The organism is Paenibacillus sp. FSL R7-0345 (assembly GCF_038595055.1).
In the GTDB taxonomy this organism is placed as follows: domain Bacteria; phylum Bacillota; class Bacilli; order Paenibacillales; family Paenibacillaceae; genus Paenibacillus_AQ.
The window spans coordinates 3,219,361-3,334,703 of the sequence record NZ_CP152002.1; the positions used below are offsets into that span (position 1 = coordinate 3,219,361).

Here is a 115,343-nt window from a genome sequence, read left to right on the forward strand (position 1 = left end):
TTCTTCATTGAATACAGCCCCGTAATACCATACCTCACCGCGGCCGCGTTTGTTACGTGTAACTGCAGGCTTACCGGCATAATAATCGCTGGCGTAGCTGCCCATTACCTCTACCGTGTCCGCTTCCACGTGCAGAATATCATTAAAGGCGTCCGCTCCGGTCAGCTCTTCACTGCCGCTTCCCCATTTGATCGTTGTCGGGAGACGTCTGCCTTTGACCATCGTGAATTCCTCAACAGTAATGCCGCATAGCTCCTTGGCTGCGCCGGGGAATGCACGCATATAGCATTGGCCCCGTGAATCCTTATAGCCAGTCCGGCAGCCGAAGATCAGCTTGCCGCCCTGCTGCACGTATTCGTCAAGCACGGCTGCAGTCTCATCAGTCATGATGGCCGGATGCGGATAAACCAGCACAGCATAACGGGATAGCTCTTCGGCCGTTGTTTTGCTGCGCATGTACACTACATCTGTTGGAATGTGTTTATGCTGCAGTGCCTTGAACCACTCTTTGTTGCTCTGCCACATGAACGGCCCGTGCCAGATATCATATTCGCCGTCCCACTCGTTATCGTAGTCGCGCACGATAGCGATTGACGCCTGGCCCTTCGTTCCGATAATGGTCCCGCCGGCAGCGGCCAGCTCTTTGCCGATGTCTGCCGCTTCGCGGACTCTGCGGTTCGGCAGATTGTGATAGTCATTGAGGCCGTGCCAGTAAATTTCATTGCCCATCGTGGCTGTGCGCCAGCGGAAGTAGAGCACCATATCGGCGCCGTGGGCAATCGACTGGTAAGTCCAGAGCCGCATCTGCCCGGGTTTAGGAGATGGCATATCCATCCGGTTGACCCAGCCTCCCGGGCCGGACTGCTGCTCCATAATGCAAAAGTTAGGGCTGATCGAGCGCACTACCGACAAGGATAAGCTCCAGCTGCGGTCAGCCAGCGGATTCTGCTCATTCGGATCATAATAAATGCTGGAGAACTGCGGATAAGAATCATAACTGAAGAAGTCCAGCAGTTCATCCTGCAGCTCATGGCTGTCGAGATGGCCAAACAAGCCGTTGGTTGTTACCCATTGCTCCGGAGCTTTGTCGCGGAGGATATCAGCCTGTATTTTGGCAAAGGAGATGGCATTGTCCGAAATAAAGCGCTTCTCATCCAGTGCCTGATGCGGATTGGGCTGACCGGGAACCGGCGTAGGACGCGGCAGGAAAACCTGTGACCAGCTGGTATAGCTCTGGTTCCAGAAAACAGTGCCCCAGGCTTCATTCAGCTTCTCCAGCGTAACGTATTTCTGCTTCAGCCATTCACGGAATGCGTTGTGATCGCTTTCAGAGTAGAACACGCTGATTTCACAGTTTAATTCATTGTCAATCTGCCAGCCGGCAACGCCGGGGTGATTGCTGTAACGATCGGCCATTTGGGTTACGATCCGGGCACACAGCTCACGGTATTTGGGACTGCTGTAATTATAATGACGGCGCATGCCGTGCTGCAGGGTTACGCCTTCTTGAGTTACGTTAAGGACTTCCGGATATTTTTCAGTGAGCCAGGCTGGCGGAGTAGCGGTCGGCGTTCCGAGCACCACCTTAAGTCCATGGCTGTGGGCCAAGTCAATCGCTCTGTCGAACAAACCGAACTCAAAGCGGCCTTCCTCCGGTTCAAAAATCGACCACGCAAACTCGGCCATTCTTACAATGGTAAAGCCTGTCTCCACCATGCGGCGGTAATCGTCATTCCACATTTCTTCCGGCCAATGCTCCGGATAATAACAGACGCCAAGCTCAAATTTCTGGTCAGCAGCAGGTTTCTTCATGTTAACCTCCAAGTGTAAAAAGATGCTTTAAAAAAGATATAAATCTATTGTAATAGCAGCAGCAAGGTATCTTATATAACATAATCTTGCTATTATATGATTATATTGCGTGCTGAATATACAGGCGGGGAAAAGGAGAATGGCAATGATGAAACAACGGGTGCTTCCAGCTCCGGCTTACGCGCATTATGTCTGCTATCCGGAATTTATCGGACATTACAGCGGGTTTCCACAGCATGCGGAACGCAGGAGTGAGGGGATGCTGAACAGCTATAATCTGCATCTGGTGTTTGACGGCTCCGGGTATGTGTTTCAGGATGGGGTAAGGATTCCGATGGGCAAAGGCAGCGGCTTTCTTTACTCCCGGGGAGCATACCAGCAGTACGGTTCAGATCCTGTGAAGCCGTGGGAGGTACGCTGGGTCCACTTCAGCACTACGCTTTCCCTGCCTTTATTGGAGGAGGCCGACCAGTCCCGGGGCTATTTTTTCACCTTTGACCTTAATGCCGGGCTTGAACAATTATTTGAGGAGATGTACCGCCTAAGTGCAGCCTATGAAACACGGAGCGAGCCCAGACTGTCTGCCGTGCTATATGAGATTCTTGTCACTCTGCTGCAGAACTCCGAACCGCTGCACGGATCGGTTCCGCTGGAAATCCGCCACTCCATCCGCCGGACAGCCGATATTATACATAATGAATGCGAACGGCCATGGACGCTCGAAAGCATGTCACGGCTGTCAGGGTACAGCAGCTATCATTTTCTGCGGCTGTTCCGCTCTACGATGGGGAAGACGCCGAACCGGTATTTGAACGAATGCCGTTTGGCGAGGGCGAAGCTGCTGCTGGTCTCGACAGAATTCCCGGTTGAGCAAATCGCTCTGCACAGCGGATTTCAGCAGTCCAGCTATTTTATTAAAGTATTCAAAAGTGCAGAAGGCCTGCCACCCAGCCAATACCGGCGTTCCTTCCGTTCCTAGGCATGTTAAACTGGAAGAGAAATGTTAACAAGCCCTTTTCCTGAAATAGCACTTACCGCGCTGGTTTTGGCATGTTTATGCGGAAAAGGTTACAACGAGACAGGAAGAGTTACAAATTGGATACAAATCCCTGTGTGATAGCAACTATAATAACTCTAGCAAATATTTCTGGGAGGAAATCAATGAGACAGTTCAAAAAAAGATCGGTTGCCCTGCTCGCAGGCGCCTTGACCATTGCCCAGCTTGCAGGGGGCATTTCGGTACCTGCAGCCGAGGCTGCCGGCACGAAGGTATCTGCCGCCGCAGCAGTCAAGATCAGCCAGGTAACAATGGCGGCAGGGGTTACTGCAGCACTTGAAGACGTAAATATATGGAGCCAGTCCGGCGGTAACCTATTAGCTTACACTTTGAAGATTACCAATAACAGTAGCTCAACTGTGAATCTGCAGCGTTACTTTTCACGTGTCGTCACACCCGGCGGTTCAATTATTCCCGGCAATCCTGTAACCGCAGACGCGACTAAGAAGAAGATAGCTGCCAAGAACAGCATGAGCATTACATACTATGTCAATATCGGACAAACCAAATCCCTGTCAGGCATGAAGATTTCCATGTACGTATGGGACACCAAAAGTAAAGGGTACCTGAAGCATACCGGCTCCTTTGCAATTCCGGCTGCTTATTCTACAACAGTTGAGCTTGGCAAAAGCCTGAGCACAAAGATGAATGACATTCCGGTCGCCGCCAGTGCAGACTCACTGCAGTTATATAAGTACGGCGGAAAGGTATATGCCAAGGTAGGCATTAACATTACGAACAAGGGCAGCAAGGTGCTTGGTGACCCGGGTTACTCGGCTTATCTGGTTACAGCAAGCGGAACCTCCTTTGAGCTTGCCCTGAGCAGCTCCCAGACCGGCTATAAGATCCAGCCGCAGGAAAAAAGAACCATTTTTTATCTGACCGAAATCCCTGCGTATCTTAATACCACCAATATGAAGCTGCAGTTTACGCAAAAGGATGAGACGCTCAAGCTGGAGCTGCCCGGATCTTCTTACAAGCTGCCGGCGGCTAGCACCCCGAATCTGGTAGTTGCAAGCGGTGCCGTCAAAAAAATGGTCGTGAACAGCAACACGGTCGATACGAAGCTTACCGGAGCCGCTGTTTATGCAGAGGATGATAAGGCAATCTGGTCGTTCCAGCTGCAGCTCAAAAATACCGGCAACAAGGCGGTCACTCTGCCAGCCTATGAATTATCCGTCAAATCGGCCAAAGGGACGGCCTTCCCGGTAAATGCCAAAGGGCTGAGCGGACTTACCCTGAAGCCTCTGGAGACCAAGGTGGTTCCGCTGACAGCAGAAATCCCGCTGCAGGTGGAGCAATCCTCGCTGCAGCTGCAGATGATCGAGGCGGTTACAACCTCTGCCGGTACGGATACCGGAGGTACGGGAGCCGGTGAGGCTGCTGGCGAAACGTCGGCAAAGCTTGTTTTCCCGGTGGCTTATTTTACAATTCCGTATACCCTCCGGGCCGATGTGCGCAGCGGTCAGGAATACGGGACTACGAACCAGTACGGAACGTTCTCTTACAGTTTACAGTCCCTGCAGCGATACCCTTGGAAGGATGATGATATTGTTCTGGCCAAGGTTAGAATTACCAATAACCAGTCGGTAAATCTCAACATTCCTGACCTTAAGGGCGCCCTTAAGCTGGATACCGACAATCTGGCCGCAACAACCGATCTGCTGATGGATAAGGAATCGTCGGTGCTTGCTCCGGGCCAGTATGCCGACATTTCGCTGCTGACTAAAATCCCTTATACAGATGAGTTCGACAATGTGCGCGTTAACCTGTCCGTCAAATCGGAAACCGAGAGTATTCCGTTCCTGGACTTCAGCACAACCAGCTTCATAAGTGCAGTCAGCCAGCTTAAACGCGGTGACAGCTATACCATTGTCGGCAAAGGCAAAAATGCTGCCGTTCAGGAAAATAAGACGACTGTTTATGAAGGCAGCAATTTTAATATCCTGTATACCGAGGTTGTAATGAGCAGCGCAGAGAAACGGCAGAGCAAGATGGCCCGGCTGCTGGCGTATTTCAAAACAGCGGACGGACAATTTTACGAGGCGAAAGTGAACCAGTCAGATAACCTGGCGACACCTGGCGGCAAGCAGCTGATTACGCTTTGGGCGAAGCTGCCAAAAACCGTTGCCACATCAGACGTATCAGCTTATCTCGGATCAGGCGTGACTGGCAGCAAGCTCACTGAGAGCGGCGAGCAGCCGACCGGGTTCATCAATGTGGCGTCTCTTCCGCTTACTCCGCAAGCGGTAATTCCGGCAGCCAATCTGCAAAAAGTCGTCCTTTATCCGTATACCTTAAATGTGCTCAGCTCAGACGGAAGCCATGTGGAGGCCAGCGATACGGTCAATCTGAACATCACCTATAACCTGACGCGGGAAAACAGCTATGATGCCGGAGAGTCTGAGCATAAGCTGGTGCTGCGGATCACCGATCCGTTCGGTCAATCCCAGGATAAGGTGCTGGCAATCGGCACGGAGTTGACGGAAGGAAGCAACCATACCTATTCTCTGTCCTTTACCAAAAATCTCTATAGACAGATCACCGGGGGCTCCTACAAGCTGACTGTTTTTGATGAATTCCAGGGTGAGCGGCAGGAGCTGGGCAGCCAGGTCTTCACCATGCGGTTTGAGCCGCTGCCAAAGCCTGCAGATGAAGAGAAAGAGAAAGTGACAGAGAAATAAGGATCTATTCCAAGTCCACTAAAGGAGCAGCTTCCATGTTGCGAGTTGAAAATATCAAGCATTCGTTCAAAACCGGCAATGACTGGACCACGGTTCTGCACGACATCAGTTTTAAAGTGAACAAAGGTGAGATGGTCGCGCTGCTTGGCAGCTCCGGCTCGGGCAAATCCACCATGCTGAACCTGATGGCCGGACTGATGAAGCCGACCGAAGGGCATATTTACATTGCCGATCACGATATCGTACAGATGGGCGAGAACAAGCTGGCTGAATTCCGGCGCAAGCATATCGGCTTTATTTTTCAAGCCTACGAGCTGATTACAAGCCTTACGGTACGTGAAAATGTGGAGCTTCCGCTCGTATTTCAATCCGTGTCACCCTCGGTGCGCAAGCAAAAAGCGCTGGCACTGCTTGAGCAGGTCGGCATCCCCGACAAAGCGGATTTATTCCCGTCACAGCTGTCGGGCGGCCAGCAGCAGCGGGTCAGTATCGCCCGCTCGCTGATCACCGAGCCCTCCGTTATTTTCGCGGATGAGCCTACTGGGAATCTCGATACCCGGACAGAGGAGGAGATTATTTCCATTCTGCTCAAGCTGAACCAGTCGCTGAAGACTACCTTTATTGTTGTTACACATGAACTGGAGGTTGCAGAGCAGATGCAGCGCACCTTCTCCCTGCGGGACGGGTACCTGATCAACAATCATCCGGCTGAAGCAGATGCGGAATCTGCAGAAGGAGGTACGGGATGAAGATCAGGGATATTTCACGGATGGCCTGGGATCAGGTCAAACGGCGCAAGGTGGTTACCGGCCTCTGTATGACAGGCATCTCCATCGGCTGTGCAGCTATCATCGTAGCGCTCAGCATCGGCCAGTCTGCGCAGACCTATGTGACAGACGAGGTGAACCGCAATTTTAAAATGGATGAAATCACTGTCACTCCAGGCGGTGGCATTCCATCCCAGGGCGGCGGCGGAGGCGCTGCGCAGAGCAATGAAAACCTGGACCCCGGTAAGCTGACCGCCCAGAAGCTGGAGATTATAAAGAGCCTGAACCATGTTGTGGCCGCCTCTCCTTTTGAAGAAGCCGGCTATATGCAGATGCTGACGGTGGATAATAAAATCGCTGATGTACAGGTTAAAGCTACAGACCTGCGCTCGCTTAAGGAGTTCGGCTTCAAGTTCAAACAGGGCGGCGTTACCGATCTTCCCGGCATGGTTGTGCTCAATTACGGGGCGACTCTCGGCCTGATTGACAATGAAACCCGGCAGAAGCTGTACGACCAGATGGGAGCAGACCCGTTCAATTCGGACCTGATGGAACAGTATAACAGGATGTCTGTGCTTCCTTCAGAGATGTACAGGCAGCAGGTGCAGCTTCAGGCTACCGATTACTCAAGCGGTGAGGGGACAACCAAGCTCAGTTCAGCCCTTCAGATAGGAGGCATACTCGCTACTGCCGAAGGGACCGATGATATGCGGGCCTCTTACGAAAAAATCATGTACGTTTCATTAGAAACAGCTGCCCAGCTTACACAGCAGTTGTCCTTCGGCAATAATAACGGCATGACTCCGAATGTAGAAGAAAATAGCTACAAAACGGTTACGGTAAAGGTGGACAGCACAGATAACATCAAATCGGTGGAAGCGATGATCCAGAAGCTGAATCTGAACGCCATGGACAATCTGTATCAGCAGGAGATGCTTAAAGAGCAGTTCGATATGATCAAAATGGCTGCACTGGGAATCGGGGTATTCATTCTGGTTATTGCCTCAATCTCCATCATTGTAGCCATGACAATGTCGACACACCAGCGCAGACGGCAGATCGGCATCATGAAGGTGCTCGGCGCCAATATGGGGCAAATCCGCAACATGTTCATCACGGAAGCAGCTCTGCTGGGCTTGCTGGGAGGACTGCTTGGCGTTATTTTCTCCTATCTGATTATCATGGGGCTTAACAAGCTGGTTGGTACAGCAGGTGACAGCCTGAACTTCTTTATCCCGTTAACGACCATACCGGTCGGACTGGCCTTTGCGATCATGACGGGGGTGCTGTCAGGGATCTATCCGGCGATTAGTGCCTCAAGAACCGACGCGCTTACAGCAATTAAACGGGATTAGCCGTTAGCTCAAGCTATAGTTAATGTATTTCAAGTTGAAAGGAAGCCCGAGGATGAAAAGGATAATCAAGCGGAGCCTGAAATGGATTATTATCGCAGTAATCATTATAGGCGCAGGGTATATGCTATACGGCAAACTGTTTAAGGGCGAGGAAGCGGAAGTGGTGATGGAGCCGCCGCAGGTGATTAGCTTTCCTGTAACCCAGGAAACAGTGACCAGCTCAGTTCAGGTCAAGGGGAAATCCCAATATCAGGAGGAAACCCTTGTCTATGCACCGTTCGCATCGAAAGTAACCGGCTGGAAGGTCGAGAACGGAGGGCAGGTCAAGAAGGGGGATGTGCTGTTCACCCTCGATCAATCTACGCTCAAGAATGAAATTTCTCAGACGGAAGCGGCGATCCGCAAGGCTGAGCTGGAGAAGGAGCTAAACACTTTTGTCAGCCAGCAGGAGGATGAGAACGCGGCTCCAATCGGTACGGAAGCAGAACGTTTGAAGGCACTGGCTGCTGAAGAGGCTGCCCGGCTGAATGATGAACTGAACCAGGTCAATGCACAAATTCAGCAGCAGGAGCTGAAGGACAAGAAGGCAAAGCTGAATACTGCGGTATATCATGCACCGGCTACGGGGATTTTCCTGTACGACAGCAGCACTGAACGGCCGCAGACTGTGACAGACAACCAGTACATCGGTAAAATCGTCGACCTGAACAAGCTGGAGTTCATTGCTTCTGTCGGAGAGCAGGACATCTTCAAGATCAAGCAGGGGATGAAAGTAAACGTCAAGATGACGGCAATAAAGGATCTGGTGCTGAGCGGAGAAGTGACTGAGGTTTCTAAATTCGCGACCAATACGACCGGACAAAATTCAGCCAGTGCTGTTCCTCAATTTGATGTGGTGATTTCGCTGCAGCCTGAAGAGCATCTCATCGGAGGGTTAAGCCTGAGCGGGGACATCGAAACCCTGCGCCGGGAGAATGCGGTTGTGGTTTCAAGCATGGCCGTCATTCATGAAGGTGAACAGACCTTTGTTATGCTCGATAAAGGCGACGGGGTATATGAACGCCAGGAGATCAAGATCGGGCTGGAAACCTCGGATAAAACGGAGGTTCTAAGCGGCTTGAAGGCCGGAGATACAGTAGTATTGCAATAAATATAAATATCAGTAAAAAGGAGTTCCGGCTGATGAGGCCGGAGCTCCTTTTGCTGTTGAAATTTATTTGCCCCCATCAGCGTGCACGTTTATTTTTCCAGAGTCTTGCGCCAAGCCTTGATATCACTGTTCAGCTCAGTCAGGTCGGGAACAGAAACCGGCTTGTCGGTAAGCTTATACTTTTCTTTGAGTGCCAGAATACGGTACACACTTTCGTCAATCCGTGATTCGGCAATTACGCCGCTGCGGACATTGTCCAGCAGAGCTGCCCGCACCTTCTGCTCATTGGAATATTCATGGGCAATCAGCAGGATATCGCTGCCGGCAAGAACGGTATCCACCGCTGCTGCAGGCAGTGTATAGTGATCGGTAATGGCGCCCATTGTCAGGTCATCGGTAATGACCACCCCGCTGAAGCCCATTTGCTTCCGCAGCAGGCCGCCGATAATCTCGGCAGAAAGGGAGGCCGGCTTGTCCGGATCAAGCTTAGGATAAAGAATATGGGCTACCATTACGGCATCCGCACCGTCCTTAACCGCTGCCTGGAAGGGCAGCCATTCCAGCTTTGCGAGCTGGGCAGCGCTTTTATTCACGACAGGCAGCTCAAGATGAGAGTCAACGGAAGTGTCGCCGTGGCCGGGAAAATGCTTGACTACCGGAATAACGCCCTCTGCCATGATTCCTTTCATCTCGGCAAGGCCAAGCCGGGTTACAAGCTCAGCGTTATTGCCGAAAGAGCGGTCACCGATGACGGGATTATCAGGATTGCTGTTGATGTCCAGCACAGGTGCAAAGTTCATGTTAAAGCCGGCTGACAGCACCTGCCCGGCCAGCAGCCTGCCCATCAAGCTGGCGCTTTCCTGATCATTCGCTGCGCCCACCTTGCTGTTTGCCGGAATAGCCGCATATTCTTCAGGCATCCGGCTTACCTTGCCGCCTTCCTGGTCGACGCTCATGAACAGCGGGATGGCATTTCCACTGTTGCTCTGTTTAAGTGCGTTGATCAGGGAAACCATGCTTTTGAGGCTGCTTATATTGTCCTTATAGAGAATGATTCCGCCAATTTCGTCCTCCGCAATCATCCGTTTGGCTTCACTGTCCAGCGTCGTACCGTCGATGCCGGCCAGCAGCATCTGCCCGATTTTTTGCTCCAGTGTCATCCCGGCAACCTTCGTGAGGAGGGGGTCGCTGCTCTCTGAATCGCCGGAGGGTGTTACTGCCGGGGTTTCAGCAGCTTTGGCAGTTTGTTGCGGCGCACTGGTTGTTACGGGTATTGAAGGTGAAGCAGTTGCCGCAAGTGAAGGAGCGGGTGCCGTGTTTTCCATAGCATTGTTTCCGGAGCTGCATCCGGATATTAATACAAATAGGGTTACAGCCGTTATTGCCGTATGCTTTCGTGACGGATTATTCATTTCAGATATCTTTCCTTTCGTTTGCAGATTGTCATCAAGGGATGATAAAATGTATGGGATTAAGCAGTACATAGGCTTAAAGAGCAATCCATTTTACAAGGATGAGGTGACGTGTTCATGAAGGAAGATTTGATGAAGACACTTAATGAACAGATGAACTTTGAGTTTTATTCCGCTCATGTTTATCTGGCAATGGCAGCTTACTGTTCCGGCGAGAGCCTGGACGGCTTCGCTAATTTTTTCCTGGTACAAGCCGAGGAGGAACGGTTTCATGCAATGAAGATTTACAAGTTCCTGAATGACCGTGATTACCGTGCTACGCTGGCTGCACTGCCGGAACCTAACAACAATTATACCTCCATGCTGGATGCATTTGAGCATGCCTATGCCCATGAGCAGCAGAACACCAGAAAATTCTATCACCTGGCTGACCTGGCGCTGGATGCGCGTGAGCATGCGACAATCTATTTCCTGAAATGGTTCATTGATGAGCAGGTCGAGGAAGAGGCGCTGTTCAGCAATATTATCGCCAAGCTCAAACGGATTGAGACGGACAGCAATGCTTTTTACATGCTGGATGCGGAATTCGCCGCCCGTTCCTTCACGCCGCCTGCGGAATAAACCGTATAACCGGATATTAATTGCAAAATACAAGACAGACACAGGATGTATCCTTTTACAGGGTACGTCCTGTTTTTTTGCATAAATAATAGACTCATTTACACGGGAAAAGTTACACCTGCGGCGGATTCAGTTCCGTTTCTGTTCTGCATAATCCTTAAAAGTTGAACTAATGCAAACAATGTTGCATGCGGCAACAGACTTCTAGCTGCCCAACTCTATTTAGGAAGGTTAACTATTACGCCGGCCGGCAACACTGTTTCTCTAGACCCACCCGGTTATGAGCGTGTAGTATGGAACAATACTATTTTTTTGGAGGTTCTTTTGTTTTGGAAAACTACAGCGACATCAAACAAAGTGAAAAAGGGGCCTGGCTCAGTCTGCTGGCATACATAGTGTTATCTGCTGTCAAACTGCTGGTCGGCAACTTCTCGGGCTCTCAGGCACTGCTTGCCGACGGGCTGAACAACAGTACCGATATTATTGCATCCATTGCCATTCTCATCGGTCTGAAAATATCGAGAAGACCCCCGGATTCCAATCACAGCTACGGGCATTTCAGAGCAGAGACGGTTGCTGCACTGATTGCTTCTTTTATCATGATTGCTGTAGGGTTTCAAGTTCTGTACCAGGGTGTGAACAAGTTTATTCAGCCGGCGCTGGAGACACCTGATCTGATTGCCGCCTGGACGGCTGCCGGGTGTGCGGTAGTCATGCTAGTTGTATATTTATATAACATCCGCCTGGCCCGCAGGCTTAATAGTAATGCTATGCAGGCAGTAGCTCAGGATAACCGTTCGGATGCCCTGGTCAGTATGGGCGCTTTTATCGGGATTATCGGTTCACAGTTTGGTCTGCCCTGGCTCGACCCGGTAACTGCGGTTATCGTTGGCCTGCTGATCTGCAAAACAGCCTGGGATATCTTCAGTAAAGCTACCCATGACCTGACGGACGGCTTCGATGCCGGACAGCTGGAGCTGATGAAGCAGACGGTTGCCGGGATCGCCGGCGTGGAATCCATAAAAGATATTAAAGCGAGAGTGCACGGCAACAATGTGCTGGTTGATACAACCGTTCTTGTGAATTCCGGCCTGAATGTTGTACAGAGCCATGATATTACAGAGGAAATCGAAGATCGGCTGAAAGGCCTGCACCGGGTTTCCTATGTGCTGGTGCATATTGAACCCTTGTGAATAGCAGAGCAGTTTGAGCAGAAAGCCTGAGCCATCAGGCTTTTTTTGTTTGCTTCATAGATATATCCATACTTATCCAATTAAGGCTTGACTTAGCTGCATCTCGTATGTGTATAATATCTTTGTGATATTAACAATCCAATAATAAGTGTGTATTCACTATAAAATAATATAAGGAGCGTTATATGAACAAGCAACCAATAACTGATGCCCGGGGGTTAACAGAAGAGCAGTTTCTGAAGAGCTATAATGCCGGGGCGTATGAGCGCCCGTCCGTTACCGTAGATATGCTGATTTTTACCGTAATGGAGCAGGAGCAGAACAATTACCGCAAGCTGTCCGAGAAATCGCTTCAGCTTCTGCTGATCAAGCGCGGCCAGCACCCCTATCTGGGACAATGGGCATTGCCGGGAGGCTTCGTTTCCGTTAATGAAAGCATTGAAGACGCTGCCAGACGGGAGCTGTATACAGAGACGAATATTGACAACATTTATATGGAGCAGCTCTACACCTGGGGGGATGTGGAGCGTGATCCGCGCATGCGAGTAATCAGCTGCTCCTATATGGCACTGGTTGACCGGACAACGCTGAATGTGCAGGCGGGTGATGATGCGGCTGATGCTGCCTGGTTCGAGGTCTCACACCGGCTGATTGAAACGAAACGTACTGAGCAGGAGCAGGGATATGTGCAGGAGAAGATCATCCGCATCAGGCTGCAAAATGAACAGACAACACTTACAGGTACAGTCAAGCATACGGAGACCGTGCAAGGGCATGTCCGCAGAACACACAGTCAGATTGTTGAGAGCGACGGTCTCGCTTTTGATCATCTGCTGATGGTGCAATATGCAATCGAAAGACTGCGCGGCAAGGTGGAGTATACGGATATTATTTTTAATCTGATGCCGCCGTTGTTTACACTATCCGAGCTGCAGCGGGTCTACGAGATTATCCTCGGCAAGGAGCTGCTGGCGGCAGCCTTCCGCAGGAAGATCGCCGACCGTGTGACGGAGACGGATGAATATACAAAAGACGCCGGACACCGGCCTTCCAGGCTGTACCGGTACAACATCAACAAAGAATAAAGAGATCGGGGCTGAGAGGAATGAATAATTCCAATAATACAAGAAATAAACGGGCATTAATTGCTCAAGAAACATTGGATATTATTGCTGCAGGCAGCTATATCAACAGGTCCGGACAGCAGGTAGAAATTGCCGAAGCAGTTAGTACGGCCGTCGCGGAATCGCAGCTCTATTCTCCTGAACAGCTCAAGGGGCTGAAAGCGCGTGTTATGGAGAAGTTAGGCAACAACCCGCTGTCCAAGGCAAACATTGCTGTAACTGGTGAGTCCACACTGGAAGCGGCGCAGCGGCTGGTGGAGCGGGAGGGGATTGACCGCACGGTATGCCTGAATTTTGCTTCTGCCAAAAATCCCGGCGGCGGCTTCCTCGGCGGCAGCCAGGCCCAGGAGGAAAGTCTGGCGCGTGCGTCCGCTCTCTATCCAAGCATTGTCCAAATGAATGAAATGTACGATTATAACCGCAGCCGCAAAACCTGCTTATATTCCCACTACATGATTCATTCTCCAGGCGTGCCAGTATTCCGGGACAGCCGGGATCTGCTGCTGGCGAAGCCATACACCGTATCCATGATTACTGCCCCGGCAGTTAATGCAGGTGTGGTCAGAGAACGGGCTCCGCAGGAAGTGCCGCTGATTGCCGGAGTCATGCTGGAGCGGATCCGCTACATTCTGGCCGTTGCGGCAGAACAGGGGCACCGGGCGGTTGTACTCGGGGCGTTTGGCTGCGGTGTATTTCGCAATGACCCTGCTGAGGTTGCCGGATATTTCGGGCAGGTGCTGCTGGAGGAAGGCTACCGGACGCTTTTTGATCATGTTGTATTTGCAATTCTTGACCGGTCGCCGGACCAGTCGGCTATTGGTGCTTTCCGGCGTAAGCTGCTATAGTTTATTTTGGGAACCAAATGCACAAGAGCAGATCTTGCGTTTTTTTGCATGAAAATGTAAATCTGTGTCTATTGGTTGTGATGTTATTCACAGAACCTTCGTCCGGAAAAGTAGAAAATAAAATGTGTATTTGTCTACTTGGAAAATTTGGAAAAGGGCAAGGTGAATTATGATCAACTGGAAGGAATCGTACGACATCGGTGTGGAAACAATCGATTGCCAGCACAGACAGCTCCTGCTGAAGCTGAATGAATTTTTTGAGGCATGCACCAATCAGAAGGGCAAAGAACAAATCGAAGAAACACTGAGATTCCTTAAAGAATACACACTGGAGCATTTTAGCAGCGAGGAGCAGCTGATGGTGGACATCGATTTCCCTGAGCTCGCCGAGCATCAGAAGACGCATGCAGAGTTTGTGCAGACCGTACTGGAGCTGGAGGAGACGGTGAAAACCAAAGGCGTGTCTGTACTTTCAACGATTAAGCTGAACCGTACGCTGACAGACTGGCTGCTGAATCACATCAGTAAATGCGATCAGCTGATCGGCGACTGCATTGCAGCCAAAGGTAAAGCAGTTTAACCACATAATGGGATAGGGGATGCCGCGGGGCATCTTCTTTTTTTGTGATCAGACGAGGTTTATCAGAGTCAGCGGGCAGAATTTATATTCCGGCAAATAATCTGTGCTATGATTTGAGGTAGAACGAATAGATAAGCTGCAAGCTAAAGGAGTGGGATGATGAGAAATCTGCGTATGCTGCTGTCTGGTGCCGTAATGCTGCTGGTATTGGGACTGGTTAATTTCTACATTGGCTATCATCTGTGGATTTTGCTGGAGGATATGCTTCCGGGTATCCTGGCAGGTGCGTACTGGACGGTGTTTATGCTTATAGCCTTTGCTTATATGATCGGTATGGTGCCTTGGCCAAAAGCAATAAAGCCTGCCGCCAGGCTATTCAAGGTAATCGGCTCTTATTATCTGGCCTGCATGGAGTTCGCTGTTATTATGCTGCCGCTGACCGATCTGCTCTACTGGGTGCTGGGTCTGACGGGTGTCGACCGTACCGCATTTACAGCCGAAGCCGGAATCACGCTGGTGGTGCTGCTGGCTGGGTTCCTGATCTGGGGCTCGCGTAATGCCTGGAGTACAGTCGTAAGGAGCCACCCGATCCGGATTGATAAATCCATCGGAATAAGTGCGCCGCTGACGGTCGCTGTGGCATCCGATCTGCATCTGGGTAACATTGTCGGCAACCGCCATCTGCGCCGGATGGTGGCAGAAATCAACCGGATGAAGCCGGATATCATCCTGCTGGCCGGGGATGTGCTGGACGACAGCATCGAGCCGTTTCTCCGCAACGGGATGAGCGGGCAGCTGAAACAGCTCAAGGCACGTCATGGCGTGTATGCGGTTTTGGGTAACCATGAGTACTACGGCGGTTCGATCTCCCAGTATACTGAAGTGATGGCGGGCATCGGCATCAAGGTGCTGCAGGATGAAGTGGTAGAAGCAGGAGGCGTGTATATTGCCGGACGAAAAGACAAGACGGCTGAGTCAATGCCGGGCGGCAGAATGAGTGTTCCGGTGCTGCTTGAGGGTCTTGATCATTCACGTCCGATATTGATGATGGACCATCAGCCGACCGGTTTTGATATTGCCGCCAAGGCCGGAGTGGATGTGCTGTTATCCGGTCACACCCACCGCGGACAGATTGCGCCGAACCATTGGATCACGAAACGCCTGTTTGAACTGGACTGGGGTTATCTGCTCAAAGAGAAGCTGCATGTGGTGGTATCCTCCGGCTACGGCACCTGGGGCCCTCCGATCCGGCTGGCCAGCCGCTCTGAGCTGATCAAGCTTGAGGTACTGCTGGAAGGCAGCAAGAGCTATCACGAAGAGCCGCTGTCTGCGAAGACGGCGCTGGTGTAGGCATAACTAAGCTTAATGTTATATAGACCCCCTGCAATCTTCCGGGAGAGCGGGGGGAATAACGTTCAGGGAGTGAGAGGACACTTTGAAATATATTGAATTTGGTCTCGGAAACCGCTGGTTAATCCGTACAGAGACGGAGCTGTCGGATGGTACTGAGTTTGAAGAGCGGGGAATTAAGGGGCCGCTAAAGCTTCATTCCCTATACATAAGATGCTGGGCGGGAAGAACGGTATTTATTTTTGATGTGAGGTCAGGTTTTAAAAGATCACGTAAAAACCGGAGGGCATTTAAACTCATCCTCGGCTTCAGCAGTTACGTAGAATAATTCTTTCTTTTGACAACGGAGGAAGTTGAAAGTATATTGAGATAGTTAAGGTATTAACTAAATGGAGCTGAATGTTTGTGAAGGATGAACTATACAAGCTGGTGCTGGAGCAGCCGTTTGCCACCGGGGCTTTTTTCACTTTGGTAGAAACGACGGCGAATGTAGTGGCTGTATCGGAAAAATACTGGCAGAATCAAGGATTAAACGGGGCGAGAATCCGGATACTGGTGGAAATTGCGAAGCAAGGCGGCAGTATGCTGCCCTCGGAGCTGGCTGAACAAATCGGCGTGACCAAAGCCAACATCACCCTGCTGCTCGTTCCTTTGGAGAAGGAAGGATATATCATCCGGAACGGGCATGCTGAAGACGGCCGCAAGACAGTCATTTCAATTACGGAGCAAGGAGAAACACTGCTGCTGGAGCATTTGCCGGACAACCGTCTAGCGGTTGCAGAGAGGATGAGCCGGCTTGATGAACAGGAGCTTTCACAATTGATAGTGCTGCTGGGCAAGCTAAACCGGTCCTAATCTGGCACCGACATCTGCTAAAGGGGGAACTATTATGACACTAATGATAACCGGGGCAACCGGCCAGCTCGGAAAATTGATTATTATGGAGCTGCTGCAAAAGGTACCGCCAGAACAGATCATTGCAGGCGTGCGCAATCCTGATAAAGCAGCTGAGCTGCAGCAGTCAGGCCTTGAAATTCGCCTCGTAGATTATGACATTCCGGAAACGCTTGAATCAGCCTTCAGGGGAATCTCGCGGCTGCTGTTAATCTCCAGCCCTCATCAGGATGATGCCGTGCGGCTTGTACAGCATAAGCGGGTAATTGATGCCGCCTGCAGGGCGGGTGTTGAGCATGTTTTTTATACCGGATTTGCTTTTTCACACCTGGGAAGCCCGGACAATGTCCATGCCCGCACTGAACAGGCGATTGTGGACAGCGGCCTGAGATACACTTTTTTACGCAATGCACTCTATATGGATTTTATAAATGTGCTTGGTTTACAGGAGGCAGTCAGCAGCGGGGTATTGGCCACTCCTCCAGGAGACTGGTGTTTCAACTCGGTTACGCGCCGGGATCTGGCTCTGGCAACAGCAGCGATTCTCACCAGTGGCCAGCACGACCGTTCTAGCTATGAATTAACGGCTCCGCAGACCTGGGATTTTACTGATCTGGCGGAGGCATTGTCCGGACTGGCCAGCATACCTGTTATCCACCGTGAAGCCCCCGGCATTCAGCATTGGATTTACAACTATTTGTCCAGCATAAACACTTCGTCTACTACAGGTGATCTGGAGAGGTGGATGGGAAGACCTGTAACCCCGCTGAAGGAGAGCATAGCAGATTTTATGAAAGCAGATTAAGAATGAACTAATGTGGAACCCGGCATCACGCCCGGTTGTCTTCCGCAAACATAGTTGCTACGATATAGGACAGCTATAAAGATTGAACTAAACATTCAATTAAGGGAAGAGTGGCGGAGGGGAATTTTGGAACTGGAGGAGCGGAGCGTCCGCCTTTGTCTGCGGATTTCAACCGCGAACAGCGGTACAAATCAAGAAATCTGCAGACAACAGCGGCTGGAAGTCCAAATATTCTCTGGAGTCACGGTCTATCCCAAATTAAAATAATCAATAGTTCAAATTACAGGAGTGATCCGAAAGTGAAAAGAATACTGGTTGCCGATGACGATGTGAATATCCGCACGCTGCTGCGGCATGTTTTGACGCGTGAGGGTTATGCCGTTGCAGAAGCGGAGAACGGGCGGGAAGCCGCGGGACTGATGAAGGAGAGCACAGTAGATCTGGCGGTTGTCGATGTGATGATGCCGCAGATGGACGGGCTGGAGCTGTGCCAGTACATACGCGAGACTTATGATATACCGGTGATTCTGTTGACGGCCCGCCAGCAGCTCAGTGATAAGGAGCAGGGGTATCTGCACGGGACGGATGATTATGTGACCAAGCCGTTTGAGCCGGAGGAGCTGCTGTTCCGGATTAAGGCGCTGTTCCGCCGGTACTCGGTCGCTTCCGATGATAAAATCCGTCTAAACTCGATCCTGATTGACCGTAAAAATTATGAGATCAGTGACGGAAAGGAGGTACTGCTGCTGCCGGTAAAAGAGTTCGAGCTCCTGTCACAGCTGGCGCAATATCCGGGAAGGTTATTTTCGCGCAGTGAGCTGATTGAGCTGGTGTGGGGAGCCGATTACGAGGGGGATGAGCGGACGGTGGATGTGCATATCAAGCGGCTGCGCCAGCGGTTCGCGGATTATCAGGATGATTTTCTGATCCGGACTGTGCGCGGTATCGGCTACAAAGTCGAAATGGTGAACGGATGAAGTCCCTGTATATAAGAATGTGCCTGTTGTTCTGTTCGATGATTGTCATGAGCAGTGTGCTTGGCTTCCTGGTATCCAATCTGTATTATCAGGCCCGAATCAAACCCCAAAACGACGCCAAGCTTACCAAAATGGCCATCGGCATGCAGCAGTTTATCCAGGACCATCCGGACAGTGCCGCGGAATATCTGCTGAGTACAGCTTCAGTCGGCTATAAGCTGTATTTGACGAACGGACAGGAAGATGAGCGTTTTTACGGCCTGCCTTTCCGGGAACAGGATCTGCCTGGCGAGAAGCTGGAGCTTGTGCTGGGCGGCGGCGTCTATCATGGCGTTGCGGAGTTTCCGGAGAGCGCTTTTATCACCGGATTTTTCGATAATCAGCTTACTAACACAATCGGCGTTCCGGTTCATTTGAACGGGCAGACCTATGCGCTGTTCATGCGCCCGGATGCGCAGGTGCAGTTCGGAGAGCTGCGGATGTTTTTTGCCATGCTGATCGGGTTCAGCATTCTGTTCAGCTTATGTTTCGTGGTTGTTGCTGTGCTGCATGTCGTTAAACCGATTACACGCCTTACCGCCGCTACCCAGCGGATCTCCAAAGGCCGGTATGATATCAGGCTGAATACAAGGCGGCGCGATGAGATCGGCCAGCTGGCCTCCCATTTTATGATCATGAGCCGGGAGCTGGAGCGGACCAACCGGGCCCGCCAGGAATTTGTTGCCAATGTCTCGCATGAGATCGAATCGCCGCTCACCTCCATTCAGGGCTTTACTCATGCTCTTAAGGAGGCTAAGCTGCCGGAAAACCAGCGGCTGGAGTATCTTTCAATTATTGATCAGGAAAGCCGCCGCCTGTCCGTGCTAAGTAAACAGCTGCTTACGCTTTCTGCACTGGACTACGACGAAAATGCGCTGCAGAAGCAGAAGGTCGATCTCCGGGCCCAGCTACGTCAGGTCATACAAATTATGGAATGGAAGCTGACTGAAAAAGAGCTGGCCGTACGGCTGCAGGCAGAGGAGATTACACTTACGGCCGATTCCAATCTGCTCTATCAGGTGTGGATGAACCTCGTATCCAATGCGGTAAAATATACGCCGGCTGGCGGGACCATTACCATTGCCGCTTCTGCGGTAAACGCGATCTGCACAGTTACGGTGACAGACACCGGGGAGGGGATTACTCCAGCTGAGCTGCCGATGATCTTTGACCGGTTTTATAAAATTGATAAGGCGCGCACCGCAGGCACCAGCAGCAGCGGACTCGGCCTGTCCATCGCCCAAAAAATTATCCTGGCGCACAACGGCACAATTGAGGCGGAGAGTACTGTAGGAGCAGGCACTACTTTTACAGTCACTCTGCCGCATCTGTAATGGTTTATTCATACTCCGTTCATTTTCGCCCTCTACACTGGTGTCATACAGAGATGAGGGAGTGGTAATATGTTTTTGGCTTTGAGGGAGATGAGGCACTCCAAGGCAAGATACAGTCTCATTATGGTAATTATGCTGCTGGTTTCGTTCCTGGTGCTGTTTGTAACCGGGCTGGCCCGCGGACTGGCATATGCCAATATTTCTGCAGTTGAAAATATGCCGGCGAACTACTTTGCGGTACAAGATGATGCTGAGCATGCCTTCAGGCGTTCACAGTTAAGTGAAACAGAGCTGGCTGCGGCACAGTCCGTTGTCGGTAAAGAGAATGCCGCTGCGCTGGCCGTTCAGACAAGCACCGTTACAGCTGAGGCTTCTGATGCTAAGGCGGATATCACTTTTTTTGCGGTGGATATGGACGGGATGCTGGCACCTGATGTGGCCGAGGGGGATTCACTAACCAATACTTCACAGGGCCGAGCTGTTATCGATTCAAAGCTTACGCAATCAGGAATTACGATCGGAAGCACCATTATCGACCAGGCATCAGGGATGAGCTTCAAGGTGGATGGTGTGGTTGAAGACAGCTCCTATAGCCACATGCCCGTTGTCTATATTACCAATGCGGACTGGCAGACAATGAAGGGTGCTGCTGTGCAGCCGGGTCCTGAATCACTATCTGCTCCTTTTAATGTTATAGCCTTGAAAGCATCTTCTACACAGGCGGATGACGTAGCCGGTAAGCTGGACCATGTTGAAACGATTACGCAAAAGCAGGCGATCAAGAGTATTCCAGGCTATGCTGCTGAACAGAATTCCCTGCAAATGATGATTGTCTTTCTGTTCGTAATCGCGGCATTTGTGCTGGCTGTATTCTTTTATGTGATTACCATCCAAAAGACCAGCCAATTCGGTATTCTGAAGGCGATGGGGACCAAAATGTCTTATCTTGCCTGGAGTGTCGTAGGCCAAGTGTTGATGCTGTCCGTAGCGAGCCTGGCCGTCAGTCTGCTGCTGACCTTTGGCATGAATATGGGCCTGCCGGATTCGATGCCGTTCCAGCTGGAGAGTTCAACCATTCTTTTGACAAGTATATTGTTTGTTGGCATGTCGCTGCTTGGTGCATTAATTTCAGTAGTGCGAGTGGCTAAAGTGGATGCTTTGGAAGCGATAGGGAGGGCTGGAGCATGAGTGCCATGTTAATGATGAAGCAAGTCACCCAAACCTACGGGGACGGCGGCCAGACAATGTCTGTACTTAACCAGCTTGATCTTACGGTCAATGAGGGTGAATTTGTAGCTGTTCTGGGTCCTTCCGGTTCCGGTAAAAGTACCTTTCTCTCTGCGGCAGGCGCCCTGCTGACTCCAACCAGCGGTGAGATCTATATTGATGGGGAATTCCTTAACAATAAAGATAAGAAAGAGCTGACAGAGCTGCGGCTGCAAAAAATCGGCTTTATGTTCCAGAGTGCACAGCTGCTGCCTTACCTGAAGGTGGAGGAACAGCTGATGTATGTCGCTAAGCTGGCAAAGCTGGAGACGAAGGAAGCCAGGGGGCGGGCTGCTTATCTGATGAAGCGGCTCGGTATCTGGGAACGCCGCAATCATTATCCCGAGAAGCTTTCGGGAGGCGAGAAGCAGCGCGTGGCGATTGCCAGAGCCTGGATGAACAAGCCGGCGATTCTGTTCGCGGACGAGCCGACGGCCAGCCTGGATTTCGAACGCGGACGGGAGGTCGTGCGGATGATCGCGGATGAGGTGCGGAGCGAAGGCAAAGCCGCAGTGATGGTCACCCACGACGAGCGGATGCTGGAATGGTGCGACCGGGTGCTGCACCTGGAGCACGGCGTTTTGGTGGAGCATAAGTAAATCTGATTGTAAGCCTGATTCCTTAGCTATCAAGGGATCAGGCTTTTGCTGCTGTAAGCAGCTTCTCCAGAAAGACACGGATCGCCATGACGGTCTGGTTTTCTTTGCGGCGGATGATCAGGAAATCTCTTTCGGGCAGCTTCTGCCGGGTCCTGAGTTCACTGATTTCTCCGCTGGCCAGCTCTTTGCTCACAATCCAGCGGGACATCAGGGAGATTCCCAGCCCGGCGGCAACGGCTTCTTTGCCCCCCTGGCTGCTGTTGATTACATATGAGCGTTTGACCGGGAGGTACCCTTCCTGCAGAAAGTGATCGCTGTAAGCCCGCGTACCTGAGCCGGGTTCCCGCAGTACCCAGACCTGGTTCTGTAACCTTTCGTTATCTACAATCAGCGCTCCGGCAAGCGGATGACCGGCTGCCGCGGTGATGATCATCTCATCCTTCATATAGGGAATAATGTCCAGCTCTGAGTCGCTGGTTTCCCCTTCAATGAAACCGATATCCAGCTGATTTGCTTTGACGGCTGCAATAATCTCCTCGGTATTTCCGATCGTAACCTGCAGATTGACCTGCGGGTACTGCCTCGCGAATTCAGCCAGCTTGCCCGGTAAAATGTACTCTCCAATCGTAAAGCTTGCCCCAAGGATAAGACTGCCCGTAACTTCATCCCGCAGCAGCCGGATTTCCTGCGCAGCCTCCTCGTAATGGGCGAGAATCTGTTTGGCATGTTTATAGAGGACGGCACCAGCCTCTGTAAGCCTTACCGACTTGGGAGAACGGTGCAGCAGCTTGCTGCCCAGCTCATTCTCCAGATTGCGGATATGCAGGCTTACTCCAGGCTGTGAGAGGTTCAGCAGCTCACCGGCCCTGGAGAAATGCTGCTGTTCCACAACGGTTACAAATACCCGCAGTGCATCAACAATCATGATCATCCCTCATTTTCTAAATGCCTATTTATTATCATAATAACATAGAGTCTTCAGTCAATCATAAGTATTACTAATGATTGAAATAGCAAACCTGTATTTCACTTTCCCGCAGCACGGCCGTATAGTTGGTGCATAGGAGCCGCATTGTGAGGCGGCGGTCAGGGAGTGAGAGCAGATGCATATTCAAAGCATTCAACAGATAAATAAACCGAAGCAGGAATTTAAACAGGAGCGGAAGATCACCGGATACCGGGGGTTCGCAGCAGGCCTGCTGCTTACACTCATGCTTGCGATTGCCGCGAAATACTTGGCTATGCTGCCTTTTCTGAACATGATGGGCCAGCTTGTTCTGGCTATTCTGCTCGGAGTCATCCTGCGCGCTGTAGCCGGAGTACCGGAAAGAACAGCAACAGGTATCCAATTCTCAGCCAAAAAGCTGCTCAGAGCCGGTATCATTCTGCTGGGTCTGAGGCTCAATTTACACGACATTATACAGGCTGGCCCCAAGGTGCTGGCTATCGCTGTCATTCATATTGTTGTTACACTTGTTGCCGTGTATATGCTGATCAGAGCAATGAAAATCGACCGGAAGCTCGGTATCCTGACCGCCTGCGGAACAGCCATTTGCGGAGCGGCTGCCGTAGCAGCTGTTGCCCCGCAGATAAAAGCGAATGATAACGAAATAGCAGTAAGTGCTGCGACGGTTGCTGTTCTGGGCACGATTTTTACATTGGCTTATGTTGCCGCTTATCCGCTGCTTGGGCTTAGCGAAGCAGGATATGGCATATTTGCCGGAGCAACCCTTCATGAAGTCGCGCATGTTATTGCTGCTTCTGCTCCTGTAGGGCAGCAGGCGGCTGATCTTGCGGTTATTGTCAAGCTGACCCGGGTAGCGCTGCTTGCACCGGTAGCACTGGGATTGGGCTTATGGGAAAACCGCAGACTGCGCAGCCAATCCGCAGCTGCAGACAATACGGAGAGCTCAAACAGCGGAATAAGCAATACACAGCGTAATTTCCCTGTGCCTTGGTTTATCGGCGGATTTCTGCTGATGAGCGGTGTGAACACAGTAGGTATTCTTCCAGAGAGACTTACTGCTGATCTGCTGGTGCTGGCTTATGTGCTGCTGGCCATGGCCATGGCAGGCCTCGGACTTGGCATAGACCTTAAAACCTTTGGCCGCTTAGGCCGCAAGCCCTTTGCAGCCGGTCTGGCCGGATCGCTGCTGCTCTCCCTGCTTGGATATGTGCTTATCCACGTAATGGGCTTGAAGTAACTATATGTACGAATGTACCTGTTATCTTGTACTGCTGCGGTAGGCTGACGGCGATACACCCGTTGTCTTTTTGAATACCTTGGAAAAATGGGCCAGGTCCATGCCGACCTGCTCGGCGATATCGCCGATGCTGAACTTAGTGCCTGACAGCTGGCGTTTGGCCTGCTCCATCCGTTTGTACTGCACATAATGCATCGGGGGCATCCCCATAAACTTCTTGAAGTAGGGTATAAAATAGTTCGGATGAAGATGCACCAGCCCGGCCAGCTCTTCCACCTCCATAGGCTCAGGAAGATGCTCCTCAATGTACCCCAGCACACTCGCGAGCTTGCCGTGATCCCCGGTATGTGCTACATCGTCCAGAAAGTTGGCATACCCGCCGCCCTCCAGACAGATCGCCAGCAGCTGAAGCAGACTCGCCTGCCTGCGCAATGTGGAGAGGAAGCTGTCATCCTGAAACAGATCAATCAGCTCATTAAAAATCGCCCGGACCGCGTCCGGATCAGCCACTTCGCAGATATAAAGCTTGCCCGCATTGTGAAATAAAGGCCATTCTCCGATCTGCGCATCAAAATGACAATAATAGCGGACATACGGATTTTGCGGATAAGTGACGGAGGTCTGGGTTGTACCCGCAGGCATAATCATTAAATGGCCGGCATGCGGATAATGTGTCTCCCCGTTAATGATCACCTTCCCTTCACCACTGTCTATAAAATATAGCCGGTTAAACGAGGGGGTCTCATTGCTGCGGTCCCACCCCGGATACTTGCTGCTTAACTGGGCGTGCGACACCCTCACTGTCAGGTTCTGCAGCAGCCTCCCGGTCAGATTGCCTGTCTGGGTGCCGTTTATCCTATCTATGGTTCTGTCCTTCATCTTTTCATTTTCCATCTTTTCATTCTTCAGCTTTCCGTTCATCATGCCGGAAGCGTTCATTTCTGCTTTTCCCTCCTTAATGGTTAAATTGTTTTGCAGGAAAAGATCATCCACTATAGGCGGAAGCAGCGGAAGAGAATTTTGGAACTGGAGGAGCGGTAGCGTCCGCCTTTAGGTTTGGATTTCTACCGCAATCTGCGGTCCAAAATCAGGAAATCCAAACCTAACAGCGGCCGGAAGTCCAAATATTCTCTGGAGCTGCGTTCTTCGCAGGTTAGTGTACAATTTTTGAAGGCTAGCGTTATTTCACCATTATACCGCTTTCATTTGTTCATTACATCTTAATAATATACAAAAATACCTTAATTCCGCTCATGTCATTCCGCCGGGATTAAGGTTATTCTCATTTCATAAACCCTTACAGGAGTGATAGATCAGATGAATAAGGTCCGTTATGGCATTATCGGGGTCGGCAATATGGGCCGGGCCCATGCGTTCAGTCTGTTGAATGAAGTGAAGGGGGCGGAGCTGACCGCTGTCTGCGATATCAGCCCGGAGCGGCTGGAGTGGGCAGCCGAGCAGCTGCCTGAGCATGTACTACGGTTCAGCACAGCGGAAGAGCTGTTTACATCGGGCAGCATTGATGCGGTCCTGATCTCAACGCCGCATTATGATCATCCGCCGCTGGCGATTGAAGCCTTGAAGCATAACTTGCATGTACTGATCGAAAAACCGGCAGGCGTATTTACCAAGGCCGTACAGGAAATGAACGATGCCGCGGCGCAGAGCGGCCGCAAGTTCGGCATCATGTACAACCAGCGGACGAATCCGCTCTACCGGAAGCTGAGGGAGCTGATTACTTCAGGTGAGCTTGGCCAGATCCGCCGGACGAACTGGATCATTACGAACTGGTACCGCTCGCAGAGCTATTATAACTCCGGGGGCTGGCGGGCAACCTGGGCCGGTGAAGGCGGCGGGGTATTGCTGAATCAGGACCCGCATCAGCTTGATCTGTGGCAGTGGACAACAGGCATGATGCCGAAGCGGGTACGGGCTTTTTGCCAGTTCGGCAAGTACCGCGACATTGAGGTGGAAGATGATGTAACGGCTTATGTGGAGTATGAGAACGGGGCGACCGGCCTGTTCATTACTACTACTGGTGAGGCTCCGGGCACGAACCGTTTTGAAATAACCGGAGATAACGGCAAAATCGTTGTCGAAGACGGCAAGCTGACCTTTTGGCGGCTGCGGACTCCGGAGCCTGAATTCAACCGCACCTATACCGGAGGCTTCGGCCAGCCGGAATGCTGGAAATGTGAAATCCCGGTGGAGAATGGTGACGGAGGCAGTCATCAGGGGATTATGCGCAACTTTACCAATGCCATTTTGAATGGCGAGCCGCTGATTGCTCCTGGGGAAGAAGGCATTCACGGGCTGACGTTATCGAACGCAATGTACCTGTCTGCCTGGACAGACAACTGGGTTGACCTGCCGATCGATGCAGACTTATTCCATGAACATCTGATGGAAAAGGTACGAAATTCAACTTTCCAGAAGGAAACTGGCGAAGGTAAAGCACTGAATGTATCGGGGACCCACTAAACCCAAGAGGAGCGATTTTACAGAATGAACCTTAATACGATTGCTGCACAAATGTATACGCTGCGGGAATTCACCAAAACGCCGGAGGGACTACGGGAAGCCTTCCGTAAAGTGAAGGAAATTGGTTATAAGGCTGTGCAGGTCTCGGGTATCGGACCGATAGATCCGCAGCTGGTCAAGGAATACGCAGATGAAAACGGGCTTGCCATCTGTGCAACTCATGTCCCGTGGAACCGGATGGTGAATGATCTGGAAACGCTTGCCGCTGAACATAAGCTGTGGAACTGCAAATACATCGGATTAGGCTCGCTGCCGGCAGAGTATCAGACCAGTCAGGAAGGCTACCGCAGCTTTGTCCGCCAGGCCACTGATATTGCCCGTACCCTGAAGGAGAAGCATGGCCTGCAGTTTATTTATCATAATCATGATTTTGAATTTGAACGCTTTGACGGTGTGACCGGAATGGATGTGCTGATTAATGAAAGTGATGCAGAGGTTCTTGGCTTCGAGCTGGATCTGTATTGGGTTCAGGCGGGCGGAGGCAGTCCGGTGAACTGGGTCCGCAAGGTGGAGGGAAGAATGCAGGTGGTTCACCTTAAAGATATGGCGATAGTGGAACGGAAGCCGACTTTTGCTGAAATTGGAGAAGGGAATATGAACTATCCGGATATTATTGAAGCCTGCCGTGAGACCGGTGTGGAATGGTATGTAGTGGAACAGGATGTCTGCCGGCGTGATCCGTTTGAGAGTCTGGCCATCAGCCTGAATTATCTCAAAAAGCTTGTATAACCGGGGGGAGAACAGAAGATGAACCGTAAAGACGGAATGATGTACGCACCCAAATATGAAGCACGTCCGGTAGTCCGGCCGGGGGAGTTCGTTTTTGCCGCCATCGCGCTGGATCACGGGCATATATACGGAATGTGCAACGGGCTGATCGAGGCAGGAGCGGAGCTTAAATGGGTATATGATCCCGATGAAGCCAAGGTAAAGGCCTTTACAAATGTCTATCCCGGAGTAAAAGTAGCAGGCAGTGCCGAGGAAATTCTCGGCGACCCCGAGGTTAAGCTTGTGGCTGCAGCTGCAGTTCCTTCTGAACGGGGCGGGCTGGGCCTCAAAGTGATGGATCACGGCAAGGATTATTTTACGGACAAGGCTCCGTTCACCTCGCTGGATCAGCTTGCCGCAGCAAAGGTACAGGTCCAGAAAACACGTCGCAAATACATGACCTATTTCAGCGAACGGCTGCATGTGGAAAGCGCAGTATATGCCGGGCAGCTGGTTAAGCAGGGGGCCATCGGCCGCGTAATTCAGGTAATGGGCACGGGGCCGCACCGCCTGAATGCGCCAAGCCGGCCGGACTGGTTCTTCGAGCGTGATAAATACGGCGGCATAATCTGCGATATCGGCAGTCATCAGATTGAACAGTTTCTGTTCTATGCCGGATGCAGAGACGCAAAAGTGCTGCACAGCAAGGTCGCCAACTATAACAATCCGCAGTATCCGGAGCTTGAGGATTTCGGGGATGTTACCCTGGTTGGGGATAACGGGGCTACGCAATATTTTCGGGTAGACTGGTTTACTCCGGAGGGACTCGGAACCTGGGGGGACGGCCGTACAGTCATTCTGGGGACAGAAGGGTATATCGAGCTTCGCAAGTACATTGATATCGGACGCTCCACCGAATCAGATCATGTCTATTGGGTAGACAATGAGGGAGAGCATTACGAGCATGTCGCCGGCAAAATTGGTTATCCTTTCTTCGGTGAGCTGATTCTCGACTGTCTGCAGCGGACCGAAAACGCCATGACCCAGGAGCATGTGTTCAAGGCAGCGGAGCTTTGTCTGATCGCCCAGGCCTCCGCCCTTAACCTTACACCGGATAGTTTAAAATAGCTCACTGATTGCGTACGCGCATAAAGAACGGATGGTGTTGACAATGACCGCACTTAGAGCAGCAATCATCGGCTGCGGGGCGATTGCACCGCTCCATGCCAATGCAATTGCTTCAATGGAAGGGGCAAGGCTGGTCGCGGCAGCGGATAGTGATGCCGGGCAGGCTGCAGCCTTTGGCACACTCTGCGGCTGCGAGACGGTGCCGGACTATCGCGAGCTTTTGACAAGGGAAGATGTTGATGTTGTTCATTTGTGTACACCCCATCATCTGCATGCCCGGATGGCAATTGACTTCCTGAATGCCGGCAAGCATGTGTTAACCGAAAAACCGCTGGCTGCAGATGTCCCGTCTGCCCGGCGGATCATTGATGCAGCCGACCGCAGCAAGGGTCAGCTGGGCGTAGTGTTCCAGAACCGGTATAATGAACCGTCGCAGAGAATCAGACAGATGATCGACAGCGGCCAGCTGGGCCAGCTGCTCTGCATGAAAGGTGCAGTTACCTGGCACCGCAGCGAACAGTATTATACGGGGAGCAACTGGCGGGGGAAGTGGGCTACAGAAGGCGGCGGCGTACTGATTAACCAGACCATTCATACACTGGATCTGCTGCAGTGGTTCGGCGGTGAAATCTCTGCGGTCAGCGGCGCAGTAAGCACCGACGTGCTGGATGGGGTTATCGAAGTCGAAGACAGCGCCCATGCCTGTATCACCTTTACCAATAAGGTTAGAGGCTTGTTCTATGGAACTAACGCTTACCCTGTCAACTCACCAGTGGAGCTGGAGCTGGTATTTGAGCAGGGCACCCTACTGCAGCGCCGGGATTGTCTTTATTTGTGGAAGGATGGCCGTGAACAGCTGCTGTGCGAACCTGGCACAGTTGCAAATGGCGGCAAGTCTTATTGGGGAAGCGGGCACCAGTGGCTGATTCATGATTTCTATGACCATCTCCGGGAAGGGCGTAAGTTCTGGCTGGACGGCCGGGAAGGGTTAAAAGCGCTTGAAATCATTGCCGGCATCTACCGTTCATCAGACCACCGGAGTACGCCCGTAACCCATAGCGGCAGTCACTTGAATTGACTTTACCGTTATTTGGCCTTATCTTCATTACATGTGCAGTTTGAACTGCTGATGAGAGAGATAGGGAGAGGGAATAACTTATGGAACAGGCAATGTTTGCAGGAGGCTGCTTCTGGTGTATGGTGACTCCGTTTGAGGAGCTGCCGGGAATTCACGGGATCGTGTCCGGATACGCCGGAGGAACAGTGGATAATCCGACCTATGAACAAGTAAAGACAGGAACTACCGGGCATTATGAGGTTGTACAAATCACCTTTGATCCGGAGCTGTTCCCGTATGAACGTCTGCTGGAGCTGTTCTGGCCGCAGATCGATCCGACCGATGACGGCGGACAGTTCCAGGACCGGGGAAGCCAGTACCGGACAGCGGTATTTTATTATAATGAGCATCAGCGGCAGGCGGCAGAAGCTTCCAAGGAACAGGTTGCACTAAGCGGCAGATTTGAGGGACCGGTCGTAACAGAAATACTGCCTGCCCCGGTATTTTACCGGGCTGAAGAATATCACCAGGATTATCACAAAAAAAATCCGAAGCATTACAAAGAGGACCGCGAGCAGTCCGGACGCGATACGTTTATTTCGAAGCACTGGTAATGGAGTGATACAGGGAAGCCTTATTTCTTCTGACTTATGGAGAAATAAGGCTTTTTGGATTTTTTGCAGCAAAGAGATGAGGGGACCTTGGAATAATAACGTTTCACCCCAAATTTTGGGTGTAAAAACCAAAATTCTGCTCCTACTAAACAGGCCTGTACGGGACTATAATCAGTGTTGAAAACGCAACCATAACTGGTGCGTGATTGATTGAAAACCATTAAATGGAGGAAATTGCGATGAGAAAAAAATGGTCAATGTTAACCCTCGCGCTAGTGCTCCTGCTCTCCTGCCTGCCGATGTTCGGTTCCAAAGCCGCAGCTGCCGACTACACCCAAGGGGCCAGCCTGTCAGGAACGACGGCAACGGTCTGGTTCAAGTCAACGGTCAGTACCTCATGGGTAGATGTGCACTACAAGGTCAACAACGGCACACAGCTAAATTTCCGGATGACGTACAACAGCAGCACAGCCCGCTATGAGCAGGCCGTAACCGGTGTGTCCGCAGGTACAGCGATCAGTTATTTTTTCACATACAACAATGGCATTCCGGCATATGATACAGGCTGGTTTACCTGGACGGCCTCAGGCACCACACCAACCACACCGCCTGCTTCTTCGAACTCCATATACTCCATTGCGGCATCCTCCATACCCACGGCTCCGAACGGTTCCATGTCACTCAAAGTAATGAACGGAACGGGCGGCGCTTATCCCGACAGCCAGATTTACTGGGGGGTCATCGGCATTAATCCGGCCAACGGCAAGTGGAGCTATCTCGATCTTGGCGGCAATCTGCTGCCCATTTCTAACGCGCTTAATGATGCTTCCGGGCACCTGACCAAAAACGGGGTTAACTATGCCAATATCTATCACACTGTCAGCCAGGCCTCCTGGGTCAATCTGCCAAAAATCACCTCCGGACGGATGTTCCTCAGTGTCGGCACACCGCTCTATATCAAAACTTATGACGACGGCTTCGCCGGGCCGGATATTAACAATCCTACTGATCCGAACCGCAATATCTACTTTGATTTCATAGAGTTTACCGTTGATGCTACTGGTTATCATGGCAATACTACCCGTGTGGATGCTTTTGGATTCCCGATCCAGCACCGGCTGGTGAACACAACCGGCTCCTTCGACCAGACTGTCGGTGAACTGGAATCGGAGACACGGGCAGGAATCTTCACGAAGTATCAGAATGAGGTTCCGGCGGCCTTTAAGCCGCTCGCTACCCTCCAGGCTCCATACCGGATTGTAGCGCCGATTTACGGGTCTTTTGCAGCCGGTGGTGCGAACGCCAATTATTTTGCCGGATATTCCAGCTACAGCACGCAGGATATTCTCCGCTGTGACGGTGCTCTCACCGATGCTGCTACCGCTGCTGCAATCAACCGCCATGTCTATACCACCAGCAACTGGAACAATGTAGCGAACTACTATAATGCGGCCCCGGCCAACTATTATGCGAAATTCTGGCATGATCACAGTATTAATGGCCTGGCTTACGGCTTCCCGTACGATGATGTCAACGGGCAGGCTGCATATCTGGAGGCCGGCAATCCTAAAGGCCTGATTATCCGCGTGGCCTGGTAAGGCTGCGACTCTCTTGATTCATTCTATCACCTTGATCTAATATAGTTACATACACAGACAACCAAGAGGTGGAAGAATGAAGTTTCATGAATTTAGTGCCGGCCAGACCTTTAGAACGAAATCTTTAAGCATCACACCTGAAAATGTAAAAAGCTTTGCCGCCGAATTTGATCCGCAGTATATGCATCTGGACGAAGAAAGAGCGAGTCAGGGCAGATTCGGCGGCATCATCGCATCGGGCATTCAGACCCTGGCTGTTTCCTTTAAGCTGTGGGTCGAAACCGGCAGCTATGGTGAGGACATAGTCGCCGGAACCGCGATGAATAATATCAGGTTTATCAAGCCCGTGTTCCCGGGGGATGAATTATATTGCATGGTAGAAGTAATAGATTTGGCGGAAAAGAAAAATGAAACAGGACTTGTGACGGTAAGGCTGTCAACGTTCAATCAGGCAGAGGTAAAGGTGTTTGAGGGCGAATTGACGGTGCTGGTGCAGAAGTAGCTGGATATCTAAAAGGATAAAACGGCAGTCCGGATCATTAGAATCCGGATCGCCGTTTTTTTGTGTCACATCATACTAATCTATTTGCAGCAGCCATATGATTTCACTGTCTATTACCTCTTCACTTTAAGCTTGGTGCATGCATATCAATTTTCAATAGATAAGAGCTTTAGTACAACATCCTCTGCGTCAGTGCGAAACACTCCTTGAACCAACCATTTCCAGACTGATATTTTTCATACCACATCACTCCTCTCGTAAATAAACCTCTTGTATAGCTAATTTGCTTTTTATCTGAAACATCCTTTTGAATTTATTTCATCTCCACATTCTTTCCACACAATTATAAGCTAAATTGACGATATGCCGGAGATCTCTGCCGCTTCCGGTGAAAATCTGCACACCGGTTATTAACGCATTTATAAAAGCTGGCAGCAGTTACGCTGCCGGCTTGTGCTTTTATTAAGGTATAATTAAAGAAAAGAGTAGTTCAGTACAACCACAAAGGGTGATTAGCTTGACGAAGCCTCAGGTGCTGATCGTTGATGATGAATGGAATATGCGGAACCTGCTGCGGATCTATTTGCGCAGGGAGGGCTTTGCTACAGAGGAGGCAGCCACAGGACATGAAGCGTTGTTGAAGCTCGCTCAACAGCCGTTCTGTTTAGTACTGCTGGATGTTATGATGCCGGATATGGACGGCTGGCAGGTCTGCAAGGCGGTCAGGGAGCACAGTGATGTGCCCATTATTATGCTTACGGCACGTTCAGAGACAAGGGATAAAGTGCTTGGCCTCGGAATCGGCGCAGATGATTATCTGTCCAAGCCGTTTGAGCCGGAGGAGCTGCTGGCCCGGATTCAATCCCTGCTGCGGCGTTCGGTGCTTACACGTCAAGCCCAACCGCAGAAGGAGATTTTTGCCTTTTCTGGGCTGAGAATTTATCCCGATGCCCGCGAGGTGGAGATTATGGGGGAGAAGGTTGTATTTACCCTGAAGGAATTTGATCTGCTGGCCGCACTTGCCCGCGGCGGGCAGCGCGTATACACCAGAGAGGAGCTTGTTGAGCAGCTGTGGGGAAATGAATACGGCGGCGAAACCCGGGTAGTGGATACGCATGTCAAGAATATCCGGGAGAAGCTGCAAAAGGCAGGGCTCCGATATAATCCGGTGCAGACGGTATGGGGGCTTGGCTATAAATTTCAGGCTCCGGAGCCTACAGAATGAGCGGCAACCGGATTGGCTTCAAGCTTGGCATGGCGATTATGTCTGTTTTTCTGGTAGTTCTTCTGTCACTCGGTGTGATCATCGACAAGATGTTCAGCAGCTTTTATTACCGGGAAATGCGGACAGAAGCCGAAGAGCTGGCATCCCATTTCACAGCCATGGCAGAATCCGGTGATACGACCAATGAGCAGATGATGAGGTCTTTTGCCGAGTTTACAGATGTTAGTATCTTTAATATTTCCCAAGACGGCGGTGTAAAGCTGCACTCAGGCGTACATGACTCTGCTGACCGTTCGTTTATTCATGCCGGAGAGCTTGACCGGATTTTTGCCGGCAGGGACCTTAGCTTTGTGTACACTGATCCCGGCGGCCACCGTTATTTTATTACAGCACAGCCGATTGAAGAAGGAAACCGCATTGTTTCGGCACTCTATGTCATGTCTTCTACGGAGAGTATGGAGCAGTCCCTGGCGGATGTACGTGATATTTTGCTGCTCTCGGGTGTCATTGCTTTTGCGCTGGCGCTGCTGATTACGCTGATTATTGCAAGGATATTGTCACGGCCTCTGGTCCAAATGCAGAAGGCTACCCGCAAAATAGCGGCGGGGGAGCTGGAGACGAGGCTGATGATCAGCAGTAATGATGAAATCGGGACTTTGGCTGGAGCAATCAATGATCTGGCTGTAGATCTGCAGCGGTTCAGAGATACCCGTCAGGAGTTTCTTGCCAACATATCACATGAATTGCGCACACCGGTCACCTATCTGCAGGGCTATGCCAAGGTCCTGAAAGAAGGGCTGTACGAGACTGAGGAGGAGCAAAAGCTGTATTTGGATATCATTGATCAGGAGGCACACCGGATCCAGCACCTGGTAGATGATTTGTTCGAGCTGGCCAAAATGGAAGAGGGTCAGATTCCGCTTCATATCGAGCTCGTGGATTTTGCCGGGATAACTGGACAAGCGGTTCGTAAGCTGGAGCTTACAGCCAGAGATAAAGGAATCAGGCTCCTTTTTAACATAAGCGGAGAGGCAGTTCCTATACCCGGAGATGCGAAGCGGCTGGAACAGATTGTAATGAATCTGCTTGAAAATGCTGTGCGTTACACTGATGAGGGAGAAGTCCGGGTCCTGCTGCAGTATACTGAGGCTCAAGTATGGTTCACTGTGGAGGATACAGGGATTGGCATTCCTGAAGAGGAGCTGCCTTTTATATTTGAGCGGTTCTACCGGGTTGAGAAGTCACGCTCCCGGCAGTACGGTGGAACCGGACTCGGTTTGTCCATTGTGCACAAGCTGGCGGGGCTGCTGGGAGGGGCTGTTAAAATAACCAGCAAGCCGGGAGAAGGTACGAGGTGCGAGGTTGTATTCAGTAGCACGAAAGAGGCAGATAACGGCGCAGCTTTTTAGGCGTAATACACATGTTGTGATCAGCCTTTCCATATGCAGTATAAAGAAGCAGAGTGCCCGTTACACGGACGCTCTGCTTCTTTAGCGTTATTAGTGATTCATCCCGGCCATCCCGCCCATAATTTCCGGATTAATCATTCCGAAGATCATCGCAATATGCGCAACCACCAGGAAGCCGCTGACCAGCAGGAAATGCAGCTTCAGCTTCTCCTCTTCCGGACGTTTGCGGGCGATCAGGCCGAGATCGAGCAGCGCCAGCGGCAGCAGGAACAGTACTCCGCTCAGATAAAAGCCTACAGCAACAACGTCGACCCAGGTATGCCATTCACCGTTCACCGTTAGCGGTATAAACGCCGTGGGGAACAAATACAGAAAGATACCGGTAAAATAGAGGCCGGCGAGAATACTGCATACCCGGTTGAAGGCTCTCAGCGGTCCGTTAAGTTTTTTGGTGAAGAGAATAAAGAACTCGGTGACTGTAATCGTCTCTGCAAAAATAACGGGAATCGCCATAAAAAGTATCAAATTCCATGGCTGATTGTCCGCCAGCAGTGACATGTAGTGTGTCATTGTCATGTTACATCCTCCAATAGCAAAATAACTTACTCTGAAATATTAATAGATAAGTGTGTGGAAAGTATGTGGAAACAGGGGTATGATGGAACAAGTTGCGCATGTATGCGCCTGTGTATAAATATGCAATTATGAGGGGAGCAGAGAGAGATGAATGGAGAGCTGAAAAGTATTTTATTTGACCTGGACGGTACGCTGACTGATCCGAAAGAGGGGATTACCCGGTGTGTGGAATATGCCCTGAACAAGTTCGGGATAACAGTGGGGCATCTTGACCTGCTGCTGCCGTATATCGGACCGCCGCTGTACGATTCTTTTGTGCAAATTCAGGGAATGACGGAAGAGCAGGCGGCTCAGGCAGTGGTATATTACCGTGAACGTTACAGCACAGTGGGGATGTTCGAGAATGCTGTAATTCCGGGGATTCCCGAGCTGCTGGAGGGGCTGCAAGCCAAGGGATACACCTTGTATGTGGCTACGTCCAAACCTACTGTTTTCGCAGAACAGATTCTCAAGCATTACGGGCTGGAAGGGTATTTCCGGCATGTTGCCGGCAGCAATCTGGATGGTACCCGCTCCAGGAAGGCTGAAGTCATCCAGTACGTACTGGAGCAGAATGGAATTGTGCCTGAAGAAGCTGTGATGATTGGCGACCGGGAGCATGATATTATCGGGGCAAAAGTGTGCGGCGTAGCCTCGATCGGCGTACTGGTCGGCTATGGTTCGGAAGCAGAATTGTCCGCCAGCGGCGCGGATTTTATTGCAGATACTGTAGAGGAAATTGGAGAGATTATTACAAAGATCAGTGTGCCGGCTGCCGGTTAAACGTACTGGGCATTTGAATTATTTTTTAGAATGGCTATTGACTTTTAAGATTGTCATTGAGTAATATGTAACCATCAACACCAAGCAACATCATAACCAAGGCATTGACCAAAGACATGATATCCTCCAAGGACTGACCAGAGAGAGAAGTGAGTGGTGAGAGCTTCTTACAGAGACCGGCCGGATGTTACCCCTTTGCAGCCGTGGCACTGAACCCTCCCTGCTGTCAGGGCGGCTGTAAATGCCACCGACTTATCCCCGATACCGGATACCATGAGGATTATGCGACTTAGCTTCCGCCTGACAGCAGGGGGTGTTACAGCGCAGGTCAAACTAGGGTGGAACCACGAGCTGAACGCACTCGTCCCTTTTCGGGAGAGATGCGTTTTTTTGCGTTCAAATGTTCAATTACCTTAAAGAGACGGAGGCTACAATCATGGAGATCAAAGTAAAACTGCCGGATGGACAAATAAAAGGGTATTCGTATAACACTGATATTAGTGCAGTAGCAGAATCGATAAGTCCTAGCCTGAAGAAAAATGCAGTAGCAGGCAAAGTAGACGGAAAGCTGGTAGACCTGCATCATCCGCTTGTTAAGGACAGCCGGGTTGAGATTGTGACACTGGACAGCAAAGAAGGCCAGGACGTACACCGGCACAGCACTGCACATCTGATGGCACAGGCCATTAAACGCATATACGGCGGCAAAAAGGTGAAGCTGGGCATCGGTCCGGTCATAGAAGACGGCTTCTACTACGATGTTGATATCGAGCAGCCGTTGTCGAGCGAGGATCTGGCGGCAATTGAGCAGGAGATGAATGCTATTGTTAAGGAAAATCTGCCGATCATCCGCCGGGAAGTCAGCCGCAATGAGGCGGTTAACCTATTCTCAGGTTTGGAGGAGCCGCTCAAGCTGGAGCTTATCCGTGATCTGCCCGAAGACGCTGTTATCAGTATTTATGATCAGGGGGAATTTTCCGACCTGTGCCGGGGACCGCATCTGGCTTCAACCGGCCAAATCAAGGTGTTCAAGCTCATGAGCGTGGCTGGAGCCTACTGGCGGGGGGATTCGGATAATAAGATGCTTCAGCGGATTTATGGTGTGGCTTTCCTGAAAAAAGCCCAACTCGATGAGCATCTGCACATGCTGGAGGAAGCCAAAAAACGGGATCACCGTAAGCTCGGCAAGGAGCTGGAGCTGTTCATGTTCTCCGAGGAATCACCGGGCATGCCGTTCTATCTGCCTAAAGGAATGATTATCCGCACAGAGCTGGAGGATTTCAGCCGCGGACTGCAGCGCGAGCGGGATTACAGTGAGGTCCGTACTCCGCTGATGATGAACAACCGGCTGTGGGAGCAATCCGGACACTATGACCACTACAAGGACGATATGTATTTCACTCAGGCGGACGAAGCAAAGTTTGCACTGAAGCCGATGAACTGTCCCGGACACATGCTGATCTTCAAAAATAACCTGCACTCCTACCGCGAGCTGCCGATCCGGCTGGCTGAATTCGGGCAGGTTCACCGCAACGAGTCCTCCGGCTCGCTGAACGGGATGATGCGTGTCCGCACTTTTTGCCAGGATGATGCCCACCTGTTCGTGCTGCCGGAGCAAATCGAAGCTGAAATCGGCCAGGTGCTGGATCTGATCGACCATATCTATAATGTGTTCGGCTTCGAATACAAGGTGGAGCTGTCCACTCGTCCGGCGGATTACATGGGTGAAGAGTCACTCTGGGATCAGGCGGAGGCTGCGCTGGAAAAGGTGCTGCAAAACCGCGGCCTGCCGTACCGGATTAATGCAGGAGACGGTGCTTTTTACGGGCCGAAGATTGACTTCCACATCCTCGACGCGCTAAAACGGAGCTGGCAATGCGGCACAGTGCAGCTGGATTTCCAGATGCCGCAAAAATTCGACCTGACTTACGTCGGCGAAGACGGCCAGAAGCACCGTCCGGTAGTCATTCACCGCGCGGTATACGGCTCGATAGACCGTTTTATCGGGATTCTGACTGAGCATTTCAGCGGCGCTTTTCCGGTATGGCTGTCTCCGGTCCAGGTGAAGCTGCTTCCAGTATCGGTGAATCATGCGGACTATGCCTTCGAGGTAAAGCAGGCGCTGGCGGCTGCCGGAATCCGGGTAGAGGCAGATGTACGGGGTGAGAAGCTTGGCCTGAAGATCCGTGAAGCCCAGCTGGAAAAGGTTCCTTACATGCTTGTGCTGGGTGATAATGAGCGTAATTCCGGTACAGTCTCTGTGCGGAAACGGGAAGGCGGAGATGCAGGTCCGATGAGTATCGCTGAACTCGTTCAGCAGATATCTGCTGAAATTGCAGAGCGGAAATAAAAGTTCCTTCATTAATATGCAGCAGCTCCGTTTTTACATAAACGGGGCTGTTTTTTTATCAAAATCATACAGACAGGGACGGGCAGATCGTTTACAATCTAGGTAGAGCTGGTCTTTAACGGGAGATCGGCGTTTAGTTGTGCAGTATGCATTGAACTCATCCGCATTTTAGGAGGCAATTGTGTGATCTCGGAGAACATCAGACCATTAAACGGCACTTACATTCAAATGGTTCCCATGGAGGCAGCGCATAAGGCGGAGTTGACTGCAATTCTAAGCAATCCGCTAATCTGGGAATTTACCTGGAGAAAGATCACCTCCACCGCACAAGCAGAGCAGCTGATTGATACAGCGCTAATGAACAAAGAAAAGGGTCACGATTTGCCGTTTGTCATGCTGGACCGTTCAACCGGACGCGTTGCAGGCACCTCCCGGATTATGCATATTGACCATGCCCACCGCAATGCGGAAATCGGCTGTACCTGGATTGACCCGGAATACTGGAGAACACCTGTGAATACAGAAGGTAAAGCATTGCTGCTGCAGCATTGTTTCGAGGAGCTTGGCCTGATCCGGGTGAATTTCACAATCGTTCGCGGCAACCTGAGATCGCAAAGAGCGATTGAACGCATTGGCGCGGTAAAAGAAGGCATCCTGCGCAAACACCGGACCACCTCGGAAGGTACTGTTGTGGATAATGTACTGTACAGTATCGTTGATGAGGAGTGGCCGGGAGTAAAAGCGAATTTGCATTATCTTTTGCAGGAGAAATATGTGTGAAGCTATCAATCCAGTACTTACTGCAACGGGCTCTGCTATCAGCGGAGTCCTTTTTAACGTGAAGACGGAATCCTAGTTATGGGTCATAGCCAACTCTTTATTTCATTGATATAATAGAAACATATATTCGCAAGGAAAATGTTAGTTATCTGTGATTGCTAACCCATATTTCCCTGACAGGGGCTGATATGGGTTATGTTTTTTTGTCACCAATTACGAAGTGATGGCGGGGTTGGCTTATATATTATGAACTGGTCGGATTTTGGAGAACGGAATAAGCGGCTTAATCCGCTGTGGAGTCTTGGTGCGGGCATGAATCTCGGTGAGCTTCAGCCGTACAAGGAAATGATTGCGCTTAGTGTGCTGCTGCAGGTCTATTATCTGGAGCTGGAGTCGAATGAGCAGCGGTCCAAAGAGGATATTATCGGCCTGGCCTGGAGCTCGCTGGAACGCTTCAAGATCACCGGGCTGGGAACCGCGGAATCGGTGGAACGGCTGGTGGACGGATTGCTGTGGAGCGGCAACGGCGGTGATTTTGAAGCGGTATTTTACGATGATCTTACACGGCAGATAACGATGCAGAAATATAAATATTTTACCGTGGATGAGGATGCCACACGCAGCAGCTGGGAAGAGAGCGGAACCACAATCTACAGGCTCTCTGAGCATGCAATGGAGCTGATTTTTATGAGCCACGAGATTATTGAGGAGTTCCAGATCAGTATCAAACTGCTGGAGATCCAAATGCATATCAAGCATGGCCGGGTAACACGGGCGCTGCAGGATGTGAACGAGCTGATCTCCCGTGTGCGCAAGATGACCCAGCAGCAGCAGGAATACCGCAATGCGCTGCGCCGTAATCCGAAGCATATGTTCAGCGAATACGGCGTGATGCGCCACCAGCGGCTGGAGGAGATTCACCAGCAGTTTGACGAGGAACGCAGACACTTTGATAGTATTCACCGCTCGCTGGCGCGTCTGGCCAATGATGAAAAGGATCTGATCGATTTCAACGAGCTGCGGCTGCTGTCTGAACGGGTGGAGCTGTCGCGGAAGGTGCATGATGAGCTGGCTGAGGTGGTGCTGGGCATTTTTGAGGCGGAAACGAATCTGCGGCTGAACTTCCCCGAGCTGTTCTGGGGGGCTGCCGGCTTTAACTTCCGGACCAATGTATGGGAGGAGTGGGTGAAAAGTGACGGGCTTCCCTCCGGGGACAGTCTTGAGCTGCTGGTAGGCGGGTTGTTTGCACCGCAGCAGGACTTTATTTATCCGCTCGCCTGGGCATGGGAGGAGCAGGAGACCGGATTTTTGCCGGAAGAATGGCTGGAGGAGCCGGAGGCTGCCGGGGAAGAACCGGAAGAGACCTATATTCCCAAAACGATACCCTGGGCGGAGATTGCCGGGCTGTGGCTTCCCGTATTTGCGGGGCTTGCAGCTGAGGGCAGGTTCACCTTTGCTGCAGAAGCTTTTACGGAAGAAGAAAAGCTTGGCTGGGCGAACAACCCGAATGCGGTTGATTTATGGGCACAGTTTTTTCATGCTGAAGTGAAGGTACAGGAATCCGGTGAAGAGAATACGGCTGGAACAGATGAATGCCACAGGCTCATTCAATACCTGCTGGACAATCATCCTGAGCTGGAGTCTCTGCGTGGCAAGGTTCTAAGAACCAAAATTACCGGAACCGGGCAGCAGCCGGCGGTCAGATGGCCGGGGCTTGAGATGAGTCCGTACACTATTATTATAGAAGAAAGATGAGTGAATAGAGCATGAGTTATACATTGGAACAACTGCAGCAGGCGTCACGGCTCTTTTTTGATCTGCTGCGGCGGAAAGTGATTTCACTGGATGATCCGGCTGCAGCGGAGTGTCTGCAGGACACGGGCGCTTATGATGCTTTGCAATATTTGGCCAAAGAGGGAGGCTGCCGGATCATGAACTCCGGTCACCGCCTGCATCTGCTGGTTAATCCGCTGGGCTCGGGCTTTGCGACCAACTTCACCCAGCTGCGCAATAAATATTCACGGATTGAACGCAAGACGCATTTACATATTATCAACGTTATCATTCTAGTGTTTTTGGCGGAAATGGACCAGGATGAGCAGCATTTTAAACCCGGGCAGGACAGTATGTCTTACATCCAGCTGGCTGATCAGGTATCGGCCGTTTTGAAGGCCTGGTATGAAATGGATGAAGAGGGCAAGTTCAGCAAGCAGTGGCGGCTCGATATCCAGGCAATGTACAAGGTGTGGGCCAGCCTGTATATGCAGACCAAAAGCCAGGAGGATGCCGATACACTCTCTAGAGGCTCCGGTTCCCGGATCGGCTTAATCCATGAAGGGATGAAGCTGCTGGAGGACGAGCATCTGGTGTTCATTTCCGAGAATGAAAAACGGATTTTCCCGCGCGAGGAATTGTACGAACGGATGCGTTACCTGTATCACGATGTAGAACGCTACAAAGAGCTGAAGGCGCTCATCGGCAGCACACTGGCGGAGAAGGAGGGGGACGCCCATGCCTCGCATTGAACGGATCCGGATCGCCGGACTGAAGTATGAGAAAATGCTCAAGAAATACGACGATATGGTGCTTGACCTCTGCAACGACGAGGGGCCGGCTAATACCCTGATTACTCTGATGAACGGCGGCGGGAAAGGGGTGCTGCTGCAGTCGATTTTTCAGCTGCTGATTCCGAAGACTTCATGGGGGAAGGACAACGAGAATCAAGTCGAGGCTTTTTTCCATAATCACAAAAAACAGCTGAAGCCGTATACTTTCCACGTCGCCATTGAATGGAAGCTGGACTCCGGTGACCGTAATGAATACATTACCACCGGGATTGCCATGACAGCGCATAGCTCGGCGGATCAGCTTGAGATCAAGGTTGATTATCTGCTGTATACACTGACCGAATACGATGAGCATGCGGATATTACATTATCTACACTCCCTCTCTACAATGCTGAGGAGGGCGGTCCGGCAAGCTTTGAGGCGATTCAGCAGTTTGTACGGGAACGGCGCAACGAGATCGTATACTACGGAAGCAGCCAAGCGGAGCTGAAGAAATATTATGCGTTTCTGGCCGGACGGGATATCCACATCGGCGAATGGCGCAATATGAAGAAGATTAACGGTGAAGAGGGCGGGATCAAGGGCTATTTTCAGAAAAATGATGCCTTCACGAACCACAATCTGTTCGAAAAGCTCATTATTCCGGAGATCGGCTCCAGCCTGAATGACGGGGCGCGTGAGGAGGACGGTTCCCTTCAGCGGATGTTCACCGACACGGCAACGGTCGCCCAGCGGCTGCCGATGCTGGAGCAGCGGGAGAAAGCTTTTGCCGAGTTCACGGCGCTGGCTGCTCCGCTGCATGAGCTGGTCAAGCAGGGTGCGGAAGCGGAGCGGAGCTTTCAGGAGACGGAGCTGCTAGGCCGGCAGATTTATACGGTCATTTATGACGAGCTGAGATCAGCCGAAGACAACCGGGGCAGACAAGCCGACGAGCTTGTCCGACTGCAGACTGAGGCGCGGCAGCTGCGCTTTGAGGCGGATAACCTGAGCTACCTGCGCAGCAAAGAGGAGCATGACACGAAGCAGGAAGAGTTCAAAGCCATCAGCGATAACCAGGGACGTGCGCGTTCGCGGCTTGATGAATCCAAAGAGCAGGAGAAACGTCTGGAAGTAGCGCAATATCTGGCCAAACGCCAGGTGCATAAGCGTGAAGTCACTCAATGGCAGAAGGAAATTGAAGCGATCGAAGGCTCGCTTGAAATGAAGGAGCGGCAGGAGGTTATCCAGAGCGCCAAGGCGGAGCTGCGCCTGCAGTGGGATCAGGTTTTCCGGCTGTGGCAGCAGCAGCTTTCCGGATTTGCAGGCCGCCGGCTGGCACTCACGGCTGAAGAAGCCGGGCTGCGTAAAGAGCGGGAGAGCTATGTTCTGGAGCTGGGCGGACTGGAAAGCCGGATTAATGAGCTTACCGGCTCCATTCGTCAGTTCACCGAGGAAGCGGGCGTATTTGCCTCGCGGCATGGACTGGAGGCAGCCGGTGCGCCGGGACAGGCGCTGCAGAGGACACTTATGGCCGCCAATACTATTGCGGATTCAATTGCTGAACGCACTGCTCTGCGTGGTCATGGGGAAGCGCGTAAGCTCAGCCTGCGCACAAACCTGGCGGAGCTTCAGGCTAAGCTTACCGCTGAACGGCGCCAAGCGGACGGGCTGCAAAATCAGCTGGAAGCGCAGATGGGCCGGGAATCGCAGATGTGGTCCCAGCTTGTTGTACTGCTTGAGCTGTACGAAGAGCATCAGGTGCTGGGGGCAACAGCGCTGTTTGAAGCAAAAGCATTGATCCATGAGCGGTTCATCCGCAGGCTGGAAGATACTGAGCAGCAGACCAAGCGGCTGCGCAGGGAGTTCTATCACCAGCAGCTTGACGTAGAGCTGCAGCAGGAAGCTTATTGGCTGCCTAATGCAGATGTGCTTACAGTCAAGGACAGACTGGATGCACTCAAAATCAGCTCCATACCCGGCAGCTCTTACCTGAATGACCTGAGTTATCTGCACCGTGAAGAAGAGCTTGGGCGTCATCCGCTGCTCCCATACGGTCTGATTGTTACACAGCGCGAAGCGGACAAAGTTCCGACGGACGCATTGAAGAGTGTCATTCTTAAATCGGCTGTCCCTGTCTTTATCCGCGAGGAAATGGGAGGAGCAGCAGCCGTGGAACCGTTCCTCCTGCTGGCAAATCAGGGGCCGCAGATGGTTCTGCAGCCGGAGCAGTTCAATGACTGGAAGCGCGGAATTGCCTCCCGGCTGAAGGAGAAAGAAGAAGAGCTTCAGGATGCGGAAAATTATTTATCCAAGCTGAAGACAGCCCGGCAGGAGTTTGAGCGGCTGTTCCAGGGCGAGCATACGGTAAGCTTGAAAGCTAAGCTCCGTGAGTTGGAGCTGGTCCTTAAAGAGCTGGATACAGCGGTGTCCGGTCTAAAGACAGAGATCGGTGAGAATGACGAACTGCTTGCATCCAGTCAGAAGGAGCTTAATGAATACGAGCAGGAAAAGGCCGGACTGGAGCAAAGAGCCCAGGCTTTGCGGCTGTGGGAAGAGCGGACCCGGAAGCAGGAACAGGATTATAAAGACAAGCAGAGAGCAGTTGACCGCAGGCAGGCGTTGAATAAAGAAATCTCAGTTAAAGACCAGGGACTGGTACAGCTGAAGACGGAGATGGAGAGTGCGGCACAGCTGCGGGAGCAGTGGATCGGCGACACCCGCTATTCACTGTTCCCAAGGCTGCAGAGCTGGTTCCCGGAGCTTGTTTTCCCTAATGACCGTCAGGCTGAAACGGACTTGGCTGAGGCCGAGATAAGCCCCGATACACAGAATAAAATGCTGCAGCTGTTAAGTACAGTAGAAAGCCTGCAGCAATCGCTGACTCATAATGAGCTGGAAATCCGTACACGGCAGGGGAACATCAAGCGTGCAGGCGAACAGCTTAATGAGCTTGAAGCTGCTGTCTATCAGGTTGACCGCGACTGGCAAAAAGCGCCCGAGCCGCAGGATTCACCAGAAGCAATAGCTGCAGCGCGGGTGCGGCAGAAGAATGAGACGGTGTATCTGGAGGAGGATTACCAGAACGTACGCGAATCCTACATCCGCTGCCAGACGATTCTTGAGAACCTGCAGAAGGAACTGCGCAAAACGGAAAAGACGATCAAGGAGAAGCATGAACGGCCTGTTGAAATATGGACTGACACGCTCTCTGTCAAGGAGCAGGAGATTACGGAGGATACCCGTGAGAATGAACGGCAGTTACATTTGTGCAAACAACGGCTCTCTGCTGTGGATCAATGGCTGCAGACACTGGGCAATCAGCGACAGATTCTTGACACTCATGTGGAGGGCCGCGTTCAGCTCCGTGATGTACCGGAGGAGGTACAGCTTCAGGTGCGCGATAGCTGTGAACGTATGGTTGCTGACTGGCTGCTGCAGAGTAAAGAAAGCCGCGCACAGCGGACTGAACTTACCCGTAAAGTAAAAGAAGAGAAAAATGACTTGAGCAGCAAGCTGGCCAAGTGCGGCTGGAACAGTGAGCTGGAGACCAAAATCCAGGAACGGCTGAACACCGTCCACTGGGAAGACTTCTTTATTGCCGGGCAGGTGCTGGATTCAATGCTGCAAAGCTCACGCGACCAGATTGAGAGCATCCGCAGCGACAAAGAGAGCATGGAGCTCTCACGCAAGCTATGGGTCGGACGCGCGGCCAAGCGGGTCGTACAGATTACGGATATCCTCAAGCGCATGGAGCGCCGGATGATTATTCACAACGAGAACGGTCATGCCTTTCCGCTGGTGAAGCTGAATTATAAGCATATTAGCGTGCCCAAGACAACAGATGACATTGAGCCGCTGGTTAGCGACTATTTCAACCGCTGCATCAGCAGCCTGCTGGAGAAATATCCGAAGATCGAGCAGGTGCCGGCGGCAGCGGTTAAGGAGCTGATCAATGACGGCAAGCTCGTATACGCAGCCATGCAGAACCGCTTCCCGGTGCTTCAGGTGTACAAGCCGGTTACGGAGAATTACTTCCTGTATGCGGCGCCGGAGGAATTCCACTATTCCGACTGGGAGGTCATCAACCGCGGCGCGCTTGACGAAGCGGTCGGCAGCGGCGGTCAGCGCCAGTCGGTACAGCTGCTTGTCGCGATGATGATCATGACCCATAAACGGGTCAACCGCGAGAACAAGGGCTGGACTGTCTTCCTCTACGATAACCCGTTCGGCGAGATGGTCTCGAACAACGTGCTTGATCCCGTATTCGAGATCTCCAAGGCGCTGAGGTTCCAGTGGCTGATTGTGACGCCGCCGGAGCTGGTGAAGAATGATGTCAGTGTGCGGTTCGGCGTCTACTGGCAGCTGTACTTTGGCGGAGACAAGGGTGAGATGCTGGAGTCTACTTTGATAAAAGGCGGCAGGAAGATGATTCCCGCGTCGTTGTTCTAGCTGTACATTAATAAGACCCGTCTGGCAGATGCCTGGCGGGTTTGTTTTGAGTTAGGGTGTGTGGTGAAGCAAATCAAAGGCAAAAAGGCCTTTGATTCCGGCCTGCGTGGCCGAAAGAAGCAAATCAAAGGCAAAAAGGCCTTTGATTCGGGCCCACGCGGCCGAAAGAAGCAAATCAAAGGCAAAAAGGCCTTTGATTCTGGCCCGCGCGGCCGAATGAGGCCAATCAAAGGCAAAAAGGCCTTTGATTCGGGCCCACGCGGCCGAAAGAGGCAAATCAAAGGCAAAAAGGCCTTTGATTCGGGCCCACGCGCCGAAAGAAGCAAATCAAAGGCAAAAAGGCCTTTGATTCGGGCCTGCGCAGCCGAATGAGCTAAATCAAAGGCAAAAAGGCCTTTGATTCCGGCCTGCGTGGCCGAAAGAGGCAAATCAAAGGCAAAAAGGCATTTGATTCTGGCCCACGCGGCCGAAAGAAGCAAATCAAAGGCAAAAAGGCATTTGATTCCGGCCCTCTATCCGCTGGTTCCGCCCGCGATCCGCTTATTATCTTCTATTATTATTTTTCTTGAGATTAATATTAGTAATGAGTAATAGAATACAGCATATAATTAGTAGCAGATAGCCTGCAAATGCGAGTATGTCAGTTACTAAAACAAATATTATGCCAAACATACTCGAGCCGTAGCCGGACGGAAATATTCCAAGTCTTGCTGCGCTAAGCACCGGGTGATTTAGCAAAGCGAGGATGAAGCTTCCCAGCAAGCAATAAAGCAGATTTACATTGTTCTTCATTATGCAGCTCCTTATTATCCAATTATTTACTCTTCGAACGTTAAACGTATCATGCAGATTTATTGTTGTCGAGTAAAAATGTACTGTAGCCGGGTTAGCAAGAGTTGCGGACAGCATTAACTTCTGGCTGTAGAAATTGTAGATTTTTAACAATATCCGCAGACAGGACCGATATTAAAGGTAGAATAGACAAGCAGGGGGATTCAGATGAAGCACAAAGGGATTATGTTTACGCTAATTGCGATGCTGCTGAGTGTCATGCTGCTGCCGGGGACAGGCTGGGCTAAGCCGGCTGTGCCGGAGCATATGGATGCATTTTATGTGAATGACTTTGCCGGGGTCATTGACCTGAAAGCAGAAAATTATATGGTCAACTATGGTGTAAAGCTGCATCAGGAGACGGGGGCGCAGGTGGTGCTGGTTACGGTGGATTCCACCGGTGGAGCTTCAATGGAGGAGTATGCGAAGACGCTTTTTAATAACTGGGGAATCGGCTCGGCTGATAAGGATAACGGTGTACTGCTGCTGCTCTCGGTTAAAGATGACAATTACTGGGTGCTGCAGGGTGACGGACTGAAGAACTCGCTAACGGACAGCATGCTCTCGCAGATTCTTGCCCAGTCCCTGGAGCCGGATTTTGCCCGCAAAGAGTATGCGGCCGGGGCACGCAAAACTTACGGTGCTTTAATTGAAAGCCTGGGCGGGGTATGGACGGAGCCGCTGGGTACGCGGAATTTTGTAGCTGATAATGCGGGAGTCCTGCCGCAGGTTACAAGACTTTATCTTAATCAGTCCAGCAACCGTTACAAGACTACAACCGGCAGCGGTATTTACTTTGTAACAGTTAAGAATCCCGGGGGGAAAACCCTGCAGGATTACACATACGCCAAATATGCCTCGGTAGGCGCCGGTCCCAGAGATGTGATGCTTGTGCTCGACATTGAAGGCGACAATTATCATGTTCTGCAAGGCCGGGATGTGGATACCACGCTGACAAATACTGTGGTCGGAGAGATCCTGAACAAAGCGCTGGAACCGCAATTTGCCGCCAAAAATTATGCGGCCGGGGTGACTGCGGCGGCCAATGAGTTTTTTAGCTTTTTTCTGGCCAGGGCTGATCACAGTCCGGCAGCGGACCAGGCGTCATCCGGAGCTGCAGAAGCTGCAGAAGCTGTTACGAATCAAGCCACAGCGTCCATTGAAGCTGTAGAAACTGTCTCTGAACCTATATCCAAAGGCAAAGGCTTTGCGGTAGTAGGCATATTTCTAGGTGTTCTTGGCCTGATCAGCTTGGCATTCTCACGCCGGAACAGTCACATCGCCCGCTATGGCTTGCCTGTTAATCCGTACAGCCGGCGCAATATCCGCCGCTACGGAACGTGGCACGGCCAGCCGGGATACGGCTATGGCAGCCGCTGGTATAACCGGCGTCACCGTCCGCGCCGCAGAACGGCTCACTACAATAACACTGAGCCTCAACAAAGCCGCAGCAGTTTCTGGAACACTAATCACGGCGGCGGCGGGTCGAGCAGCGGCGGCGGAGCCGGACGCTACTCCAGCAGCGAAACAAATCATGGCGGAGGAGGATACAGCAGCGGCGGCGGAAGCGGCCGGTACTCTTCTCGTAATGACGATGATGACAGATCCTCACGCTCCTCCTCCTCCTCCAGCTCCTCTGGCGGGGGCGGAGGCAATGCGAGCAGCGGCGGCGGAGTCGGCAGACACGGCTAATGCTAAAAGGAAGTGGATAATTCCGTTTGCAAAGCCCTCTTCAACAAGAGGGTTTTCTTTTTATGTTACAGAATATGGATAATAAAGTGAAAATACTGAAACCTTTGCTCCCGGAAGATCGTCTATCATGGGAGAATGTGAGACTACCACTTTTTGCATGATATGCATGACCAGGGAGGAACCTAGCAGTGAGTACTTCATCTTTGCCCCAGCGCTCAAGCGCCAACAAGAAGAAACCCGTCAAAAAGAAACGCAAGAAAGTGAGCTTTCTGCGCAAACTTACCAGAGTATTTATGTTCTGCCTGCTGATGCTGACGATTGGCATGGGCTGGCTGTATTTTGCACCTTCTGCCCATAATGTCCGCTACCTGATTGCAGATACTTTGATTACAACACAGCACCGTTATATGGCTAAATATATAATCGGCGAAAATGAGCTGAAGAACAGAGTCGCAGAGTATAACCAGCGCTTTGATGATATGGGGGACGAGGTAGATACCCACATCATTGCAACACCCGAACCTCAAGCAGATGTCGAAGCCCCGGAAGAGAAACCGTTAGTGGAAATTGAGGAGGTAAGTGGAACCGGATATGCAGGTTATATAATGATTGTTAATGATCCTACCAAGGTCCGGCTGGGTATTCCGAATAAAGTAGGCTCCGGTGAAAAGGTATCCAGCATGGTAGCGCGTACCGGTGCGATTGCCGGCGTGAACGGCGGAGGGTTCGCTGATCCCAACTGGAGCGGTAACGGATTTAAGCCAATTGGGCTTGTAATTTCTCAGGGTAAGCTTTTTTATAACGGGCTCGGGGGAAAAACGTCCACACAGATCGTCGGGCTCGATAGACAGGGAAAAATGATTGCCGGCAACTATTCACTGGAAGAGCTGAGCAAGCTTGAGGTTCAGGAGGCCGTTTCATTTCAGCCGCGGATCATCGTGAACGGCAAAGGCCTGATCAAAAACGCTGCCGAAGGCTGGGGGATCGCTCCAAGAACGGCCATGGGCCAGCGTGCCGACGGGGCGCTGCTGTTTGTCGTGATTGACGGCAGACAGCCGGGCTACAGCATCGGGGCCAACCTGTACGATGTCCAGCAGATCATGCTCAAGCATGGCGCTGTGATTGCTGCTAATCTGGACGGCGGTTCATCGACTGTTCTGGTAAAAGATAATCAGATCGTCAACAAACCATCCTCACAATATGGCGAACGTTATTTACCGACAGCTTTTCTCGTATTCGAACATCCGGAGCAGGCGCAGATTAAAAATATCTGGGAGGGTCTTGATCCGTCCCAGATCGATGCCGCCAAGAAACGGACCCAGTAGACATATGACCGGAATTAAAGGTATGCTACCTAGTATAAGCCAGATTCGTACAGGCATCAGCCTTAGGTAAGAGGGGGAACAGGTTTGACATTGCAGCAGCTCCGCTATGCCATTGAGATTGCGAACAGCGGCTCGATGAACGAAGCGGCCAAACGGCTTTTTGTGTCGCAGCCCAGTCTCTCCAATGCGATCAAGGAACTGGAGAGCGAGCTGGGAATTACTATTTTTGAACGGACCAACCGGGGAATCAGCATATCAGCTGAAGGCATGGAGTTTCTGGGCTATGCCCGGCAAATTATCGAGCAGACCGAGTTCATGGAGAACCGGTACACCGGGAAGAAGCGCAGTCCGGTTTATTTTTCCGTGTCCACACAGCACTACGCCTTTGTTGTAGATGCTTTTGTGCGTCTGATGAAGGAGCGGAAGCTTGCCGAATACAACTTCAGCCTGCGGGAGACGCAGACCTATGAAATTATTGAGGATGTGCGCACCCTGCGCAGCGATCTTGGCATCCTGTACATCAACGAGAGCAATTATAAGGTAATGAACAAGTTGTTCAGTGACGGAAATCTCAAATTCACACCGCTGTTTAATACTAACCCGCATGTGTATGTCAGGACCGGTCATGCCCTGGCTGCAAAAGAGACTATTGTGCTGGAAGATATTTTACCGTTTCCGTACATTACTTTTGAGCAGGGGGATAATAATTCCTTACACTTCTCGGAAGAAATGCTCAGCTTTACGCAGATTGAGAAAAACGTTAAAGTAACGGACCGGGCCACTCTGTCTAACCTGCTGCTCGGCAGTGATGCCTATACGATCGGAACCGGCATTATGGCCTCTGATCTGAACGGCAACGGAATGGTGACCATACCGTATGACAGCAATGAAGTGTTTACTGTCGGCTGGATTGCCCATAAAGACCGTAAGCCGAGTGAAATTATGTCCGCTTATATTGATCTGCTGAACGATCTGGTCGCCAGCAGCTATTTTGACATGAATCAGTTCTTACTATAACAGCAGGAGGGCCGTATGATCAGTCCAATTACCGGTTCAGCCAGAAATGCCCCGCCCTTTCGCTACGATATCGTGGGCAGCTTTTTGCGCAGTGAAGGCATCAAGACAGCGCGCAGCTTATTTGAGCAGGGAGAGATAACGGCCGCACAGCTTCAGGAGATTGAGAGCCAGGAGATTGCCGAACTGCTGAAGCAGGAAAAGGCGCTTGGCCTTAAAGCCGTTACCGACGGCGAGTTCCGCCGTTCCTGGTGGCATCTTGATTTTTTTCTGGGCATAGAAGGCACACACAAGATCACGCTTAATCAAAGCAATAACCCGGCCAAAGAAAATGCACAGCGGGCAGAGAGCTTCAAGATTACCGGGAAAATATCATTCGGCGATCACCCGATGTTAGCGGATTACATGAAGCTGCAGCAGATGGCCGGCGATACAATGGCCAAAATGACAATACCTGCCCCGTCGCTGTTTCATTTCGTGCAGGATTACAACGGGAATGAGGTTTATCCCGACCGGGATCAGCTGTTTCAGGATATTATCACAGTGTATCGTGATGCAATCCGGGCTTTTTATGAAGCAGGCTGCCGTTATCTGCAAATGGATGATACAACCTGGGGGACACTGTCGAGCGGCAGGCACCGCGCCCATCTGCGGAGCAGAGGCGTAGATCCGGATCAGCTGGCCCGGGACTATGTGCGGCTGATTAACGAGAGTATCGCTGATAAGCCGGAGGACATGACGATTGCGCTGCATGTGTGCCGCGGTAATCTGCGTTCAACCTGGTTCGCGGCCGGCGGCTATGAGCCGGTTGCCGAGGTACTGTTCGGCGGTGCGCAGGTAGATGCTTTTTTCCTGGAATACGATAATGAACGCTCGGGTGACTTCGCGCCGCTGCGGTTCATCAAGGACCAATTCGTGGTGCTGGGGCTTGTCACAACCAAGCATGGCGGGCTGGAGAATAAGGAGCAGCTGAAGCTGCGGATCGCCGAGGCGGCAGAGTATGTGGATATCGACAAGCTGTGCCTTAGCCCGCAATGCGGCTTCGCATCATCCGAGGAAGGCAATATTCTAACCGAGGAAGAGCAGTGGGACAAAATCCGGCTCATTATCGAGACCGCGAATGAAGTGTGGATATAAAAAGAATAGGGATGTTCCGGTCAGCCTGAGCGGCGCCGGGACATCCCTATTTGTTGTTTTGCCGGGTCTTTTAGCTGTCCGGTCCGCTGAAAGCTGAGACGAACGAATAGCTGCACTTTGTACACTTAAAAAGCATGAAAGTCAGCTCCGGCTCCGATTAAATGTAGTTTGTGCAGCTATTTCTGCCCGAAATGACGAAAATGAGCTTATGACGGAGTTATAGTTGTACAGACTACACTTAAATCATAGTTTCGGGGAAAAACCGGTGTTTTAGTTGTAAAAAGTGCAATTATCCCGGGTATCTGCTAAATGTGAGTTACCCGTCAGTACCTTACTATAACCTGCTAACCAAACTAAATGGACAATTAGCCAACTAACTCCCTATCAGCCATCGGAACCACTCACGACCTACTGCCCAGCCGCCGCCGCATCTGCATCAAATCCTCTGTTAGTCACGTAGTTGTCGATACTCCAGACTCTGAGTTTCGCTTCACGAGCCTTCGTTTCAATTTCCCGAAAGTCATCTACATATCTGGTATCCGGCGGGAAAACAGCCACTCTGGCCAGTCCCTGTTCAAGCAGCAGCTCATTTACCATCTGCTCATTCACATATACATAGGCCAGCAGCCGGCCGTATTGATCGCGCTCCGATTCGTCAAACTCAAGCTGTACGGTCTGTCCTTTAAGCAGCTCTGTGGTAAAGTCACGCGCCTCCAGAGCATAGGGCTCAGGCTTGTCTCCTATTTCCGGGGTATCAATCAGCAGCATGCGTACCTTTTCAGTATCACCGTCATCAGTCCGGATACGGAAGGTGTCGCCGTCGGTGATCGAGGTGACTTCGGCTTCCATTAAGCCGGAAGCGGGTGCGTATGTACTGGTAACTTCGCTATCGTTGATAGAATTCAGTATAGATTCAGCTTTTTCAAGCAGTGAGGTTCCAGGCGCTGTAACAACAAAAAAGACAAAACTTACAGCACCGGCAAGAAGGGAGAGTGTGTTAACTTGCTTACGCGATTTCCGGACAGGTGCGTTTGAACTCCTGCGTGTGAAAAGCGACGGCTTTACCAGGCTGATCATCCAGACGATGATTGCTAATAGGGTGAACAACAGAAATAGTGGCGCAAAAGATTCCTTCAGTATCATGCAAATAGCTCCTCTGTAACAATAGTTAAGCCAGTGTAGCAGAAAATAGCAGCATTGAATACCCGTCAGTAACATTCAGCATTGGTTAGATCCAACACAAAACATCATTTACATATATCACCAAATGAATTATTGTTTTAGCAGGAGGGATGATATGGATCCATATGTTGATCAGCGGGTGGAGCGCCGGGCCAGGCCGGGAAGAATCAGGAATCTGTTCATTGTGCTAATAATTTTGGCAGGAGTGCTTGCGCTGCTTAATCCGTCCATTGAGGATTTTGCGGAATATGCTGCGGATGATCTGCAGGAAATGCTGGGCACGCCGCTGCCTGAAGGTCTTAATCAGACTGTGGTGCGGCCGCTGGTGGAGAATATTGCAGGGAGAGATAACTACATAGTTTTTTCCGTTTTTAGTCTTCCGGACATTCAGGACAACACGACCTTTCTTGGTGATATCACTGCGAAGAAGCGTTACTTAGGCGTATTCAAAATCTTTTTCATTGAGCTGTAGTTTGAATTGTAGCCTGAAATTTCAGCTTGAAAAAGCACCTCAAATCATGTTTAAATAGGTTTAATTGGATAAGAAAAGCGATGATGAGAAGAGTAGTTAAGCAAACGTTGTTCCCAGAGAGCTCCAGCCCGGTGAAATGGAGCAGCAATGTGCCTGACGAATAAAGTCTCTGAGCTGCATATGGAATTGAGTGTCAGACACTCAAGGATGATATGACGGGAGCTCCCGTTAAAGAGCTAGGGTATAAGCGTGATGGCCGTACCCGAAGAGGCGGTCCTGGCAACATGTCCGCGAACAGAGGTGGTACCACGGTGCTTATGACAGCTCCCGTCCTCAAGATGACAATCTTGAGGCGGGGGCTTTTTTGTTTTTTTACTACAATACAGAGGAGATCATTAATATGCATTGGGCACAAAAAATCGCAAACGACTTAATTAGTAATCATCCGGACCGTCAGACTTTTGTATGCGCCTCGGGCATCAGCCCGTCAGGCTCGGTTCATATCGGCAATTTCCGCGAGATCGTCACCACCTATTTCGTTACACGGGCGCTGCAGCAAGCAGGTAAAAAAGTGCGTTTTATCTTTTCGTGGGATGATTTCGACCGGTTCCGTAAAGTTCCGGCACAGCTGGATGCTTCTTATGAGCAGTATATCGGCCTGCCGTACACCAAGGTCCCATGTCCATGCGGCGGCCATACTTCCTATGCTGAGCACTACGAGCAGGAGTTTGAACAGGCATTGGGCGCTTTTGGCATCCTACCTGAATTTATCTACCAGAGCCGTGAATATCAGTCGGACCGATATAATCAGGCCATACTCCATGCCCTGCGCAGCAGAGGGGAAATATACGATATTCTGATGATGTTCAAAACAGGCAAAGCCACAGAGGAGGACCGGGCGGCCTTTTACCCGATTCAGGTCTACTGCGAGCGTTGCGGAAAAGATACGACCAGCGTGCACGCTTTTGACGGGGAGTCAGAGGACATCATTTATAGCTGCAAATGCGGCTGCTACAATACGCTGCACGTTCCGCAAGCCTCAAACATCAAGCTGCACTGGAAAATAGACTGGCCGATGCGCTGGGGGATGGAGCAGGTTGTGTTCGAGCCGGGCGGCCGGGATCATTCATCCGAGACGGGGAGCTATAATGTTGCCAAGGTCATGGCGAAGAAAATATTCGGAAATCAGCCGCCGTATTACGTTCCCTATGAGTTCATCAGCATTAAAGGCAGTCATGCCAAAATGTCCAGCTCGTCTGGCCATAACTATACGCCGGAGGACCTGCTGAAGGTATACGGGCCGGAGCCGATTCTGTTTATGTTCGCCAAATACCAGCCGGATGCGGCCTTCAGTATCGGCCTGGATGAGGATGTGCTGCGGAACTATACGGAATTCGAACGGTACCGTAAAGCATTTGCCGCCGGACAATTGGAGAGTGAGGACATCCGTGCCGCTCTGGAACTAACCTTACGAAATCCTGCTGATGCGGAAGCGCCGGGCTTCAGCCAGGCTGCGGCGTTACTGCCGCTGATCAACTGGGACTGCACACTTCTGCAAAAACTGCTGAACCAGGATGGCGGAAGCGGCGGTAATGAAGGATTATTCCGGCAAACCGCAGAACGGGCTGAGCACTGGATCAGAGAATATGCTCCGCACAAGCTGGTTACGGTGAACACCAGTCCGGACCGGGTGCTGTATCAATCGCTGGAAGCTGCCGAACAGGAGCGGGTTATGGCATTCTGCGGCTTGCTCCGTACCGGATTTTCCGATGAAAAAGAATTCATGCAGCAGGTGTACGCCATTTGTCACGATGCTGACAAAAAGACGATGAGAAGCAACCAGAAGTCGCTGTTTTCCATTCTTTATCAGCTGATTTTGCAGCAGCCGGAAGGCCCGAGAATTCCTGTTCTTGTTCAGGCACTGGGCAAAGAGCGTGTGCTGGCGCTGCTGGACTTCTAAACGGAGCCCTGTTGCCCTTTACGGGATCGTCCCAAGAGAGTTATAATATAACGGACTGTTTATAACTTATGTTGGAAAGTGAGTCGAACACTATGGGCCGTAAATGGAATAATATTAAAGAGAAGAAAGCATCCAAGGATGCCAATACAAGTAAGGTCTACGCCAAATTTGGCGTTGAGATTTATGTAGCAGCGAAGAAAGGCGAACCGGACCCTGAATCGAACCGTGCACTGAAGGTCGTTCTGGAACGCGCCAAGACTTATAATGTACCGAAGGCCATCATCGATCGCGCTTTGGAAAAAGCCAAAGGCAGCGGCGACGAAAACTATGTGGAGCTGCGTTACGAAGGCTTCGGTCCAAACGGCTCGATGATCATCATCGACGCATTGACCAATAACGTGAACCGCACGGCACCGCTTGTCCGTTCCGCATTCAGCAAAAACGGCGGCAATATGGGCGTCAGCGGATCAGTAACGTATATGTTTGATCCGACAGCTGTTATCGGTGTGGAAGGCAAATCCGCTGAAGAAGTAATGGAGCTGCTCATTGAAGCCGATGTTGATGTGCGCGATGTGCTGGAAGAGGACGAGGCTGTTATCGTATACGCTGAGCCTGACCAGTTCCATACTGTACAGGAGACGCTGCGCGGGGCCGGTATTACTGACTTTACCGTAGCTGAGCTTACGATGCTTCCACAGAACTATGTGGAGATTCCGGAAGATGCTCAGGCCCAGTTCGAGAAGCTGATCGACGCACTGGAAGAACTCGATGATGTACAGCAGGTTTATCACAACGTTGACTCCGAATAATCAGGGCTGCCGGCTGCCATAATAAGGTGAAACATTTTAGTAACCTTAAGGAGGCAGCGCAGTGACAGATCACGCCAAACCGGATAAGAACCTGATGAACACTGTGGATGAGCTTGACCATGCGGCAGTAACCAGCCAGCAGGCACAGCAAATGGAGCAGAAGAAGCTCGACATCCGCAAGGAGTCCCTTAGCGATGACAAGACAACTTATAAGAAGAATGAACAGAATTCTTATAAGTGACTACTGCATCAAGACGGATATAGGGAGCGGCAGGAGATGATCCTGCTGCTCTTTTTTTATTTTACGGGGGAGGGACAGAACCAATATGGCGGAATTCCGGTTGCTTAGTGTAGTACATATCATGCTTGTCCAGGACGGCCAGGTGCTGCTGCTTAGACGCTGTAATACAGGACATATGGACGGTTATTATGGTTTTCCCGGCGGGAAGCTGGACGGCGGGGAAACGCTGCAAATGGCGGCAATCCGGGAAGCGCGGGAGGAAACAGGCATCCGGATCGATCCGGATGAGCTGCGCATGCTGGGGACGATGCATATTAAGACTGCGGGCGGGGAACGGATTGATTTTTTCTTCCAGGCTAAAGAGTGGTCGGGAGAAATAAGCAACTTGGAGCCGCAGAAATGTGACGATTTAGGCTGGTACGATATAGACAAGCTCCCGGACAATGCCCTTCCCTTTATTACGAAGGCTATGGATACCTTTGGGCGTGGAGAATGGTTTGTGGAGTCCGGCTGGGATTAAGAGACTTATAGAGATAGCAGGGGGCCGGGGATGGATCATATTAGTACAGGAATGATTATTGTTTTGGTGGTTTGCGGTTTTCTGGCCGGGTTTATTGATTCTGTAGTGGGCGGCGGCGGACTGATCTCGATTCCCGCGCTGCTGTCGGCGGGCATACCGTTGCCTCTGCTGCTCGGTACGAATAAGCTGGCAGGCACCATGTGTTCTTTTACCAGTACGGCCTCATTTATAAAATCAGGCAAAATTAACTTTCAGCTGGTTAAGCTGCTTATTCCCTTCTCTATTGCCGGAGCGGTCGCTGGCTCATTTACCGTCCGGCAGGTGCCGTCGGAGTTTCTGAAGCCGCTGGTCATCGTGATGCTGGTGGTGATTACCATCTATACCCTGTTCAAAAAATCCTGGGGCGATGTGTCCACCTTCTCAGGCAGCAGCAAAAAAACACGGCTGATTGGCATGCTGGTCGCTCTGATCATCGGGTTTTACGACGGATTTTTCGGTCCGGGTACCGGATCGTTTCTGATCTTTGCCTTCCTGATGCTGGGCTTTGAATTCGTAACGGCAGCCGGCAATGCCAAGGTATTGAATTTTGCCAGTAATATTTCCAGTCTGCTTACCTTCATTGCACTGGGCTCGGTCAGCTACTCTTACGGCCTGCTGCTCGGAGTGCCGATGGTTGCCGGGGCATTAATCGGTTCCAAAGTGGCGATCCGCAAGGGTGCAGGCTATATCCGCCCGCTGTTCATTGCTGTGACGGTGATCTTGATCGGCAAGCAGATCTGGGATACGATGCACTAAACAGTTTGTAATCGAGGTGGAAATATGGATATAAGGTGTATCCCTAAAGAACAGGCCTGGCAATTAAGGCATGAGGTGATGTGGCCGGAGCGTGAACTGGATTATGTAAAACTGGACGATGATGGTGCCGGGGAGCATTACGGGCTGTTCGGGCAGGAGCGTCTGATTTCCGTAGTATCTCTATTTATTGAAGGTGAAGAAGCGCAGTTCCGCAAGTTCGCCACCCTTGAGTCCGAGCAGGGCAAAGGCTACGGCAGCAGGCTGCTGCAGCATGTACTGGAAGAGGCGGAGCAGCGCGGAGTCCGGAGGTTTTTTTGTAATGCGCGGAGGAATAAAGCCCCTTTCTATCAGAAGTTTGGGCTGGCTGCAACAGGGCAGACGTTCAGTAAGGGCGGGAAAGATTATATCATAATGGAACGGTACTTCGGAGCAGATGAGGCCGGAGCTGAAGACAGAAACGGAGTGGAACAGGCTAATGACTGATAAATTATATTACGAATCAGCTTATATTCAGGAATGGGAGACAAAGGTCAGCCGGATTGAGGAAAAAGCAGACGGGCTTTATCTCGTTCTGGAGCAGACGGCCTTCTACCCGCATGGCGGCGGACAGCCGTGCGATACCGGGACCATCGGCGGAATTCCGGTGCTGGATGTCATTCTGGAGGAGGGCGAAGTATTCCACAAAGTGGACAGCCTTCCGGGAGGCGCAGAAGTCAGCTGTAAAATCGACTGGGAGCGCAGATTCGATCACATGCAGCAGCACAGCGGCCAGCATCTTCTGTCGGCGGTGTTCCGTGAGCTGTGCGGGGCAATGACGTTAAGCTTCCACCTCGGAACCGATTATGCGACGATCGATGTGGAACTGACTGAGCTGTCACCGGCCCGGATGCTGGAAGTGGAGGCTGAGGTTAACCGGCAGATTGTTCTGAACCGCAGCATCACCAGCTATTTCGTGAGCGGGGAAGAGCTGGCTCAATTGCCGCTGGTGAAGCAGCCTACAGTAACCGAGAATATCCGGATCGTGGAAATTGAAGGCATCGAATATAATGCCTGCGGCGGCACCCATGTCCCGTCTACCGGAGCGATCGGGATGATCAAGCTGCTGAGAGCGGACAAGCAAAAGGGCAATATCCGGGTGACCTTCAAATGCGGCGGACGCGCATTGGCCGAGTTCAACGACAATGTGCGGATTCTGAATGCCTTATCCGTCAAGTTCAACACCGGTAAAGACGAGATAGTAGACCGGATTGAAAAAATGGAGCTGGAGCAGAAGCAGCTTCAACTTGAACTGGCTGCGCTTAAAGAGCAAAATGACGGTTACGCAGCAAATGAACTGCTGGCCGCACAGGAGCAAGGTAACCGGATCATCGCGCAGACTTATGAGCAGAAGTCACTTAAGGATCTGCAGAGCCTCGCAGCCAAGCTGACTGCGCTGACCGATCTGCCGGTGCTGCTGCTGTCCGCAGCCGAGAATAAGCTGGTATTCGCGCAGAGCGGAAATGCCGGGCTGTCCTGCGGTGCCTTCTTTAAGGAGCACCTAAGCAGCTTCGGCGGCAAGGGCGGCGGCAGCGATAAGCTGGCCCAGGCCGGCTTTACGGACTATGAGCAGGCCCAGGCTTTTTATGAATTTGTAAAACAGCAGTAACATACAAAACCTGCCAAGGGAGAAGGATCGGATTGAGGTCCGTTTTCCCGGGCAGGTTTTTTAGAAAATAAGAATGTATATGTTTTGGAATCCCCGCCATGCGGTGTCTTTTACCAGCCCTTGCGTGTACATAACGAGGTAATATGGGCAAGATGATGCTTGCCGTGCCAGGCGTAGATGCCGATGTTTCTGCCTAATGAAACAGTGCCGGATTCCGGATGGATAAAAGTCTTTTCCAGATCGGCTGGAGTCAATTCACGTAAAACGGTAACCCAGCGCTTATGTAAGGTCTCAATGAGCAGAAGAGAAGGCTCAACCGGTAAGGCATAGTCCGGGAGCTCAGCCCATTTTGCTTCCTCATAGGGCTTAATTACCGGCTTGTCTTCTGTAAGAGCCAATTTGAAGCGGATTAATGCATTCATATGACTGTCTGCAACATGATGGATAACCTGACGCACCGTCCAGCCACCCGGCCGGTACGGAGTATCCAGCTGTTCATCGTTTAAATCTTTTACAGCCTCCCGTAACCGTTCCGGCAATTCTTCGATCTCTTTAATCCACTCCGCTGTAACACTATCAGTAATCTCCCCGGTAAACTCAAATGTGCCAATCGGATATCGCAAATCTCTCTCCATCCACAAAATCCCTCCAGTTAAGGATTATTTAATAACTTCCCCATTATAATCACTTCAGAAGAGATGAGAAAGGGGAACTAAGCGTGTTTCTAAACATTCTAAAAAAGGATCTGCGGCGCAAAAGAACGATGAATATCGTACTGTTCGTACTGATCACACTGGCTACATCGCTGGTGGCGAGCGGAACGAACCTGATGTACACTACCTCGTCGGCCATCGGGTATTTTATCGATCAGAGTAAAGTAGCCGATCACAATGTCATGATTCCGAATACACCGGAGAACCGGAAAAAGATTACAGACTGGGCGGATGCTCAGGCCGTAGTCGGGAAGGTGTTCCCTGAGCTGCAGATCAGCGTGACCAGTCAGCAGATCAGGCTGCCGGCAGGGCGGGAGGGCTTTGCCAGTAATTTTGTGCTTTTACTGTCAACCGTCCCGGATCAGGTAAATCTGATTTTCGATCAGGAGGATCAGCGCTTTACACTTAACCCCGGAGAGATCGGCATCCCGGTAGCCGTCAGAAACGCAACAGGTGTAAAGCCTGGTGACAGCCTTACGATTGATATTAATGGCCTCTCCAAAACCCTCAGGGTAACGGAAATCTTCAAGGATGCCTATATGGGCGCCGACCTGATGGGGCTGAAGCGGCTGGTCCTTTCACCGCAGGATTTTGCTGATTTTCAGAGTACGCTTGCAGAAGATGCGCTTACGGTTCAATATAGCTTCACGGCTGCTGAGGGAGTGGAATCGGCGGCGGTCACGGCTGCTTTTGCCAAGGAGGATCTGCCTGCGACCTTTCAGCTGGAAAAAGGGCTGGTACGGACATCTTTTCTGACCGATCAGATTATTTCCGCCATGCTGTTTGTAATCAGCCTGTTTCTGATCTTCATTGCCTTTTTGACCCTGCGGTTTACGATCGTATCTACGCTGCAGGATGACTACAGGGAGATTGGAGTCATGAAGGCCATCGGCTTCAAGAACGGGCCTATTAAACGGCTCTACCTGGCTAAATACCTGGGGCTCGCGGTTACCGGGGGAACTGTCGGGCTGATGGCCAGCTTTCCGCTAAGTGCTCTTATGTCCCGTAAAACCTCAGAGTATATTATCCTGCCCGGCGGTATCGCCAACATTATTATTTCCATTGCCAGCGCAGTCGCAATTGTTCTGCTGACTCTGCTGTTCTGTGTGCTGTGCATGCGCAAAATCAATAAAGCCTCGGCCATCGACGCGATCAGACAGGGCCATACAGGTGAACGCTTCCGGCCTTCCCGCAGTATTCATCTTCACCGCAGCAAGCGGCTGCATCCGATGCTGTTTTTGGCGCTGAGTGATGTTTTGAACCGGCTCAGAAGCTATACTACGCTTATTCTTACATTCATTCTGAGTACAGCCATTATCATTATTCCGATCAATCTGACCAATACGATCCTCAGTCCGAAATTTATAAGCTATCTGGGCACAACGGAAGCGGATTTCTATACCAAAGCCATCGTGGCCGATAAATCGCTGACAGAGATCCGCCAGGAGCTGTCGAAGGTTGAGCAGCAGTTTAAGGAACAGCATTATGATGTGAGCCTCTCCCTGGAGTATACAGCCTTGACCAAGTATATTTCAGATGACGGGGAGAGCAACCGGAGTATTTCCGGTACCAAAAATGAACCGCTGTCCGAGCTTGAATATCTGCAGGGCTCTGCCCCGAGATTAGCAAATGAAATTGCGATAACCAGCATCATGTCGGAAGTCTATCTAAAAAAACCGGGCGATCCTATTGTATTTGAAATTGACGGCAAGCAGCATTCTTTTCTGATTACCGGTATTTTTCAGGCCATCTCTAATGAAGGTTATATGGTCAGGCTGGCCGAGGAATTCTACCCGCAGATGACGACTTCTTATATGATTACCGGCATGATTAATGCACCGGATAAGGACAAAGCGGCAATTACCAGGGAAATGAAGCAGTCCTTTAGCCAATATGAAATTAAAGTCGCTAATGAGATGCTGGAAGATGTGATCGGCAGCTTTATGGGCCAGCTGAAGGGCATCATCAACCTGCTTACGGTTATCGTGTGCATCATTACCTTTTTCATTACCAGCCTGTTCGTGCGCTTGCTGATAACCAAAGAGATTCAGGGGATTGCGGTCATGAAAAGCCTCGGCTTCACCGACGGCCTGATCCGGCTATGGCAAGTTCTGCGGATAATGATTCTGCTTGCAGGCTCGCTGATTGCGGGTGTGCTGGGAGCCAATATACTTGGGGAACGCTTGTTCAGCTTTGTCTTCCGGATGTTCGGGCTTACCGAGCTTCACTTTCAGATTATGCCGCTGCAAGTGTATGTGCTGTATCCGCTGCTCATTCTTGCTGTAGTTGTGATGGCCGTGTATACAAGCTGCGGGCAAATTAAAACCATTCATGTCTGGAATATGAATAAAGAATAATCAGGGGGAATGAAGCGATGAGTACTATACTTGAAGTTACCAATCTGTGCAAAACGTATATCGTGAACAAAAGCCAGCATAATGTCCTACGGAATATTAATTTTACGCTGCATGAGGGTGAGTTCGTATCGATCATGGGCCCGTCCGGATCGGGCAAGTCTACCTTGCTCTATACGGTCAGCGGGATGGACCGCTTGACGGCGGGAGAAGTGCTGTTTAACCGGAAGCAGCTGTCACAGCTTAAACAGAATGAGATAGCGGATGTCCGGCTGCATGAGATGGGGTTTATTTTTCAGCAAATGTATATGCTTGGAAATCTGTCAGTCTATGATAATATCATATTATCCGGCTACCAATCGATTAAGGGCAAAGGGGATAACCGCAGCCGCAGTGATGTTAATGAGTATGCCGACAAGCTGATGCGGAAGCTCGGAATAATCGAAATTGCCGGACATGATATTGCCGAGGTATCGGGCGGACAATTGCAGCGGGCCTGCATCTGCCGGGCGCTAATCAACGCTCCCAAAATGCTGTTTGCCGATGAACCGACCGGAGCACTCAACTCCAAAGCCGCCAAAGAAGTAATGGAAGAGCTCTGCCGGATTAACCGGGAAGGTACGACGATCATGATCGTCACCCATGATGTGAAGGTGGCGGCGCAGACGGATAAGGTTCTGTATATGGTGGACGGCAACATCCAGGGCGAGCTGAAGCTGGGCAAATTCGTTGAGTCGGAGGGCGTAAGGGAACGGGAGCGCCGGCTGAATGAATGGCTGATGGAGCAGGGCTGGTAGGGAGTAAGGGAATCACTAGCGGCTAAATGCCGGCCTGCCCTGCGATAAAGTGAATACAGGAGGGGGATGGCATTGGCTGATATTTTGGTGATAGAGGATAATCTGGAGCTGTCTAACGTGATCCGCGATTTTCTGGAGGCTGACGGTTACTCCGTAGTGACTGCTCCCAATGCCGAAGAGGGGCTGGTGCTGCTGGAAAGCCAGGCGGTGAAGCTGCTGCTGCTTGATATTATGCTGCCTGGGATCGACGGTTTTGCCGTGTGCCGGCTGGCCAGGGAAAAATACAATCTGCCCATTCTGATCATGAGTGCCCGGCACGGGGATGAGAATAAGATCATTGGGCTTGAGCTGGGGGCAGACGATTATCTGGAAAAACCGTTTACCATCCAGCTGCTGATTGCCAAGGTGAAGGCGCATATGCGCCGGAGCTATGAAATGAATGACAACAAACAGCTGCTCACTGACGGCAATTTACTGGTCAACTGTACTTCTATGCAGGTATTCCTGGCCGGAATGCCGGTGACCATGACTATGAAGGAATACGAACTGCTGGTGCTGCTGCTGAAGAACCGGGGCAAGGTGCTGCGGAAGGAATGGCTGTTTGAGCGGGTGTGGGGGGCGGACAGTTTTAGTGAGCCGTCAACCCTTACTGTACATATTAACAAGCTGCGGGACAAGATAGAGCTTAACCCGAAGCAGCCTAAACGGATCGTAACGGTGTGGGGAGTGGGCTACAAGTATGAAGCGGTTTGACCGGCTGATTCTGTGCACGATCCTTATCGGGATCACGGTGATTGCCTTGTATACCGGCTATGGCTTCATGCAGGCGGAAGACTCCGGAGATAAAGCATACCGGATTGAGGTCAACCGGATTACCCGGGAGATCAGTGACGGGCGGGAGCCCGGTGAACTCAAGCTGGACGAATATACATATGTGCGGAGGGTTGCCTGGCTGGAATGGGATGCAGCACCGGAGGCGCTTACGGGATTTTTTGACGGCACAGGCGTGCAGAACCATGCGGAGTATACGGTTAAGCCCATATTTCATGGAGAGGAGCCTGCAGGTTATTTGCGGCTGGAATATGGACCTGGCCCAAGCCGTTCACCGCTGCTTTTGTTAACAGTAATCTTGCTGAGTGCAGTGCTTGTGGCGGTCACCGGTCTGCTTCTCTACATCCGCGGGCAGATCATTAAGCCGTTCCATACCATCGAGGAGCTTCCTTACGCCTTATCCAGAGGGAATCTGACTCAGGGCATGAAGGAGAGCAAAAGCCGTTTTTTCGGCAAGTTTATCTGGGGCCTGAACTTACTGCGTGAGACTCTGGACCGGCAGAAGCAGACTAATCTGAGGCTGGAAAAAGACCGCCAGACCCTGATCGCCTCGCTGTCCCATGAGCTCAAAACGCCGGTTGCAGCGATTAAGCTGTACTCCAGTGCGCTTGCAGATGGGCTTTATGATAATGAAGATAAGCGCAGAGCTTCTGCCAGCCTGATTGGCCAAAAAGCGGGTCAGATAGAAAATATGATCAGCAGCATCATTTCCGCTTCGGTATCTTCCCTGCAGGAAGCAGAGGTGCATGTTACGGAATTTTACCTGAAAGACTGGACCCGGCGGGTAGTGGAGCATTACAAGGAACGTCTTGCATTGCTGAAGATTCATTTTGACGTGGCTGTGCCTGAAGACAAGCTGCTGCTGGGTGACCCGGAAAAGCTGCTTGAGGTAATGGATAATCTGCTTGAGAATGCGATTAAATACGGGGACGGCAGCCTGATCAGGATCAGCTTCCGGGAAGAGGATTACCGCCAGCTGATCATCATTGAAAACGCCGGCGAACCCGTTCCGGTTAACGAGCTGCCGCATATCTTCGCCAGCTTCTGGCGCGGCTCGAACAGCGCCGGCAAGCAGGGCAATGGCCTGGGCCTGTTCATCTGCCGGCAGCTGCTGCGCAAAATGGACGGAGATATATATGCTGAGGCTTATGGGGAAGGGATGCGTTTTGTGCTGGTGGTGCGATATTGACATTATAATACAGAGTAAGCGAAGAGCCTTGGTGTTATAGGGCTCTTTTTTTAATGCTATTTCTGATAGATTGAGCTTGAACATTTAAGTTAAGGGAAAAGTGGCGGAGGGGAACTTTATATAAACCCCGTGTCACAAAAAAAGCGGCTGTCTCGTTCTATATGCAAACTATAGAAGGAGTGGATTGTATGAAAACATTGACATGCGTTGTTATCGGTGCCGGGTATGCGGGGATTCATGCAGTGAAGGAGGTCCGGAAATGGTTCAAGGATCAGGCTGGGAAGTATCCGCTGCGGCTTGTCCTGATCGATAAAAATGCTTTCCATCTGCGTAAAGTATTAATGTTTAGACCGGCCGTTACGAATGAAGAAATACGGATTCCGCTGACTAAGCTGTTTCCGGACGGTGTTGAACTGGTGCAGGCCATCGTCTCCAGCATCCGTGCGGAAGAAAAAAAGCTGATGTATGTGAATCCTTCGGGAGTGGAGCAGGAGATGAACTATGATGTGCTTGTTGTAGCAGCGGGCAGTGTGATCCGTCAGCCTGATCCTGAACAGGGCGGAATTCCGCTCACTTCACTGGAAAATGCTCAGAAAATCCGCAGCAAATGGCTTAGAAATCTGGAATTAGCCGCTGCTGAAATTGAACCGGGAGAACGCGATCGACTGCTGCAAATTGCCATTGCGGGAGCTGGAATCAGTGGTATGGAGACTGCGGCAGAGCTGGCTTATTACGCCCGCAAGGATGCGGAACGGCTGGGACTTGACCCTCAAGCTGTAAAGATCGACCTGTACAATGCAAATGAGCGTCTCTTTCCGGACGGTCCGGCCAAAGTAGGATTGAGACTGGAGCATATCCTCCGGGACATCGGTATAACTACTCTGCATAATAAACGTGTGATCAAAGAAGAGAATGGGGTATTATGGTTATCAGACGGTGAGCGCCGGCCTGCAGGTTTATGCATCTGGACGCTCGGACTGCAGCCTAATCCTAGGATATCAGCAATCGGGGTGCCAGTAACGTCAGAAGGCTATGTACAGGTTGACGACAGTTACAGGGTAGCAGATATGCCGGGTGTATACAGTATCGGTGACTGTGCCAGAATTACAGACCCTGTAAGCGGCCATGTCGACGGCAAAACCTGCAAGGAAGCGATTCCCCAAGCGGCCCGGCTTGCCAAAATCATACTGGCAGATCTCGAGGGTCACCAGGCACCGGTCCATGAAAGCTATATGAATTTGTTCTGCATCGGACTAGGTCCCGATAAAGGCTTAACCTGGGTGAATAAATGGGGACTAGATTTTGTGATCACAGGGAAATTGAGCTGGAAAATTAAGAAATATACTTGGGATACAGCGAGCATGCTGACAACGACTTAACAGATATAAATTCAGAAAAAGGGGGTGGTGGAAATAGAGGAATTATACAGTCAGTACAAAAAGTTAATGCTCATGCTGGCTTATCAAATGACGGGTACATGGTCCGATGCGGAAGACGCCGTGCAAGACGTTTTTCTCAAAGTCTACAATGTGAACCCGGCTGGCCTGGCCGAAGAGCCAAAGGCGTATTTGTGTAAAATGGTCGTAAACCGCTGCCGGGACCTGTATAAATCGGCTCGCAGACGGAGGGAATATTATGTCGGTGAGTGGCTCCCCGAACCCATCCCCACTGCGGAGTCGGATCCGCTCCATTTCATAGTCCGCGATGAGCTGCTGTCCTATGCGGTTCTGATCATGCTGGAGAAGCTGTCACCGGCAGAACGTGCGGTATTCGTTTTGCGTGAGGCTCTCGGTATCGAGTACGGCGGAATCGCCGAGATTCTCGGTAAAAGTGAGGTGAGCTGCCGGAAGCTGTTTAGCCGCGCAAAGGGGAAAATGGGTATCAGTGCTGAGGAACCTGATATTGCCGAAAGCGATCAAGAGATGTGGGTTCGCCGGTTCCTGTCCGCACTTGCGCAGGATAACACAGAGCAGGTCATTTCCATGCTCGCTGATGATGTCGTCCTCATTTCCGATGGGGGAGGCAAAGTATTCGCCGCCGTCCGACCGATCTCCCAGCGCGATGCCGTGTCCAAATTTCTGTTTGGATCTTTCCATAAATTGTACCAGCAAGCGGAAGTACAGATCGAAATCAGCAGGATCAACGGCCAGACCGGGATCATTTTCCGTGTGGGAGAGCAGGTCGATTCTGTGGCGCTGTTTCATAGCAGCGGACATTTAATCCGCAGCATTTATCTGATCCGTAATCCGGATAAACTTGGGCATTTTAATCCTTCAAAATCGTCGGAAGGGAGATAGATATGGAGAATCCAGCAAACAATCTTACAGAAGACAAAAAAGCTGAACTAATAGATAAATATGGTCTTTCGGCTGAACCTGATCCGTCAAAAAATCCGCTGTTCCAGGGTGACTTCGGCTTTTCTGTTAACTTTCCAGTGCTGATTGCAGCTAGTATTCTTTTGTTGGCGGCGGGCATTCTGGTATATGTTTTGATAAGAAAAAGAAAGGCCTAAACAGTACACCATTCGAATCCATTATTTGTTTTGAGATTATTTATACTGTGGTGAGGTGTCAGCTGGCTTATGGCTAATGATCAATCTTATACAATCGGGCATGTGTCACGGATATGCGGGGTTTCCGTCCAGACCTTGCGGTATTATGACAACGTCGGGCTGCTAAGTCCGGGCCGATGCAGGGCGATTGAAGTGAACAATACTATCGGAGGTGTACAGCCAGTACTAATGACAAAGAATATAACAATCGGTCTGCTAGCTCACGTCGATGCCGGGAAGACCACTTTCGCCGAGCAGCTGCTCTACCATACGGAAGCGATCCGCAGCCGGGGCAGAGTAGACCATAAGGATACTTTTCTGGATACCCATGAGATTGAAAAAGCGCGCGGGATCACCGTATTCGCCGATCAGGCAGAATTTAGCTACGGGGATTCACGTTATTTTCTGCTGGATACTCCCGGCCACGTCGACTTTTCGCCGGAGATGGAGCGGGTGCTGCAAATTCTTGATTATGCAGTTGTGATTGTAAGTGCCGTAGAAGGAGTAGAGGGGCATACGGAGACGGTCTGGCAGCTGCTGCGATCATACGAGATTCCAACCTTCTTTTTTATCAATAAAATAGACCGGACCGGCGCTGATCCGCAGCGTGTTCTAAGTGAGATCCGCGAGCTGCTCAGCAGCGATGCCGTTATGCTGCCGGAGCTTGCAGCTGGCGGTGTGGACGATGAGCTGTGTTCTTTTTTGGCGGAACGGGATGAAGCGCTGTTTGAGGCTTATCTGGGCGGAAGCTTGGACGGGCCTGCGTGGGTGGATGCACTGATTAGGCTGGTCCGGCAGGGGAAAGTCTTTCCTTGTATGGCAGGCTCAGCTCTGCTTGATGAAGGGATCGGCAGCTTCCTGGAAAATCTGGATACACTCGCGGTAACGGACTATGATCACCGGCTGCCTTTTGCCGGAAGGGTCTACAAGATCCGCTATGATGAAAAGGGTACAAGGATTACTTATATTAAAGCGCTGCAGGGTGTGCTGAAAGCACGGGAAGAATTGGCGTACGGTCCGGAGGAAAAACGCATCTCAGAACGGATTACCGGCATCCGCCGGGTGAACGGGGCAAAGACGGCAGCAGCTGACTGGGGTGCGGCGGGTGAATTGTTTGCCGTCACCGGCCTGACAGCTGCCGGCCCGGGCGAAGGCGTCGGAGAGCTAAGGGATATCGTGGGCAGCGGGCTTGTCCCCGCACTTAAATCCAAAGTCAGCTTTGAACCGCCGGTACATTTGAAAGAAGTGCTGCAGGCGTTTCAGCAGTTGGGCGCAGAAGATCCGTCGCTGAATGTAAGCTGGGATGAAACGCTCCAGGAGCTCCAGATTCAGGTGATGGGGCAGATCCAGCTGGAGGTGCTGGTGCAGGTGCTGCGTGAGCGGTTCCGTATTCCGGTGACTTTTGGTGACCCGGAGATTTTGTATATGGAGACGATTAGTAACATAGTCTATGGCTGCGGGCATTTTGAGCCGCTCGGCCACTATGCCGAGGTACACTTGAAGCTTGAACCGGGTGAACGGGGCAGCGGCGTAATGGTACATAATAAGTGTCACCCGGATCATCTGGCTGTGGGCTACCAGAATCAGATTGTTCAGGTGCTGCTGGAAAAAGGGCATCACGGCCTGCTGACAGGTTCACCATTGACCGATGTGCAGATTACGCTGTTAAGCGGTAGAGCTCATAACAAGCATACGTCGGGCGGAGATTTCCGGGAGGCTGCCCTGCGCGCATTGCGTCAGGGTCTGGAGCAGGCGGAGAATGTGCTGCTTGAGCCGTTTTATGATTTCAAAATCAGAATTCATGCCGACGATATTGGTAAGGTAATGTCGGATATCCAGCAGGCGAGCGGCAGCTTTGCTGCACCGGAAATAAATGGGGAAACAGCGGTACTTACCGGAACAGTGCCGGTTGCCACCTTCATGAATTATCCGGTGAGGCTGGCGTCCATGACACAAGGCAAAGGAGCCTTGTCCCTGCGGGCCGGCGGATATCAAACCTGTCACCAGTCCGGACAGATCATCAGCATGAAGCAGTATGATAAAAATGCCGATCCGGCCTACCAGTCGGCTTCGATTTTTTGTGCAAAAGGGCAGGCGTATCCGGTTCCCTGGGACGAGGCGGCCGGGCATATGCATGTCAAGCTGGAGCACTGAGACATTTACGGAGAGGTCTGTGTAGGACATATGTCCTTTAAGGAGCGGCGGATATGGCTTTTAATAGGTTAAAAGCAAATGTTCAGAAATCTGAGGAGGATAACCATGTCAGCAACAACGATAGACAAGATTGCCTTGATTCACATTGTAGACGGGAGGGTGCTGGGGGCACGTTCTCACGGTAAGGACACTTATTATTTTCCGGGAGGCAAACGGGAAGCGGGCGAGACGGACAACGAAACGCTAATCCGTGAGATTGAAGAGGAACTAACGGTACAGATTATACCGGAGAGCATCGCACAGTTTGGCACATTTGCGGCTGAGGCACACGGCAAAGAAGCTGGTGTGCAGGTGCAGATGACTTGCCTGACTGCTGATTATAAAGGTACTCTTGCGCCGGCTGCGGAAATTGCTGAGCTGGCCTGGCTTACCTTTGCAGACAGAGAGCGGGTGTCGGCGGTCAGCAGGCTGATTTTTGACCGGCTGTATGAGATGAAGCTGTTAGACTAATGTAGTTTGTGTATTTTTAGCCCGTTTTAGCCTCCTTGGTTGAGGTTGAAGCGGGCTTTTTGGTGCAATGCTAAGGGGAAATTATAATTTAGGACATATGTCCTTCACGGATAACGCCGGATGTCATTTAATTAAGTCAGAGATCACATAGAGGAGAGAGAAGAGATGAAGGGGATTATTTTTGCCTTTATAGGCGGGGCATGTATTACGCTGCAGGGGGTCGCCAACGCAAGGATCAGCCAGGACATTGGCACATGGCAGGCAGCAACTATAACACAATTAACCGGTTTTATTATGGCTTTGGCTATTCTGCTTTTTGTACGCGACGGGAAGAAGCAGGGCTTCAAAAAAGTAAATCCGCTCTACCTGACCGGAGGCGCACTGGCTGCGTTCATTATTTTCAGTGAGGTAACGGCTATTCAGCATGTCGGGGTTACGCTGACTATATCCGCACTGCTGATTGCCCAGCTGTTCATGACTTTTATGATCGACAGCAACGGCTGGTTCGGGGTAGTGAAGCAAAAAATGCGCCTCCCGCAGTTTATCGGCATCGGAATGATGATTGCCGGCGTGCTGATTCTTAAACTTTAATGTACAGCGAAGGAGATAACTTTTATGATAACGGGTATTATATTGGCATTAATCGCCGGGGCGCTTGTGGGTCTGCAGAATATCTTTAACAGTAAAGTCAATGAGCATACCGGCTCCTGGTCGACAACGACGCTTGTGCTCGGCATGGGCTTTATCGCGTCACTTATTATGGGGCTGATTACTCAAGGGACGGGGATGTTTACGCTCCAGCATATGCAGTCATGGTACTGGTTCAGCGGAGTAATCGGCGTTGGCGTGGTAATCTGTCTGGTGCAGGCCACGAAGCTGCTGGGAGCGACGTTTGCGATTTCAATCGTACTGACCTCGCAGCTGGGATTCGCGCTTCTGTGGGATTCACTCGGCTGGATGGGATTGGAAAAGGTTCCGTTTAGTTTCAACCAGCTAATCGGCGTGCTGGTCATCGTTGGCGGGATTCTCGTCTTTAAGCTTGGCGGAAGAGGAGAGAAGGGCGGGCAGGCAACTGCTGCGGCGGACAAAAAACGCCAGACTGTGCTGGGTACGAAATAAATAGAGGCCGGAGCTTCCAGGGATGGGAGCTCCGGCCTTTTAATTATGGGGAGGCTAAAGCGATTCCCCACCATTTTGATCCGCCCGCCATTTGCCCGCTTTTCTGCCTCGTCTCAGGCCAAAAGTAGGCCGGGATGACCGGAGTAAAGGGAAAAATCCCATTATTCGGGCCAAAAGTAGGCCGGGATGACCGAAGTAAAGGGAAAAATACCATTATTCGGACCAAAAGTAGGCCGGGATGACCGAAATAAAGGGAAAAATACCACTATTCGGGCCAAAAGTAGGCCGGGATAACCGAAATAAAGGGAAAAAACCCACTATTCGGGCCAAAAGTAGGCCGGGATGACCGGAGTAAAGGGAAAAATCCCATTACTCAGGCTAAAAGAGGGCGGGAATACTCGGCATAGAGGAGAAATCCCGCTAATCCTTGCCATCTCCCTGCACGCATCCTGCTTTTCAGCCATCTCACCCGGCTAGTCTCCAATCCAGCTGCCCGCCAATCCGCCCGCCAAGTAAGCCTACACCAGCCCGACCCGGCCCGCAGACGGCGCCTTGCTGCCAAGCAGCGCACTCCTCCACTGCTCATATACCGCCCAGGCCTTACCGTTGTCGAGGAGATGCTTGCAGGTGTACACGCCTTCCTCAAGTGAACCGGCTTTGCCGGCCAGGTGCAGCCGGGCCCCGCCGTTCAGCAGGGTCTGGTTGTAAAAGGCCATATGGCCGCCACCCTGCAGCACCGTTTCCGCGGTCCGCAGCTGAAGCTCCGGCGTCCAGTCCAGCTCAGGCACTTCCGTCTCAAGACCCAGCAGGTCCGGGTCGATAATGTCGAGCTGCGCCTGGCCGTCAGCTATGGTGTACACGCGGTTTGGGCGGTCAATGAACAGATCCTCGGAGCCTTCAACGCCCTGGACAACCAGGCCTTTTTGGTAACCAAGCTTGATGATCAGTCTAGAAATACGGTCAAATACGGTATTATGGTAGATACCAAAGACAATGTAGGGTGAGCAGGAGTAGTCGATCAGCTTCTCGGCGGTATTCAGAATTGTCCGCATGCCGATATCCTCTCTTAACGGCCGGAGTGCTCCAAGCGGCGGGCACCACTGATCCGCCTGGGCGAACAGCACACCGCTATCTGCTGCCGCCGCAACAGTGTCATCCCGCGAGAGCCCGGCAACACGGACGCCAGATGCTTCAATAATATCCTGCAGCGTAATGCCCCATTTCGGCGGAAGCGGCGCTGCTCCGTGCAGAGTAACAGGTACACCCGCCGCAGCCAGCAGAAATGCTGTCGGGAAGGTAGCAATGAAGGAATCCCTCCGGCCGTCATACGGTCCGGCGCAGTCCAGTCCTTGCTGCACAGGCTCGCGGCGGGCATATTTGCGGCACACCGCGACAAAAGCCTCCAGCTCCTCAATACTCTCCAGCTTGATCCGCTCGGCAATCAGAAAAGCGCCGATCTGCACGGGCGATGCGGTCTGGCAGAGAATCGCTTCAGCTGCCGCCTGCGCTTCGTCATAGCTCAAATCGCGGGCGCCGCGCTTGCCTCTGGCTACTTCTTTTAACAGGTTGATCATATCGGATTCTCCTTAAGTTTGATCCTGGAGCAGCTGGTAGACCTTGACGATCGAGGTGGCTACATCCACCATCCGTTTGCGTTCATTCATCGCCTGCTTGCGCAGTAGGTCGTAGGCTTCGGATTCACTGATGTTTTTGGCTTTGGACAATATGCCCTTGGCCATATCAATCCATTTGCGTTCCTCAATCCGCGCGAGCAGCTGCTCCTTCTCCTTGTGCCATTGCTGGCGCTCGAAGCATTGCCTGGAGCTGAAATGAAGAATCCAGTGGACCTCCTGCTCGTGCATCCAAGGGGAAAGAATACCATCCACAATGATATTGTCACCGCAGGCGGAGACAGACAAGTTGGCAGTAGCGGAAGTACACCACCAGAGAACGGGAGCCGTTTTGTGCTTGAGCAGTTTTTTTCTCCAGACATTAATTTCGGTAATCGGCATACAGAGGAGGGAGGCATCGGCATCCTGAATTAATATAGAAGCCTGCTCCTCGTCATTTGCCGTCCAGGTCACGTATCCGCAAGCCTCAAGAAGGCTCCCTGGACTATGCTCGGAGCGCGCCTCTGTGTCGTTCTCTGTTCTGCCGTTCTGAATCAAGAGCAGGGAATGCATAGCCAGACGCTCCTTTATAGGATCTTCAAGATCTCAATCTTCTTCAGCGTAAGCATTGTCGTTCTAAACTATATGTAATAATATATAACACGGAAATGGTTGTTTTGTCGACGAATTAAATTATTCAAAATTTATATGTCATAATTGTTGACGTTTTGGAATGATCTGTAGTATAGTCGATTTAACAAATTCATCAAATCTACGGATACAACGGTGTATCCGGTTGAAGCGGCAACGGCGCCTGCTTTCACTTTTATCGCAACGGGAATGTTATGTTTCCGGGCGGAGTGAAGCGGGCTATTTCTGTTGATTTCTGGTGTGTATATAGAGAGGAGAGAGACATATGTCAGCTGTACGCAAAAAACTGGTATTAGTCGGAAACGGAATGGCGGGGGTCAGAGCGATAGAGCATTTGCTCAAGCTGGCACCGGAGGCTTATGAAATTACTATTTTTGGTACAGAGCCGCATCCTAACTACAACCGGATTATGCTGTCTTCTGTCCTGGCAGGCGGAGCAGATCTGAACGATATCATCATTAATGACCTGGAATGGTACCGCAGCAACGGCATCCGGCTCTATACCGGACATACAGTAACTTCTATTGATACTGTGAACCGCAAAGTTAAAACCGACAAGGGAGTGGAAGCCGGCTACGACGAGCTGATTCTGGCAACCGGGTCCAACCCGTTCATGCTGCCGCTGCCCGGAGCAGATAAAGAGGGCGTCATTGCCTTCCGTGACATCAAGGACACGCAGATTATGCAGGAGACAGCCAAGACACACCGCAAAGCGCTGGTCATCGGCGGCGGACTACTGGGGCTGGAGGCGGCGCGGGGGCTGCTGCATCTGGGAATGGAAGTGTCGGTTGTTCATATCAACCAATATATAATGGAGCGCCAATTGGACGAAGCTGCTTCGGTCATGCTGCAGAAGGAGCTCGAAGCCCAAGGCATGAAGTTCCTGCTGAAGAAGCAGTCCGAAGCCATTCTCGGCAAAAAAAGAGTCAAAGGCCTGCTGTTCGCAGACGGCGAGGTAGCTGAGACGGACTTAATCGTCATGGCTGTCGGCATCAAGCCGAATGTGGAGCTGGCCCGGGGAAGCGGCATCGACGTGAACCGTGGAATTATCGTAAATGATTACATGGAGACGAGTATTTCCGGTATCTACGCTGTCGGGGAATGTGCCGAGCACCGTGGAATCGCTTATGGGCTGGTCGCCCCGCTGTATGAGCAGGGAGCTGTTCTGGCCAAAAGACTGGCCGGAGCACAGACCGAAGGCTACGCCGGTTCCGTTACATCAACGAAGCTGAAAGTATCCGGGGTCGATGTATTCTCGGCAGGCCAGTTCATTGAACAGCCCGGCTCCAGATCGCTGCGGTATCAGGATGAGATCGAAGGCGTCTATAAGAAGCTGGTTATTAAGGAAGATAAGCTGGTCGGCGCGGTTTTGTTCGGGGATACGAGTGACGGCGCGCCGCTGTTCTCAATCATCAAGAACGGTGAGAATATCAAAGGCAAGGAAAAAGAGCTGCTGCTCGGCATTTCCTCTGACGCACTGGGTTCAACGAAAGGAAACAACCGTCTGGAAGCGATGGCTGATGATGAGATCATCTGCGGCTGCAACGGGGTCTCCAAAGGAGCGATTGCTGAAGCGATTCAGTCCGGCGGCTGCACAAGCGTTGGTGATATTAAAGCCTGCACCAAAGCCTCTGCCTCCTGCGGCGGCTGTAAGCCGATGGTGGAAGGACTGCTCCAGCTGTATGCCGGAGATAAGGCCGTCAAGGTAAAAGAGGGCATCTGCGGCTGCACCACCCTGGGGCGCGACGAGATTGTGGCCGAGATCAAACGGATGAAGCTGATGACCGTCAAGGAAGTCATGCATGTGCTGGACTGGAACAACGAAGAGGGCTGCACTAAATGCCGTCCTTCCCTGAACTATTATCTGGGGATGCTGTGGCCGGAAGAATATATCGATGAAAAAGAGTCCCGGTTTACGAACGAACGCTACCACGCTAACATCCAGAAGGACGGAACCTATTCCGTTGTACCGCGTATTTACGGCGGGATTACGACCCCTGCGGACCTGATCAAAATTGCCGAGGTTGCCGTCAAATTTGATGTTCCAATGGTGAAGTTTACCGGCGGCCAGAGACTGGATCTGCTTGGTGTGAAGAAAGAGGATCTCCCCAAAATGTGGGAGGAGCTGGATATGCCTTCCGGCCATGCCTACGGCAAGACGCTGCGTACGGTTAAGACCTGTGTCGGCTCGACCTTCTGCCGCTTTGGTACCCAGGATGCGATCGGAATGGGAATCCGGCTGGAAAAAGCTTTTGAGCGGCTAAACGCACCGTCCAAGGTAAAGCTGGCTGTATCCGGCTGCCCGCGTAACTGTGCGGAAGCGACGATCAAGGATTTTGGCGTCGTGGCGATTGACGGAGGCTGGGAGCTGCACATCGGCGGTAACGGCGGGGTTCATGTCCGGGCGACGGATCTGCTCTGTGTCGTGAAAACGGATGACGAGGTGCTGGAGTGGGCAAGTGCTTTCCTGCAATATTACCGTGAAAATGCGGTCTGGAATGAGCGCACCTCAACCTGGGTCGAGCGTGTCGGTCTGGAGAGCATCAAGCAGGCACTTGAGAACCGCGAAGATCGGCTCGCCCTGAAGGAGCGGATTGAAGCAACGCTGGCTCTGACAACCGATCCGTGGAAGCAGATTGTCAATGAGCCGGAGCTGCGCAAAAACTTCACCCCGATCACAGAACCTGAAACGGTATAAGGAGGCGTTATCCATGACAATGACCAAAGTGCTGGTAGGCAATGTAAAGGATATCGATATTAAAGGCTCACGGAAGCTGCATATGGCGGGAACAGAAATTGCATTATTTCGTATAACAAGCGGAGAAGTTTATGCTGTAGAAAATAGATGCCCTCATAAAGGCGGTGCTTTATCGGAAGGCATGGTATGCGGTTCGAAGGTCCACTGTCCGCTCCATGACTCCCGGATTGATCTGCACAGCGGTAATGTGCTGGCTCCGGATACAGGACATGTAAAGACTTATGAAGTGGAAGTTGACCCGGACAGCGGGCAGATTTATCTGACGATCTAATACAAGATTACAGTATACAGGGGGGAGGGACCGTTATGGATTATGTAAAACCGAATGAAGTGCTGTCTTCCATGATTGAAGCCGGAAAAACCAAAGCAGAGCTGTCCATTATGCAACTGATTGTACGCGGCGGTCTCGGCGGGTCAATTCTTGCCTGTGCGACCACTCTGGCTTATACTGCAGCGGCACAGACGCAGATTCCTATGATCGGCGCGCTTCTATTCCCGGTGGGCTTTGTAATGATTATTCTGCTCGGCTTCGAGCTGGTTACCGGCAGCTTTGCTCAAATCCCTCTGGCAGTTCTGGAGAAAAAGACGTCAACGGCGCGGATGCTGAACAGCTTCTTCTGGGTCATCATCGGGCATCTGATCGGCTGTGCCATCTACGCAGCACTCTATGGACTTATCATTACCAAAATGGGTACGGACATGTCCAATCCGATGATTCAGACGCTTATCTCAACAAGTGAAGCCAAGACGACCGCTTATAAAAGCATGGGCGCAGACGGCATGGGCCTGGCCTTCATAAAGGCGATCCTCTGCAACTGGATGGTTACCCTCGGCGCTGTGCTGGCAATGACCTCCAAATCCACGGCAGGTAAAATAACTGCGATGTGGCTGCCGATCCTGACCTTTTTTGCCCAGGGCTTCGAGCATACGGTTGTGAATATGTTTGTTATTCCAGCGGGAATGATGCTTGGCGCGAACGTAAGCTTCGCCGACTGGTGGATCTGGAACGGCATTCCTGTGCTGCTTGGTAATGTGATTGGCGGCGCGCTGTTCACCGGCCTGCTGATCTATCTTGCTCAAAACGGCTTCCGTGCCAGCCGCCCCGTGCCGACAGTTACGGTGCTGTCGGGTCATGGTGAAGGCGCGATTGCCAAGACAGCAATAATGGAGAAAAGCCTATGAAACAAGGACACATCTCTATTGTCGGCGCAGGCCCGGGAGACCCGGAGCTGATCACAGTAAAAGCGATGCGCCGCATCCAGACGGCGGACGTTGTTCTCTATGACCGGCTGGTGAATGAGGAGCTGCTGGAGTACGCACCGGAGAAGGCGCTGCGTATCTATTGCGGGAAAGCGCCGGGCCAGCATTCCATGCCGCAGGACGCTATCGAGCGGCTGATGATTATGCACGCTGCCGCAGGAAACCGGGTGGTCCGGCTGAAGGGCGGAGATCCATTTGTCTTCGGCAGAGGCGGAGAAGAAGCGCTTGCTGCCGCGGTCGCCGGAATTCCCTTTGAGGTCATTCCTGGAATCACCTCGGCGGTCGGCGCAGCCGCCTCAGCCGGCATTCCGCTGACTCACCGTGGGGTAGCTACTTCGTTCGCTGTAGTGACTGGAAGCCGCTGTAATGACGCAGCTCAGCCCGTCCGCTGGGATGCTTTGGCTCACAGTGTCGATACTCTGGCCATCTATATGGGAATGAGCCAGCTGGGAGAGATTACGGAGCAGCTGATCAGGCACGGCAAAGACCCGCAAACCCCGGTGGCCTTGATCGAAAAGGGTACAACTACCAAAGAACGGACCGTTACAGGGACGCTCGCCAACATCGTTAAGCTTGCAGCTGTGATGAAAATCAGCAATCCTGCGATGATTATCATCGGTGAAGTGGTTAATATAAGGGAACAGGTGCTAAGTTTGCAGCATGCGGCACATTCTTGTACAGGCTGACCTTTTGAAAGTGAGTGCCGTCACACGGGAAGCTGATGCAGCAGGACATATGTTTTCGGGGTCCCCGCAAAGTACCTGAGTCAGCATCGATGTATAGACCCCACTTTGTGGGGTTGTTTTGTGATATACTCTATATACACTTTTACTCAGCACCAAGGAGGTAATCACCTATGCAAGTACAACTGGATGTACTCACTACAGAGCGGCTGCAAGCAAGCTTGGCCGGACAGCCCGGCGCCTTCAAAATGTTTTATGATACCGAGGATTGCGGATGTAACGGTGTGCTGGTCTTGCAGATCGTTGACGGGCCTAACGCTACTGACATTGTTTATGAGCAGGAGCCGTTCACCTTTATCGTTGACCGTCAGCAGGAATCGTTATTCGATAACGTTATGCGGATTCAGGCGGAGGAGAACTATCCGTCTTACAAGGTGACCAGTGATTCGACGCTGTTCGGCAGCAATGTCAGAATCAAAGACACTCGTCAGCAAGCGGTTAAATAAAAGGAATAGAAAACAGCAGCCCTCTGCTAAAGAGAAGCCTGCTGTTTTTTTTATTAATTGAAGTTTGCTAAAAACCGCCGCAGCCTGGTAAGCCTAATAAGCTGTCCACCCGCCGTCAGCAGTAACGACCGCAGCGTTCACGAAGCTGGCTTCATCAGATGCCAGGAACAGGGCAAGTCCTGCGATTTCCTCCGGTTTGCCGTTGCGCGGGTTAAGTGCCAGTCCAGCCTGGATACGGCCCATTCCGAATTCGTTGATATGCGTCATTGTTGAGCCGATATTGGTCTCGACACCGCCGGGTGCAATTGCATTGCAGCGGATTCCTTCCTTGGCGTACATGAACCCGGTGTTCTTGGTGAAACCGACAACTGCATGCTTAGTGGCTGTGTAGGCAGCACCTGCCCGTGCTCCGAACAGACCGCCGGCCGAGGCTACGTTGATAATGACACCAGCTTTCTTTTCCAGGAAAACAGGCAGCACTTTGCGGGTAGCCCGCATGACAGAGGTTGTGTTAACAGCAAAGATCTTCTCCCACTGGTCATCCTGTATGTCACCTGCAGGCTCGAAATTATCCATAATCCCGGCGTTGTTCACCAGAATATCCACGGTACCATACGTGTTGACTGTAGTGTCAATCAAGGTCTGGATGTCTGCTTCAACCGCAACGTTGGTTTTAACGGCAATGGCCTCGCCGCCTCCGGCTTTAATTTCCTCTATGGTTCCATTGGCTGCGTCTAAGTTAATATCAGAGACTACGACCTTAGCTCCTTCTTTTGCATACAAAATAGCAATCGCCTTGCCCATTCCCGAGGCCGCTCCGGTTACTACGGCAACTTTGTTTTGAAGTCTCATGCTCATCAAGCCTCCATGTTCATTATTCAGATCATCAATCGGTTAGTATAGTTAATTCCGGCTAAACTATGCAGCAAAATCCGGCAAAATTGAACCGGCTTGCAAATGTTGTATATACTAGAGTTACTTTTAAGGAGAAGAGGATCGCTGATGAAGTTTATCGGACTGGATATCGGGACTACCTCCATTACGGGACTGGTGTATTCCCTTGAGCATAAAATAGTACTGTGCAGTATTACAGAAGAAAGTGATGCAAGGATCTCCGGGCGTCAGGAGGAATGGGAAAAGCTGCAGGACCCTGAGGTTATTTGTAAAGTCATCGGCCGTATTCTGGAGGAGCTTCTCCAGACGGAGGATGACATCATGGGAATCGGATTGACAGGCCAGATGCACGGAATCCTCTATACTGGTGACATTGGTCATGCTGTCAGCCCACTCTATACATGGCAGGATGGCAGGGCCGGCTTACCTTGGGATGGTGATATTACATATGCTCAGAAGCTTAGCGGGCTGACAGGCTATTCCGTTCCTCCCGGATACGGTCTTGCTGCCCATTACTACAATCTGCAGCAGGGACTGGTTCCGGCCTCGGCTGTCAGCTTCTGCACCATTGCGGATTTTGTTGCCCTCCAGCTGACTGGCGGCACAACCCCGGTGGTGGATGCAACCCAGGCTGCGGCCATCGGGTGCTACAGCTTTTCAATGGGAGACTTTGACTATGACGCTATTGAACAGGCAGGGATAGAGACAGGAATGCTGCCTGTGGTTGTTCCTTCCGGTACTCTCGCCGGACATACTCCGGATGGACTCCCGGTTTACTGTTCGCTCGGGGATAATCAGGCCAGCTTCCTCGGAAGTGTACCGAGCCCGGAGCAGTCGGTGCTGATTAACATCGGTACAGGAAGTCAATTATCTGCGCTGTTACCGGATGGTGAGTACGACATAGAAGGGATGGAGATGCGGCCTTTCCCGGGTGGCGGGAGACTGGCTGTCGGCGCAGCGCTCAGCGGCGGGAAGTCGTATGCGCTGCTGGAGCAATTTTACCGGGACGTGATCCGCAAGTTTACCGGGGAGGAGCCGGGGGAAATATACAGCTTCATGGAGCGGCTGCTTGATAACAGTGTCCCGTCACCACAAAGTTTAACGGTGAATACCCAATTTCTCGGAACCCGGACACATCCGGAGCTGCGCGGCAGCATCGGGCAGATCTCGCTGGACAATTTCACACCGGCAAATCTGGCGCACGGGTTTCTTCAGGGGATGGCGGATGAGCTGTATGCTTATTATGAGGCTTTGACCCGCGTAACCGGTAATGTTTACACGTTCATTATCGGGTCAGGCAATGCGCTGCGGCTTAACAATGTTTTGTGCGGGAAGGTACGCACAGTCTTTGGGCTGCCGTTTGCATTCAGCTTGTCCATTGAGGAAGCGGCTGTCGGTGCGGCATTATGTGCTGCGGCAGGGAACGGCTGCATACCAAGCTTCCGTGAAGCCGGTCAATACATCGGGCTGGATCAGCCGGAATGATATGTTCGGCACCTCTGCTGTATGAGGATGAGAAGCGGCAGCTGTATTTTGGATCCATAATAAAGAGTGGGGCCATCTTCTAGGGATGGCCTATTTTCAGCAATACAATGGTTATACGGTTATTCAATAGCGATGTAAATTTCAATTTGTGTATTGGCCGGATCGTAGTTTCTGGTATCGTACAATTCAAAATCCCCCGTGTACGTTCTAACCTCAGGCGATTCTTCGAAATAGGACCAGATTTCCTGCCAGGCTTGTGCGACCACTTCATTTGCAGGACCCGATGTTGTCTGGAATACGAGGTACTTGCTCTCAGGAATGGACTTTGTTTCGAAAAGATTGCCGTCCTGCGCGGGAGCACCGGCAGTTTCGTGTCCAATTAAGGTAGTATATGCCCCGGTTGCATCACTTTCATAATCAGTATAGAGTGCGTAAATATCATTCGGATTCTTGATCCCTGATATTGCGGCCACCTTGCTGTTGAAGTAGCTCTCCCATAACTTGGGCAGTCTACCATCCGGGCCGGCTTCTTCTGCATTTGTAGTCCTTACGGAGACTCCTGTTAGCATCAGTTTTGGTTTAGTAACCGTATAAGTTTTCATGTTCATCAACATCCTCTCTATAACGTTAAGTATACAAGGGGAAAGTTGACTACCTTCTGTCAAGTTTGCAGGCAGAATTCAGCTAAATTGCAATCGTACGGGGCGGAAGGCTATAATAGTCACTATATCTTTTCCAACCCGCACCAGAAAGTAGGATTACTATGAAAGCCGTAATGCTGTTCCTTTGGGGAATTGTCCTGTTTATTTTTACATGTGCCGCTGATTCAAGCTTTTGGAGTAAAGGGGTTATGCCGTATTTCCACCTGACGCCCTCCCCGGATTTTCACAATCTGCTTCAGATGGATATCAAGCTTACTGAAGTTTTTATCACCCGCAAGATCGGACATTTCATCGGGTTTGCCATCTTCGGGATGCTTCTCTACCGGATTAACCGCAGTTACATAAAAAGCATCGTCTGGTCTATAGCGTTCGCTGTGTCCACAGAAATTTTCCAGCTTTATTTCGGGCGGGACGGGAGAGTGTACGACATGATTAATGACTCTGCAGGTATCGTCGCCGGAATAATCCTTATAGCAGTGGTAAAAAGGTGGACTGGTGCAGCCGGCTTACAGGCAAGACGCAGGTAAGTATGGAGCTATAAGAAAATCAACACTGAATAAGTTGTGCGCAAAAACGACGTCCATTCTAGGAAACAGAATGGACGTCGTTTTTATGTAGTGCGCCCGGCATGGGCGATAACTAGGCGGTGAAAGTCCGCTACAGGCTTGGCAGTAGGAACTGTTAGCCAAAGGCAAGGGTGTCCGCCGCGAGGCGGAATCTGAAGGAAGCCGGAGGCAAACCCTCGGTCTGACGAACAGAAATCACATAGAAGGCATACTGGGACGGACGAGCTTGCTACATAAAGCGAAGTCCAATACTGCCCGAATCCCAGCATGTAAATGTGGCAGATAGATGAGGGGAAGGTTATCGCTCTTACCCGGGGAGGTCTCACAGACGTCCGGTAGGAAAAAAAATCCGAACGACGGAGTAAAGCTTGCTGTGAGAAGTCAGCAGAGGCCATAGTACCGGGAAACTTTTTTTTTTTCTCGCGGGAAGGGCCGAACAATCGTAAGTCTCGAGTACAGACCGGAAGGAGAGCTGGCGCGATGAAAGCAGAATACCGAAAGGGCTGCCCGCAAAGGGATAGCGTGGAACGCGAAGAGTATGCGGGAGTGCGGAGTGCCGGCATTCGGGAACGTAGAGAAAGAGGCGGTGCAATGGACCTGCTCGAGCAGATTCTGGACAGAGATAATCTGAACAGAGCCTACAAGCAGGTCAGACGCAACCATGGCGCGCCAGGAATCGACGGAATGACCGTCGAAGAGGCGCTGCCCTGGCTGCAGGAACACAAGGACGAGCTTTTGCAAAGCATCCGGGAGGGCCGGTACAAGCCTAGCCCGGTACGGCGCAAAGAAATCCCCAAACCAGATGGAAGTGGAGTGCGGAAGCTTGGCATCCCTACGGTGATAGACCGCGTGATTCAACAGGCGATTGCCCAGCAGCTACAGCCCTTGTTTGAGCCGCTCTTCGCAGACGGAAGTTACGGCTACCGCCCCGGGCGGAGTGCGCAGCAAGCCATCCGCAAGGTGAAAGATTACGCACAGCAAGGCTATAGCCACGCAGTCGAAATCGACCTCTCTAAATATTTTGACACCCTGAACCATGAACTGCTAATGAATCTGCTACGTAAGCAAATCCCGGATCACCGTGTAACCGAGCTGATTAAGAAGTATCTGAAAAGTGGAGTTATGGAGAACGGGGTGCATAGCAAAACAGAGGAAGGTTCTCCGCAAGGAGGCCCCTTATCTCCACTGCTTGCGAATATTTACCTGAATGAATTCGACCAGGAAATGAACAGCCGTGGAGTGAACGTGATTCGGTATGCAGATGACATCGTGGTACTAGCGAAAAGCAAACGGGCAGCGACGCGGCTTCTGGAATCCTGCCGGAAGTACCTGGAGAACAAACTAAAACTCCAGATGAACACGGAGAAGAGTAAGGTCGTGAGCGTAGTGGCGCGGAAGCATTTCAAGTTTCTTGGCTTTGCCTTGGGGAAGAACAGGGATGGGGCATATATCCGGGCCCATAGTCAATCTCTCGCCAAAGCAAAGAAGAAATTGAAAGAACTGACGAGTCGCAGTCAGGGCAGGAAGGTCAGGGAAGTGATGGAGAAGGTGAAAGTCTACATTCGCGGCTGGATTGGCTACTTTTATGTAGCCGATATAAAGCGAATTTTGCAAAGCTGGAGTCAATGGCTGCGTAGAAGACTGCGGATGTATATCTGGAAGCAGTGGAAAAAGCCCAAAACAAAGGTACAAAACCTACGGAAACTGGGAATACCGGAGTGGCAGGCCTACCAATGGGGGAACTCCCGCCTGGGTTACTGGCGAGTAGCCGGAAGCCCGGTACTGTCCCGTACGATAACAAATGAAAAGCTCGCACAGGCCGGGTATTATGACTTCCCGGCACAGTACGAGCATTTACGAAAATTGCACTTAAGCGGTTGAACCGCCGTATACCGAACGGTACGTACGGTGGTGTGAGAGGTCGGCTGCTCAGTTAATGAGCAGCCTCCTACTCGATTGCTTTTAACAGGATTCGCGCTGTTTCCATAGGGGACTCAACAGGCAGCCGGTGAAAATCAGCAGATTAGCAGCTATAGTGATCAGGAACACGGTACGGGGGCCTGACAGCTCTGAGACCCAGCCGGAGGCTATGATCGCAAACGGCATCCCCAGCTTAAAAATGGACCCGGTAATCCCGCTTATACGGCCAATCAGATGATAAGGTGTTGTCTCCTGACGGAACGTCCAGATGCTGACTGTGCTTACGGTCTCGAAACAGCCATACAGGAATAGGCCACCGGCAAGCAGATATACGGAATGCGACATATAGAATAGGATGCTTGTCAGACCGGTAAATAAGCATGACAGCGTGATTAAGCGCCCAACCGGAAACAGGCTCCGCAATTTAACAATCAGCAGACTCCCGGCCAGTCCGCCGAGTCCTGCAGCCGAGAATACAATGCCAAGCTCAAGGTTGCTCAGCATAAGCTCATCCTTGGCGAAGAAAATGATAGTAGTGTCCACCATGCCCGATGTACTGTTCAGAAACACCACGGCAATGCTCATCGACAGCAGCAGGCGATTGCTGCGCAGCTCGGTCCAGCCTGCCTGCAGCTCTTTCCAGAAGCCCTCTCTGTTACTGGCAGCAGACCTTACAGGCTCATTGGTTCTGATAAAGCTTAAGGTTATGAACGCCAGACTGAAGGCAACTGCTGTAAGCAGCAGGGCTTCATGCATTTTCGGGAGCATTAACAGCAGACCGCTCAATACCGGACCGGCAATGCTGATAAAGGTGGTAACGAAATTATAGGATGCATTCGCAGATGTCAACATCTCAAGAGGCAGAGAATGCTTTACCATTGCTACCCGGGCATTGGAATAGGCATAGCCGAACGTCATTAGCATAAATCCGGCCACATAGAACATAGGCGCAGCTTGGTGTCCGTTTTCAATCGCCAGATATAACGCAGCCAAAATAACAATTTGCAGCAGAATGGCGGCTAAAGACCATCTTTTCTTATGTACCCTGTCCACAATTACGCCTATGAACATCGCCAGCAGCAGGTTTGGCAGATACTCAATTCCGCGCATGGCAGACATGATTACTGAAGATTTAGTGAAGTCGTAAAGAATCAGGGGGAGAGCCAGTTCATAAATTTTGTTTCCTAATGCCATAACTGCCCCTGCGCCAAGCAGGATCATAAAGGCCGGGCTGCGCCAGATTGAAGGGGCTGCTTGCTCTGGTTGCATCGTTGCTTTGATCATTTTAATTACACGCTCCTCTTTACTTACGGGTTGCCTCAAATTATACTTTTACAAAAGTGGAACAAAAATAGAAAGATAATTTTTACTCTTTCGCCTTTTAGAGGAGGAACAAAAATCGACATAGAGGAGTATTATCTGCAGCTCAAAGATCATTACACTGCACAAGCAGATGGTGACTGGTTTCCCGTAACGATTGATGATCTGTCGTCAGTCTTTGACTGCACCCGCCGTAATACGCAGTTTCTGATCCAAAAGCTGAAAGAACAGGGTTTTATCGGCTGGAAATCAGGACTTGGAAGAGGCAATTCATCACAGCTGGCCTTGCTGTGCAATAAAGACGAGTTGATTCTCACAAGGGCACAAAACTTAAGTCTGCATGGACAGCTAAGCGAAGCCTTTGCATGTATACAGGCAAGTGACAGGGAATCGGTTCATGCAGAATTCCATACATGGCTGGGGAACAGGTTCGGGGTGCAGAAGGAGCGGAGTGAGCAGGACATCCTGCGCTATCCATTTTACAGGCCTGTCCCGGATTTGGACCCGATGAAGGTAGTAAGGCGTACAGAAGCCCATCTAATCAGCCAGCTGTTCGACACCTTGACACGATATGATCCGTCCGGCAAAAAGCTGAAGCCCGGCCTGGCTCATCACTGGGAGCATGATGGAACGTTCACACGCTGGACCTTTTATCTGCGCAAAGGCGTGCTGTTTCATCATGGCAAACCGTTGAAGGGTGAAGATGTAAAGTATACATTTGAGAGGATCCGGCAGTGGAACGGAGAGGACTGGCTGATTAATAGCCTGCAGTCTATTGAGGTTACCGGTGCATATACTGTCTGCTTTGAATTAAGTGAAAGGAATGCGCTTTTTGCACATTTTATTGCATCGGAACGTTTCTCGATTGTACCGGATGATCTGGAGCAGCTGGATTCCAGACGTAACTTTGCCCGGCTGCCGGTGGGCACCGGACCATTTTGTATGCGGAGCAATACAGAGTCGATGCTGGTCATGGGTGCCAATGAGCATTATTTTGCCGGACGTCCGTTTTTGGATACCGTTGAAATGTGGGTCTGGCCTGATTATGAGGAGGAACTGCGGCATACACAGCCTTCCGGACAACCGCAGCTGCTCTATTTTGAGGCGATGGATAAGGGTGAATCCGAGCAAAGATTACACCAGCTGGAATCGGGCAGCACGGTGCTTACCTTCAACCTATCGAAACCCGGTGTACTTCAGGATTATGGTCTGCGTCATGCCATACACTTGGCTCTCGGCCGTGAGCAAATGATCCGTGAGCTGAAAGGAAGAAGAAACAAGCCTGCATCAGGATTTCATCCCGGCTATTATGATGCTGACTATGGGGGCGTTACATCAATAGCAGCAGCAAGAAAATGCATTGAACAATCCTCCTATAGCGGAGAAGCGCTGCAGCTCTATACCTATGAATATTATAGTAATGAGGAGGATGCCCGCTGGATCATGGCAGCATGCAGTAAAATAGGGGTGCAAATAGAACTCACTATTTTGCCAATCCGGGAGTTATCACAGGCAGAAGTGATAACCCGGGCGGATATGATCTATGCCGGAGAAGTACTGGGGGATCAGCCTGTCATCACTTTAACTGAAATGTACCGCTCTCAACATGGATATATCCGTAATCATCTGCATGCTGCGCTCAGGGCCGCAATGGATGCCATGCTCGCTGATGCTTTGACTGAAACCGGCGAGGACAAGCAACTGATTGTGCTTAGAGCAGTTGAGGAGGAGCTGAATCGGCAGTTGAATGTGCTGTTTGTATATCACAGTGTCCAGGAGGTCGGCTACGACAGCTCTCTTAATGGCATAGCCCTAAATGCCTGGGGAAAGATCAACTATAAGGATGTCTGGGTAAAATAATACCGGAAAAACCTCCCGGGAATGTTAACCCGGGAGGTTTTGTTACTCATGGTTCATCAGCACACGTACAGGTATCTCCACAATATATCCGCCATCATCAACGCTTCCTGCTCAATCCGGTCGTACAGCCGGATGCTGGCAGTATAATCTTTATTCAGCATCGTAACGGCTTCCTCTTTCGTCATAGCGAGATGCTGATAGAACATTTTGCGGAATTGCTCTTTGGGAAAATAGGGGTTCAGGCGGGTGAGGAATTCCACAATCTGATCGGCATTAGCATACCAGCGTTTTTCTGCTGCAGCTGCGGCGGCTGAATCGCCTGCTTTGGCTGCTTTAATCAGGTCAGCGGCAATTACCAGATGTTCTTTGATCAGCGCAGTGTAGGTATTGGCAGCAGCATCACCGTAAAATGGGCGTATCGCATTGCCCATATCCACCGGATTCTGCAGCAGCCTGGCGACTACAACGTCTGTATCAGGCAATCCGAATACAAGGCTGGTAATGGCCATGCGGGTCCAGGCAACATGCTGTTCCCATAAGGTGCGCATCAGGTTTTTGAATTCAACCTGGGCATGGGTCAGGCAGACAAGCTGCGGTCCATAATAAGCCGGAAAACAGTGCGAATTGCCGTGAGCATTAGAAGCGGCATAAGGGCTGACGCCCCCGTAAGCATACATCGTAAATCCCCCTCGAACATTAATATCTTATCCTATGGTACATCCGCCTATTTGGTTCTAAGCTGCGGCGCTGCGCAGACAGCAAAAAGGAGAGCCCGCATAACGCAGACTCCCCTATAACTAACGGTACAGCTTATTTAGGTGCAATAGTAAACCGGAAGAAGTATGGCCGGTTAGCCGGCAGCATGAATTCCTTGTGAATCGGTGCTCCCCAGCTGTCATCGCCTCCGATACCCATCTGCTTGTAGTTCACACGCAGTACGGTTTTGTCTGAGGCAGGCAGCTTATAGACATGATCGCTTGCTTCAAGCTCATCCGGGGTCCAAGGCATTGCGTTAAGCTCGAACAGGGACGGAGCTTCAATCTTGAAGCCATGGCCGTCTGTACCGCTGGTCAGTGAAGCGAATCTGACATCGGTCTTGTTGCCGGATTCCTGCGGACGCAGGTAAGGGGTGAACTGGTCACTAACCTTGCCGCTGTAGCTGCCGACAGCCGCACTGGTGTTACGGTCCCAATGGTTCTCGTGCGGGCCGCGGCCGTACCAGGAGATGGTATCAAGTCCGCTGTCCAGCACAAACATCATGCCGAATTCCGGAAGCTCTGGCAGGCTGCTGCCGCCCGGATTGAGCTCCTGGCTGATTTCTACAGAGCCGTCACTGCGGACATCGTACTTCACACGCAGGATGGAATCCGGACCAGTGAATAATACATAGTCTGCAGAGATCGTGCAGCGGTTGTCTAGAGCCTCAAAACTGAAGCTGATCAGGCTTTGGCTGCTTGAAGCTTCTTTCCATACAGCGCTGCGCTTGTCGAGCCCGTTACCCAGATCGTTATCGGTCACCGCTCTCCAGAAATTGGTTCTGGCCGGCTGCAGGAGCTGTTCTTTGCCGCCTGTCACATAAGAGTAAAGCTCGCCGTTTGTTGTATTAAAGGAAACGGAGAAGGCTTCTCCGGATACAGTAACGTTATCATCCTGCTCAGTCACCTGCAGGGACCCGCCGGCATTTGTCCGGCTGGCGGCAATCCATGGCACCAGGACGAACTGCTCCCAAGCGATAACATGGCCTGCTTCTGACCAGGCTGTTGCTTCAGCCTGAGTGAAGGAGAGGGTCAGTACAGCTTCCTTATCATTCAGAAGATCGCTGGCTTCATAAGGAATAGATATTTCGATTGTTTCACCCGGTGCTGCAGCTACCTGCAGGGAGCCTTCCTGTGCGGTTTCACCGTTCAGGGATACATTCCACTGCAGCTGATAATCACTCAGATCGCTGAACAGGTAGTTGTTCTTGATCTGGAAGCTGCCTTTTTGCAGGTCAAGGGCAGTCAGCTTGATGTACTGATAGCATTTTTTGACCTCAAGCAGCTTCGGAGTTACCGTACGGTCAGCGAACAGGAGGCCGTTTCCGCTAAAGTTGCCGTCATGCGGCGTTTCGCCAAAGTCACCGCCGTAAGCCAGATACTCGATACCCTCTGCCGTTTTGGTCCGGATGGCCTGATCGACCCAGTCCCAGATAAATCCGCCCTGAATGATGTCGTACTGATCAAACAGCTCAGTGTAGAGATGCAGCCCGCCGCAGGAGTTACCCATTGCATGGCTGTATTCGCAGAGAATGTACGGCTTTTTCGGATTGTTTTTGGCATAGTGCTCAACTTCATTAGGTCTGATGTACATTGTGGACTCGATATCGCTGGCCGCCTCGGAAGGTCTGTAATGGAATATCCCTTCATAATGCACCGGACGGGTCGGATCCGCTTCTCTTAAATAGTCATGCATCGCAATGAAGTTGTCGCCGCCGAAGGACTCATTACCCAGCGACCAGATGATAACCGACGGATGGTTCTTGTCGCGCTGCATCATAGTATTGCAACGGTCGATAACATTCGCCAGCCACTCCGGTCTGCTTGCCGGAACGTTCGTCTCTACCAGCTCTTCCTGCCCGTATTTCCAGGAGCCGTGGGTCTCCAGATTAGTTTCATCAATTACGTACAAGCCGTATTCATCGCACAGCTCATACCAGATAGACTGGTTCGGGTAGTGGGAAGTACGCACGGCATTGATATTATGGGATTTCATCAGCTGGACATCGCGGATCATATCCGCTTTGGAGAGGGCGCGTCCGGTGTCGCAGGAGAATTCATGACGGTTAGTGCCCTTCAGGACAATACGCTTTCCGTTGATTTTCATCAGGCCGTCCTGGATTTCGAAGGTACGGAAGCCCACTCTGCTGCTGACCAATTCCTGCACCTGCTGCTGATCGTCAATAACGCTGATAACTGCAGTATAAAGGTAAGGCTTTTCTGCGCTCCACTTCTCCGGATTAGCGATATGCCGGCTAAGCTGGATCTCCTGCACATCATTACCGTCAAAAGCAACAGCGGCCGACAGCGGCTGCTCCCAGAGTGCCTGCTTTTGTGCATCATAGAGCTGTACTTCAACAGAATAAGGACTAACTTCGCTGTTAAAATAATTCTCCAGCTGCAGCTTCACCTTCAGCTCGGCATCGGTAAAGGCTGCGTCTAGCTCTGTTACTACAGAGAAGTCAGTAAGATGAACCTGCGGCGTAGTATACAGGTAAACATCACGGAAAATCCCGCTCAGCCGCCAGAAATCCTGATCCTCCAGCCAGCTTGCGTCACACCAGCGGTAGACTTCTACAGCCAGTTTATTCTCGCCTTCACGCAGGTAAGCGGTAATATCATATTCGGATGGGGTAAAGGTATCTTCACCGTATCCGACCAGATCCCCGTTTACCCATACATAGAAAGCGGATTCCACACCCTGGAAGCTGATGAATACAGGCTGGCCAGCCCAGCCTTCAGGTACAGTAAAGGTACGTGTGTATGAGCCGACCGGATTGTATTTGGTTGGGGCAAACGGCGGCTTCAGATCCGGCTCGGAAACGGCCCACGGATAACGGACATTGGTATATTGCGGGTAGTCATAGCCCTGGAACTGCCAATGGGCCGGCACCGGAATTTCGGCCCAGGTGCTGTTATCGTAATCCAAGGTATAGAAATCCTTAATCCGCTGCTCCGGGGTCTCTGCAAAAGCAAACTTCCAGCTGCCGTTAAGGGAATGATAGTTAGGTGATGCTGCAAACTCGCCTTGAAGTGCCTGCTCTACAGTTGTATAGGAGATCATAGAGGCATGAGCCGGCAGGCGGTTGAGCTGGAAAATTTCAGGATTGTTATTCCATTCGGGATAACCGTTGGATGGTGGTTGGTAGTCTAGCTTCTTGCGCACATTAACATCTCCTTGTATTGTTATATTCATATTATAGAACGCCAAAAGACTATATGATATAAAAGGATATTAGTGTCTTATAATAAAATATGAAACAGGTGGATAACTATGGAGAGCATGATGGTGTTCTGCGCGGTGGATGATACGCTCCAGCTGCCGCTGTACGCTACAACGATTGGGTACTGGGAGCATCAGGAAGAAACGGCCCGTTCTGCCGGATTTCCCGATTACCAGCTGCATCAGGTGCTGAGCGGCAAAGGGGAGCTGGCAGTCGGGGAGAAGCGGTATGTGGTCGGACCCGGAGAGATATTCTTTACTTTCCCGGATGTTCCTCATTCCTACACGCCAATCAGCCGGGAATGGGAGCTGGCATGGATATCCTTTAACGGGAGAGAGGCGGGAGGCATGCTTTCTTATGCAGGTATCCGGGAGACAGGAGTGCGCAAATTAAGGGATGCAGAGCTGCTGGTTCCGTTTCATGAGCTGCTTAAGCTGCCGGATGCCAATGATCTGGACAATAATCTGGAGCGCTCCAGGCTGCTGTATGCGATGCTGCTCGATCTGAAGCGGAATCTCCCGCCTTCCAGCGAGGAGGATGAGCTGGTGCGGATCAAGCCGGTGCTTGAGCATATTGAGCTGCATCTGCACCGGGCATTGCCCCTTAAGGAGCTGGCCGAGGTGATTTCGGTTTCCCCGCAATACCTGTGCAGGCTGTTTCAGCGGACGGTTCATGACCGGCCGGTGACCTATATCAACAAGCAGCGCATTAACCGCAGCAAGCAGCTGATGTTCCAGCAGCGGGAAAAAAAGCTGTATGAGATTGCCCAGCTGACCGGCTTCGAAAATGCGAGTTACTTCTGCGCGGTATTTAAGCGTTTGACGGGAATGCAGCCGGAGCAGTTCAAGCAGCTGCACGGGCTGGATAAAGGGTAATAGTGAAAAAGGCACGTTCCGCATAGTCCCGGGTGGACAGCAGAGCGTGCCTTGGCATGTTAAAAAAACTGAAGCAGGCCAAATATGATGAAAAATGCTCCGATCCAGATGCCTACAGCCCCCCTGAAGGTCATAAGACTGATATAACTGCTGCTGGGCTCGGAATCCCCTTGTACCTTCCAGGATTCACTCATTTTCCAGGCATAGTCAGGGTGCTTGCGGATGTATAAGCCAAATACGATCGATCCAATACCAAGGATAAGCAATATTATTCCAAGTGCCATATCATCAGCTCCTTTCAACGGTTATACGGATAAATTATACACTACGGTGCAAGAAAAAGACTTGCTTTAAATACCTGTTCCGGTTATCGTAGACATAAAGAGTCTGCAATAGCTTTTTAATAATCGCGGACATTATAACTCTGGAAAGGGTGTTTAATATGAATACAAAAGCAGATGTGGTTATTATCGGCGGGGGTCCGGCGGGTCTAAATGCGGCATTAGTTCTGGGACGGGCCCGGAAATCTGTTATTGTTATTGACGATCTGCAGCCGAGGAATATTGTTACCCGTGAGACACACGGCTTCCTTACTAGGGATGGAGTAAGTCCAAGGGAGTTACGCAAGGCGGCGCATCAAGAGCTGGCAGCTTATCCGTCAGTGAGCCGTGTCAGTGATACCGCTGCAGTGGCTACGAAAAACGAGGATGATTTTGAAATTACGACGGTCTCAGGGGCAATGTATTCTAGTAAGAAACTGCTTTTTGCTGTTGGAAAAAAAGATCTTCCGCTGTCCGTTGACGGACTCGCTGAGGTCTATGGCAAAAGCGCCTTTGTCTGCCCGTATTGTGACGGCTGGGAGTTGCGGGATAAGAAGCTTGTCCTTATCGTAACTGGAGCCCATGCGCTACATTTGGCTAAAGTAATCTCCGGCTGGACGAAGGATTACAGCATTTGTACCAACGGGCCGGCGGAATTGACGGATGAAGAACGCGGGGAGCTGGCGCGGCATGGGGTGCTTTTGCATGAAGCAGCAATAAGAACAATAGAATCAGAGGCGGGAATGGTGCAGCAGGTGGTTTTGGAGGATGAAACCCGGCTTCCGTGCGAGGGGATTTTCTTCGCTCCCAAGCTGACAAGAGGCTCGAATCTCCCGCAGGCTATAGGCTGTGAAATGACTGAGACGGGCAGCATCCTCATAGATGAATACGGCAAAACAAACATTCCCGGGGTATTCTCTGCCGGTGATGCCGCCTCAGAAAAGTATCAGGCCATTGCCGCAGCTGCGTCAGGCGCACTGACTGCTATTATGATTAACGGTGAGCTGAACGGGGAGGCCTGGGATGCGAGTGAGCCTGTGGAATAGTGCAGTATGGAAGTCCAAATATAGTGCAGCTTAGTATATGGCCGCTTTTATAATCTGCGGGTAATCTGAATGTATCTTCAGAATAATTATGTGATGATGGAGGGAGATCATTGCGGGCGGCAACTGAAACCATAAATACTGTAAGATTAAAGCTAAGACCATTTAAAGTGGAAGATGCCCCGAGTATGCATGCTAACTGGATCAATGACATTGATGTCCAAAGCAATTACGGTGAACCTGTCTATAGTAGTATAGCTTTAGTAGAAGCTTTACTGCAGCAATGGGTGCTGTCCTATAATAGAAATGATTTTTACCGGTGGGCGATCATCCTTAAAGATCATGAGGAATGCATTGGACAAATCTCCTTTTGTCAGGTTGACGTGGGTCATCACCTTGCTGAAATTGAATACTGCATCGGCCGGTCGTATCAGAATAATGGGTATGCCACTGAGGCTTTAACAGCAGTAATACAGTATACCTTTACCCATACTTCACTGCACCGGCTGCAGGCATATCACCGCGGGCAGAATGCAGTATCTGGAAAGGTGATGCAGAAAGCTCATATGCAGTATGAAGGTACACATAAAGAAAGTTACTATTATAGCGCTACTGGAGTATACGATGATAAGCATTACTACGGAATCGTAAAAGGAACGATATGATTAAAGAGCAGCCCCCGGCTGCTCTTTGACTTATTCACCGTAGATAAACCACCTAACCAGTAGGTTATCAGCGGATAACAGAGCTTGCCATTCCTTTTCTGGAGCAAATTTGAACCGTATATGAGGATACTGTACTATTTTATATAATTATTAATAGAGTAGACCTGGCAGCTTCACTGCCGACATCACTGTGTAAAGGAGCTTGAAATGGATATGGATGATTCGCTGGAACCCGTACTTGAAGAAATGAAGCAGGAAATAGACAAGTGGATCGCATATATCAACGATAAGGATGCTGAGAAAATTATAAAACGCACTACGCTGCAGATGGGCATTCACGGGTATGCGCTCCTAAAATATGAGGGTGGCAGAGTGGATGTGACGGATTACCCGCTGGATTTATCTGTGCAGGGCAAAAGCAGGCTGAGTACCAGTGGCGGGCTTACAGAGGAGCAGGTGCGGGAACAGATCGTTCCAGAGCTTGCTCACTATATGCAGCATAAATTAAACGAACTCCCTCCGGCAGTGCTGGATTACCGGTTTAATTTTGAAGGGAACTTCCAAGTCGTAAACGGCGGCACTGTCAAAGTGCCTATTCTCAAATATGTGGACGAGGCGAAGAAGCAGCTGCTGCTGGACCGGATCGGCTCTTATATCTCCAGCAAGCTTGAAGCCGGCCAATATCCGACCAAACCGTTAGAAACGTTTTTCTTAGCCCGGCATCTGCTGGATGAAGAATTGTATCCCGTCCTGCATTCCGGCAGAATCATTGGTCTGTATGAGCGGATACAAGAGCTGAATAAGGGAAGCAAGCATCTTACAGAGCACCGCAATACACTGACAGTGGCCCTGAGGAACTGGGTTGAGGAGCAGTGGCTGCCCCGATACTTTGAGCTCACCGGCAGCGAATGGGAGAAGGAATATAAGAAGAAGAGCGGTGCCATGCTGGAGGTGAGCGGGAGCGGACAGGAAGCCGTGGAGCTGGTGATCTATAGTGCAGTAAGTATCCTCAGATATGAGCCTTCCTACAGCAGAAGTACGGGGCTCACCTTCTTGAATTGCGTGACCGCTCTCGGCAGCACCCGGGCTGAACAGCTGATCCGCGAGGGCAGCGGAGCCCTGCCTGAGGATGTTATCAGATTGAGAGATGAACGGGTGGAATGTATAGCAAATGATGTGTTTGCTGAGGTAAGTATCCATATGAAGCAGGAGTCAGGGGAGAGCTACGGTCAGGCGCTCCGGTTTCTGATCAAGCTGCTTGAACAGGGTTTTCCCAAAAGTTATCAGATTAAGCTGAAATCCGCAGTTAAGCGCTGTCTGCCGCTCAAGGGACTAGTCAAATCGGGTACACACCGGTTTTTTGCGAATGCGCTTGAATATCCGGAAGTCCACCCGCTGCTGGAAGAGTACGCCAGGGCGGCTATGGAAACCTTTGAATGGTATACAGATACGGAAGGGGAGAAATGCTGCATGCCGGGCAGCTATGCGGTCTTTGGCCTTGCTCTCACAGACCGGGCATATTTCCCGCTAGCCAGAGAATACATGGAGAAGGTAGACGTTGAACATCAGTCGGTCCAGAACGGGTTTACAGCAGCATTATATGGACATTACGGCATTAAAACGGAGACTCTTCCTATGCTGGTGACGTGTATGCTGTACTGTACGGAATCATTAAAGCTAAAGATAACGAAGGAGCTGGAGGATGAAGAGCTGCTCAGCCTGCTGCTCAATCAGATCCGCAGCCTCGAGTACTACCAGGTAGAACATCTTGTCTACCTCATTTGGGGCGGTAAGGACAAGCTTAAGAAGCTTGCTGGCAAGGCTGAAGGAGAGATGAAGCAGAATCTAGAAGAGCTGATGCAAGCTGCCGGACGTGGCTAACCCGTCATATGCATAAAGCATACTGTGATAGGAAATTAAAGATCCTTCAGATTATGATGCATTCTGGTGAGCATGTCTGTCATCAGATGGATCTCCTGCTCACTGAAGCCGTCAAGCAGCTGGCGGATAAATTGGGTCCGTTCCTTGTTAAAGTTTACAATAAGGCTCCGGCATTCCTCAGTCAGCCGCACAAAAGTCACCCGCTGATCTGCCGGGTTGCGTCTTCTGGTCACCATGCCTTCCGCCTCGAGCTGCTTCAGGTGCCGGGTAATTGCAGCGCTGTCGATGTGAATGGCCTTTTGCAGATCACTCTGGGTTACCTCATCCGCTAGATATAGCTGATACAGCAGATCATACCGCGAAGAGCCGATGCCGGTGCAGCGCTCAAACTTCGGGCTGAGCTCATTACTCATTTTTTTGAGCAGGTACAGTACAGCTTCTTGTTCCATTGAACAATTCATGGTGTTCCCTCCTTGGTGTAATGTTAAAAGAAGACGGAGCTGTTCTCCGTCTTCTGCAATAGCTATTCAAGTAAGCAGATAATGTTTACCTTAAGCCCAAAACGTTGTTTGGTCAACTGGCAGACGGTAAGAATTGAAGCCCTCACTGGCAGCTTTACCGATCGTCAGCAGCATAACCGGCAGATAGCGCTCTTTGTCCATACCGAAGGCTTCAGCGATCTGATCCTTCTCATAGCCGCCGATCGGATTCGTGTCATACCCGTGCGCACGCGCAACCAGCATCAGCTGCATGGATACCAGGCCGGCATCGAGCAGAATAATATCACGCATATCTTTATCGCTAATCTGCGAATACAGCGGCTTGAATGCATTCAGCTGATATTCTTTTACTTCTTGCGGCATATAGCCGAGTTCAACCGCTTTGCTATAAATTTCTTCTGAGTAATCGAAATTGTTCATGTCGCCAAAGACTGCAATGACAGCAGAGGCCTGAAGAACTTTGTCCTTATTGAAACGCGAGAGGGGAGCGAGCTTTTGCTTGCCTTCTTCACTGTCAATCACCAGGAAGCGCCATGGCTGCATATTGATAGATGAAGGAGCCGTGCTGGCTTCCTTCAGAATTTCCGTCATTTCTTCTCTGCTGATTTTCACAGAGGGATCATAGGTTTTGATGGACCGGCGTCCATATACGATCTCATTAAAATCATTGGTTTGCTGGAATTCTTTCATGCTGGTTCTCTCCTTGAAAGTTATATTTTTATTTGATCCGTCAATAATTGAGGGGTCAACTATTTATGTATTCAATATATTTCAAATCCATTGCAAATGCAATAGTATAATTAAAATGAATCACAAAAGAAAGTTACCTGTTCAGGAACGATATTACATCTGCAGCTTTTATCTGAACAGCTATTCATGCATTTTACTTGTTCAATCCGGCTAAACAAAGAGTTTGCTCCAGCCGGTCCAAATCCACCAAGAAGTCCGCAAATCCCGAAAAACGGTCCTGTAGCGTTTCGTCAGCCTGCCCGTACATCATATAGTAATCGAGTTTGTTGTGGTTGCTGATCATCCAATAAGTAGGCACTACATGCCGTCTATGAAAAATTTCGACAACTACAGTTCCCTTCATGCAAAAAGCAAGATTGGACAAGCCTGCACCATGCGGCGAAACAATCACTTCTGCGGAAGCAAAGAGCTGAATTTGCTGGGCTACGGTCCAATCCTCCAGACAGACAGGAACGAAGCCATATGGCTCCAAACAACGGATTACTTCATTCTCATTGGTGATCCGGCGGGAAGAGGCTTTACTCCGGGAGATAAAAATACGGCCCGGAGCACGGAGCGTGGTGTCGCGTCCCGGCAGCATAAACTTACGCAGGACAGAAGTGGACCAAGGCGGGTAATGGGAATTCATCATCAGTGAAGGTGCTACCAGCAGTTCGGCCTGAATTTGCCGCTCTTCGCCCGTGCGGATCACAGACGATTCCGCTATGCCAAACATAGTTAACGTATCCTGTACGAAAGTTCCATAAGGATTCGGGTTCATGATAAGGGTTTGAAAAGGGATATTTAGTATTCTAAGCATACCCAGACGCGGCAGCACATCATATAACCAATGAAAATAATTATGGCTCCCGCAAAAGGTCAACACGGCAGCCGTCCCCTGAAGGTCATAATGCTCCCGGGCCTTCTGGCGGTGCAAAGCCGGGTGTTCCTCCGCTGTCAGCATTCTGTTAAGTTGTCCATCGTATTCCGGAGAAAGGTCGTAGATCAGTTTATCTTCCGATGTCAGGACTGAACCAGAGGGACCCCAGACACGCCCATTTGGAATGTATGCAATATATCCGCCTTCGGGATGTAGAGTATAAGATTTCAAATACGGGTGAACTTCCGTTTCAACCGTTTTGGGGGCCTCATATTCAGTGGTTTCGCCAAAATCAAAAGGACTAAGCCTGATCTCGACTCCAGAGGAAGCCGAAGCTTCCCATTCCCATACGTCTTGGTAAAACCCGGATGCACATAGATTCGTGCCTGCAGGGTTAGCCTTTCCGCTCATTTCTTCCATTATGCATCCCGCCATCTCCTTGATATCTATAAGCTATTTTATGCGGTCCGGGCTTAACGGGTACGAAGACGGAATAAATAGGCGGCACTCCGTTAACCCAGGCTTATTCCCCGTAGATAAACTGTTCCACTTTGCCCGCAGTCACATCAAGCTCAGGACTCGAATTGTCAATGACCGTTACATTTACTTCCGGCAGCGGCCAGGCGACCGTTCGGGGGCTGAAGGCGGAGCGGAACTGCTCCCAGTTCCGGAATTTCCAGCCGTCCAGCGGGGAGTTCCGGCCGGTAATCCGTTTGCGAAACAGCGCTTCGTCCTTCAAAGTGACCAATACGACCTTCACTTCAACTTCCTGCAATGTCTTGCCGATCCGGTTCAGCTCAGCTTCGATCCAATCCGGGTCTGCAGCTTCTTTGGTAAAAGGTCCAACGACATAGAGATCGGCGGAAAGCCCGATGTTATCAAGTGCGGCATCCATTGTAATCCGGTATCCCAGGTCGCGGCAGAGCTGTTTATATTCGGCGGAATCCCGGTCGTCCGGGTCCAGTCCGTGCATAGTCAATATTGCCGTCGCGGCAGGGCGTAAGAGAGTATCCATATCCAGCACGGCCGCCTTGCGGCGGGCAGCTACAGCTTTGGCCAGTGTTGTTTTGCCGGCGCCGCCAGGACCCAGGAAAAAAACGAGCTTGTTCATCATCAAATCTCCTTCATGTTCATAAGTAATAAGTAACCGGTTCCTACACTTTTACCAGTATAGTTCATTGCTCTGATATCTTGTATAATAACAAAAGTAAATAGTACAAGACTAACATGGAGGCAGTGGGCAAATGAAGATTAGACAGATAGAGAAACCGGACAACCGTTCCATCGAGACCATCATCAGAGAATGTCTGATCGAATTTGGCGGCAACCGTGACGGCCTGGCCTGGGCTGATGACAGCATGCATGATCTTTACAGCTATTACAATGCAGCCGGGAACCGGGCATACTGGATTGTAGAGGAGGACGGCCGGGTGCTGGGCGGCTGCGGAATTGCCTCTTTTGCTGAGTCGGATGAAATCTGTGAGCTGCAAAAGATGTATCTTGCCAGCGCAACCAGAGGAACGGGTATTGCGGCTGAGCTCCTGAAGACTGCGCTGGATTTTGCAGGGCAGCATTATAAGCAATGTTATCTGGAAACTTTGCAGACGATGGGTGCCGCGAACCGGTTTTATCAAAAACAGGGCTTTACACTGCTTACTGAACCGCTGAACGGGTCTGAGCATTTTGCCTGTGATGCCTGGTATATAAAAGAGCTTGAAAAGCTTAACTAGCAGGAGGGAGGCGTTCAGCGTGCAATTTCCGGTTGTCAATGACAAGGTTATGGCCCAAATCCGGCAATCCGAAATCGATTTCCTTGCTTCCAGAATAGAGTCCATTGCTGAACGGGATGAAAATCCGGAGGGTGTTGAAATCAGAAGGTTTGGTAAAGCGACTGCTTTTTACATAAGGACTATGCCCTGGAGTATATTTAATTCGGTAAAAGGGTTAACAGATGATGAAGAGGATCAGATAGGGGAATGGATCCGGTTCTACCGTGAACGGGAATTCCAGGTTGATGTTGATCCGTATCATTGCAGTGCCAGACTGCTTACAGCGTTAAGAGCTAACGGTCTGGGCCAGACAGGATTTCATTCTGTGTTATACGGCTTGCCTCTAAAAGAGCCGCCAACCCCGCCGTCCAATATTGAAATCATTGAAATCCGGGAACAGTCACACTTTGACGCTTATGCTGAAATACATTGTCTCGGCTCGGGTATGCCGCTTACTGCCAAGCCTCATTTTATTAACAACAACATCGGATTGCTGAACAGGACTGGATGGAAGCTGTTCCTGGCACTGCTTGATAATGTACCTGCCGGAGTGGCGGCGATGCATATCAATGGCAGTGTTGCGTCATGCGCACTGGCTGCGACTGCGCCTGATTTCCGCAACCGGGGCATACAGACTGCACTGCTGCGGCAGAGGTTGTACACCGCGCATGAAGCAGGCTGTAGGTTAGTTGCTGCACAAGCCGCCTTCGGATCGTTAAGCCAGAACAATATGGAGCGGACAGGCTTCCGGATCGCCTGGACACGCTCGATCTGGAGTCTAATCTAATATACAAGCATGAATAGGAGCTACATATGAGAAAACCAATCATCGCCGTCGATATGGATGATACCATCTGTCATCTGGTCAAACGGGCTATATACCATAACAACAATGATTTTCCGACCCATCTCCTCCGTTATGAGGATATGATGGACTGGAACACGGACCATTTGCGTCACCCGGACAGCACGCAGGAGCTCTTTTTCGGCCGGCCGGGCTTGTATGAGGAGCTTGAGCTGTTTGACGAGCATGTGGTAGAGGAAATGGAAAAGCTGCACAATGCTTATGATGTCATCATTGTTACTGCGGCTTCACCAAAGTCGGTTACCGAAAAATGGAACTGGCTGCAAAAGCATATGTCATATATTCCCGCTGAGAACTTCTTCACCGCCAAACGGAAGCATCTGATTAACTTTGATCTGCTGATCGATGACGGGCCGCATAATCTGCTGCCAGCCGTACAGGAAGGTAAAAAGGTGCTGTGCATCCCGCATCCCTGGAATCTCAGAGCACGGGAAGAATATGCGTTTCCGCTTATGACATCCTGGAAGGGTGCGAAGGAACGGATTGATGAATTGCTGCTGTCGGAGCGTTAGACCGCTGCCGCAAAGCCAAAGGAAACTCCTCCTGCAGGCTGCCTGTATCTATCGGGCGGTCTGGCATGGAGGAGTTTTTGCATACAGAGATTAATAGGCTAGTGAACTGTCAGCGGTTTGAAGACCGGGTGCTTTTCTTTGATAAAAGCGGCTGAAGCTACCTCCTTGTGCCTGCATTTCCTTTAAGCTGCCACTCTCCGTAATCCTGCCGTCCTCCATAAACCAAATCTCGTCATATTGCTCTAGCAGCTCGTCATTCAGATTATGCGTGATGGTGATTAACGTAAGCTCCGGCAGGGCCATTAGGCTGCTCTCAATCTCATATGCAGTCTGCCTGTCGACAGCAGATGTTCCTTCATCCAGGATCAGGACCGGTTTGCTGCGGATCAGTGCCCGGGCTACAGCAATCCGCTGGCGCTGGCCGCCTGAGAGCTGTGAACCGTTTTCTCCGACAACAGTAGACAGACCTTCCGGCAGCTGCCGGACATAAGAATACAGACTGCTGCTGCGGAGTGCCGCTTCCAGTACCTTTTCTGGAAATGGTTCATCCAGACAGATGTTGTGCTTAATGTCTGAGTCGAATAGAAATACATTCTGATGAATCATAGATGTTAAAAGAAGCATGGATTCGCTGTCCAGCGCTGATAGTTCAATACCGTCCAATAAGACAGAACCGTCATAGTCTTCGTAATACCCGCTGAGCAGCTTAACGAGCGTTGATTTCCCGCAGCCGCTAGGTCCGATAAGGGCGATTTTTTTTCCTTTGTGCAGCTTGAAATTAATATTCTTGAGGACGGGTTGACCCTGGTGATAGCTGAAGCTGAGCTGACGCGCCTCTAAAGAATGTTCAAACGCAAGCTTATACGGGGCAGCTTCTGAAGGCTGCACAGCTTCCCTGGCCAGCTCTTCAATACGTTCAAGGATCGGCTTCATGCTTCTGATCTTGGGAATATTCTGCATGATGACGAGCACAGGGCCGACCAGTCCGCCGCTTAGCTGGACCAGTGCAACCAGGCTGCCGGCAGAAATATGACCGGTGATGATCAGGTAGGCTGCAACGAACATGACGGTAAGCTGGCTGAATATAGCCAGTGCCTCCGATATGCTTTCATTCGCAGCAAACAGCCGGTCCGCAGCAAAGCCGACCTTGGCGGCATTCTGATTGGCCTGCTGAAATCCCCGTTCACTCTGTTTTTTAAGGCCAAAGGAACGGATCACTTCATATCCGGCCAGAAGATCTTTAATATGTGCAGTGAACCGGGACATCTCAGAAGATACGGCATTGAGCCTGCTCTGCAGCAGCTTTCCGAACAGCCAAGGGATCGTGAACATCAGAATCATGCCGATCGCGAGAATAAGAGTTATCAGCGGGCTTAATGAGAGGAGAACAATCAGAGAGGCTGTAAAAATAACGGCGTTTTGAAAGGTATGCAGGAGAGGCTGAAGCACATTTTCGATAACCAGCTTGATGTCATTGGTCAGTGCTGACAGATAATCTGCGGTATTGGCCGCTTTGAAGTCAGCTGTTTTTTTGTAGAGCACACCGCTGAATATCCGTTTCCTGATCGATACAGTAACATTGCGGACAAGAGCCTTACTGCATAAAGAATGGATGAATCCGGTCAGGCAAAGCAACAGCACATAAACAATGGACACCAGCAGAATACGCTGGAAAAGCTGCATATCTCCCTGGAGGGCGGCATCAATTACCTTTTGCAGAACAAGAGCAATCAGCACACCGGCAGCTGCGGCAATCATACTGAACACCAGGGTTACAGCCAGCAGAAGCTTGTTATGGGTCAAAGCATGTTTCATCTCTACATCAGCTCCATGATTAGATTTCGGTATAATTTGTAAGATGAAGATAACACAATATAATACATTCGTCAAATAAATAAGATAATTATCGAATATGATTCATAAAAAAACTCCCGCATCGTGGTTGCGGGAATCCGTTAATTAACTATAAAAGAAACTGCTGCAGATCAGCGATCAGCTCATGCAGGTTCTCAGTATGGAGATGATAATATACTCTGCCGTTGTTTTTTTCGACCCGGACCATTCCGCAGGCAAGCAGGACGTTCATATGATGAGACATCGTCGCTGCTGTCAGTCCGAGCTGGTCGGCAATCTCCAGATTGTATTTGGGACTTATTTTAAGGGAGGCTAGAATCTGCAGTTTACTGCTGTCGGCCAGTGCCTTCATCCGCAGCAGTAAAAGCTCTCTCGAATCAGAATGCTGCTTGCTGGCAATCGGGAGCATATCCAAGTATAACCCGTAATAATGATTGCCGGATAACACCATCTGACCAAGCGGCAGGATCAGGGCGGGATAAACCGCCGGGTTCTCATCATCTGACATTTCCAGAAACGTAATAAATTGCTCATCCTGTTGCCGTTTAATGGATTGAACGTATGCAGGGATCAGCTTGCTGACCTGCTTCTCAACCTCCCGGAGGGCTTTTTCAAAAGCCGGCAGATTCATTTTTACAATTTCTATAAGAGTATGGAGGTGTTCACGCGGCTGGTGCAGCAGTGTCATCAGCTTCCATTTGGTTGATTCACCCAGCGGACTTCCGTTAAGAAAGCTGATCACTTCCGGAAGTGACTGAATGGACGACAGGGCTGATTCCCGGGGAGAGTGACTCTGCATTGCTGGCATTTCGTTAATCGTCTTCAATATTTTATCCTGAACGGCCGTCTCAGCTGTCGCCTTCAATGAAGTAAGCCACTCCGGATTTTCACTAAGCAATACTTGCAGAAGCAAGAAAAAGTCGGTAGTATCCTCATTAAAAAAGAATACAGAGTTATCATCCGTTTTCCGGTGTTTGGTGAAGCTGCTGATGTATTTATCCATTATTTTCAGGTGCTTGTTGTAAAAGGCTTCGCCATCCAGACCGAACTGTTCAAGGTCTTCAATCATAATTTTCCGGTAAGCCGGCTGATAGCTTACATACAATAATCCCATCGTTTCAAAGACCGGGTCCAGCTGTTCATGAATGTGCAGGTTCATAGCGCCTCCGTCAGTACAGTAGTTTGGTGCTCATCTAATTAATTATATTGTGGTGTAATTGGATTGGCAAGCCGGCGGTGCTGGCATGGACACTACTAAGGAGAAAGCGTCATGTAGATAGAACGTCATTAAGAGACTAACAAAACGACGCCTATTCCCGCCTTAAGTACAGCGGCGGGCAGCGGATTGATCTCCCCTGCCCAGCGCAACCTCAGTCAGTCGGCTCGGAGTCAGATTAGTTTTAAGTGTACATTGTACAATTAAAACAGGGGAAATTCGTCATTATAAGGAGATAACTGTATTCTGTACATCTATTTCCCTCAAAAAAGCCGTTTCCAGGCGTTTTGGGTGAATAATAAATGTATAGAATGCAGTTAAAACCTGCAGCGGAGCTAATAAGTCAGGTTTAGTTGCAGAAAGTACAGTTATTTCAGCCCGGTGCATTCATTATGCATTTTACAGGATGTTCCTCTGCTACCACAGTAGGAAAATGGCTTTGATGCTAGACAGCAGCCTGATTCATTACGCTACGGAGTTACAGCTGTTTTACTTTTAATTGTTTGACGAATTATAAAGGACGTAGTTTCGGAGTTATCTTGTCGTAGGTAAGGGGGGATAATAATGAAAACCTTAAAAGAATTCTTGAATTTAGTTAAATGGGAATCCGTAAAGGGTAGATTGCCTGAGCTTTATCCTGATATGAAAGAAGCCACAGTATTATCAAAATACAAATAAGAAACAAAGAATATTGGATTACAAATGCTAGTGGATATGGATCAATCAATGATTAAGTAAAACAAGAAGGCCAAGAAGGAGCCATTGTTTTCGACAATGGCTCCTTCTTTATGAAGTGAAATTACTAATTTGATGAACTTGATGGAACATCAGTATCAGTAGGGGGTTCATCATTTAAGGTTTTACCTAAGAGCAACGAATTGGGATAATTTTCATGAAATTCTGCTTCATCTACTTTTAAAAAAAACGCGCCTTCAAAAATTAGTTGATTCGTATTAGGCCCGATTTCATCTATTTTTCTTGCTATCTCCGATTCCTTAAAGATACTTTGTTCATCTGCTCGCACGAACATGCCATGAGGTGTATAGAATTGAGTAGAATACCCTTTTGCGATTTTTGATTCTACGGATTCTACGGATTCTACGGTTTCTACGTTTTTTACCGATTCTACGGATTCTACGTTATTTGTTGAAAAATTAGTGTTAACAGGATTTTCAACTGTTTTATTAGCGGTTTCCATTTCTGGATAAGTGTCTGCTTTTGAATTTGATATTAATGCCACTCCTGAAATAATAGTCACCGCAAAGGTTATTAAATATATTTTTTTTAACATATTATCCCGTCCTTTCTATACCAATAATTATTTCCTGCTTTTAAACAATAAATTCACTTAAATGTTGAACGAATGGAAAAGTCCGTAAAGGAAAATATGAAACTATAAAATGTATTATTTACCTTATTTTATTATAATGCTCTTTATAGTGCAGGTGAACATCAGTTTACTATAATATTATTTTCCTTACGCAATAATCTCCAATTCTCCTCTATATAATACTATGTTCTAATAATCCTTTTAATGTGTAGTCTTCATAGACACAGATCAATCCACTTACAAAGAGTAGCCGAAGTATGGCGAACAATAATGATGGTTATATTCCTAAAAACTGATGAAGCTGAATTTTTGTCACAAAAGCTCTCTTTTTCCAAACACATCACCGGCACCGGACTAAGAAAATACTTTATTTTCCTAGAACAGAAAGCTGATTGACAGACTCTTTGAGAGAGCGATATACTTACATCACTTAAACGTATAAGTTAATCATAAATATTTAATTATAAGGAGTGTATAGCATGGATTTAGCTTCTTTTTATCATGAGCCAAAAGGCTCTTTCTCGTATGCCTACGATACTGAAACACTGCATATCCGCATCAAAACTAAAAAAGACGACTTGAAGTCGGTCACTGTACTGGCGATGGACCCGTTCAACTGGAAGCCGGTGTCCAAAGATTCGCATGTCTATGAATTTGCTGTAGATCAGATGCAGCGGGTGGAGATGAAAAAGGAATATGTGACCCGATACCATGACTGCTGGTTTGCCGAGCTTACCGGGTTTAACTGGAGAAGAATTAAATACGCTTTTGTGCTGGATGACGGCAATGAGTGCTGCTTCGCAGGCTGCCAGCGCTTTACGGCGCTTGAGCGGGACTGGACTCCGCCTAAGGACTATACGAACTACTATAATTATCCGTACATTTTGGAAGAAGACCTGTATGCAGCGCCGGAATGGGTTCCGGATACAGTATGGTACCAGATTTTCCCTGACCGGTTCAACCGCAGCGTCACTGCAGCTCCTTCTGAAGATATTCTGGAATGGGGCAGTGACCAGCTTGACGGCAACGGTAAAAAGTTTGGCGGTAACCTGCAGGGAATCAGCGAAAAGCTTGATTATATCCGCGATCTGGGCTGCACCGGAATCTACTTTACCCCCCTGTTTGATTCACCAAGCTCCCATAAATATGATACAAGGGATTATTTTAGGATTGATCCGAGCTTCGGCGACAATGAGGCTTTCGGTAAAATGGTGGATGAAGCGCATAAACGGGGCATTCGCGTGATGCTGGATGCGGTGTTCAATCACTGCGGCTATGAGCATCCGTTCTGGCAGGACGTGCTGAAGAATGGCCGGCGTTCGCCATATTATGACTATTTTTATATACTGGATGGAGATAAGGAGATTGTTCCTGACACGGAGTTAGCCGCAAAGGAAGGCTATTATTTCGGAGAGCACCTGAATTACAGGACGTTTGCTTATACAGAGATGATGCCCAAATGGAATACCAGCAATCCGGCTGCGCGCGAATATCTGATCAGTGCGGCCGTTTACTGGACGGAGCGTTATAACATTGACGGCTGGAGACTGGACGTGGCCAATGAGGTGTCTCATGATTTCTGGCGGGAATTCCGCAAAAGAATCAAGGGCATTAACCGGGAGATTTATATCCTCGGTGAAAACTGGCTCTATTCCAATCCGTGGCTGCAGGGCGATCAGTTCGATGCGGTGATGAACTATGAATTCACCTGGCCGGTTACCCGTTTCTTCGGCACTACACTTCCGGCGGAAGAACAGTACACAGCTCAGGATTTCAAGTATGCAATTAACCAGCTGCTATTCAGCTACCCCAAGCATGTAGCACGCAATATGTTCAATCCGCTGGACAGTCATGATACGGCGCGGATTCTGCATTTTTGCGGAGACAACACGGAGCTGGTTAAGCTTACTTATGTTTTTCTGCTGACGTATGGCGGATCTCCAAGTATTTATTACGGCGGGGAAGTGGGGCTCAGCGGCGACGAGCATCATAACCGGCAGTGTATGCCCTGGAACCCGGAGCAGCAAAACCTGGATTTGTACGATACCGTACGCAGGCTGATCGGACTCCGGCGGCAGAACCCGCTTTTCAGGGAAATTGATCTGGAATGGCTGTCTGCCGGGGAAAGTGAAGAAACAGTGATTTATAAAAAATCCGCCGGCGGCGCTGCCTTGTACGTGCTGCTTCACAACTCGGCCGATGCTGCTGTTGTTAAGCTGCCTGATCAGCTGCAAAACCGGAGCTTAAGAGATTTGTATAACGGACTGGAGCTGGCAACCGCTTCGGAAGTCCGCATGGAGCCTTATTCCTTCCTGCTGCTGGCAGACGGGGAGTAGACAAGTTGAATATCAGTTGGAGGCAGATGCTATGACAGTCGATAATGTACCAGAGCTTTTGGAGCAAATGAAGATAAAGGTCAGCCGTGAGGACAACCGGGCCGTCTCTTTTACCAATAAAGAAGCCGCCTATTATTATACGCAATCGCATTTAAATGACCATCCCGAGCATGCTTATTTTGAGGGGATGAATGTGGCCAAAAACCGGATTTTTGGCGGATACACGTTATATGCAGATGGGCAGGAGCTGGATAATGAGCTGGCTGAAGTTACGGTTAGTCCCTATTCGCTGGTCCGTACCCATGGCAGATTGAAGGAGGAACTGTGGCTGTTCGATTACCGCAATGTGCTGGAGGTCAACGTTACAGGAGCCAGTGCGGAGATTGGCATCTCCTTGAAGGGGGAGGCGCTGGATCAGTTGGAGCTTAACGGCAGCACGGTATTGTTCAAGGCGATGGAGGGGGAATGGATCGTTGCCCTGCGTCCCGGAAAAGATCAGCCGGTTAGTGAAAAGGAAGGAGTCTTTCTGACAACGGCTGCGGCCGGAGGCTTTTTCATAGCTTGTGCCCGGACGGCTGAAGAAGCAGGTAAGCTGCTTGAGGATACAGAACGGCGGGCTGACGCATTAAAAGGAGAGCGTGTCCGGCGTATGGAAGGATTTTTGCAGAATAATGCCTACCTGCGCAGCAGCAATGAGGAGCTGACCCTTGCGCTGAACTGGATCAGTCTAACGATGGATCAGCTGGTAACGAGGCAGCAGGGTGAGGGGATTTATGCCGGACTTCCGTGGTTCAATGAGTATTGGGGACGCGATCAGTTTATAGCCATGCCCGGTGCAGTGCTGGTCAGCGGCCAGTTCGCAACGGCAAGGCAGATCCTGCTGTCTTTTGCGGAATATCAGAACAAGGATGCAGAATCTAAATATTATGGACGGGTCCCGAATATCCTGGCTCCGGAAAATATCGACTATCATACAACAGACGGCACACCGCGGTTTATCATCCAGCTGCAGGACTATGTAAAATATTCCGGAGACACCGGGCTTATTGAACAGCTGTACCCGGCCGTATGCAGCAGTATCGAGGGCTCGCTCCGGCATTGGGTAGACGATAAGGGTTACCTCACCCATGACGACAATGAGACTTGGATGGACGCGCGCGATGCGGAGCTGAAATCCTACTCCCCGCGTGATACCCGGGCCAATGATATTCAGGCGCTATGGTACGGTCAGCTGCGGGCTGGTGTTTATTTTGCCGAATATATGCAGGACCAGGATAAAGCGGAGAAGTGGGGCCTTGTGGCCGACCAGTTGCAAAAGAACTTTGCTGCCGATTTCCATGATCCGGCTTATCCGTATCTGGCTGACCGTCTGGATAAGGATGGCGTGCCCGAATTCTCGCTGCGCCCGAATCAGCTGTTTGCCTTTGACCTGTTCGAGGGCCGGAAATTCAAGGACACAGCTGTCCGCACGGCATGGGAGGAGCTGGTTTATCCCTGGGGCACGGCCTCGCTGGACCGGCGGCACCCGTTCTTTCATCCGTTCCATCTTACGGAGCAATATCATAAGGATGAAGCCTATCATAACGGTACCGTATGGACCTGGCTGAACGGCATTGCCATACAGCGGATGATCGAAGCCGGGCAACAGGAGACGGCCTATGAGCTGTTCAGCAATATGAACCGGCAGGCGCTGGAGCTTGGTGTAGTTGGCGGGCTCAGTGAAAACCTGGATGCTTATCCAGAGGCGGGAGCAAGCAGAGCGAAGCTGACAGGGGCATACCTGCAGGCCTGGTCGAATGCGGAGCAGCTGCGGGTGTGGTACCAGTATTTCCTCGGCATCCGCCCGGATCTGATCCTGGGGAAGGTTACGCTTGCTCCGCGAATGCCGCAGGAGCTGTCAGATGTGCAGGTGCGGGTGAAGGCAGGGCGAGGCAACATTGAGATGATTTACTCGGCGGCTTCTGGTGGTGAGCAAGTGTTTGTTTATCGTTTTGCGGGAGTAGAGCTTGCTGCGATCGTTGATGTCTCACCGTTTGAGCTGCTGGAAATACCGGTGGCTGACGGCAATGAGCTGCGGATCAGGATTGGCGGGGAGAAGCAGGACGGAAACGGGCAGCTGATTGGCGGGGAGAAGCTGGCGGCTGAGCTGCTGGGCGGGAAAGGGCAGCTGATCGGGGAATGGTCAGCAGACGTATCTGCTGGCAGAGCTGATGAGCAGCGGCAAAGTGACCGGATCATCAGCGGCGTACAGTTTGCTGAGCCCCTGGCCTTATCGGAGCATCCGGTAATGAAGCCGCGGACTAATGCGGAGGATGTCAAGAAAAAGGAGTAAATAGAAGGTGAGGGCAGAGTAAGTGCTGGAGGAGTTCGGTATTTGGGGCAGGCACGCCAGCTTGGTAACATAGTGGAATTTACCCCATTAAAGAGGCTTAGGTTGGGGTGAAAGAGCTGGACTTGTGGGATTTTTCCCACTAATGGTGCTCAGCCTGGGGTGAAAGAGCTGGACTTGTGGGATTTATCCCACTAATGGGGCTTACCATGGGTTGAAAGAGCTGGACTAGTGGGATTTATCCCATTAATGGGGCTCACCATGGGTTGAAAAAGCTGGAATAGTGGGATTTATCCCACTAATGGGGTTTACCATGGGTTGAAAGAGCTGGACTAGTGGGATTTATCCCATTAATGGGGCTCACCATGAGGTGAAAAGGCTGGACTAGTGGGATTTATCCCATTAATGGGGCTCACCATGAGGTGAAAAGGCTGGAATAGTGGGATTTTTCCCACTAATGGGGCTTACCATGGGGTGAAAGAGCTGGAATAGTGGGATTTTTCCCACTAATGGTGCTTACCATGGGGTGAAAGAGCTGGAATAGCGGGATTTTTCCCACTAATGGTGCTCACCATGGGTTGAAAAAGCTGGAATAGTGGGATTTATCCCACTAATGGGGCTTACCATGGGTTGAAAGAGCAGGAATAGTGGGATTTATCCCATTAATAGGGCCTATTTAGGCACTTAAACCAGAGGCTCATTCAGTGCCACCTTCATTCCCGCAGCTCCACCAGAAATGGGGCTATGCACATTATATAACACGTGTTATACTTTTGGCGAGGTGCTGATATGAGCAAAAAAAGAGTGACCAGCCACGATGTAGCCAAGCTGGCAGGCGTATCCCGCAGCGTTGTATCCGCTGTGCTGAATGATACACCGGGCATCGGGGTAAGCGCCCAGACCCGGGAGGCGGTGCTGCACGCGATTGCGGAGCTGAACTATCACGTGGATGCACAGGCGCGCAGCATGAAGACCGGCCGCAGCATGACGCTGGCTGCATTCGGGGACACCGGACATCCGCTGTTTATGCGGCTGCTTGAAGGAATGCAGCGGGAATGCGAAACGGCCGGATACCATATTCTGCTCTGCTCTCCAGGGGAGCGGAGGCCGGGTGAAGCCAGAAGCGCGCTGCTGGACCTGTATCACCAGCGCAAGATCGACGGGATTGTAACGCTGGATAATACCAGCTACCGAAGTGCTGACTGGGCTGCTAAAGTGCACGAAGCTGGTGTTCCCTACGTCTCCGTGGAAGGATACGCAGAGACAGAAGGGGTTCATTCCGTGCTGGCAGACTATAGAGGCAGTGTCCTCACAGCACTGGATTATCTGTGCAGGGATGAAGCAGAGTGTCAGGCTGGGCCAGTCTATGCGGAGGTACATCGCGGGGCAGACGGCAGACGGATCAACTGGTCCGAGAAAAACCGCCGCAACGCCTATAAAGAATGGTGCAGCGGCCATGGCTACCAGCCGCAGATCCGGCGGATGGATGAGCTGGAAGGCGCCCAAGGCTGGATCAGCTGGCTGACTGAGCTTCAGGCGGAGGCCGGCGACGCATTGCCGCCGGTGCTGGTGAACTGGTCAAGTACAATTCCCGACCTCTACCGTGCAGCCCGCCATCTCAGTCTCAGCATTGGCGATACGCTGAAGGTTATGGCTGCAGATAATACTATCCAGGGTGACCGCCTGAGTGTACCCCGGCTGAGCTGTGTGGAAATACCCTATGTACGTATGGGTGAAGAAGCCGTCCGCTGCATCCTGAAGCAGCTGGAGCAGGGGGCTGCTGGGGAACCCGGTAAGCTGTGGCTGCCGGCGGTCTTAAGACCGGGAGAGAGTGCATAAAGTTTGGCATTATAGAGCAAGAGAAACAGTGCTGCTTAGGTTTATAAAGCTGATTTAACCAACTTACGGAACGGCTTATAAAAAGCGGACCCGGCTATCATCCGCACCGCATTGGAAATGGCATAATCCCATAGAGGATCGCCTTTTCCTTTTAGTATATAACACGTGTTATATAAAGGAGGATGAAAGCGTTGTTTTGGACAGAGGAAAAGCTTGGGGCGCGAATTGCTGAGTTGGAACGCTACCGTTACCGTGAGACTATTTTCTTGACAGAATGGCTTGGGCTTGAAGATAAGGAGGGCGCCAACGGTGTATACCCGCCGGATTTGAAGGAGGGGGATTCATACCGGGTCGGTGATTACTGGACTGGAAGGGATATGTATCTCTGGCTGCACAGAATGGTCGAGGTACCGGCCCATTGGCAGGATAAACGGATTGTCGGCCTGTTCGATTTCGGACGTACGGGCGGCGGGAATAACAGCGGTTTTGAGTCGCTGCTGTTTTTGAACGGGAAGCCATACCAGGGGGTGGACTCCAATCACCAGGAGGTTTTTCTGGAGCCGGAGACGGCGGGTACGGCAGTTAGCTTTACCTTCCGGCTATGGTCGGGCCTTGAAGGCGGCGGACTGCCGGTACCGCAGGAGCACCGGATCAAACGTGCGGAGCTCGCGTGGCTTGATGATCCGGCCGACAATTTGTATTACACCGGCCGGGCGATGCTGGCCGTATACCAATCGCTTGGCGGCAGTGATCCGCTGAAGCAGGAGCTGCAGACCGTGCTGGACCGGGCCTTCCGCCTGCTGGACTGGTCAAGGCCGGGCAGCGAAGCTTTTTATGCTTCTGTCAGGGAGGCGGATGAACAGCTGACAGCGCGGCTTACGGCGATGGAACAGAAGCATCCGGTAACAGTATCGGCCGTAGGGCATACCCATATCGACGTGGCCTGGCTGTGGCGGCTTACCCATACGCGGGAGAAGGCGGCGCGCTCTTTTTCCACTGTGCTGAGGCTGATGAAGCAGTATCCGGAATATATTTTTCTGCAGACACAGCCGCAATTGTACGATTACATCAAGAAGGATTACCCTGAGCTGTATGCCGAAATTGACGGGCGGGTCAAAGAGGGCCGCTGGGAGGCCGGCGGCGCGATGTGGCTGGAGGCAGACTGTAACCTGACGAGCGGCGAATCGCTGGTGCGTCAGATTTTATACGGGACCAAATTTTTCCGCGAAGAGTTCGGTGTAGAATGCAAATATTTATGGCTGCCGGATGTGTTCGGGTACAGCTGGGCGCTGCCGCAGATTTTGCGCAAATCGGGTATAGACACGTTTATGACAACCAAGATCAGCTGGAGCCAGTACAACCGGATGCCGCATGATACGTTCCACTGGCGGGGGATGGACGGGAGCGAGGTGCTTGCCCACTTTATTACGACACCGGAAGGTCCGGAATCCAGCGCCTGGTATTATACCTACAACGGCTTAATGGAACCGTTTGCTGTTCAGGGCATTTGGGACTCCTACCGGGACAAGAATCTGAACCGCGAGCTGCTGCTGGCCTATGGATACGGGGACGGCGGCGGCGGGGTTAACCGGGAGCATCTGGAGATGCGGCGGAGGCTTGATGCTATACCGGGGGTGCCAAATGTGAAACCGGGCAGGGCGGATGATTATTTTGAACGGTTGAACGAGACGATCCGCAGCACGGATCAGTATGTCCATACCTGGGACGGTGAGCTATACCTTGAGTACCATAGAGGAACCTACACCAGTCAGGCTTACAATAAGAAAATGAACCGCCGGCTGGAGCTGCTGTACCGTGAAGCGGAATGGCTTCAGGTGCTGCTGGCTGCCGAATCGGGCAGCTACGAGAAGTATCCAAAGCAGGAATTGGATAAAGGCTGGAAAATCATCCTGCGCAACCAGTTCCACGATATTATCCCGGGCTCATCCATCCGGGAGGTCTATGAGGATTCGCGCGCCGAGTATGCGGAAGCTGAGGAGATCGGAAATCAGGCAGCCAAGGCAGCTGCAG

Annotated in this window: 100 protein-coding genes and 1 other annotated feature (2 of these 101 only partly in view); of the genes, 78 read left to right on the plus strand and 22 right to left on the minus strand. The window is 50.9% G+C overall.

What is annotated here, in order from left to right:
- On the minus strand, positions 1-1,812 hold the 5' portion of the coding sequence (locus tag NST84_RS13720; protein WP_342566097.1) for a beta-galactosidase. Its footprint begins 243 nt before the window's first position; 1,812 of the gene's 2,055 nt are visible here — the first part of the coding sequence; it begins with the start codon at positions 1,810-1,812; its stop codon lies beyond the left edge, outside the window.
- 145 nt (positions 1,813-1,957) lie between these two features.
- Here NST84_RS13720 and NST84_RS13725 point away from each other — a divergent pair, with 145 nt between their 5' ends.
- From NST84_RS13725 to NST84_RS13745, 5 genes are all read left to right on the plus strand, one after another.
- Positions 1,958-2,791 carry an AraC family transcriptional regulator gene (locus tag NST84_RS13725; protein ID WP_342566098.1) on the plus strand — a complete coding sequence of 278 codons (834 nt, stop codon included), beginning with the start codon at positions 1,958-1,960 and terminating at the stop codon, positions 2,789-2,791.
- A 182-nt stretch (positions 2,792-2,973) separates the two neighbouring features.
- Positions 2,974-5,553: a hypothetical protein gene (locus NST84_RS13730; RefSeq protein WP_342566099.1), complete on the plus strand. Its 2,580-nt coding sequence runs from the start codon at positions 2,974-2,976 to the stop codon at positions 5,551-5,553.
- 35 nt (positions 5,554-5,588) lie between these two features.
- Positions 5,589-6,302 (plus strand): ABC transporter ATP-binding protein, encoded by a 714-nt coding sequence (locus NST84_RS13735; protein WP_342566100.1) that lies wholly within the window; start codon positions 5,589-5,591, stop codon positions 6,300-6,302.
- Positions 6,299-7,675 (plus strand): FtsX-like permease family protein, encoded by a 1,377-nt coding sequence (locus tag NST84_RS13740; protein ID WP_342566101.1) that lies wholly within the window; start codon positions 6,299-6,301, stop codon positions 7,673-7,675. Before NST84_RS13735 ends, NST84_RS13740 begins: the two co-directional genes overlap by 4 nt.
- 52 nt (positions 7,676-7,727) lie before the next feature.
- The gene (locus tag NST84_RS13745; protein ID WP_342566102.1) at positions 7,728-8,825 is read left to right on the plus strand and encodes an efflux RND transporter periplasmic adaptor subunit; all 1,098 of its coding nucleotides are present in this window, start codon (positions 7,728-7,730) and stop codon (positions 8,823-8,825) included.
- Positions 8,826-8,914: 89 nt separating this feature from the next.
- On the opposite strand, the gene nagZ is transcribed toward NST84_RS13745, so the two are convergent.
- Entirely contained in the window at positions 8,915-10,150 is a 1,236-nt protein-coding gene (gene nagZ, locus NST84_RS13750; protein ID WP_342566103.1) for a beta-N-acetylhexosaminidase, read from the minus strand.
- A 204-nt stretch (positions 10,151-10,354) separates the two neighbouring features.
- Between nagZ and NST84_RS13755 the strand changes: the two genes are divergently transcribed.
- From NST84_RS13755 to NST84_RS13815, 13 genes are all read left to right on the plus strand, one after another.
- Positions 10,355-10,858, plus strand: coding sequence for a ferritin (locus NST84_RS13755; protein WP_342566104.1), 504 nt, complete (start codon positions 10,355-10,357; stop codon positions 10,856-10,858).
- 329 nt (positions 10,859-11,187) lie between these two features.
- Positions 11,188-12,051 carry a cation diffusion facilitator family transporter gene (locus tag NST84_RS13760; RefSeq protein WP_342566105.1) on the plus strand — a complete coding sequence of 288 codons (864 nt, stop codon included), beginning with the start codon at positions 11,188-11,190 and terminating at the stop codon, positions 12,049-12,051.
- A 185-nt stretch (positions 12,052-12,236) separates the two neighbouring features.
- Positions 12,237-13,136, plus strand: a complete 900-nt coding sequence (locus NST84_RS13765) for an NUDIX domain-containing protein (RefSeq protein WP_342566106.1) — start codon at positions 12,237-12,239, stop codon at positions 13,134-13,136.
- Positions 13,137-13,156: 20 nt separating this feature from the next.
- The gene (locus NST84_RS13770) at positions 13,157-14,020 is read left to right on the plus strand and encodes a TIGR02452 family protein (RefSeq protein ID WP_342566107.1); all 864 of its coding nucleotides are present in this window, start codon (positions 13,157-13,159) and stop codon (positions 14,018-14,020) included.
- A gap of 169 nt (positions 14,021-14,189) precedes the next feature.
- Positions 14,190-14,600: a hemerythrin family protein gene (locus NST84_RS13775; RefSeq protein ID WP_342566108.1), complete on the plus strand. Its 411-nt coding sequence runs from the start codon at positions 14,190-14,192 to the stop codon at positions 14,598-14,600.
- 159 nt (positions 14,601-14,759) lie between these two features.
- On the plus strand, positions 14,760-15,950 hold the full coding sequence (locus tag NST84_RS13780; RefSeq protein ID WP_342566109.1) for a metallophosphoesterase: 1,191 nt from the start codon (positions 14,760-14,762) through the stop codon (positions 15,948-15,950).
- Between the two features lie 85 nt (positions 15,951-16,035).
- Complete coding sequence (locus NST84_RS13785) at positions 16,036-16,278, plus strand: DUF3977 family protein (RefSeq protein WP_342566110.1); 243 nt, start codon at positions 16,036-16,038, stop codon at positions 16,276-16,278.
- 71 nt (positions 16,279-16,349) lie between these two features.
- Positions 16,350-16,805: a MarR family transcriptional regulator gene (locus NST84_RS13790; protein WP_342566111.1), complete on the plus strand. Its 456-nt coding sequence runs from the start codon at positions 16,350-16,352 to the stop codon at positions 16,803-16,805.
- A gap of 34 nt (positions 16,806-16,839) precedes the next feature.
- A complete protein-coding gene (locus NST84_RS13795) occupies positions 16,840-17,649 on the plus strand; it encodes an SDR family oxidoreductase (RefSeq protein ID WP_342566112.1) in 810 nt (269 codons plus the stop codon).
- 299 nt (positions 17,650-17,948) lie between these two features.
- The gene (locus NST84_RS13800) at positions 17,949-18,626 is read left to right on the plus strand and encodes a response regulator transcription factor (protein WP_342566113.1); all 678 of its coding nucleotides are present in this window, start codon (positions 17,949-17,951) and stop codon (positions 18,624-18,626) included.
- A gap of 47 nt (positions 18,627-18,673) precedes the next feature.
- Positions 18,674-19,999, plus strand: coding sequence for a HAMP domain-containing sensor histidine kinase (locus tag NST84_RS13805; RefSeq protein ID WP_342566114.1), 1,326 nt, complete (start codon positions 18,674-18,676; stop codon positions 19,997-19,999).
- 123 nt (positions 20,000-20,122) lie between these two features.
- The gene (locus tag NST84_RS13810; protein ID WP_342566115.1) at positions 20,123-21,187 is read left to right on the plus strand and encodes an ABC transporter permease; all 1,065 of its coding nucleotides are present in this window, start codon (positions 20,123-20,125) and stop codon (positions 21,185-21,187) included.
- Positions 21,184-21,864, plus strand: a complete 681-nt coding sequence (locus tag NST84_RS13815) for an ABC transporter ATP-binding protein (RefSeq protein WP_342566116.1) — start codon at positions 21,184-21,186, stop codon at positions 21,862-21,864. Before NST84_RS13810 ends, NST84_RS13815 begins: the two co-directional genes overlap by 4 nt.
- A 37-nt stretch (positions 21,865-21,901) precedes the next feature.
- On the opposite strand, the gene NST84_RS13820 is transcribed toward NST84_RS13815, so the two are convergent.
- Positions 21,902-22,789 carry a LysR family transcriptional regulator gene (locus tag NST84_RS13820; RefSeq protein ID WP_342566117.1) on the minus strand — a complete coding sequence of 296 codons (888 nt, stop codon included), beginning with the start codon at positions 22,787-22,789 and terminating at the stop codon, positions 21,902-21,904.
- A gap of 178 nt (positions 22,790-22,967) precedes the next feature.
- Here NST84_RS13820 and NST84_RS13825 point away from each other — a divergent pair, with 178 nt between their 5' ends.
- Positions 22,968-24,068 carry a YeiH family protein gene (locus NST84_RS13825; RefSeq protein WP_342566118.1) on the plus strand — a complete coding sequence of 367 codons (1,101 nt, stop codon included), beginning with the start codon at positions 22,968-22,970 and terminating at the stop codon, positions 24,066-24,068.
- Between the two features lie 21 nt (positions 24,069-24,089).
- Here the strand turns inward: NST84_RS13825 and NST84_RS13830 are convergent, their stop codons facing one another.
- Entirely contained in the window at positions 24,090-25,007 is a 918-nt protein-coding gene (locus tag NST84_RS13830; protein WP_342566119.1) for an AraC family transcriptional regulator, read from the minus strand.
- A 378-nt stretch (positions 25,008-25,385) separates the two neighbouring features.
- On the opposite strand from NST84_RS13830, the gene NST84_RS13835 reads away from it, so the two are divergent.
- The 9 genes from NST84_RS13835 to NST84_RS13875 all read left to right on the plus strand — a co-directional run bounded on the left by NST84_RS13835 (position 25,386) and on the right by NST84_RS13875 (position 34,850).
- Positions 25,386-26,549: a Gfo/Idh/MocA family oxidoreductase gene (locus tag NST84_RS13835; RefSeq protein ID WP_342566120.1), complete on the plus strand. Its 1,164-nt coding sequence runs from the start codon at positions 25,386-25,388 to the stop codon at positions 26,547-26,549.
- A gap of 24 nt (positions 26,550-26,573) precedes the next feature.
- Positions 26,574-27,338: a sugar phosphate isomerase/epimerase gene (locus NST84_RS13840; RefSeq protein ID WP_342566121.1), complete on the plus strand. Its 765-nt coding sequence runs from the start codon at positions 26,574-26,576 to the stop codon at positions 27,336-27,338.
- Between the two features lie 18 nt (positions 27,339-27,356).
- Positions 27,357-28,445, plus strand: coding sequence for a Gfo/Idh/MocA family oxidoreductase (locus tag NST84_RS13845; protein WP_342566122.1), 1,089 nt, complete (start codon positions 27,357-27,359; stop codon positions 28,443-28,445).
- 43 nt (positions 28,446-28,488) lie between these two features.
- The gene (locus NST84_RS13850; protein ID WP_342566123.1) at positions 28,489-29,523 is read left to right on the plus strand and encodes a Gfo/Idh/MocA family oxidoreductase; all 1,035 of its coding nucleotides are present in this window, start codon (positions 28,489-28,491) and stop codon (positions 29,521-29,523) included.
- An 80-nt stretch (positions 29,524-29,603) separates the two neighbouring features.
- The gene (gene msrA / locus NST84_RS13855; RefSeq protein WP_342566124.1) at positions 29,604-30,116 is read left to right on the plus strand and encodes a peptide-methionine (S)-S-oxide reductase MsrA; all 513 of its coding nucleotides are present in this window, start codon (positions 29,604-29,606) and stop codon (positions 30,114-30,116) included.
- Positions 30,117-30,355: 239 nt separating this feature from the next.
- Positions 30,356-31,714: a glycoside hydrolase family 64 protein gene (locus NST84_RS13860; protein WP_342566125.1), complete on the plus strand. Its 1,359-nt coding sequence runs from the start codon at positions 30,356-30,358 to the stop codon at positions 31,712-31,714.
- 76 nt (positions 31,715-31,790) lie between these two features.
- On the plus strand, positions 31,791-32,216 hold the full coding sequence (locus tag NST84_RS13865) for a MaoC family dehydratase (RefSeq protein WP_342566126.1): 426 nt from the start codon (positions 31,791-31,793) through the stop codon (positions 32,214-32,216).
- 517 nt (positions 32,217-32,733) lie between these two features.
- Positions 32,734-33,441, plus strand: coding sequence for a response regulator transcription factor (locus tag NST84_RS13870; protein WP_342566127.1), 708 nt, complete (start codon positions 32,734-32,736; stop codon positions 33,439-33,441).
- Positions 33,438-34,850, plus strand: coding sequence for a HAMP domain-containing sensor histidine kinase (locus tag NST84_RS13875; RefSeq protein WP_342566128.1), 1,413 nt, complete (start codon positions 33,438-33,440; stop codon positions 34,848-34,850). Before NST84_RS13870 ends, NST84_RS13875 begins: the two co-directional genes overlap by 4 nt.
- A gap of 90 nt (positions 34,851-34,940) precedes the next feature.
- On the opposite strand, the gene NST84_RS13880 is transcribed toward NST84_RS13875, so the two are convergent.
- Positions 34,941-35,426: a DUF6803 family protein gene (locus NST84_RS13880; RefSeq protein WP_342566129.1), complete on the minus strand. Its 486-nt coding sequence runs from the start codon at positions 35,424-35,426 to the stop codon at positions 34,941-34,943.
- Positions 35,427-35,573: 147 nt separating this feature from the next.
- On the opposite strand from NST84_RS13880, the gene NST84_RS13885 reads away from it, so the two are divergent.
- From NST84_RS13885 to NST84_RS13935, 11 genes are all read left to right on the plus strand, one after another.
- Positions 35,574-36,248 (plus strand): HAD family hydrolase, encoded by a 675-nt coding sequence (locus NST84_RS13885; protein ID WP_342566130.1) that lies wholly within the window; start codon positions 35,574-35,576, stop codon positions 36,246-36,248.
- A 436-nt stretch (positions 36,249-36,684) separates the two neighbouring features.
- Positions 36,685-38,598: a threonine--tRNA ligase gene (gene thrS, locus NST84_RS13890; RefSeq protein WP_342566131.1), complete on the plus strand. Its 1,914-nt coding sequence runs from the start codon at positions 36,685-36,687 to the stop codon at positions 38,596-38,598.
- A 183-nt stretch (positions 38,599-38,781) separates the two neighbouring features.
- A complete protein-coding gene (locus NST84_RS13895; RefSeq protein WP_342566132.1) occupies positions 38,782-39,378 on the plus strand; it encodes a GNAT family protein in 597 nt (198 codons plus the stop codon).
- 246 nt (positions 39,379-39,624) lie between these two features.
- Entirely contained in the window at positions 39,625-41,133 is a 1,509-nt protein-coding gene (locus tag NST84_RS13900) for a hypothetical protein (protein ID WP_342566133.1), read from the plus strand.
- Between the two features lie 11 nt (positions 41,134-41,144).
- Positions 41,145-41,903: a DUF6063 family protein gene (locus tag NST84_RS13905; protein ID WP_342566134.1), complete on the plus strand. Its 759-nt coding sequence runs from the start codon at positions 41,145-41,147 to the stop codon at positions 41,901-41,903.
- Positions 41,890-46,374, plus strand: coding sequence for a hypothetical protein (locus NST84_RS13910; protein WP_342566135.1), 4,485 nt, complete (start codon positions 41,890-41,892; stop codon positions 46,372-46,374). The genes NST84_RS13905 and NST84_RS13910 overlap by 14 nt, the downstream gene beginning before the upstream one ends.
- 63 nt (positions 46,375-46,437) lie before the next feature.
- Entirely contained in the window at positions 46,438-46,746 is a 309-nt protein-coding gene (locus tag NST84_RS13915) for a hypothetical protein (protein WP_342566136.1), read from the plus strand.
- Between the two features lie 627 nt (positions 46,747-47,373).
- A complete protein-coding gene (locus tag NST84_RS13920) occupies positions 47,374-48,897 on the plus strand; it encodes a TPM domain-containing protein (RefSeq protein ID WP_342566137.1) in 1,524 nt (507 codons plus the stop codon).
- A gap of 188 nt (positions 48,898-49,085) precedes the next feature.
- Complete coding sequence (locus NST84_RS13925; RefSeq protein ID WP_342566138.1) at positions 49,086-50,222, plus strand: phosphodiester glycosidase family protein; 1,137 nt, start codon at positions 49,086-49,088, stop codon at positions 50,220-50,222.
- An 84-nt stretch (positions 50,223-50,306) separates the two neighbouring features.
- Positions 50,307-51,239: a LysR family transcriptional regulator gene (locus NST84_RS13930; RefSeq protein WP_342566139.1), complete on the plus strand. Its 933-nt coding sequence runs from the start codon at positions 50,307-50,309 to the stop codon at positions 51,237-51,239.
- 15 nt (positions 51,240-51,254) lie between these two features.
- A complete protein-coding gene (locus NST84_RS13935; protein ID WP_342566140.1) occupies positions 51,255-52,373 on the plus strand; it encodes a 5-methyltetrahydropteroyltriglutamate--homocysteine S-methyltransferase in 1,119 nt (372 codons plus the stop codon).
- Positions 52,374-52,781: 408 nt separating this feature from the next.
- On the opposite strand, the gene NST84_RS13940 is transcribed toward NST84_RS13935, so the two are convergent.
- Complete coding sequence (locus NST84_RS13940; protein WP_342566141.1) at positions 52,782-53,516, minus strand: thermonuclease family protein; 735 nt, start codon at positions 53,514-53,516, stop codon at positions 52,782-52,784.
- Between the two features lie 154 nt (positions 53,517-53,670).
- Between NST84_RS13940 and NST84_RS13945 the strand changes: the two genes are divergently transcribed.
- The 8 genes from NST84_RS13945 to NST84_RS13980 all read left to right on the plus strand — a co-directional run bounded on the left by NST84_RS13945 (position 53,671) and on the right by NST84_RS13980 (position 59,997).
- Positions 53,671-54,027 (plus strand): hypothetical protein, encoded by a 357-nt coding sequence (locus tag NST84_RS13945; RefSeq protein ID WP_342566142.1) that lies wholly within the window; start codon positions 53,671-53,673, stop codon positions 54,025-54,027.
- Between the two features lie 71 nt (positions 54,028-54,098).
- Positions 54,099-54,365, plus strand: a binding site (T-box leader).
- A 62-nt stretch (positions 54,366-54,427) separates the two neighbouring features.
- Positions 54,428-55,987 carry a lysine--tRNA ligase gene (lysS, locus tag NST84_RS13950; protein ID WP_342566143.1) on the plus strand — a complete coding sequence of 520 codons (1,560 nt, stop codon included), beginning with the start codon at positions 54,428-54,430 and terminating at the stop codon, positions 55,985-55,987.
- A gap of 92 nt (positions 55,988-56,079) precedes the next feature.
- The gene (locus NST84_RS13955; RefSeq protein WP_342566144.1) at positions 56,080-56,796 is read left to right on the plus strand and encodes a YebC/PmpR family DNA-binding transcriptional regulator; all 717 of its coding nucleotides are present in this window, start codon (positions 56,080-56,082) and stop codon (positions 56,794-56,796) included.
- Between the two features lie 61 nt (positions 56,797-56,857).
- Positions 56,858-57,037, plus strand: a complete 180-nt coding sequence (locus tag NST84_RS13960) for a hypothetical protein (protein WP_039873030.1) — start codon at positions 56,858-56,860, stop codon at positions 57,035-57,037.
- Positions 57,038-57,122: 85 nt separating this feature from the next.
- Positions 57,123-57,557 carry an NUDIX domain-containing protein gene (locus tag NST84_RS13965; RefSeq protein ID WP_342566145.1) on the plus strand — a complete coding sequence of 145 codons (435 nt, stop codon included), beginning with the start codon at positions 57,123-57,125 and terminating at the stop codon, positions 57,555-57,557.
- Positions 57,558-57,587: 30 nt separating this feature from the next.
- On the plus strand, positions 57,588-58,352 hold the full coding sequence (locus NST84_RS13970; protein ID WP_342566146.1) for a TSUP family transporter: 765 nt from the start codon (positions 57,588-57,590) through the stop codon (positions 58,350-58,352).
- Positions 58,353-58,376: 24 nt separating this feature from the next.
- Positions 58,377-58,835, plus strand: coding sequence for a GNAT family N-acetyltransferase (locus NST84_RS13975; RefSeq protein WP_342566147.1), 459 nt, complete (start codon positions 58,377-58,379; stop codon positions 58,833-58,835).
- Entirely contained in the window at positions 58,828-59,997 is a 1,170-nt protein-coding gene (locus tag NST84_RS13980) for an alanyl-tRNA editing protein (RefSeq protein WP_342566148.1), read from the plus strand. Before NST84_RS13975 ends, NST84_RS13980 begins: the two co-directional genes overlap by 8 nt.
- A 110-nt stretch (positions 59,998-60,107) precedes the next feature.
- On the opposite strand, the gene NST84_RS13985 is transcribed toward NST84_RS13980, so the two are convergent.
- Positions 60,108-60,632: a YfiT family bacillithiol transferase gene (locus tag NST84_RS13985; protein ID WP_342566149.1), complete on the minus strand. Its 525-nt coding sequence runs from the start codon at positions 60,630-60,632 to the stop codon at positions 60,108-60,110.
- Positions 60,633-60,715: 83 nt separating this feature from the next.
- Here NST84_RS13985 and NST84_RS13990 point away from each other — a divergent pair, with 83 nt between their 5' ends.
- The 11 genes from NST84_RS13990 to NST84_RS14040 all read left to right on the plus strand — a co-directional run bounded on the left by NST84_RS13990 (position 60,716) and on the right by NST84_RS14040 (position 72,215).
- On the plus strand, positions 60,716-63,067 hold the full coding sequence (locus NST84_RS13990) for an FtsX-like permease family protein (protein WP_342566150.1): 2,352 nt from the start codon (positions 60,716-60,718) through the stop codon (positions 63,065-63,067).
- Positions 63,068-63,084: 17 nt separating this feature from the next.
- Positions 63,085-63,861, plus strand: coding sequence for an ABC transporter ATP-binding protein (locus NST84_RS13995; protein WP_342566151.1), 777 nt, complete (start codon positions 63,085-63,087; stop codon positions 63,859-63,861).
- Between the two features lie 66 nt (positions 63,862-63,927).
- Positions 63,928-64,614 carry a response regulator transcription factor gene (locus NST84_RS14000; RefSeq protein ID WP_342566152.1) on the plus strand — a complete coding sequence of 229 codons (687 nt, stop codon included), beginning with the start codon at positions 63,928-63,930 and terminating at the stop codon, positions 64,612-64,614.
- Positions 64,601-65,881, plus strand: a complete 1,281-nt coding sequence (locus NST84_RS14005) for a HAMP domain-containing sensor histidine kinase (RefSeq protein ID WP_342566153.1) — start codon at positions 64,601-64,603, stop codon at positions 65,879-65,881. Before NST84_RS14000 ends, NST84_RS14005 begins: the two co-directional genes overlap by 14 nt.
- Positions 65,882-66,069: 188 nt before the next feature.
- A complete protein-coding gene (locus tag NST84_RS14010; protein ID WP_342566154.1) occupies positions 66,070-67,260 on the plus strand; it encodes an FAD-dependent oxidoreductase in 1,191 nt (396 codons plus the stop codon).
- Between the two features lie 27 nt (positions 67,261-67,287).
- Entirely contained in the window at positions 67,288-68,178 is an 891-nt protein-coding gene (sigJ, locus tag NST84_RS14015; RefSeq protein ID WP_342566155.1) for an RNA polymerase sigma factor SigJ, read from the plus strand.
- Positions 68,179-68,180: 2 nt separating this feature from the next.
- Entirely contained in the window at positions 68,181-68,393 is a 213-nt protein-coding gene (locus NST84_RS14020; RefSeq protein WP_342566156.1) for a hypothetical protein, read from the plus strand.
- A gap of 69 nt (positions 68,394-68,462) precedes the next feature.
- Positions 68,463-70,586: a GTP-binding protein gene (locus NST84_RS14025; protein WP_342566157.1), complete on the plus strand. Its 2,124-nt coding sequence runs from the start codon at positions 68,463-68,465 to the stop codon at positions 70,584-70,586.
- A gap of 105 nt (positions 70,587-70,691) precedes the next feature.
- Positions 70,692-71,096 carry an NUDIX domain-containing protein gene (locus tag NST84_RS14030; protein ID WP_342566158.1) on the plus strand — a complete coding sequence of 135 codons (405 nt, stop codon included), beginning with the start codon at positions 70,692-70,694 and terminating at the stop codon, positions 71,094-71,096.
- 165 nt (positions 71,097-71,261) lie between these two features.
- The gene (locus tag NST84_RS14035) at positions 71,262-71,687 is read left to right on the plus strand and encodes a DMT family transporter (RefSeq protein WP_068724547.1); all 426 of its coding nucleotides are present in this window, start codon (positions 71,262-71,264) and stop codon (positions 71,685-71,687) included.
- A 24-nt stretch (positions 71,688-71,711) separates the two neighbouring features.
- Positions 71,712-72,215, plus strand: coding sequence for a DMT family transporter (locus NST84_RS14040; protein ID WP_342566159.1), 504 nt, complete (start codon positions 71,712-71,714; stop codon positions 72,213-72,215).
- Between the two features lie 518 nt (positions 72,216-72,733).
- On the opposite strand, the gene NST84_RS14045 is transcribed toward NST84_RS14040, so the two are convergent.
- Both NST84_RS14045 and NST84_RS14050 read right to left on the minus strand, forming a co-directional pair.
- Complete coding sequence (locus NST84_RS14045) at positions 72,734-73,789, minus strand: anthranilate phosphoribosyltransferase (RefSeq protein WP_342566160.1); 1,056 nt, start codon at positions 73,787-73,789, stop codon at positions 72,734-72,736.
- 12 nt (positions 73,790-73,801) lie between these two features.
- A complete protein-coding gene (locus NST84_RS14050; protein WP_342566161.1) occupies positions 73,802-74,398 on the minus strand; it encodes an ANTAR domain-containing protein in 597 nt (198 codons plus the stop codon).
- A gap of 343 nt (positions 74,399-74,741) precedes the next feature.
- Between NST84_RS14050 and nirB the strand changes: the two genes are divergently transcribed.
- From nirB to NST84_RS14075, 5 genes are all read left to right on the plus strand, one after another.
- Positions 74,742-77,174 carry a nitrite reductase large subunit NirB gene (gene nirB, locus NST84_RS14055; RefSeq protein ID WP_342566162.1) on the plus strand — a complete coding sequence of 811 codons (2,433 nt, stop codon included), beginning with the start codon at positions 74,742-74,744 and terminating at the stop codon, positions 77,172-77,174.
- A gap of 19 nt (positions 77,175-77,193) precedes the next feature.
- Positions 77,194-77,505, plus strand: coding sequence for a nitrite reductase small subunit NirD (gene nirD / locus NST84_RS14060; protein WP_342566430.1), 312 nt, complete (start codon positions 77,194-77,196; stop codon positions 77,503-77,505).
- A 35-nt stretch (positions 77,506-77,540) separates the two neighbouring features.
- Positions 77,541-78,416: a formate/nitrite transporter family protein gene (locus NST84_RS14065; RefSeq protein WP_342566163.1), complete on the plus strand. Its 876-nt coding sequence runs from the start codon at positions 77,541-77,543 to the stop codon at positions 78,414-78,416.
- Complete coding sequence (gene cobA, locus NST84_RS14070; protein ID WP_342566164.1) at positions 78,413-79,180, plus strand: uroporphyrinogen-III C-methyltransferase; 768 nt, start codon at positions 78,413-78,415, stop codon at positions 79,178-79,180. The genes NST84_RS14065 and cobA overlap by 4 nt, the downstream gene beginning before the upstream one ends.
- A 170-nt stretch (positions 79,181-79,350) precedes the next feature.
- Positions 79,351-79,683 carry an iron-sulfur cluster biosynthesis family protein gene (locus NST84_RS14075; RefSeq protein WP_342566165.1) on the plus strand — a complete coding sequence of 111 codons (333 nt, stop codon included), beginning with the start codon at positions 79,351-79,353 and terminating at the stop codon, positions 79,681-79,683.
- A 93-nt stretch (positions 79,684-79,776) separates the two neighbouring features.
- Here NST84_RS14075 and NST84_RS14080 read toward each other — a convergent pair whose 3' ends face one another.
- Positions 79,777-80,535 (minus strand): SDR family oxidoreductase, encoded by a 759-nt coding sequence (locus tag NST84_RS14080; protein WP_342566166.1) that lies wholly within the window; start codon positions 80,533-80,535, stop codon positions 79,777-79,779.
- Between the two features lie 150 nt (positions 80,536-80,685).
- Here NST84_RS14080 and NST84_RS14085 point away from each other — a divergent pair, with 150 nt between their 5' ends.
- Positions 80,686-82,062, plus strand: coding sequence for an FGGY family carbohydrate kinase (locus tag NST84_RS14085; RefSeq protein WP_342566167.1), 1,377 nt, complete (start codon positions 80,686-80,688; stop codon positions 82,060-82,062).
- 119 nt (positions 82,063-82,181) lie between these two features.
- On the opposite strand, the gene NST84_RS14090 is transcribed toward NST84_RS14085, so the two are convergent.
- Entirely contained in the window at positions 82,182-82,670 is a 489-nt protein-coding gene (locus tag NST84_RS14090) for a GyrI-like domain-containing protein (protein ID WP_342566168.1), read from the minus strand.
- Between the two features lie 155 nt (positions 82,671-82,825).
- Between NST84_RS14090 and NST84_RS14095 the strand changes: the two genes are divergently transcribed.
- Positions 82,826-83,251, plus strand: a complete 426-nt coding sequence (locus NST84_RS14095) for a VanZ family protein (RefSeq protein ID WP_342566169.1) — start codon at positions 82,826-82,828, stop codon at positions 83,249-83,251.
- Between the two features lie 519 nt (positions 83,252-83,770).
- Entirely contained in the window at positions 83,771-85,171 is a 1,401-nt protein-coding gene (gene ltrA / locus NST84_RS14100) for a group II intron reverse transcriptase/maturase (RefSeq protein ID WP_342561760.1), read from the plus strand.
- A gap of 81 nt (positions 85,172-85,252) precedes the next feature.
- Here the strand turns inward: ltrA and NST84_RS14105 are convergent, their stop codons facing one another.
- Positions 85,253-86,494, minus strand: a complete 1,242-nt coding sequence (locus tag NST84_RS14105; protein ID WP_342566170.1) for an MFS transporter — start codon at positions 86,492-86,494, stop codon at positions 85,253-85,255.
- A gap of 30 nt (positions 86,495-86,524) precedes the next feature.
- Between NST84_RS14105 and NST84_RS14110 the strand changes: the two genes are divergently transcribed.
- Positions 86,525-88,390 carry an ABC transporter substrate-binding protein gene (locus NST84_RS14110; RefSeq protein ID WP_342566171.1) on the plus strand — a complete coding sequence of 622 codons (1,866 nt, stop codon included), beginning with the start codon at positions 86,525-86,527 and terminating at the stop codon, positions 88,388-88,390.
- Positions 88,391-88,446: 56 nt separating this feature from the next.
- On the opposite strand, the gene NST84_RS14115 is transcribed toward NST84_RS14110, so the two are convergent.
- Together NST84_RS14115 and NST84_RS14120 are read right to left on the minus strand one after the other, a co-directional pair.
- On the minus strand, positions 88,447-88,938 hold the full coding sequence (locus tag NST84_RS14115; RefSeq protein ID WP_342566431.1) for an acetylglutamate kinase: 492 nt from the start codon (positions 88,936-88,938) through the stop codon (positions 88,447-88,449).
- Positions 88,939-89,200: 262 nt separating this feature from the next.
- Positions 89,201-92,311: a glycoside hydrolase family 2 TIM barrel-domain containing protein gene (locus tag NST84_RS14120; RefSeq protein WP_342566172.1), complete on the minus strand. Its 3,111-nt coding sequence runs from the start codon at positions 92,309-92,311 to the stop codon at positions 89,201-89,203.
- A gap of 108 nt (positions 92,312-92,419) precedes the next feature.
- Here NST84_RS14120 and NST84_RS14125 point away from each other — a divergent pair, with 108 nt between their 5' ends.
- Positions 92,420-93,244: an AraC family transcriptional regulator gene (locus NST84_RS14125; RefSeq protein ID WP_342566173.1), complete on the plus strand. Its 825-nt coding sequence runs from the start codon at positions 92,420-92,422 to the stop codon at positions 93,242-93,244.
- A gap of 59 nt (positions 93,245-93,303) precedes the next feature.
- Here NST84_RS14125 and NST84_RS14130 read toward each other — a convergent pair whose 3' ends face one another.
- Positions 93,304-93,528: a DUF6199 family natural product biosynthesis protein gene (locus NST84_RS14130; RefSeq protein WP_342566174.1), complete on the minus strand. Its 225-nt coding sequence runs from the start codon at positions 93,526-93,528 to the stop codon at positions 93,304-93,306.
- Between the two features lie 158 nt (positions 93,529-93,686).
- Here NST84_RS14130 and NST84_RS14135 point away from each other — a divergent pair, with 158 nt between their 5' ends.
- The 3 genes from NST84_RS14135 to NST84_RS14145 all read left to right on the plus strand — a co-directional run bounded on the left by NST84_RS14135 (position 93,687) and on the right by NST84_RS14145 (position 97,153).
- On the plus strand, positions 93,687-94,610 hold the full coding sequence (locus NST84_RS14135) for an NAD(P)/FAD-dependent oxidoreductase (RefSeq protein WP_342566175.1): 924 nt from the start codon (positions 93,687-93,689) through the stop codon (positions 94,608-94,610).
- A gap of 110 nt (positions 94,611-94,720) precedes the next feature.
- Positions 94,721-95,272, plus strand: a complete 552-nt coding sequence (locus NST84_RS14140; protein ID WP_342566176.1) for a GNAT family N-acetyltransferase — start codon at positions 94,721-94,723, stop codon at positions 95,270-95,272.
- Between the two features lie 207 nt (positions 95,273-95,479).
- Entirely contained in the window at positions 95,480-97,153 is a 1,674-nt protein-coding gene (locus tag NST84_RS14145) for a DUF6138 family protein (protein WP_342566177.1), read from the plus strand.
- 35 nt (positions 97,154-97,188) lie between these two features.
- Here NST84_RS14145 and NST84_RS14150 read toward each other — a convergent pair whose 3' ends face one another.
- The 4 genes from NST84_RS14150 to NST84_RS14165 form a co-directional block, all read right to left on the minus strand.
- Positions 97,189-97,614, minus strand: coding sequence for a MarR family transcriptional regulator (locus NST84_RS14150; RefSeq protein ID WP_342566178.1), 426 nt, complete (start codon positions 97,612-97,614; stop codon positions 97,189-97,191).
- A gap of 90 nt (positions 97,615-97,704) precedes the next feature.
- Entirely contained in the window at positions 97,705-98,343 is a 639-nt protein-coding gene (locus NST84_RS14155) for a nitroreductase family protein (RefSeq protein ID WP_342566179.1), read from the minus strand.
- Positions 98,344-98,536: 193 nt separating this feature from the next.
- Positions 98,537-99,682: a glycosyltransferase 61 family protein gene (locus tag NST84_RS14160; RefSeq protein WP_342566180.1), complete on the minus strand. Its 1,146-nt coding sequence runs from the start codon at positions 99,680-99,682 to the stop codon at positions 98,537-98,539.
- Between the two features lie 103 nt (positions 99,683-99,785).
- A complete protein-coding gene (locus NST84_RS14165) occupies positions 99,786-100,373 on the minus strand; it encodes an AAA family ATPase (protein ID WP_342566181.1) in 588 nt (195 codons plus the stop codon).
- A gap of 133 nt (positions 100,374-100,506) precedes the next feature.
- On the opposite strand from NST84_RS14165, the gene NST84_RS14170 reads away from it, so the two are divergent.
- The 3 genes from NST84_RS14170 to NST84_RS14180 are packed head-to-tail and all read left to right on the plus strand — an operon-like array spanning position 100,507 to position 102,408.
- Positions 100,507-100,992 carry a GNAT family N-acetyltransferase gene (locus tag NST84_RS14170; protein ID WP_342566182.1) on the plus strand — a complete coding sequence of 162 codons (486 nt, stop codon included), beginning with the start codon at positions 100,507-100,509 and terminating at the stop codon, positions 100,990-100,992.
- A 19-nt stretch (positions 100,993-101,011) separates the two neighbouring features.
- On the plus strand, positions 101,012-101,818 hold the full coding sequence (locus tag NST84_RS14175) for a GNAT family N-acetyltransferase (RefSeq protein WP_342566183.1): 807 nt from the start codon (positions 101,012-101,014) through the stop codon (positions 101,816-101,818).
- 26 nt (positions 101,819-101,844) lie between these two features.
- Positions 101,845-102,408, plus strand: coding sequence for a hypothetical protein (locus NST84_RS14180; protein ID WP_342566184.1), 564 nt, complete (start codon positions 101,845-101,847; stop codon positions 102,406-102,408).
- A gap of 90 nt (positions 102,409-102,498) precedes the next feature.
- Here NST84_RS14180 and NST84_RS14185 read toward each other — a convergent pair whose 3' ends face one another.
- The 3 genes from NST84_RS14185 to NST84_RS14195 form a co-directional block, all read right to left on the minus strand.
- Positions 102,499-104,223: an ABC transporter ATP-binding protein gene (locus NST84_RS14185; protein WP_342566185.1), complete on the minus strand. Its 1,725-nt coding sequence runs from the start codon at positions 104,221-104,223 to the stop codon at positions 102,499-102,501.
- 148 nt (positions 104,224-104,371) lie between these two features.
- On the minus strand, positions 104,372-105,421 hold the full coding sequence (locus NST84_RS14190) for a metalloregulator ArsR/SmtB family transcription factor (RefSeq protein ID WP_342566186.1): 1,050 nt from the start codon (positions 105,419-105,421) through the stop codon (positions 104,372-104,374).
- Between the two features lie 859 nt (positions 105,422-106,280).
- The gene (locus NST84_RS14195) at positions 106,281-106,769 is read right to left on the minus strand and encodes a hypothetical protein (protein ID WP_342566187.1); all 489 of its coding nucleotides are present in this window, start codon (positions 106,767-106,769) and stop codon (positions 106,281-106,283) included.
- Positions 106,770-107,287: 518 nt separating this feature from the next.
- Between NST84_RS14195 and NST84_RS14200 the strand changes: the two genes are divergently transcribed.
- The 4 genes from NST84_RS14200 to NST84_RS14215 form a co-directional block, all read left to right on the plus strand.
- The gene (locus NST84_RS14200; RefSeq protein WP_342566188.1) at positions 107,288-109,144 is read left to right on the plus strand and encodes a glycoside hydrolase family 13 protein; all 1,857 of its coding nucleotides are present in this window, start codon (positions 107,288-107,290) and stop codon (positions 109,142-109,144) included.
- A gap of 31 nt (positions 109,145-109,175) precedes the next feature.
- A complete protein-coding gene (locus NST84_RS14205; protein WP_342566189.1) occupies positions 109,176-111,476 on the plus strand; it encodes an amylo-alpha-1,6-glucosidase in 2,301 nt (766 codons plus the stop codon).
- 786 nt (positions 111,477-112,262) lie between these two features.
- Complete coding sequence (locus NST84_RS14210) at positions 112,263-113,312, plus strand: LacI family DNA-binding transcriptional regulator (protein ID WP_342566190.1); 1,050 nt, start codon at positions 112,263-112,265, stop codon at positions 113,310-113,312.
- A 191-nt stretch (positions 113,313-113,503) separates the two neighbouring features.
- On the plus strand, positions 113,504-115,343 hold the 5' portion of the coding sequence (locus NST84_RS14215; protein WP_342566432.1) for an alpha-mannosidase. The gene runs 1,313 nt beyond the window's last position; only the first 1,840 of its 3,153 coding nucleotides appear in the window; its start codon is at positions 113,504-113,506; its stop codon lies beyond the right edge, outside the window.

Bases quoted from the DNA above. Each gene is read 5' to 3' on its own strand.
- NST84_RS13865 (WP_342566126.1), top strand. From the start codon at position 31,791: ATGAAGTTTCATGAATTTAGTGCCGGCCAGACCTTTAGAACGAAATCT.
- NST84_RS14090 (WP_342566168.1), bottom strand. From the start codon at position 82,670: ATGAACATGAAAACTTATACGGTTACTAAACCAAAACTGATGCTAACA.
- NST84_RS13935 (WP_342566140.1), top strand. From the start codon at position 51,255: ATGATCAGTCCAATTACCGGTTCAGCCAGAAATGCCCCGCCCTTTCGC.
- NST84_RS14190 (WP_342566186.1), bottom strand. From the start codon at position 105,421: ATGAACCTGCACATTCATGAACAGCTGGACCCGGTCTTTGAAACGATG.
- NST84_RS14130 (WP_342566174.1), bottom strand. From the start codon at position 93,528: ATGGCACTTGGAATAATATTGCTTATCCTTGGTATTGGATCGATCGTA.
- NST84_RS13980 (WP_342566148.1), top strand. From the start codon at position 58,828: ATGACTGATAAATTATATTACGAATCAGCTTATATTCAGGAATGGGAG.
- NST84_RS13770 (WP_342566107.1), top strand. From the start codon at position 13,157: ATGAATAATTCCAATAATACAAGAAATAAACGGGCATTAATTGCTCAA.
- NST84_RS13850 (WP_342566123.1), top strand. From the start codon at position 28,489: ATGACCGCACTTAGAGCAGCAATCATCGGCTGCGGGGCGATTGCACCG.
- NST84_RS13975 (WP_342566147.1), top strand. From the start codon at position 58,377: ATGGATATAAGGTGTATCCCTAAAGAACAGGCCTGGCAATTAAGGCAT.
- NST84_RS13730 (WP_342566099.1), top strand. From the start codon at position 2,974: ATGAGACAGTTCAAAAAAAGATCGGTTGCCCTGCTCGCAGGCGCCTTG.
- NST84_RS14000 (WP_342566152.1), top strand. From the start codon at position 63,928: ATGGCATTGGCTGATATTTTGGTGATAGAGGATAATCTGGAGCTGTCT.
- NST84_RS13810 (WP_342566115.1), top strand. From the start codon at position 20,123: ATGGTAATTATGCTGCTGGTTTCGTTCCTGGTGCTGTTTGTAACCGGG.
- NST84_RS14180 (WP_342566184.1), top strand. From the start codon at position 101,845: ATGAGAAAACCAATCATCGCCGTCGATATGGATGATACCATCTGTCAT.
- NST84_RS13995 (WP_342566151.1), top strand. From the start codon at position 63,085: ATGAGTACTATACTTGAAGTTACCAATCTGTGCAAAACGTATATCGTG.
- nirB (WP_342566162.1), top strand. From the start codon at position 74,742: ATGTCAGCTGTACGCAAAAAACTGGTATTAGTCGGAAACGGAATGGCG.
- NST84_RS14010 (WP_342566154.1), top strand. From the start codon at position 66,070: ATGAAAACATTGACATGCGTTGTTATCGGTGCCGGGTATGCGGGGATT.
- NST84_RS14160 (WP_342566180.1), bottom strand. From the start codon at position 99,682: ATGGAAGAAATGAGCGGAAAGGCTAACCCTGCAGGCACGAATCTATGT.
- NST84_RS14080 (WP_342566166.1), bottom strand. From the start codon at position 80,535: ATGAGACTTCAAAACAAAGTTGCCGTAGTAACCGGAGCGGCCTCGGGA.
- NST84_RS13780 (WP_342566109.1), top strand. From the start codon at position 14,760: ATGAGAAATCTGCGTATGCTGCTGTCTGGTGCCGTAATGCTGCTGGTA.
- NST84_RS13880 (WP_342566129.1), bottom strand. From the start codon at position 35,426: ATGACAATGACACACTACATGTCACTGCTGGCGGACAATCAGCCATGG.
- NST84_RS13920 (WP_342566137.1), top strand. From the start codon at position 47,374: ATGAAGCACAAAGGGATTATGTTTACGCTAATTGCGATGCTGCTGAGT.
- nagZ (WP_342566103.1), bottom strand. From the start codon at position 10,150: ATGGAAAACACGGCACCCGCTCCTTCACTTGCGGCAACTGCTTCACCT.
- NST84_RS14170 (WP_342566182.1), top strand. From the start codon at position 100,507: ATGAAGATTAGACAGATAGAGAAACCGGACAACCGTTCCATCGAGACC.
- NST84_RS13940 (WP_342566141.1), bottom strand. From the start codon at position 53,516: ATGATACTGAAGGAATCTTTTGCGCCACTATTTCTGTTGTTCACCCTA.
- NST84_RS13965 (WP_342566145.1), top strand. From the start codon at position 57,123: ATGGCGGAATTCCGGTTGCTTAGTGTAGTACATATCATGCTTGTCCAG.
- NST84_RS14045 (WP_342566160.1), bottom strand. From the start codon at position 73,789: ATGATCAACCTGTTAAAAGAAGTAGCCAGAGGCAAGCGCGGCGCCCGC.
- NST84_RS14025 (WP_342566157.1), top strand. From the start codon at position 68,463: ATGGCTAATGATCAATCTTATACAATCGGGCATGTGTCACGGATATGC.
- lysS (WP_342566143.1), top strand. From the start codon at position 54,428: ATGCATTGGGCACAAAAAATCGCAAACGACTTAATTAGTAATCATCCG.
- NST84_RS13805 (WP_342566114.1), top strand. From the start codon at position 18,674: ATGAGCAGTGTGCTTGGCTTCCTGGTATCCAATCTGTATTATCAGGCC.
- NST84_RS14155 (WP_342566179.1), bottom strand. From the start codon at position 98,343: ATGAAAGAATTCCAGCAAACCAATGATTTTAATGAGATCGTATATGGA.
- NST84_RS14005 (WP_342566153.1), top strand. From the start codon at position 64,601: ATGAAGCGGTTTGACCGGCTGATTCTGTGCACGATCCTTATCGGGATC.
- NST84_RS13845 (WP_342566122.1), top strand. From the start codon at position 27,357: ATGAACCGTAAAGACGGAATGATGTACGCACCCAAATATGAAGCACGT.
- NST84_RS14065 (WP_342566163.1), top strand. From the start codon at position 77,541: ATGGATTATGTAAAACCGAATGAAGTGCTGTCTTCCATGATTGAAGCC.
- NST84_RS14205 (WP_342566189.1), top strand. From the start codon at position 109,176: ATGACAGTCGATAATGTACCAGAGCTTTTGGAGCAAATGAAGATAAAG.
- NST84_RS14165 (WP_342566181.1), bottom strand. From the start codon at position 100,373: ATGAACAAGCTCGTTTTTTTCCTGGGTCCTGGCGGCGCCGGCAAAACA.
- NST84_RS13820 (WP_342566117.1), bottom strand. From the start codon at position 22,789: ATGATTGTTGATGCACTGCGGGTATTTGTAACCGTTGTGGAACAGCAG.
- NST84_RS14145 (WP_342566177.1), top strand. From the start codon at position 95,480: ATGGATATGGATGATTCGCTGGAACCCGTACTTGAAGAAATGAAGCAG.
- NST84_RS14185 (WP_342566185.1), bottom strand. From the start codon at position 104,223: ATGAAACATGCTTTGACCCATAACAAGCTTCTGCTGGCTGTAACCCTG.
- NST84_RS14075 (WP_342566165.1), top strand. From the start codon at position 79,351: ATGCAAGTACAACTGGATGTACTCACTACAGAGCGGCTGCAAGCAAGC.
- thrS (WP_342566131.1), top strand. From the start codon at position 36,685: ATGGAGATCAAAGTAAAACTGCCGGATGGACAAATAAAAGGGTATTCG.
- NST84_RS13875 (WP_342566128.1), top strand. From the start codon at position 33,438: ATGAGCGGCAACCGGATTGGCTTCAAGCTTGGCATGGCGATTATGTCT.
- NST84_RS14105 (WP_342566170.1), bottom strand. From the start codon at position 86,494: ATGATCAAAGCAACGATGCAACCAGAGCAAGCAGCCCCTTCAATCTGG.
- NST84_RS14210 (WP_342566190.1), top strand. From the start codon at position 112,263: ATGAGCAAAAAAAGAGTGACCAGCCACGATGTAGCCAAGCTGGCAGGC.
- NST84_RS14050 (WP_342566161.1), bottom strand. From the start codon at position 74,398: ATGCATTCCCTGCTCTTGATTCAGAACGGCAGAACAGAGAACGACACA.
- NST84_RS13740 (WP_342566101.1), top strand. From the start codon at position 6,299: ATGAAGATCAGGGATATTTCACGGATGGCCTGGGATCAGGTCAAACGG.
- NST84_RS13885 (WP_342566130.1), top strand. From the start codon at position 35,574: ATGAATGGAGAGCTGAAAAGTATTTTATTTGACCTGGACGGTACGCTG.
- NST84_RS13815 (WP_342566116.1), top strand. From the start codon at position 21,184: ATGAGTGCCATGTTAATGATGAAGCAAGTCACCCAAACCTACGGGGAC.
- NST84_RS13900 (WP_342566133.1), top strand. From the start codon at position 39,625: ATGAACTGGTCGGATTTTGGAGAACGGAATAAGCGGCTTAATCCGCTG.
- NST84_RS13835 (WP_342566120.1), top strand. From the start codon at position 25,386: ATGAATAAGGTCCGTTATGGCATTATCGGGGTCGGCAATATGGGCCGG.
- NST84_RS13775 (WP_342566108.1), top strand. From the start codon at position 14,190: ATGATCAACTGGAAGGAATCGTACGACATCGGTGTGGAAACAATCGAT.
- NST84_RS14020 (WP_342566156.1), top strand. From the start codon at position 68,181: ATGGAGAATCCAGCAAACAATCTTACAGAAGACAAAAAAGCTGAACTA.
- NST84_RS14040 (WP_342566159.1), top strand. From the start codon at position 71,712: ATGATAACGGGTATTATATTGGCATTAATCGCCGGGGCGCTTGTGGGT.
- NST84_RS13735 (WP_342566100.1), top strand. From the start codon at position 5,589: ATGTTGCGAGTTGAAAATATCAAGCATTCGTTCAAAACCGGCAATGAC.
- NST84_RS13970 (WP_342566146.1), top strand. From the start codon at position 57,588: ATGGATCATATTAGTACAGGAATGATTATTGTTTTGGTGGTTTGCGGT.
- NST84_RS13840 (WP_342566121.1), top strand. From the start codon at position 26,574: ATGAACCTTAATACGATTGCTGCACAAATGTATACGCTGCGGGAATTC.
- NST84_RS13745 (WP_342566102.1), top strand. From the start codon at position 7,728: ATGAAAAGGATAATCAAGCGGAGCCTGAAATGGATTATTATCGCAGTA.
- NST84_RS13945 (WP_342566142.1), top strand. From the start codon at position 53,671: ATGGATCCATATGTTGATCAGCGGGTGGAGCGCCGGGCCAGGCCGGGA.
- NST84_RS13830 (WP_342566119.1), bottom strand. From the start codon at position 25,007: ATGAACGCTTCCGGCATGATGAACGGAAAGCTGAAGAATGAAAAGATG.
- NST84_RS13765 (WP_342566106.1), top strand. From the start codon at position 12,237: ATGAACAAGCAACCAATAACTGATGCCCGGGGGTTAACAGAAGAGCAG.
- NST84_RS14085 (WP_342566167.1), top strand. From the start codon at position 80,686: ATGAAGTTTATCGGACTGGATATCGGGACTACCTCCATTACGGGACTG.
- NST84_RS13825 (WP_342566118.1), top strand. From the start codon at position 22,968: ATGCATATTCAAAGCATTCAACAGATAAATAAACCGAAGCAGGAATTT.
- msrA (WP_342566124.1), top strand. From the start codon at position 29,604: ATGGAACAGGCAATGTTTGCAGGAGGCTGCTTCTGGTGTATGGTGACT.
- NST84_RS14125 (WP_342566173.1), top strand. From the start codon at position 92,420: ATGGAGAGCATGATGGTGTTCTGCGCGGTGGATGATACGCTCCAGCTG.
- NST84_RS13755 (WP_342566104.1), top strand. From the start codon at position 10,355: ATGAAGGAAGATTTGATGAAGACACTTAATGAACAGATGAACTTTGAG.
- NST84_RS14135 (WP_342566175.1), top strand. From the start codon at position 93,687: ATGAATACAAAAGCAGATGTGGTTATTATCGGCGGGGGTCCGGCGGGT.
- NST84_RS14115 (WP_342566431.1), bottom strand. From the start codon at position 88,938: ATGCGCACCTTATGGGAACAGCATGTTGCCTGGACCCGCATGGCCATT.
- NST84_RS13910 (WP_342566135.1), top strand. From the start codon at position 41,890: ATGCCTCGCATTGAACGGATCCGGATCGCCGGACTGAAGTATGAGAAA.
- ltrA (WP_342561760.1), top strand. From the start codon at position 83,771: ATGAAAGCAGAATACCGAAAGGGCTGCCCGCAAAGGGATAGCGTGGAA.
- NST84_RS13795 (WP_342566112.1), top strand. From the start codon at position 16,840: ATGACACTAATGATAACCGGGGCAACCGGCCAGCTCGGAAAATTGATT.
- NST84_RS13905 (WP_342566134.1), top strand. From the start codon at position 41,145: ATGAGTTATACATTGGAACAACTGCAGCAGGCGTCACGGCTCTTTTTT.
- NST84_RS13860 (WP_342566125.1), top strand. From the start codon at position 30,356: ATGAGAAAAAAATGGTCAATGTTAACCCTCGCGCTAGTGCTCCTGCTC.
- NST84_RS13955 (WP_342566144.1), top strand. From the start codon at position 56,080: ATGGGCCGTAAATGGAATAATATTAAAGAGAAGAAAGCATCCAAGGAT.
- NST84_RS14030 (WP_342566158.1), top strand. From the start codon at position 70,692: ATGTCAGCAACAACGATAGACAAGATTGCCTTGATTCACATTGTAGAC.
- NST84_RS13985 (WP_342566149.1), bottom strand. From the start codon at position 60,632: ATGGAGAGAGATTTGCGATATCCGATTGGCACATTTGAGTTTACCGGG.
- NST84_RS14035 (WP_068724547.1), top strand. From the start codon at position 71,262: ATGAAGGGGATTATTTTTGCCTTTATAGGCGGGGCATGTATTACGCTG.
- NST84_RS14150 (WP_342566178.1), bottom strand. From the start codon at position 97,614: ATGAATTGTTCAATGGAACAAGAAGCTGTACTGTACCTGCTCAAAAAA.
- NST84_RS13790 (WP_342566111.1), top strand. From the start codon at position 16,350: ATGTTTGTGAAGGATGAACTATACAAGCTGGTGCTGGAGCAGCCGTTT.
- NST84_RS14195 (WP_342566187.1), bottom strand. From the start codon at position 106,769: ATGTTAAAAAAAATATATTTAATAACCTTTGCGGTGACTATTATTTCA.
- nirD (WP_342566430.1), top strand. From the start codon at position 77,194: ATGACCAAAGTGCTGGTAGGCAATGTAAAGGATATCGATATTAAAGGC.
- cobA (WP_342566164.1), top strand. From the start codon at position 78,413: ATGAAACAAGGACACATCTCTATTGTCGGCGCAGGCCCGGGAGACCCG.
- NST84_RS14200 (WP_342566188.1), top strand. From the start codon at position 107,288: ATGGATTTAGCTTCTTTTTATCATGAGCCAAAAGGCTCTTTCTCGTAT.
- NST84_RS13725 (WP_342566098.1), top strand. From the start codon at position 1,958: ATGATGAAACAACGGGTGCTTCCAGCTCCGGCTTACGCGCATTATGTC.
- NST84_RS14095 (WP_342566169.1), top strand. From the start codon at position 82,826: ATGAAAGCCGTAATGCTGTTCCTTTGGGGAATTGTCCTGTTTATTTTT.